Annotated in this window: 75 protein-coding genes and 1 tRNA gene (1 of these 76 only partly in view); 13 read left to right on the top strand and 63 right to left on the bottom strand. The window is 37.7% G+C overall.

The window, feature by feature from the left end:
- Window positions 1-96: 96 nt before the first annotated feature.
- The 37 genes from LVD51_RS06905 to LVD51_RS06725 all read right to left on the bottom strand — a co-directional run bounded on the left by LVD51_RS06905 (window position 97) and on the right by LVD51_RS06725 (window position 65,163).
- The gene (locus LVD51_RS06905) at window positions 97-582 is read right to left on the bottom strand and encodes a YdeI/OmpD-associated family protein (protein WP_236970475.1); all 486 of its coding nucleotides are present in this window, start codon (window positions 580-582) and stop codon (window positions 97-99) included.
- A 414-nt stretch (window positions 583-996) separates the two neighbouring features.
- A complete protein-coding gene (locus LVD51_RS06900; protein WP_236970474.1) occupies window positions 997-2,373 on the bottom strand; it encodes a bile acid:sodium symporter family protein in 1,377 nt (458 codons plus the stop codon).
- 242 nt (window positions 2,374-2,615) lie between these two features.
- A complete protein-coding gene (locus LVD51_RS06895) occupies window positions 2,616-3,869 on the bottom strand; it encodes a TolB-like translocation protein (protein WP_236970473.1) in 1,254 nt (417 codons plus the stop codon).
- Between the two features lie 1,498 nt (window positions 3,870-5,367).
- Window positions 5,368-6,438 carry a DUF6807 domain-containing protein gene (locus tag LVD51_RS06890; RefSeq protein ID WP_236970472.1) on the bottom strand — a complete coding sequence of 357 codons (1,071 nt, stop codon included), beginning with the start codon at window positions 6,436-6,438 and terminating at the stop codon, window positions 5,368-5,370.
- 27 nt (window positions 6,439-6,465) lie between these two features.
- The gene (locus LVD51_RS06885; protein ID WP_236970471.1) at window positions 6,466-7,833 is read right to left on the bottom strand and encodes a Gfo/Idh/MocA family protein; all 1,368 of its coding nucleotides are present in this window, start codon (window positions 7,831-7,833) and stop codon (window positions 6,466-6,468) included.
- Window positions 7,834-9,027: 1,194 nt separating this feature from the next.
- Window positions 9,028-10,017 (bottom strand): hypothetical protein, encoded by a 990-nt coding sequence (locus tag LVD51_RS06880; RefSeq protein ID WP_236970470.1) that lies wholly within the window; start codon window positions 10,015-10,017, stop codon window positions 9,028-9,030.
- Between the two features lie 262 nt (window positions 10,018-10,279).
- The gene (locus LVD51_RS06875; protein ID WP_236970469.1) at window positions 10,280-13,378 is read right to left on the bottom strand and encodes a PVC-type heme-binding CxxCH protein; all 3,099 of its coding nucleotides are present in this window, start codon (window positions 13,376-13,378) and stop codon (window positions 10,280-10,282) included.
- A 619-nt stretch (window positions 13,379-13,997) separates the two neighbouring features.
- On the bottom strand, window positions 13,998-15,122 hold the full coding sequence (locus LVD51_RS06870) for a zinc-dependent alcohol dehydrogenase family protein (RefSeq protein ID WP_394803159.1): 1,125 nt from the start codon (window positions 15,120-15,122) through the stop codon (window positions 13,998-14,000).
- Complete coding sequence (locus tag LVD51_RS06865; RefSeq protein ID WP_394803156.1) at window positions 15,112-16,521, bottom strand: hypothetical protein; 1,410 nt, start codon at window positions 16,519-16,521, stop codon at window positions 15,112-15,114. Before LVD51_RS06865 ends, LVD51_RS06870 begins: the two co-directional genes overlap by 11 nt.
- Window positions 16,522-16,585: 64 nt before the next feature.
- Entirely contained in the window at window positions 16,586-17,443 is an 858-nt protein-coding gene (locus LVD51_RS06860) for a sugar phosphate isomerase/epimerase family protein (protein WP_236970466.1), read from the bottom strand.
- A 39-nt stretch (window positions 17,444-17,482) separates the two neighbouring features.
- Window positions 17,483-18,322, bottom strand: a complete 840-nt coding sequence (locus LVD51_RS06855; RefSeq protein WP_236970465.1) for a carboxylesterase family protein — start codon at window positions 18,320-18,322, stop codon at window positions 17,483-17,485.
- Entirely contained in the window at window positions 18,294-19,463 is a 1,170-nt protein-coding gene (locus tag LVD51_RS06850) for a mandelate racemase/muconate lactonizing enzyme family protein (protein WP_236970464.1), read from the bottom strand. The genes LVD51_RS06855 and LVD51_RS06850 overlap by 29 nt, the downstream gene beginning before the upstream one ends.
- Window positions 19,464-19,474: 11 nt before the next feature.
- Window positions 19,475-20,725: a polysaccharide deacetylase family protein gene (locus tag LVD51_RS06845; RefSeq protein ID WP_236970463.1), complete on the bottom strand. Its 1,251-nt coding sequence runs from the start codon at window positions 20,723-20,725 to the stop codon at window positions 19,475-19,477.
- A 13-nt stretch (window positions 20,726-20,738) separates the two neighbouring features.
- Entirely contained in the window at window positions 20,739-22,049 is a 1,311-nt protein-coding gene (locus tag LVD51_RS06840; RefSeq protein WP_236970462.1) for a neutral/alkaline non-lysosomal ceramidase N-terminal domain-containing protein, read from the bottom strand.
- Window positions 22,050-22,051: 2 nt separating this feature from the next.
- Window positions 22,052-22,834, bottom strand: a complete 783-nt coding sequence (locus LVD51_RS06835) for a c-type cytochrome (RefSeq protein ID WP_236970461.1) — start codon at window positions 22,832-22,834, stop codon at window positions 22,052-22,054.
- Window positions 22,835-22,891: 57 nt separating this feature from the next.
- Window positions 22,892-25,069: a PVC-type heme-binding CxxCH protein gene (locus LVD51_RS06830; protein WP_236970460.1), complete on the bottom strand. Its 2,178-nt coding sequence runs from the start codon at window positions 25,067-25,069 to the stop codon at window positions 22,892-22,894.
- Between the two features lie 10 nt (window positions 25,070-25,079).
- Complete coding sequence (locus LVD51_RS06825; RefSeq protein WP_236970459.1) at window positions 25,080-26,816, bottom strand: amidohydrolase family protein; 1,737 nt, start codon at window positions 26,814-26,816, stop codon at window positions 25,080-25,082.
- A 38-nt stretch (window positions 26,817-26,854) separates the two neighbouring features.
- Window positions 26,855-27,370: a gluconate 2-dehydrogenase subunit 3 family protein gene (locus tag LVD51_RS06820; RefSeq protein ID WP_236970458.1), complete on the bottom strand. Its 516-nt coding sequence runs from the start codon at window positions 27,368-27,370 to the stop codon at window positions 26,855-26,857.
- A gap of 13 nt (window positions 27,371-27,383) precedes the next feature.
- Window positions 27,384-29,066 (bottom strand): GMC oxidoreductase, encoded by a 1,683-nt coding sequence (locus tag LVD51_RS06815; RefSeq protein ID WP_236970457.1) that lies wholly within the window; start codon window positions 29,064-29,066, stop codon window positions 27,384-27,386.
- A 78-nt stretch (window positions 29,067-29,144) separates the two neighbouring features.
- Entirely contained in the window at window positions 29,145-30,791 is a 1,647-nt protein-coding gene (locus LVD51_RS06810; RefSeq protein ID WP_236970456.1) for a RagB/SusD family nutrient uptake outer membrane protein, read from the bottom strand.
- Between the two features lie 10 nt (window positions 30,792-30,801).
- The gene (locus tag LVD51_RS06805) at window positions 30,802-34,161 is read right to left on the bottom strand and encodes a TonB-dependent receptor (protein ID WP_236970455.1); all 3,360 of its coding nucleotides are present in this window, start codon (window positions 34,159-34,161) and stop codon (window positions 30,802-30,804) included.
- A gap of 297 nt (window positions 34,162-34,458) precedes the next feature.
- Window positions 34,459-35,499, bottom strand: coding sequence for a FecR family protein (locus LVD51_RS06800; RefSeq protein WP_236970454.1), 1,041 nt, complete (start codon window positions 35,497-35,499; stop codon window positions 34,459-34,461).
- A gap of 158 nt (window positions 35,500-35,657) precedes the next feature.
- Window positions 35,658-38,687: a PVC-type heme-binding CxxCH protein gene (locus LVD51_RS06795; RefSeq protein WP_236970453.1), complete on the bottom strand. Its 3,030-nt coding sequence runs from the start codon at window positions 38,685-38,687 to the stop codon at window positions 35,658-35,660.
- Window positions 38,688-38,704: 17 nt separating this feature from the next.
- Window positions 38,705-39,613: a hydroxypyruvate isomerase family protein gene (locus LVD51_RS06790; RefSeq protein WP_236970452.1), complete on the bottom strand. Its 909-nt coding sequence runs from the start codon at window positions 39,611-39,613 to the stop codon at window positions 38,705-38,707.
- A 5-nt stretch (window positions 39,614-39,618) separates the two neighbouring features.
- Window positions 39,619-41,427, bottom strand: coding sequence for a RagB/SusD family nutrient uptake outer membrane protein (locus LVD51_RS06785; RefSeq protein ID WP_236970451.1), 1,809 nt, complete (start codon window positions 41,425-41,427; stop codon window positions 39,619-39,621).
- Window positions 41,428-41,452: 25 nt separating this feature from the next.
- Window positions 41,453-44,950 carry a SusC/RagA family TonB-linked outer membrane protein gene (locus LVD51_RS06780; RefSeq protein WP_236970450.1) on the bottom strand — a complete coding sequence of 1,166 codons (3,498 nt, stop codon included), beginning with the start codon at window positions 44,948-44,950 and terminating at the stop codon, window positions 41,453-41,455.
- Window positions 44,951-45,496: 546 nt separating this feature from the next.
- A complete protein-coding gene (locus LVD51_RS06775) occupies window positions 45,497-46,090 on the bottom strand; it encodes an RNA polymerase sigma factor (RefSeq protein WP_236970449.1) in 594 nt (197 codons plus the stop codon).
- A 934-nt stretch (window positions 46,091-47,024) separates the two neighbouring features.
- Entirely contained in the window at window positions 47,025-48,371 is a 1,347-nt protein-coding gene (locus LVD51_RS06770; RefSeq protein ID WP_236970448.1) for an IS5 family transposase, read from the bottom strand.
- 11 nt (window positions 48,372-48,382) lie between these two features.
- On the bottom strand, window positions 48,383-48,571 hold the full coding sequence (locus LVD51_RS06765; RefSeq protein WP_236970447.1) for a hypothetical protein: 189 nt from the start codon (window positions 48,569-48,571) through the stop codon (window positions 48,383-48,385).
- Between the two features lie 267 nt (window positions 48,572-48,838).
- On the bottom strand, window positions 48,839-49,852 hold the full coding sequence (locus LVD51_RS06760) for a DUF5627 domain-containing protein (protein WP_236970446.1): 1,014 nt from the start codon (window positions 49,850-49,852) through the stop codon (window positions 48,839-48,841).
- Window positions 49,853-49,880: 28 nt separating this feature from the next.
- Window positions 49,881-51,644, bottom strand: coding sequence for a RagB/SusD family nutrient uptake outer membrane protein (locus LVD51_RS06755; RefSeq protein WP_236970445.1), 1,764 nt, complete (start codon window positions 51,642-51,644; stop codon window positions 49,881-49,883).
- Window positions 51,645-51,664: 20 nt separating this feature from the next.
- Entirely contained in the window at window positions 51,665-54,712 is a 3,048-nt protein-coding gene (locus LVD51_RS06750) for a SusC/RagA family TonB-linked outer membrane protein (protein WP_236970444.1), read from the bottom strand.
- A gap of 31 nt (window positions 54,713-54,743) precedes the next feature.
- Entirely contained in the window at window positions 54,744-56,537 is a 1,794-nt protein-coding gene (locus LVD51_RS06745) for a RagB/SusD family nutrient uptake outer membrane protein (RefSeq protein ID WP_236970443.1), read from the bottom strand.
- Window positions 56,538-56,549: 12 nt separating this feature from the next.
- Window positions 56,550-60,152: a SusC/RagA family TonB-linked outer membrane protein gene (locus LVD51_RS06740; protein ID WP_236970442.1), complete on the bottom strand. Its 3,603-nt coding sequence runs from the start codon at window positions 60,150-60,152 to the stop codon at window positions 56,550-56,552.
- 144 nt (window positions 60,153-60,296) lie between these two features.
- Window positions 60,297-61,256: a FecR family protein gene (locus LVD51_RS06735; RefSeq protein ID WP_236970441.1), complete on the bottom strand. Its 960-nt coding sequence runs from the start codon at window positions 61,254-61,256 to the stop codon at window positions 60,297-60,299.
- Window positions 61,257-61,305: 49 nt separating this feature from the next.
- The gene (locus tag LVD51_RS06730) at window positions 61,306-61,965 is read right to left on the bottom strand and encodes an RNA polymerase sigma-70 factor (protein WP_236970440.1); all 660 of its coding nucleotides are present in this window, start codon (window positions 61,963-61,965) and stop codon (window positions 61,306-61,308) included.
- Between the two features lie 1,239 nt (window positions 61,966-63,204).
- Window positions 63,205-65,163, bottom strand: coding sequence for an alpha-amylase family protein (locus LVD51_RS06725; RefSeq protein ID WP_236970439.1), 1,959 nt, complete (start codon window positions 65,161-65,163; stop codon window positions 63,205-63,207).
- A gap of 519 nt (window positions 65,164-65,682) precedes the next feature.
- Between LVD51_RS06725 and tmk the strand changes: the two genes are divergently transcribed.
- The 5 genes from tmk to LVD51_RS06700 all read left to right on the top strand — a co-directional run bounded on the left by tmk (window position 65,683) and on the right by LVD51_RS06700 (window position 70,466).
- Window positions 65,683-66,309, top strand: a complete 627-nt coding sequence (tmk, locus tag LVD51_RS06720) for a dTMP kinase (RefSeq protein WP_236970438.1) — start codon at window positions 65,683-65,685, stop codon at window positions 66,307-66,309.
- Window positions 66,310-66,758: 449 nt separating this feature from the next.
- Complete coding sequence (gene proC, locus LVD51_RS06715) at window positions 66,759-67,562, top strand: pyrroline-5-carboxylate reductase (protein ID WP_236970437.1); 804 nt, start codon at window positions 66,759-66,761, stop codon at window positions 67,560-67,562.
- A gap of 3 nt (window positions 67,563-67,565) precedes the next feature.
- The gene (proB, locus tag LVD51_RS06710) at window positions 67,566-68,339 is read left to right on the top strand and encodes a glutamate 5-kinase (RefSeq protein WP_236970436.1); all 774 of its coding nucleotides are present in this window, start codon (window positions 67,566-67,568) and stop codon (window positions 68,337-68,339) included.
- A 120-nt stretch (window positions 68,340-68,459) separates the two neighbouring features.
- Entirely contained in the window at window positions 68,460-69,659 is a 1,200-nt protein-coding gene (locus tag LVD51_RS06705; protein WP_236970435.1) for a glutamate-5-semialdehyde dehydrogenase, read from the top strand.
- A gap of 201 nt (window positions 69,660-69,860) precedes the next feature.
- Window positions 69,861-70,466 (top strand): transposase, encoded by a 606-nt coding sequence (locus LVD51_RS06700; protein WP_236970434.1) that lies wholly within the window; start codon window positions 69,861-69,863, stop codon window positions 70,464-70,466.
- A 245-nt stretch (window positions 70,467-70,711) separates the two neighbouring features.
- Here the strand turns inward: LVD51_RS06700 and LVD51_RS06695 are convergent, their stop codons facing one another.
- The 13 genes from LVD51_RS06695 to LVD51_RS06635 all read right to left on the bottom strand — a co-directional run bounded on the left by LVD51_RS06695 (window position 70,712) and on the right by LVD51_RS06635 (window position 92,853).
- Entirely contained in the window at window positions 70,712-72,160 is a 1,449-nt protein-coding gene (locus tag LVD51_RS06695) for a sulfatase (RefSeq protein WP_236970433.1), read from the bottom strand.
- 173 nt (window positions 72,161-72,333) lie between these two features.
- Window positions 72,334-73,683 (bottom strand): vanadium-dependent haloperoxidase, encoded by a 1,350-nt coding sequence (locus tag LVD51_RS06690; RefSeq protein WP_236970432.1) that lies wholly within the window; start codon window positions 73,681-73,683, stop codon window positions 72,334-72,336.
- A gap of 149 nt (window positions 73,684-73,832) precedes the next feature.
- Window positions 73,833-77,258, bottom strand: a complete 3,426-nt coding sequence (locus LVD51_RS06685; protein WP_236970431.1) for a VCBS repeat-containing protein — start codon at window positions 77,256-77,258, stop codon at window positions 73,833-73,835.
- Between the two features lie 83 nt (window positions 77,259-77,341).
- Window positions 77,342-79,216, bottom strand: a complete 1,875-nt coding sequence (locus LVD51_RS06680; protein ID WP_236970430.1) for a RagB/SusD family nutrient uptake outer membrane protein — start codon at window positions 79,214-79,216, stop codon at window positions 77,342-77,344.
- A 13-nt stretch (window positions 79,217-79,229) separates the two neighbouring features.
- Window positions 79,230-82,430 carry a SusC/RagA family TonB-linked outer membrane protein gene (locus LVD51_RS06675; RefSeq protein WP_236970429.1) on the bottom strand — a complete coding sequence of 1,067 codons (3,201 nt, stop codon included), beginning with the start codon at window positions 82,428-82,430 and terminating at the stop codon, window positions 79,230-79,232.
- A gap of 888 nt (window positions 82,431-83,318) precedes the next feature.
- Window positions 83,319-84,338: an SMP-30/gluconolactonase/LRE family protein gene (locus tag LVD51_RS06670; protein WP_236970428.1), complete on the bottom strand. Its 1,020-nt coding sequence runs from the start codon at window positions 84,336-84,338 to the stop codon at window positions 83,319-83,321.
- Between the two features lie 8 nt (window positions 84,339-84,346).
- Window positions 84,347-85,669, bottom strand: a complete 1,323-nt coding sequence (locus LVD51_RS06665; protein ID WP_236970427.1) for a GntP family permease — start codon at window positions 85,667-85,669, stop codon at window positions 84,347-84,349.
- A 38-nt stretch (window positions 85,670-85,707) separates the two neighbouring features.
- Window positions 85,708-86,877, bottom strand: coding sequence for a galactonate dehydratase (gene dgoD, locus LVD51_RS06660; protein ID WP_394803158.1), 1,170 nt, complete (start codon window positions 86,875-86,877; stop codon window positions 85,708-85,710).
- A 142-nt stretch (window positions 86,878-87,019) separates the two neighbouring features.
- Window positions 87,020-87,274, bottom strand: coding sequence for a hypothetical protein (locus LVD51_RS06655; protein ID WP_236970425.1), 255 nt, complete (start codon window positions 87,272-87,274; stop codon window positions 87,020-87,022).
- 112 nt (window positions 87,275-87,386) lie between these two features.
- Window positions 87,387-87,929 carry a transposase gene (locus LVD51_RS06650; RefSeq protein WP_236970424.1) on the bottom strand — a complete coding sequence of 181 codons (543 nt, stop codon included), beginning with the start codon at window positions 87,927-87,929 and terminating at the stop codon, window positions 87,387-87,389.
- Between the two features lie 428 nt (window positions 87,930-88,357).
- The gene (locus LVD51_RS06645) at window positions 88,358-88,552 is read right to left on the bottom strand and encodes a hypothetical protein (RefSeq protein WP_236970423.1); all 195 of its coding nucleotides are present in this window, start codon (window positions 88,550-88,552) and stop codon (window positions 88,358-88,360) included.
- Window positions 88,553-91,624, bottom strand: coding sequence for an SbcC/MukB-like Walker B domain-containing protein (locus LVD51_RS06640; protein ID WP_236970422.1), 3,072 nt, complete (start codon window positions 91,622-91,624; stop codon window positions 88,553-88,555).
- Complete coding sequence (locus LVD51_RS06635) at window positions 91,621-92,853, bottom strand: metallophosphoesterase family protein (RefSeq protein ID WP_236970421.1); 1,233 nt, start codon at window positions 92,851-92,853, stop codon at window positions 91,621-91,623. The genes LVD51_RS06640 and LVD51_RS06635 overlap by 4 nt, the downstream gene beginning before the upstream one ends.
- A gap of 147 nt (window positions 92,854-93,000) precedes the next feature.
- Between LVD51_RS06635 and LVD51_RS06630 the strand changes: the two genes are divergently transcribed.
- Together LVD51_RS06630 and LVD51_RS06625 are read left to right on the top strand one after the other, a co-directional pair.
- A complete protein-coding gene (locus tag LVD51_RS06630; protein WP_236970420.1) occupies window positions 93,001-93,762 on the top strand; it encodes a hypothetical protein in 762 nt (253 codons plus the stop codon).
- A gap of 127 nt (window positions 93,763-93,889) precedes the next feature.
- A complete protein-coding gene (locus LVD51_RS06625) occupies window positions 93,890-94,417 on the top strand; it encodes an SRPBCC family protein (protein ID WP_236970419.1) in 528 nt (175 codons plus the stop codon).
- Here the strand turns inward: LVD51_RS06625 and LVD51_RS06620 are convergent.
- Window positions 94,414-95,604: an HD domain-containing protein gene (locus LVD51_RS06620; protein WP_236970418.1), complete on the bottom strand. Its 1,191-nt coding sequence runs from the start codon at window positions 95,602-95,604 to the stop codon at window positions 94,414-94,416. The two genes, LVD51_RS06625 and LVD51_RS06620, sit on opposite strands and share 4 nt — an antisense overlap.
- 98 nt (window positions 95,605-95,702) lie before the next feature.
- On the opposite strand from LVD51_RS06620, the gene porX reads away from it, so the two are divergent.
- From porX to LVD51_RS06605, 3 genes are all read left to right on the top strand, one after another.
- The gene (gene porX / locus LVD51_RS06615) at window positions 95,703-97,259 is read left to right on the top strand and encodes a T9SS response regulator signal transducer PorX (protein ID WP_236970417.1); all 1,557 of its coding nucleotides are present in this window, start codon (window positions 95,703-95,705) and stop codon (window positions 97,257-97,259) included.
- Window positions 97,260-97,433: 174 nt separating this feature from the next.
- Window positions 97,434-98,324, top strand: coding sequence for a hypothetical protein (locus tag LVD51_RS06610; RefSeq protein WP_236970416.1), 891 nt, complete (start codon window positions 97,434-97,436; stop codon window positions 98,322-98,324).
- Between the two features lie 41 nt (window positions 98,325-98,365).
- On the top strand, window positions 98,366-98,614 hold the full coding sequence (locus LVD51_RS06605) for a GlsB/YeaQ/YmgE family stress response membrane protein (RefSeq protein ID WP_236970415.1): 249 nt from the start codon (window positions 98,366-98,368) through the stop codon (window positions 98,612-98,614).
- Between the two features lie 315 nt (window positions 98,615-98,929).
- Here LVD51_RS06605 and LVD51_RS06600 read toward each other — a convergent pair whose 3' ends face one another.
- The 4 genes from LVD51_RS06600 to LVD51_RS06585 form a co-directional block, all read right to left on the bottom strand.
- Window positions 98,930-100,300 (bottom strand): NAD-dependent succinate-semialdehyde dehydrogenase, encoded by a 1,371-nt coding sequence (locus LVD51_RS06600; protein WP_236970414.1) that lies wholly within the window; start codon window positions 100,298-100,300, stop codon window positions 98,930-98,932.
- A gap of 146 nt (window positions 100,301-100,446) precedes the next feature.
- Entirely contained in the window at window positions 100,447-101,745 is a 1,299-nt protein-coding gene (locus LVD51_RS06595; RefSeq protein ID WP_236970413.1) for a Gfo/Idh/MocA family protein, read from the bottom strand.
- A gap of 74 nt (window positions 101,746-101,819) precedes the next feature.
- Window positions 101,820-102,716 (bottom strand): formylglycine-generating enzyme family protein, encoded by an 897-nt coding sequence (locus LVD51_RS06590; protein ID WP_236970412.1) that lies wholly within the window; start codon window positions 102,714-102,716, stop codon window positions 101,820-101,822.
- 296 nt (window positions 102,717-103,012) lie between these two features.
- Complete coding sequence (locus LVD51_RS06585) at window positions 103,013-104,026, bottom strand: FAD:protein FMN transferase (RefSeq protein WP_236970411.1); 1,014 nt, start codon at window positions 104,024-104,026, stop codon at window positions 103,013-103,015.
- A gap of 106 nt (window positions 104,027-104,132) precedes the next feature.
- Here LVD51_RS06585 and LVD51_RS06580 point away from each other — a divergent pair, with 106 nt between their 5' ends.
- From LVD51_RS06580 to LVD51_RS06570, 3 genes are all read left to right on the top strand, one after another.
- Window positions 104,133-105,047, top strand: coding sequence for a hydroxypyruvate isomerase family protein (locus LVD51_RS06580; protein ID WP_236970410.1), 915 nt, complete (start codon window positions 104,133-104,135; stop codon window positions 105,045-105,047).
- Window positions 105,048-105,229: 182 nt separating this feature from the next.
- Window positions 105,230-105,304, top strand: a tRNA-Val gene (locus LVD51_RS06575).
- A gap of 159 nt (window positions 105,305-105,463) precedes the next feature.
- Window positions 105,464-107,719, top strand: coding sequence for a DUF7133 domain-containing protein (locus LVD51_RS06570; protein WP_236970409.1), 2,256 nt, complete (start codon window positions 105,464-105,466; stop codon window positions 107,717-107,719).
- Window positions 107,720-107,865: 146 nt separating this feature from the next.
- On the opposite strand, the gene LVD51_RS06565 is transcribed toward LVD51_RS06570, so the two are convergent.
- From LVD51_RS06565 to LVD51_RS06530, 8 genes are all read right to left on the bottom strand, one after another.
- Window positions 107,866-108,264, bottom strand: a complete 399-nt coding sequence (locus LVD51_RS06565) for a hypothetical protein (RefSeq protein WP_236970408.1) — start codon at window positions 108,262-108,264, stop codon at window positions 107,866-107,868.
- A 166-nt stretch (window positions 108,265-108,430) separates the two neighbouring features.
- A complete protein-coding gene (gene gcvP / locus LVD51_RS06560) occupies window positions 108,431-111,286 on the bottom strand; it encodes an aminomethyl-transferring glycine dehydrogenase (RefSeq protein WP_236970407.1) in 2,856 nt (951 codons plus the stop codon).
- Window positions 111,287-111,450: 164 nt separating this feature from the next.
- Entirely contained in the window at window positions 111,451-112,710 is a 1,260-nt protein-coding gene (gene metK / locus LVD51_RS06555) for a methionine adenosyltransferase (protein ID WP_236970406.1), read from the bottom strand.
- A gap of 9 nt (window positions 112,711-112,719) precedes the next feature.
- Window positions 112,720-113,328: a fumarylacetoacetate hydrolase family protein gene (locus LVD51_RS06550; protein WP_236970405.1), complete on the bottom strand. Its 609-nt coding sequence runs from the start codon at window positions 113,326-113,328 to the stop codon at window positions 112,720-112,722.
- A 2-nt stretch (window positions 113,329-113,330) separates the two neighbouring features.
- Complete coding sequence (gene trpS, locus LVD51_RS06545) at window positions 113,331-114,350, bottom strand: tryptophan--tRNA ligase (protein WP_236970404.1); 1,020 nt, start codon at window positions 114,348-114,350, stop codon at window positions 113,331-113,333.
- Between the two features lie 13 nt (window positions 114,351-114,363).
- Window positions 114,364-114,750 carry a RidA family protein gene (locus tag LVD51_RS06540; RefSeq protein WP_394803157.1) on the bottom strand — a complete coding sequence of 129 codons (387 nt, stop codon included), beginning with the start codon at window positions 114,748-114,750 and terminating at the stop codon, window positions 114,364-114,366.
- A 13-nt stretch (window positions 114,751-114,763) separates the two neighbouring features.
- Window positions 114,764-114,964, bottom strand: coding sequence for a 50S ribosomal protein L32 (gene rpmF / locus LVD51_RS06535; RefSeq protein WP_236970402.1), 201 nt, complete (start codon window positions 114,962-114,964; stop codon window positions 114,764-114,766).
- 14 nt (window positions 114,965-114,978) lie between these two features.
- On the bottom strand, window positions 114,979-115,274 hold the 3' portion of the coding sequence (locus LVD51_RS06530) for a YceD family protein (RefSeq protein ID WP_236970401.1). Its footprint extends 232 nt past the window's final position; 296 of the gene's 528 nt are visible here — the last part of the coding sequence; its start codon lies beyond the right edge, outside the window; it ends in the stop codon at window positions 114,979-114,981.

The raw sequence follows: 115,274 nt of genomic DNA, 5'->3' as shown, positions 1-115,274 counted from the left end.
ACCTAATCTTACTTCCCAAAAGAGGGAAGTAGAATAATATTATTTTTAAACAAAGACACAGTTAAATGAACTATCCCCAATTTTTAGGCAGAAAAATCACACTTTAGTCATTTTACGCAATTCATCCATCATAGCCAATATTCGATTTATCTTAGTTTCATCGGTTTTAGCATTATAAATCCAATCCAAATACGTTTTTCTCTGCCCTTCTGTCAATGAGGTAAATGTTTGTTTTACTATCTCCTCCTCTGTCTCAAAACAAGAATTTATTTCATCTGGTATTTCGAGTATAGACTCATCCAATGCCAACTGAATATAAACATAATCCCCAGCCTGTTTTCGAATCTTTTTGCGAATATCAGTCTTCACTGGCAAAAAAAGCTTCCCCTCTCCCATCGGCATTAGTTTATATTGGTTTAATGAATAGTCATCAATTTTCCCCTTCACCTTTACCCAACCAAATGGATTCTTTGGATTTTGGCTAATTTCAGGGATTCTGGCATAAGTCCAGCCCCCTTTCCCTGGAAACTTCTCCAGCAAATAAGATCCGTCAACCAAATATTTTTCATTTTTCAAATCCATATAAAGGCTATATTTCACCAATAAAGTTAATAAAACCTATATCAAATAATGAAGATCAGTTTCGATACCGAACACAATACTTTATATGTAGGATACATCTTCATTGCCCACATGGCTTTTATTATAAGAACATATAAATCTCAAGAATTTTGATATTTAATTTTTCACATTTCACATAACCGAATTTAATGATAATTCAAAAGATCTTTTTATGCTTTAAATCTAGGGTTAATGAAAAGATCAGGTAAATAATTGAAGGAATTCTACTAATCGATAACGCGACGATTAGATAAAAAAGACTAGAATTTATATTAAACAGCACTATATTAGGATGTCATCAAGGAATACCGTTTATCGTATTTTGTCCCAATTGACGACTGGGGGTTTAAACTATTACAGCTATTTAACCCGTATTTATACATTTGATTCCACCACTGATTCCAGACTTTTCTCAGAAAGTGTAAGAGCAGGTTTATTTTTTTTCCAATAATTCGCCAACATAGAGCCTGAAATATTCATCCAAGTACCGAATAAATTCGGCGGCAATGCAGCCACATGACTTTTAAGGACGTCCATAGCCAATCCCGTTGCCATACCTCCATTTTGCATACCGACTTCAAAGGCTACCGTTCGACAACTAGCCTCATCGATTAAGGTCTCATTAGTAGACAACCACCCCATGGCAAAACCAATTTTACCAATAACTCCTCCAGAAAGCCTAGCCATCCAATAACCTAGTAAATATCCAGTACTATTATGTATAATAGCAGCCACAACCAACAATCCGCCTGCAGCCATCAACACATCATGAGTCTGTGCAATAATCACGGCCAAAATAATGCAAATCCCTATCATGGAAACGAAGGGCAATAATTTATCCATCCAAGTATTGGGGCGTTTCAACCATATTCCAATCACGGCCTTGGACAACGACACCAACAGAATCAAGCCACAGCCCATCATTAAACCATTGCGCAATGTCAAAATCACTCCCGAATCCATCCAAGACGATGTCAAACCAAGGATAAAAATCATGAGGGCTACAAAAGCTATTCCGAGCATAGTCTTTAAACTATTGGCCCACTTTGCCGAACTATACAATATATTATGCGCCAACAACCCTATCACTACGGGAATCACTATAATATTCACTACCCCCATCATCATGGCAAAAGTATCCACAGTTATAAAGCTTCCTGCAAAGGTAGACATCAACAACGGTGTCATAACAGGCCCCAAACAAGTAGATACCACTGTCATAGTCACAGATAATGCCACATTAGCTCCGGCGATATAAGCCATTAAATTGGAGGCGACGCCACCAGATACCGATCCGATTAGCACAATCCCTGCCGCCAATTCTCCATCAAAGCCCATATAAGTAGCAACCATATATCCAACGTAGGGCATAATGCCAAACTGCAATACGACTCCAATAAATACAGGCCAAGGCGTGATTAATATTTTCTTGAAATCGGACAAACTCAAAGTCGTACCCATTCCAAACATTATCATTTGTATCAATGGAACAATCAATAAGGACAATTTAAAATCTCCCCACTGTATCAAATGCTGTGGATAGGCCAAGGCAAAACCCACACAAACCAATACCCAAGCTGTAAAAGTATACCCCTTTAATGCAGAATAATTCATCATGACAATGCTTCCCCCCATCATCAACAATAATACCCCAGGCCGATAATCAAGTTGCCCAAAAAGAGACAATACCAATAAGGCAATTCCTAAAACTGAAAATGCCAACGCCAACCTTTCAATATTCTTTGCACTCATAGATTAAGATTAAAACTAAATGAATTCACTCACTTATTGGGCCACCACAAACAAAGGCAATAAAAATATGACTATTACACTTAAATAGAAATAATATTATTAAAAAATGTAAACACTTAAAAGAAATCAATTTCAATTAATACCCAAACAAAAGAAATATTGATATAAAATGCTATAGTCGTCAGTTTATACTAAAATTTATATAAAAGTCAAACGGTAGAGATTCTATTGTAGCCTTTGGTTCAAAAATCTAGTTTCAACAAATAGGCCTGTCGACTCCCCGTATGAGTAGAGTTAAATCCAACCAGCTGTCCACTTCTACTCCATCGCGGATGAATATCACATCGCCAATGACTTTTAAATTCAGCAGGTTCAACAAATGTCCCTAAGGGCAAAATAGCCTGTGTAGCCATATGCATTAAGTAAATTTTTTGTTCTAACAAAGCACTACCTCTAGGATAGGTATCAGTAATCATCCACTTGCCATCTGGGGAGAAGGCGCCATGACCATCGTAATCTAAGATGCCATTACCCAGTCTGACGTAATTATCTTGCCCTGGAGTAAACAAAACATGACTGTATTGCTTGCCTTGGTATGCAGCCGTCACCATTAATTCATCATCGTTTAACCAATCGAAATGAGATCCTCCCCAATCATCGGGAAAACACCGTGTCAATTCCGTTCCGTCGATATTGACCACAAATGAAGTAGTATTTCTATTGGGAATGGCCCTCGCCAACCAAAATATTTTACTGTCCCCACGACTAAATAGAGTGTGATTAAAATATTCAATGCCTTCATCCACCACTTCTGGCACTTGGTCACGGACATCGGCCATGGATACTATGAGGTCGGCTTCTCCCGTTTCCAAATCAACTATAAACAAACCGTCATCTTCGGGGAATTGGACATCCATATTGGCATCTTGACCTTCGCCTCCATATCCATAATCAGAACGGGTCTGTCTCAGTCTAGAAAAATTAATACTCGCTGCATATTTCCCATTGTTGGACAGTGCACTAATGGGATAAGGAATGGTTTTAATTTCTTCCTTAGTATGAACATTGAAAATTATAGAAATAAACTTACCCTCTCTAAGATCGTTGTAAATTATTAAAGAATCCGGAGAAGAGGGCAACCAATGAGCCATACAGCCCTGTTGAAAATTCCAAGCACGTGTTTCTGTTAATGGAATAAAGTCACCTGTTTCAAGATCTACCATCCCCAAGGTTGCTGGTTCATCCTCTGTAGGGAGGGTATACTTGATATCGGTCTCCAGAACGGTAGCATATCTATCATTGGCACTGAAGGAATTAATTCCATAATAGCTGGCGTAGAGATGTTCTTTGCCATTGTCCACCAATAATATGGGCTCGGATATGGTCGGAAATTCAACCACATTTTTATTTTCTTCGTGTTTTGATTCTGTTTGACAACTCAAAAAGACACAAAGCACAGCAAGGACAACACTTATTTTTACCATTCTATTTTTCATTAAATCATTACAATTGTCCAAAAATAACAAATTTATTAATATATAATTTGGATAAAATACAAATATTCATCACCATTAAAAAAGAAGTGTAATTAGCTATGGACCCTATAAATAGAATATCTACTATAGCTATATACGTTTCGATTTCGAACTTAAAATTATTCTAGAAAAGTAAACTTATGAATAAGGTAACACCAAACACACAAAATCATTCATTAAAAGGATTTTATATATGATTTAAATTCATATATTTGTATTAAAAAATATGAACTTCAAGTTAAAATTGTATGACCTAGACGCTTGGCGCAACATTCATGTTCAACATCTAAGGTATACACGAAATCTATATTTCATATTAGCATCATCTATGTTAGGTTACACATTAACCCAATTTAAATCCTTTAATAACACAGAAAATGATTGTCATATATGGTGTAGTATAATTTCATTATTTTCACTCATCATCTCAATAATTATTGGCTTGATCATTACCCGTTCTGAATCAAAAAATTATAAATTAAAGTACAAAATAAGCAGAGCCCTTGAACGTAAACAATATAAAAACAATACATTCCCCGACAATCTTAAAGAACTAGAAAGTCAATGTTCTAATCTTGAAAACTTAAACAAAAATCTTACTATTTGCCAAGAAATCGCTATCATAATTGCACTTATACTACTTATCTTATTAATGATTATTGCCCCCTAATACCAAATGAATTTATCATTAACAGTTATATTTCGATTTATATACTTTGAAAACAAGAGAAAGGACAAGATATAAAACTAAAGGAATTTATCCCTGAATCACAGAAACTGTGGTTGTATTTTTTCTTTCCCTGGAGATTTGATATAGTTCACCATAAAGAACACATAGGTTTTTTCTAAAGATACAAAGAAATGATGGCTATTGATGGTTAATGAACCTTATGATTGCCGTAGCGCCTTGGTACTTACGCGGCTCGAAATGGAAGACGAATGATTGATTTGCCGGATTTTTGCTATAATCGACTTCTATCTATAAGAAAACTTTTAGCGTGATAGATATATTCTGACATTGTAATATTTTAACCACCCCGTCAGTAAACTACCAACCCTCCAAAGGAGGGGAATTGGGCAAAAAGTGTGACAAATCTATGATCATCTCCATTCGCAATTAAATAATCCACACATCAGTCCAATTTCATGATAGAGCAATGGATGTTTACCCTCATTTAGGAGAGAATCCCCACCCAAGCGCACTGGCTCCGTTTATCTCATCGGATGGACATTTAGTCCATCTGCCTCCCCAAAGGGTAACTTCATTCGGTCAACATAACACATATTTGACTTAAAATATCATATTCAATATATTACGTATTAATATAATTAATATTTTTAAAACATAAAAAAGTCTATATAGCTCACTCCCGCAACCTATATAGACTTTTTATCTCACCTCAGTTTGGAGGTCATTCCTGCTCTCCGCCCTTTGGATAATTTCAACTAAAAATCAGCCCTAGTACTTTTTTGCAAAATCATCAGCATAGCTGTTGATTTGATCTGCAGTCAAATGATTGCCTGAACTAATGATGGTTCGATATCTAAACGTCACCGATCCCTTCTTTGGAATAGAAAAGTTAATACTTTGTTTACCCTCGGTAAAATCTTTAGCCCCAAATGGATTGGCTGCAAAAAGACCATAGCCGCGAGCATGCCACCAAGTTGGATAATTTACATTTTTGGGATGATCACAGATCACCAAAGAAACCTTCTCATCACCAATATTGCCATACAAATCCATCCATTTTGCTCGACTGCCCCATACCTCTAGGCCACTTCCACCTTCACTACTCATATAGTTACCAGTAATTCCATCAGTTGACATAGCCTTTACTTTCTCTGGCTCACCAGCTGCATTTAAAAGCGTCATCGTTCCCTGTGAAGGCAATTCCAATTGTCGCGCCACCCGTATCCCAAACATACCTTCTTTGGTGTCATCGAATTTTACTTCTTTGTCGATAGATGTAAGGGTCGTAATGCGATCAATAATACGCAGTGATCCCTCTGCAATAAAGTGAAACTCAGTATTTTCATTTAACAATTCTACCCCATCACTACCGATCCATTGAGAAGAGAATTTTAAGACTCCTTCATTTGTCCCTGCTGAAGTCTTATTGACTTTCACTTCTTTAATGAATCCTCCATTATCATTCTTCGTCCCTAGTCCATGCGACCCATTACCCCAAAAATCATTGCCATCGACCTTTCCATAGGTCAACCACATCCCCATCTGATGAGGGTGATCTGCTCTCTCTCCCACCTTAGGATTGAGAGGGAAACCTCTGGTAATCTCTGTCCCTCCGGCATTGATAATGGGATACAGCATAGGTTTTGTTGCTTTCTCTGGCCACCTAAAAGAAGTAAACAATTGATTATCAACCATTACATCCACGCTATTATCCTGGGCATTTTCTATAAAAGTCACTTTCGATTTTTCACCGTTACCATCTGCTTTTCCCATATTTTTATTGCAGGAAAAAGAAATCAAAACGACAAAGGCAACCATTGTTGCAGTTAAATTTTTCATTTTATTATTTTCTGTTTTTATATTAAATTATACTGATTCGGGTACGATATAAGGTGTACGATAATTTCTAGTCAACATGGCATTGGCATCGGCATCCGATTTCACCATTTCCAAATCGCCCATAAATTCTAATTTTCGATCCAATCGATACGATACATTGGACAATAAAGCCAAGGCACTAGACATATAACCTTCCTGAATATCACAATTCAAGTCCAAATCCTTACCGGAACGAACGGCATCGATAAAATTGGCAAAATGCGCCGTATCGCTTGATCCCGTCAATGAAATACTAGCATTACTTGTACCTCCAGGTTTGGACCCCGCAAAAGGCTGTTTTTCTCGACCTTTGAAGGCCTTCCAAGTTCCTCCATCGATCTCCAGATATCCTTCCGTCCCATAAAAAACATTCCCCACTCTGATATCCAAACTAGACTCCCCATTGGAATATCGACCACGAGTCTCAAACTCCAACATTGTTCCGTCTGCGTATTTAATGATTGAACTTTGGGTATTCGGTGTTTGCTGTGCACACTCATCTGGATCGATACCATATATACCTCCAGTTGAATAAATACTTACAGGATGTTCTTTTTTGTTCAATCCCCATCTGGCTACATCAAACTGATGTGGTCCTTGATTTCCGGTATCTCCGTTACCGGTATCCCAAAACCAATGCCAATTGTAATGACCTCTTTTTTCGTTGTATGGTCGCCAAGGAGCTGGCCCCAACCATTGATCATAATGCAGACTGGCAGGCGGTTCAGTATTGGGAGCTATTCCAAAGGAATCTCTGGGTTTAATACAAGTTCCTCTGGCCATATATACGTCTCCGATACCTCCGTCATGGAGAAATTTCATCGCTTCGATTACATTATCTATAGATCGATTCTGGAAACCGACCTGCATTCTCTTATCGTATTTTCGAGCTGCTTCGATCATCTTGCGACCTTCCCATAAATTGTGCATGGCTGGCTTCTCTACATATACGTGCTTACCTGCCTGACAAGCCCATATTGCACCGAGAGCATGCCAGTGATTTGGTGTAGCAAAAGATACTACATCAATATCGGGATCTTGCAATACCTTGTGCATATCCCATTCTGTTTTGGGTTTTTCACCTCCATTTTCAATCACCATTTTGGATCGCGGTCCAAAAAACTGTTCATCCACATCACACAATGTCGTCAATCGAATGTTGTGGCTATTCCTCATTTCGCAATAAGCTGAAATATGGGATTGACCTCGACCTCGAATCCCTACCACTCCCACATTGATCCTGTCATTGGCTCCAATGATAGAAGCGTAAGAACGAGCGGTCAGGCCCATGCCTCCGATGACAAGGCCGGTAGTACCGACCATACCCTTTTTAATAAATTCTCTTCTTTTTGTCATAATGAAAATAATTATATATTAATAACTTGTTTGTAATTCCACTTCCTTCGCTAAACCATACAAACCTAGATAGATCAATGTCTAACTAATTCATTATTGCTACAGAAGAAAAATTCCAATCCCCTATCCTGCCAACTTCAACTATCCTCCTCCACAAGGAATGCATCTTTGTGCAACAAATTCGTTATCAAGCAAGGTACATCACAGAGTTAAATAGATCAACTATAAATCCTTACTAACCTTGCCTGAATGTGCATGATTTAAATTTTCAAATTTCCCTTTTTAAAATTACCATCACAGCACTATAATATTTTCATTTGAAATTTTGATTGATATCCTAGTGGCCAATATATATCTTATATTTTCCATTCTTACTAGAGATATCTCAATTTATATTGTAAATATGTATTCCCTTACCGAAATGCATATTCACGATCACTAATATTTTTATATTCGTCTTTTAAACACCTATAGTATTACCATCAGCTACTACAATAGTCTCAAATCTCCAAATAATAACCCTTTGTAGCAACTCAATAAAAAATAATACGGCATAAAGATTTATCAATCTTCCAAGTATTATAAATACCGAAGTCTACACTTTGGCTCAGGACTAATCATTTATTTCACAATCCCATAGTTTATCAAAAGATTAAAGATAAAAAATTACCAACACCGCAATTTATTCTAATTATTCAATTTAATACAATCAAATAATTTTTCTTTGCTCTAGTTTAAGTATTTAACATTTTAGATTCCTGTCTAAATTTAATAAAAAAAGACTGAATTCCAGCTATTTACTACCCCATGCACCTAAATAAAATTTGAAGCAAAAAAAATAAGCTAGCATCCGTTTAACACCCATCTGAAATGTTTCAACCCAATTGCAATCACACCTCTGGCGGGGGTGTCAGTTTACTGACGGGGTGGTTAGGAAATTCTGCAGGAAATCAAAAATTTATTTTTTATTCAATCGAACCATCCCGTCAGTTTTCATAAATACTAGTCATGCCGCAGTGGTCGTCTTCCCTCATCAAATGCCTATTATAGGCATTTGGTTCCTCTAAAGAGCAACTACATTCGGTCATATTAAGGACATTTGGTTTCCTTTGGGGAAACTAGACTCAGTCATATTCAGTTATATTCGGTCATGTCTCTACGTTAAAACGTGACTGTCCTGTAATTCGTAATAGATTAATCCAATGGATCCGCATAAAACATGCCGACCACTCTCGTTTGCCCGTCCTTCAAATGACTGCTCTTCCTTTCCTTGCCTTGGGGATAACCAGGCTGACCATCGTGATCTTTCATATTGACCAACATTACATACTTCCCTATTTCAGGAATAAACGCTACATCGCCATCTTGGATTCGATAATTATCCCAGTCTTCTACATCTTCAGACCGCGGTTCAATAACAACCTTTAAAAATTCAAAACTCTTCTGAAGATCATTGGTCTTCCATGCAGCAATCCGATAGGGCAAATCCTCGGTCTCTTGATCACAATACAAATAATAGGTAGAATCAACTTTCACTATAGTGGCATCCCCTACTCCAATTTCTTGACCACCATTGGGATTGGGATTTACAGCTAAGCTATCGACGAGCTTCCAATCTCCCAAACCCGTCGTAGATTGAAAATGTGATAAACTACTACCGTCTGGTCCATGTGGAAAGTAACCAAACTCTCCAAAAATATGAAAGACTCCATCTTCATAATACACACCAATATCATCGCATTCCTCTACTGGAAAACTACCAGATTCCTCCCATTGTCCACTGCCGTCTTCCAATGCTCCAGTATAAGTATACACTTTTCCTGCTTCGTATAAATAATACATACCACCTATCTTCAATCCATCATCATATTCATAATGCCCCCCAATTTGATATTGATCAGACACCAACTCCCAATCTCTTCCTTGAATTGACCATTCTTTGGCTCGCCATAGGTGAGCCGCTGTTTTTTCATGACTAATAATTAAATAATAGGGATATTCCATGGTTTCATCATAAAACAAGATAGGATCGTGATTATTCCCGTATTTATCGGTAAAAATGGGTTGATCAATTGGCCGATACCAATCAAGTAAATCTATATCTCCTAGAGATTGATTACTCGATGGTGAACAAGCCACCAATAGGTAAAAAAATAGCAGTAAAATATGAGCGGTATAAGACATCAACATGAGTTTTATAAAAAAATATAACGATCTGTTTCTAAGCGCAATTATTATCCTATTTATACTTTATTTTCACATCAGTATTAAATCTTAGATTAACACGAAAAGTAATATTACAATATACAAACATAAACAAAGCTTGGTCACATCCTTTCAAGGACACGACCAAGCTCTATTTGTACAAATCTAATTGCCACTATTTTCTTCAAATCCTCAAACTTCCTAAAAATTACCAAAGGAAGTTTATATCTCATCGATTGTTTTATTCTGTTGCCTGAAGATCTATAAGTCTATCTAGATTATACGGCAAAGCATTCAAAAAGGCCATTAAATGAGACAATTCCTCTGTACTCAAATGTTGATCCAATCCCGCCGGCATCATCGAAACATTGTGTTCACTAATGGACAAAACATCTGCTCTAGGTATACGAATTTCATTGCCAGGTCCCATTGACATGACAACCACATCACCAGTTTGCTCTTTGATAACACCAGTATAACTATTATCCTTGGTTTTAACGATATACGTATCATATTCACGTGCAAAACTTACACTGGGATAGACTATGGCTTCCAAAATATCGTGTTGTGATCGAATATCGCCAATATTTGACAAATCCGGACCAAAATCACTTCCCTCAGAACCTACGGCATGGCAGGTAGAGCAAATGGCCTTCCCAAAAAACAATTTTCGACCTTCACCTATATCACCTTTTACCAAAGTCGCTTCTAAATCCTGCAATTTACCCAGACGCTCAGCTTGCAATTCCTCAATCTTTGCAACCAATGGTTTGGCATGATCTGCTACCGTCGATGGATAAGACTGCAACAAAGCTTCAATATCTGTCATAGAAATATTATCTAAACCTTCTTTCATACTACTCAAGCCCGATACCATAGCCATTCCTACAGCTTCGTTTTCTACACCTTTGAATACATCCAATATACCAGTCAACATAAAAGGCTCTGCTTTGGTCAATTCAACATTCCCCAAATGAATCAGTTGAGCATCCGATAAATCAGAACGACTGATCAACCTTACAGCTTGCTGTCGAGTGTAAGATACTTGATCCGCTTGCATTAAATCGGTTAAAAAAGAAAACTCACTATCTGTCAACGTTTTATCCACCATCAATCGAGCACTCATGGCCTTAAGACGAATTTCCAAAGATTTTTTTGCGTCAGCTGCCATAGTTGTCAATTGGATTTTCATTTCCTTCAACCCTCTTGATTCCAACAATTCCAACACTTCCAGCTGTAAGACTTCATCTGATCCATTTAACATTTGAGCCAAAGCATTTTGCCATTGTTTGGGAAAATCAGACACATCACAATTGCGCATCACCTCTAGGATAAGTGATTGCTGTTCAGCTGACTTTGAAGATTTCAACTGTTTCAACAAAAGAGTTTGAATTTTGGTATTCCCACAAAACAACAGCAACAACTTTTTAAGATCGGTTAAATCTTCAGCTTGAATACCCACTTTTACAAAATCTTCTACGACATCAGACCAAGCGGGTCGATGAGAGGCAACCCAGATACCGATCCCTCGATTGGCCTCATTGTCACTGGTCAAAAAAGGCAATAGATCGGACTCTTTCAATGGGGAAGGTTTCATTTGATCCAAAGCGATCAAGGCCGCTTTTTGTACATTTGGATTTCCAGATTTAAGTCCAGCTTGGAGATCTGAGACTGATCCCAATTTTGTTAAAGCGTGAATAATACTGTGCTCCAATACTCTATCGTCTACATTCTCAACCGATTTCAACAAAGAGGCTACTGCCGAAGTATTTCCAATTTGCCCCAATGCTGTAGCGGCCTGTCTTCTCACAGCCAAATCATCTTTCACTACCATATTTGCCAATGCACTAATTGCAGCTTCATCTTGAGCCAATCCAGCACAACGGGCAGCAGCCACTCTAACCAAGCCATCTTCATCACCTAGACTCTTACGAACTAAGGCCAATGCGTCAGCTCCTCCTATTCTATAACAGGCAAACACAATAGCTGCACGTGTTTCAGCATCGGAATCCGCCATCTTAGTCGCAAGTGCCGGAATAGCAGAACCTCCTTTGCGAATCAAGGCCTCTATGGCGTTTTTCCGCACAGCTAATCTATTATCCGTAAGTAATTCTGTCAATTCCGCTTCGGAGGACGCATCAAAATCAATATCATTTCCCCATAGATCTTTACCTTGTTTCGGACTATCGATTTTCCTTATTCTATAAATACCACCTGGTACTTCAGGCTTAGCCACTTGAGACAGTGGACACCCTTTAATAAACCACCCTCCAGTCACCAAGACCAACAGACTACCATCGGCATCTTGTAACACATCAGTGGGATGTACATCCTGTTTGTTAGCGGTTATAAAAGCTTCGTCTACTGTGGCATAAGTTGCCCCAACTGGAGATACCACATGTCTCATAATCCGGCCGGTATTAAATTCTGCACTAAAGAGATTGCCCTTAAAAGACTCCCCCCAGGCATCGCCCTCATATCGCATTAATCCTGATGGAGCCACTCTAGGTAACTTTGTCATCACCGGCATCAATTCCCCGGTCAAAGGCAATCCATCTTGAGAAATCGTAATTTGAGGTTTAGGATAAACACCGCCTTCAACCCAATGCATCAGGGCATCACGTTGACCATTTTGCGGTTCAGTAAAGTAGGTCATGGTTCCTATTGACTCGCCCGATGGCATAAATACAATCTCAATGGAATTGTCAAAACCGCCACCACTCATCCATTCGAGTTGACTACCGTCGGGTTTACAACGCCATATTCTCGCACCTCCACCTTTAAAATGTTCGCCTTCTTGGTTGGTGATATCAAAACTACGTCGAGCATCGGCCATATACATCCATCCATCTGGCCCCATAAAAGGACCACTTAAAATAGCTCCATTTTGGTTCAACACCCAGCCTGTAAGCAATGTCTCCCGTTCCTCAGCCTGACCATCCCCGTCTGCATCGGTCAATTTTATATAATCTGGTGAGGCAGCTACATATAGACTACCATTGTAAAAACTTCCTCCCATGGGAAATGGAATTTTATCCGCATATATTTTGCTGACATCAAACTGCCCATCTCCATTGCTATCTTCCAGTAAACGAATATGATAACTCGGTTCAGCCATCATTACCTCCGTCCCCATATCGTTGATCCCTGTGGATTCAAATACAAATAATCGCCCCTTGTCGTCGTAGGTCGCAAACATGGGATAAGATATCTGATCAGAGCTAACCACTCGTTCTATTGAAAATCCTTCCGGAACTTGCAGACCGTCCAACTCTGTAACTACCGGATCAGTGCAGGAAAACATAAAAGCACTGATGATTAAACATAAAAAATTCTTCATTTTTGATTGCATTCTTAAATTTTGTAATTTATTTTATTTAGCAATCGTAATATACATATTTAACAGCTGGATTTACCCTTCCTTTAAATCAAAATATTCACAATACTAATAGCCAGAATTTTGATTTAAACCTGATTTTTTCTTTTCATCTATAGGAATTAGCAAATAATACATTCGAAGGTCAAAAGTTCTTTCCTGGAATACTTGAAATTCATAACTCAATGTCCCATTAGGATCTAAATTGCCTTTTGACCGTAGTTAAGCAAAACCATACATCTCCCAATAGGTGTGATTGTACTGTAATTCGGCAGACTATCTTCCTGATCGAGACGCTATTACAATAAATATAGGCAGGTAATAACCATTATTCACAACCATAAATTAAAAATTTCTTATCAACCAATAGATCTCTGCATCTTGATGAAACAATAAATCATGGAGGGTAAATAGACGATTTTTATATAAAAAAAGATTGTTTCAAATTGCAACAAAATAAACCTTGACTATAACAACACATTACTAAAAATTGACATAACCTTATTGGTTTTAAATACTTGAAGGCAAAAACGAACCTATTGCCACCCCGCAAAATTTCAAAAAATAATAATTAAACAATTCTTTAAAACACGACAATCTGCCGAATGGCTTTACCGCTAGCAAGATTTTCGAACCCTAAATTAATATCATCCAAAGTAATGGTGTCTGAAATCAATTGTTCAACTGGCAATCTACCAGCAAGATACAAAGCCAAATAATTCGGAATATCTCGATCAGGAACGCAACTCCCCAAATAACTGCCCTTGAGGCTCTTTTCATTGCCCACTAAATCTACTGGTGAAATATTTAATCTAGCATCGGGATGTGGAAGTGCCGCTGTAACTGTTGTCCCTCCCCTTTTGATCGCTTGAAAAGCAAATTCCAAAGCGGGAATCACGCCAGCAAATTCCATCGCTATATCTACTCCTCCTCCAGTCTTAGATTTTAGATTAACCAAGGCATCGGGCAAGGAAGAATCTATAACTTCATCAGCTCCCATTTTTAAGGCCATTGCTCGTTTAGCTGGATTAATATCTGCGCCAATAATTTTCTTAGCTCCAGCAGATTTAGCTCCTATAATAGCAGCCAATCCTACACCTCCAAGACCAACAACCAATACACTATCCCCCAATTTCACCTCCGCAGTATTAACAATGGCTCCTACCCCTGTCATGACCGCACAACCAAATAATGCTGCCACAGAAAATGGTATGTTTTTATCTATTTTGACCAAAGAATGAATAGATGCAACTGCATATTCAGAAAAACCAGAAACTCCTAAATGATGATTATAAAATTGACCATCTTTTTTAATCCTTTTATACCCACCCATCAAATCACCTTCAGAGTTGGATTTTGCTCCATTTTCGCAAAGTGCTGCCTTCCCCTTTTTACAATAGGAACAGTATCCACAAGAAGGTAAAAAAGCAAATACAACATGATCACCTAGCCTCAATCTATCAACTCCTTTTCCCAATAGAACCACCTCTCCAGCAGCTTCATGACCTAATACCATAGGTAAGGGACGAGGTCTATTTCCATCAATTACAGATAGATCTGAATGACATAATCCTGCAGCTTTAATTTTTACAAGAACTTCATTTTCACCTGGAGGTTCCAGAACTACTTGTTCAATTTTTAAAGGTTTAGATTGAGAATAAGGTCTGGGCAAACCCATTTCATGTAAAACAGCAGCTTTAGATTTTATCATCATTCGAGTTTATTTCATTTCTAGAAACAGTATATGAAGAATCTGGCAATACTTCATCTTCATATTGAAAAACATTTCTTCCATATATTAATAAAATCAAAATTATACCTGCACCAAACGCCCAAGTCGCTCCCTTAACAACTAAAATAGCTGCAATCACCCCAGCAATTCCTAAATCCTTTTGACTTTTTGATTCATTTATTCCAATTCTTACACTTACATATCCTTGTATTAATAAGGTTAATGCCAAAGCAATCCCAAGAATTGGTTTAACTAAACTAACAATGGGCAAGAGCAACAACCCTGTATTCGTTCCAAAACGAAATGACCCCGCACCGCCAAATATAGAATGCATAGCTTTTTTCCCTTGTTTGTATCTTTCTACTATTACCACATGCATAGCAGCCCACAAAGGGCCACACATCACAACATCAGGACCAAAAATACTCATTAAAAAGTTCCGACCTCCAAAGATCAGATGAGCTCTATTTGAATCATAATCAATTTTTTCATCTTGTCGGTCTACCCTTGCCTCTTTAAGTATGGCCTCGCTCTGAAGCACATCTCCAAACAAAACAATATATGCAGCCAAAGCCATAGGTATTGCATTCAAAAACATGGTAAACGGAGGCAATCCTACACCTAGAATTGTATATTCAGAAAACATTAGGCCAAAATCAGGTTGTGTAAACCCCCATTCCAATTGTGGCCAATCAGTTTCCCCTAACAAGGGAGATATAAAAACAGAAAGCAAAATAATTGGAAAAATCCCCAATTTTGCAATGGTCTTTAGTGATTTGTTATTTTGACTAATTTGTTTAAATCTATCTGAAAATATTAAATAAAATGCCAATCCAACGAATAAGGTAATTGAAATGGGAAATAGATCAAATCGTCCTCCTTTATCAAACACTGTAGTCACTGCCGCTAAACCTGCACCTAAGATAATCCCCGATTTAAGAGCAGGTGGGATATGAAGAACGACTTTTTTGGCTAATTTAGTAATTCCCAAAAAGAGAGTCAAAAATGCAAGTACCATTTGAAAAGAAACTAATGCATGTACTCTATCCACCCCAATAGGATATGTCTCTACAAAAATAATTAACAATGGTATAGCTGGTGTAATCCAACCTGGAACTACTGGATCACCCAACATATGATGAAATAAGTACAACAATCCATTTAACATCACTATCGCCAATGCAGCCTCAAACGGCATTCCCAATAATTCCATCATTAAGGGAATAGCGGCTAAATCTACTGCACACATCAACAAGCCTTGCAAATAGTCAGGCAACTCAAACCGATAATGAACAAAGGGTAATCTTAATTTAAAAACACCTAATGGAATATAAGGGGATTCTTCACCTATTTTTCTATTCTTCCATTTATTCATTCATTTTGGGGTTTAATTTTTGCCCCACTAAAATAGCAAACTATCTAACAATGATTAATTCACGCTAACTTTTAATAAGTTTCTCAATATAATCAACTCCATATTTAACATCCTTGAGATTGTCCTCCCAATCGTGTTCGCATTCTATATAGATAGGTCCATCAAAGTTTTGTCTTTTTAATTCCTGTAACACTACCGGATAGTCAATCACACCGTCACTAATCTTCACATCGTTCGCGTCTATCTTCCCAAACTCATCCAAATCTTTGGCATGGACTGCAATGATATGTCCTTCCAATTTTTTTAAACAATCCACAGGATCCAATCCACTGCGAACCCAATGCCCCAAATCAGCACAAACTCCAAACTGCGATCGCCCTTCTAAGGCTACCAAAACTGAATCGGGATGCCAAAATCTACTCTTGCCTTTGGCGTGTTCGTGTATGGCGATCTTTATTCCCTTTTCTGCCCCTAACTCATTCAATAAATCCCAATACTCAGGTTCTGGCTCACAAGTCATAAACTCTAAATCCAGATGATCTGCTATTTTAAAGAAACGCCGCCACTCCAACTCAGAATTTCCACCTGCGTAAATGGAGGGCATTTTCAAACCTTGTTTTGCAATGGCCGATTTTAATTTCAGCAACTCTGCATCTGTCAGTTCAAGCATAGTTTTGTTGTCAAAATCATCTCCTAATTTATGAAAGAAAAAACCTTCTATGGTTGTAACGCCAACCTCTTGGGTCTTCGTTAAGGTCTCAAAAAAGGGAAATCTATTAAATGAATACAATGCTACCCCTATGGTTGGATATTTGTTTTCAATCACAACTTGTTTTGCAGATTTTTGACCTTGGTTAATATTACAAGAACCCGTCAATACAACAATCAATATTAGCAAGCATTTAGAATATATTGTGTTCATAGTTTTACTTTTTTTATCCACTGAAATCTTCATTATAATTTATTTTTTTATCGCAGATTCTATCATAAATTCCAATGCCACTTTTGATTCAATCAAATTGGTTGAATGTCCTCCTTTAGGATGAACAATCAACAACACCTCTCTTTTTAATCTTTCTAATATTTCCACCAATCTTAATATACTCGTACCTGGAACAGATTCATCAAATTCTCCGACAGTAAATGCAATGGGCATGGTTAATCGTTCAGGCCAATACTCAGCACTCCTTTTCTTGTACTCTTCAGGAATTTCAGCCTTATGGCCTCCAAAAGAGGACGAAATAGCATCTTGAAAGTTCTCATATTCTAAATGATTAGCATGGCCATTTAAAGAGGTTACTCCATCTATTTGATTGGGATGCAGGGCTGCATAAGTAAGTGCTGAAGTCCCTCCCATCGAGCCTCCCATCAAAAAAACTTTGTCAACTTCATATTTAGCTTTCAATTCTTCAATAATCTGATTCAAATCAGATTCGGCAGCAGGCCCCATCCAAGATGTTTTTGCTCTATAATCAGGACTGACCATTATCATTTTATACTTTTCAGCAATTGATCTAGTAGCTGCACATTCGGAACGATCACTCTCTACAAACTGCCATCTATCCGATCCATGTCCATGCAGAGCAATCATAAGATGATAAGTCTTATTTTCATCAAAACCAACTGGTTTAATCTCAACATAGTGTTGCTCACTACCATCCATTTTTGATATAAAAACAACATCTTCTATCAATAATTTATTTCCTTGTGCAAAGACAATCGATCCTGATAATTGCAGTAATACTAATATTAATATTGTTTGAATGTTAGAACTAAAAATCTGGTGATTGGTATATAACATTGCCTTTTACTTTTATTTCTGTGTCCACAATATATTTTTCCAAGCCTTTTTTGTTAATTTCTACTCCTAAGCCAGGTTGTTCAGGCAGAGTAATCCATCCATCTGTATTGGGTTGGATTTTACTTACGGTCATTTCTTCACATAAACTTTTTGCCTCAAATGGAAATTCTGTTATAATATCCTTCTCTATCCCAGCATACGATTGCAACGATGCACTTAAAGCCAAATGAGAGGTAAAGGTATGATTGACATAGGTCAACTTCCGCTTTTCTGTATCTTCTGCTATTCGCTTTGCCGATGTAATTCCACCTACTCGTCCCGTATCTATCTGTACAAATTCTAATCCTGCATATTCCATCATGGCCGATGCTTGCAAATAATTGTTACAACCTTCTCCTGCTGCCAAGGGAATATTATATTTTGACAAGGCTTGGTAGGCTCCCAGTGCCATATTCGCAAAGGGTTCCTCCAACCAATACACATCTATCGATTTTAATGCTGCTACCCGTTCCTTTGCTTTTTCTACATCATCGTGCCATACCGTTCCTATATCTACCATTAAATAATTCTCTACGCCTAATCCCTCTCGTGCAGCTCGAAAATGCTCCGTATCTAACTGTGCACTTCCCTTACCTATTGGGCCCCAACCAAATTTCACTGCCTTAAAACCTTGTGATCTGCCTGTTCGTGCTTTCGCATACGTCTCCGCTGGTGTATCCCCAAATAACATGGATGCATAGGGTAATTTTGGATAAGACTTTTTATACCCTAATAATTCATATACGGGAACTTCTAAATATTTCCCTAACAAATCCCAAAGAGCAATGTCAATCCCTGACAAGGTGTGATCTGCCTGCAACAAATCAAAACTATGTTCATGTACCTTTTGTGTTACTTTTTGGATATCCGCTATCGATTTCAACTCCATTCCTTCAACCGCATATTTTACCGGCTTACAAGCACTGTGCGACATCGGACATACATAACTGGCTATCGTAGGCAATGGGGAAGCTTCACATTCTCCCCAACCTTCTAATCCTCCTCCACGCACTCTTACCAATACAGAATCTTGACTCCCATCTCCTATATCCTCCACCTCTGGCATGCTCAAATAAAAAAAATCTATCGATTCTATCTTCATGCCTAGCCCCCTTATTGATCAGCGGTATCCAATTGAAAAGTCAAAGTCTTAAGATCCAATAAGGCCCCCTCTCCAAACTTAGATTCCGGTTTAAAAACCACCCTATTGTATCCGGATTTCAAATGAATTTGACCAACTAATTTCTTTTTAAAAGTCTCCCATGAACCCGATTTCTCTACTTTCCCTACTTGTCGTTTATTTCCTACTTCAATTACGTATCCCTTGCCAGCTTCCTTATCGTCTACAGACCACTCCATGTACACGTTGTAGACACCTGAGGTTTCTACTTCCATATCCCATTCAACACGATCATCTTCCATAAACCAGCCAAAAGCTTCCCACTCCGGCATATACTTTATATTAGGCCCCACTCCTTTGCCATTGATGGCTTTCAAAATAAAGTTGTCACTCTCTTTTCGGGTTATTTGAGGGATATTAATTTTATCTAGGTGTTCTGCTCTTTTTTCAACAACATACTTCCCTATCGTGCCTACAGGGGCGATCCATATTCCATTTTTGGGATCCTTTGCATATTCACATAACTTTCGCAAAAATGACAACTTCGTCGAATGATTCTTCGATGCTTCCTCAGTCTCGTGACCAGCTAGTATTAACCATTGACCTTTTTTCGAGGCCGCTTCTATTATTGGTAATATCTCTTCAAAATCTTTATTGTCCATCTTCATACCCGTAAGCGCCGCCATATCACAATACCAAGGATCTACAGGTGCTTCACTTAACCATTCTCTTCCTGTTAAAAACAATTCAGATATCAATGGTATAAAACTTTGTGAGTTTTCCCCTCGCCCAATCGTTATCTGACCACAGGGATAGGCATAAGACACCATATCTACTCCTAACAATCTTTTGATCTCCTTATTGGCAGTCATTAGTTCATCCCTCATTCGATCCATTGTATAATCTTCCAAAGGTCTTGCCCATCCAAAATTTCCACTACAGGGATGGTGAATGGAATGATTAGCCATCTCATGCCCCGTTTCAACCGCATGTCTCCAACCTTCTATATTCTCTTCTACTCGAGAAGGTAAAACATAAAAGGTAGCATCTACATGGTACTCATTTAACAAGGAAACACCTTCCGTAGGATTCGTCGTTCTTGCATCATCAAAACTCAGACTTATCGCCATCCTTTTACCGTCAGGCCATGGGAAATCAGGTACTTGAGAAAAAACAATAAATGAACTCATCAATATTAAACATACGACTAGAATACTCTGCTTGAATGAAATTTTGTTAGTCATCCTAATTTTATTTTTATTTGCTTAATAATTCTCCTTTTAGATAGGATACTACGGATTCTGTTAACTGCCTTCCCGATTCCGGGGCAAAAGGAGAAACCATAGGTTCATATCCACCTAATCCAAACTCTTCCTGTGTCAACATATATCCCAACCAACCATTGGTATAGCCGTAATAAAAGGTATAGCCAAATGGAGAGCGATCTCTTATTTCATTTGAAATCTCGCAAAACAACTCCAGTGGGGCTGCCCAAATTCCAATGTCTCGATCGATTTTCAAAAATCGTATAGGCAACAATACATCATCTCCACCAAAGTCATTTTTTGCCGTAAAGTTTTTCAAATCATCTAGCCAACCCAGTCCCTCTTTTCTCGGCAATTTCACTACAAGTTCTCCAAAATTCAGTTTCACATCTATGCGATTCGCTATTATATTTGAATTTGCATCTAATATTTTATCTCCCAATAAGTGTTTAAATTCATCTAAATGTCCTGCCTGTGGGCTGGGATATACACTGTACAACGGAGCTATATTTCCTGCTGCTCCGTTGATAAACAACAAAGGTGCTCCGGTTTTCTCCTCTACATATTCTGCTACCACTCCGGGTGCATCTCCACTGATTAGTAAATTATGTCCACTCATCACGGTACCGTGAATAGCATAATTGGCTATCAAAGCCATCAATGCACCAGAATCACTATTTTGAATTTTTAAAACCCCAATTCTTCGATCAACCGGACCTTCTGGATTCATCCCCAATCGCGTTCCTCCTTTGCCATTTCTTGCTCTACGATTTATATTGGCTTGGGAATAACCCCAGCCAACTCCCAATCGGGCTGACACCAATTGCGATCGAGCTTCAACAATGCCTGCCAGCAATTCTTTTACTACAAAATTGGTATAAGCCGTATCATATTGATGTTCATAGCGATCACCTAAAAACACCTCCGCTAGTCCTGGAGGCCCTACTTCTGGTGCTGAATGCGTATGGGTTACACTCCACCAAAATTGATCTCCACCCACATTAAATTTCTCCTGTACCATTTTACTCACTCTATCATATTCAGAAGGAGCGACCAAACAGATATCACTTGATACCAATATAAATTCATTTTCACCGTCATCCAAAATGGTTATTCTGTGATAGATACTATCGTATACACCGGTAGACATTCGTGTGCCATACCCCAATAAATGCTGAGAATTATGGGGTGTTATGTCTTTTTTAACCACCGCCGCACGAAAGTTCTGTGCATCAACTGTCCATACTGTAAATAGTAATAAACTGAATACCAATGACATTTGAAATGAAGCTGTAAAATGCATGTTTACTTTTTTAATTTTTTAATAAAGGCCAATAAGTCTGCCATATCATTTATACTGATTTGACTTTCTAATCCTGCTGGCATTACAGATATATTCTTGGCTGTTAATCCTTCAATATCGCTTCGAGATAATACCTCATCTGAGGAACCTAACACCCTTAAGTTAATAGAATTACTCGTCTCTGAGCTAATTATTCCTTGTTTTGTTTCCCCATTTATTAATTTCACTTCCCACAGATCATAACCATCAGCTATGGATAATCCTGGATCTAGTATATCCTTTACAATCGATTCTGGTTTACGGCTTCTAATACTCGCTAAGTCCGGACCATAAGCGGTTCCATATTCTCCTCCAATTTGATGACAGGTAGCACAATTTATTTTAAAAACTTCAAGTCCTTTATCCACGTCTCCTTTCAATGAGGATATATCACTGTATTGCTCCAATACTTTTTTCTTTTTTACATCATTTACTTTATTTGAAAATATCTCTCTCGAGCGCAGTCGTAAATTATCGTCGGCCTGTGCCATCATGCCAACCTGTCTTGGCCACGGAATGGCAGAAGGGTCAACCGTGCCAGCCTCTAGGGCTTTGATTAGTTCAATCGTTCCCTTCTCATTGGACAACAATAATCTTATTCCTTCGTCTCTTAAATTAGGTAAAAACGAATTCCATTTTCCGATCACAAACAATGGAAATTCCTCTCCTTGTATCGTACTCAAAGTTTTCAAAACAATCTTTTGAACAGCAATCGACTCTTTGGGAATCAGCATTTGTTCTAGCATCAGTTTTAATTCAGGATAATCCGTAAGCGCTAAAAACTGAATGGCTATTATTCGATCTTACTCTGATGATGTAGTTGACTTTACCACTACAAGTGCTTTTTCAATGGCATTCCCAATATTGATATCCACAGGTAAGCCCATTGCTGTCAGCAAAGACAAACTAGTCTCTTTTAATTCTTTGAAATGGTTAGAAAATACTATACCATACAAAAGTTTTCTCTCCCTTTCAAATGTCAAGCTTTTATAGTCAACATTGCTTTTCCCAGCCATCAATCCTTGTAAAATAGCAATCCGCCATCCTTCAGACTCTTTTATATTTGACTTCAAAGCTCGCTGAATTAAATTTTTAATCTCTGCTGTATTGTTTTGTCGCGAGATCATTGAAACAATTTTACTAATATATTTCTTATAGGATTTTTCATCTTTTTGATAGTGATTGATGGCTGCATCTAACAAACCTACTAGATCTGGAGATGATGAAGACAACGACGCTATTTGAATCCAATAATCCTCCACATTTTCCATCCCCATCTCTAGTCGTACCTTATTCGCTTTTGGAGAATCAATATACCCTAAGGTGCACATTAATTGGAATCGCACACGAGGATTCTCATCGTTTTGAAGACCTAACAATGCAGTTACCACTTCCTCTTTGTCTAAAAAGGATTCAGACAATAAGATGGCATTTTCTCGTATACCTGCCACAGGATCTTTTAATAACTCAATAATAATTTCTTTAGTCAATACATTCAAACCTTCCATTGTCCATGCTGCATGCAATCGCCCCAAGGAAGCTTCTTTTGTCCGAACTAATTCCGTCAATTCACTATTGATTGATTTATCGCTTCGATCCAGAATCAATCGTTGAGCAGTGCGTCTGAACCAACTATTAGGATTGTTTAAATAATTAACCAATTCCTTATTTGATAGATCAGACATAGAAAAATCTCTTGTCCAATTGGCCGGCTTCGTCCCTTTCGGGGTGATTCTATAGATTCTGCCTTGATCCACACCATCATATACTATCCCCGACTCCACCACATCATCGGACATCCATTCAGGATGTTCGACTATTCGTCTATAATAATCCACTACATACAGTGCTCCATCGGGTCCTACATAATTATTCACTGGTCTTGACCAAGGATCCTTTGACGCTAAAAATTCTTGTTGTTCGTATTTTCTGGAGGCTACATGAGTCGAACCTTTTTCCTGTACGATATCTACATGTACTAAATTACTCACCGGCTCAGACACAAATACAGAATTCTCAAACTCCTTGGGAAACAATCCACCTCCATAAGCAGTGATGCCACAAGCTGAAGTAAACACCCCTAAGTCTGTTAACAATTGATGCTGAGGATTCAGAGTTATGGGAAATACTTCTGCTGCATGACCGTGATCGGAAATTATTTCGGTTGAATTAGATATTTGCAAATCAGGATTTCTTTCAAGATACGAAGCAGCAATTACCTCTTGATAGATATGATTGGCATTAGAATTTAAAAAATGATGGCCCCATTTATCATAAGTTTGACCAAATTGACTGCGACTAGACGTTGCTTCTAATTTTAATTCATCTGGTTTGAATCGAATTCTTCTACCCCCACCATTGACTCCCAAAGAAGGCGCATCGGGTTGTTTGTAGAAATGCAATTCAGAACCCGGATCGCTAAATTCTTCCGTATAGACCTTGGCAGCAACAGCCGACTCATTGGCTATATAAATCCAGTTATCCAGCCCCAACATAGGACTATTTACATTGTGTTGAGGATTGGAGATCGAGAAACCATGCAATAATGTATCTCGTACATCTGCCACTCCATCATTATCAGTATCTTCAAAATACAACACATTGGGTGGATCGGTTACCATAATACCTTTTTTCCATCTCATTACACCAGTCGGAAATAATAAATCATTCGCAAATAAACTCACCTTATCCATTTCTCCATCACCATCGGTATCTGTCAATAGTTTAACGTTGCCAGAACCGCTCTTGTCTAATGGATATCCATGCATTTCTACCACATACATATTTCCATCTTCATCAATTTCCATGGCTACTGGATCGGATATCAAAGGCTCTGAAGCAATCAACTCTATTTGAAATCCTTCCGCTATTTCGAAAGAGGACAGCGCTTCCGCTCTTATCTTTTCAGTTTCTGAATGATTAGCACAGCTAGCAAATGTCAAAGCAAATAATAAGTATGTATAGCTATTGTATTGATTCATAGAAATATATCTATTTTAATAAACTGTAATTGGTCAATATGTTTTTTAGATTGTCCTTCAAGATTAATGTTTTGTCTGCAGCGCTTATTCTTGCGAATAAAATGGGTCCTAATCCCCAACCAATTGGCAAATCCAGTAAATCTGTCCCAAATAAAAAGCGATCTGCCCCAATCGCTTCCACTACCTCTTCGCATTTGCGTGGCGTTAACAAGGGGACTGAGCAGACATATAAATTGGGATGCCTCTTCATAACATCAGCATATTCAATAGTTGTATGGGCTGTTACAAAACAAGCATTGGGATATTTTGACACTAATTTCTCCACCTGATCTGCAGATCCCCAATAATGATTTATGATTATCTGACGATGATCATGGGCCCACTGACATGCAATTTCAATTAATGAACCTTCCACTGGATATCCTTGATAAGTTGGAATTAATTTTATACCTCGCATTCCATTTTTATCTCCTCGTTCGAGTTCGGCAATCATTTCATTTTCACCACGCAGTGGATTCAAAAGAGTAAATCCTATTAAGGGTTTAGGATATTTCTCAACAGCATCTACAACAATATCATTTCCAAATTTTTCATCGCTATAGACTCCTGCGAAACTGAATACACACACTTTTTCAATACCATAGTAATCCACATCCTTTATTACATCGGCTATCTGTGCATTGGGCACATGGTAATGGGCATTGTATTCACCCAAATGACCATGTATATCATAAAACTTCATATCCGCAGGCCTTTTCCCCGAACGACCATATGCTACGTATTCATCTTCTGGCGGTGGTAGCGTTATATTTTGTTTTTCAAATGGTTTATTCCAACTTAAAAGGTTTCTTAAATTATCACCTGCAACCAATTTTTTGTCCGCATCACTAATTTGTGCAGTTGTTAAATTAACCAGGGTCATATGTTGACCAAATTTCGGCCATCCTGAGCCAAAAACCATTCTGTCTGCACCCCATTTTTCAGTAATATATTCAATCCCTCTATGTAGCCAATATGCACTCAATTCTAAATGTAAATTCGGACAAGCATCAAATGCTTTATAGAGCAACCGTTGGGATCTTCTTATCCTGCCTTCACTTATGATTACCGGTAAATTGGGCCACCGTTTACACAAAGCGACAACACCGTCCCAATCTGTAGAATCCGATCCTCCTCTGCCATTTGCCTCTGTAGGATTAATAAAAATGGGAACTTTGTGATGTGCTAAGGGTGCAATGATCTCGTCAATACACCAGTCTGATAAATTAAATAGGTATTGATTAGGAAATAAAAATACTGCCTCGACATCATGTTCTACCATTGAATCATAAAACTGAGTAGAAGTTTGTTTTGTTTCTTCCGTCCAAGAAGGAACAATAGACCAAGCACGATGTAAACGAGGTTGTTTCTCAGTTAACTGTAATATCCGTTGATTCCCATCCCAAGGAAAATTCTCTTTACTTAAACTATCCAATACCAAAGCCTCTGATATTCCATAATGATCCATTTCTGATAAAAGATCTTGAGTAGTATGTAGTCCACCTCCTCTTAATTTGAGATGTCGCCCCAAGACACAGTGAGCGTCTAATACATTCCAATGAAGTGATTCTTCGTTTTTTGATGAAATCAATCTTTCATTTGTCTCAGTTATTGGAATAGCACCGTAGCCAACACCTAATGTCGATACTCCTAAACCTACCATACTGGTCTGACGAAGAAAAGCTCTTCTATTCACAAAATCATTCATAATTCTATCTTCTTTTCATAAAAAAATGGAAGCTATTCTTACCATGGGCGTTTTTCACTACAACCATCGTATTTACCCGGAACTTGATAATAATCAAAGAACTCTGTCTTCCCAATCTTAGAAGATAGATAAGCGGACGTAATAAAACTTTTAATCGAACTATAACTCTCATCAGACTCTTCCAATGCCATTACTAAATCCTCTCGTTCCCCCTGGGAACATTCCAAAAATGACCGATTGTGCATTTGGCTACACTTCATTTCAATATTTGACAAATTCAATTTGAATTTTTCTTGGTCTTCATCAGAATAGCAATCTTCGACGATCACTGCCATGTATTCTGCAATTTCAGCCTCCTTAGCTCCTGGGGTATCGGTTTTCGGGATTATAATGGCTCCAAGTTCGTTGAGCAGCCTTTTCTCCTTTGCAGAAACTAATCCACTCAGTTCTGCAACAGTATCGGAACTACAAGAAGTCGTTAATACAAAATTACTCCCCACAGTTATTGTACTTAATAAAATGCCCCCCTTTGTAATAAAAGCTCTGCGTTTCATATAATTTTAAATATTATAAATTTCTTTTATTTAATTCTTTCACAGCGTAATCTACCGCTCTAGCTGTTAAGGCCATGTAGGTGATTGAAGGACCTGGGGTAGTTCCTGAAGAACACATGGCAGAACCATCGGTAATAAAAATATTTTTGACGTCATGCATCTGATTCCATCTGTTTAATACCGATGTTTGGGGATCCTTTCCCATTCTAGCGGTACCCGTCTCATGAATGCAAGAACCAGGGATTTTTTCCCAATTATAAGTTTCAATATTTTTAAGTCCTCCCATCTCAAGAATCTCGGCAGCACTGTTCATCATATCATCCACCATGGCCGCTTCGTTTTCCTTAAATTCACAATCTACACAGATAACGGGCATACCATATTTGTCCTTCTTTTCTTTATGTAAATACATTTTGTTTTCAAAATAGGGTAAGTGTTCCGCCCAAGCTGTAATGGCCATGGTCCATTGATCCGCAGGTTCTGCTAATCCATCCTTATATCCTCTACCAAAACCCTCGCTTGCTTTTCTTCCTCTTCCTGCCCCACCTTGATAGGTAAATCCACGTACATAGTCTTTTTGTTCGGTAGATTTATTGATATTTCTGAATCGAGGTACAAAAATACCCGTAGGTCGTCGACCAAATGTAAATTTATCCTCAAATCCCTCATACGTACCTCTTGCACCCATACCATAGGGCATATCCATTAAATTATGTCCCAATTGACCACTCGAATTTCCCAATCCTGTTGGAAAAACATCAGAGGTTGAATTTAATAATATCGCAGTAGTATTTAGTGTCGAAGCATTAAGAAATATTATCCTTGCAAAAAACTCTCGTTGTTCTAAGGTCTCCGTATCAATGACTCGAACGCCAGTAGCACTCTGTGTCTCCTTATCGTACAGTATTTCTTGAACCATTGAAAATGGTCTTAGAGTCATATTCCCAGTCTTGGCCGCCATAGGCAAAGTAGCAGAATTACTGGAGAAATACCCTCCAAAAGAACAGGCATGTCCAGCACCACAACTGCCTTTGTATTGGCATGGACCTCTATCATCGATCTTCAAAGTATGATTCGCTGTTCGCCCATGAATTATCATTCTCCCATCGGAAAATTTGCCTTTAATCCGCCTTGACACCTCCGCTTCTACACAATTCATGGGCATAGGAGGCTGGAACTGACCATCAGGCAAATGTGGAAGTCCTTCTTTGGAACCCGACACCCCAACAATTGGTTCTACATAATCATACCATGGAGCAATATCCTTGTATCGAATAGGCCAATCTACACCAAATCCGTCTTTTGCATTGGCTTCAAAGTCTAGCTCACTCCTTCTATAACATTGTCTGCCCCATATCAAACTACGTCCACCTACTTGATAGCCCCGGGCCCATTCAAAAGGCTTATCCTGGATATAAGGATTATCTAAGTCATTAACAAAATATTTTTTTGACCTTTCGTTATAATTATACACTCCACTTTGTACGGGACTGATTCTGCGATCCTCATTCGTTACTCTACCTCGATATTTGGTTTCCCAAGACGGAACCATATCGTCATAATCTACAATATGCTCTACATTCCGACCTCTTTCTAATACTAAGGTTTTTAAACCTTTTTCACATAGTTCCTTTGCTGCCCATCCCCCACTGATCCCAGTTCCTATCACTATAGCGTCAAATGTATTGTTCTTCATACTTTAGTATTATTATAAATATTTATCACAAATTATTTCTATAACTTAAATCGAATATTAAGGAACTTAAAATTCGATTTAATATCCAGGGTTTTGATCAATTTTTGAATTCTGATCAATTACATATTGAGGGATTGGTAAAACATAATTTTTATTTTCATCAAAAGCCCGATTATTACCTCCTGTTTCAACTACATCAAATTTTTTCACGCCATTGATTTCTTCGATAACCATTGTATGAAGTGGCCCTGGAATACGTAGATGAGCAATTTTTAATCGAATTAAATCAGGCCACCTTTTATCCTCAAAACATAATTCGACCCTACGTTCTCGGTGAATGGCTATACGCATCTCATCTTGAGTTAGCCCTTCAACCAAAGAGGGTAAATCCACCCTTGCTCGAATTTCATTCATAGCTTCATAAACACTAGCATCAGGACCAACTGCTTCATTCTGGGCTTCAGCATACCCCAATAAAACTTCTGCATACCGAAAAATACTCCAATTGGCACTACTCAATCTATTATGCCCATTTACATAATACTGTTCTTCAATTGCCTTTCTTGGATGATAAACTGTACAAGGACGATTAGTTGAACCAAAATTTAAATCCAATTCATTTAAACTTCCAGATCCAGTCCTATACACAGCAGGCAAACCATTAAAGATAGCGCCATCGAATATCACATCTTGATAAAATCTTTTTTCTCTATTATGATAAGGGTTTTGAGGATCATACCCAGATTCTGGATGATCTATTGGAAGTCCATTAGCCATACAATATTCATCAACTAATTCTTGTGTCACATTCACTCCTGACCATGAATTTTGGGTACCTCCAACGACACCTATAGGTTGGAGTCCTGAACGACTATTACCTATTGAAGTACCTCCTAAATAACTTTTATCAAAAATTATTTCTGAATTGTTATTATTAGCTTCGTAAAACAAAGTTTCTCTATCTGGGAATAAGCTATAATAATTTAAATCCATTACTTTCTTATAAGTTGCAGCAGCTGACGCCCATCTATCGGAAATATTTTGTTCGTTTTTTAATGGACTTGCATTAAATAATTCACACCATGCCTGTAATGTAAGTACTGATCCTTTGCTCGCTCTACTTCCACCATTATCCACTGGTAAATCATTAACAATTGCCTCACACTCACTTACTATAAATTGAAAAGTTTCTGCATCTGAATTTCTAGCTCTAAATATTTCATCTCCTTGTTCATTTCGATCCAGTACATCAGTAATAATAGGTACTCCGCCATATGAAGTCCATAAAATAGAATAAAAATAAGCTCGTAAAAACCTAGCTTCAGCAATTCTTAATTTCTTCCAATCACCCTGAATATCACTACTTTCAATATTTGAAATAAATACATTGCACTTTCTAATTTTATCGTACGAATTCCATTGTTGTAAATTGGAGGTGGTCGATGGATCTGAAATTCCTAATACATATCGACTTCTGCTATTTGACCACAAATATTGGCTTATAGTATTATCCGTAAAGTTATCGCCATGATCAAAAAAATCAATCGGCCCGCGTATACTTCCGTAAATCCCATTTAAAAACAGCTCTGCATTCCCAGATTCACTCCAAAGTGTTGTTTCAGATACGGATGATTTAGGAGTTACTTCTAAATAATCTTGACAAGAATTAAAGGAAGCAATAGTACACAATACACATACTACTTTTATTATATTTATTACTCTCATTATTTATTATTTAAAATGTTAAATTAAGTCCAATAGTAACTACTTTTTGCTGAGGATAATCCAACCCTTGTGAGTTAATTATTTCTGGATCATAATTTATAATGGGTGTAAACGTTAATAAATTTTGAGCAGAAAAATATACTCTCAAATTCTGAGCAGATAACTTAGAATTTACCGCACTTGGTAATGTATAGGCTAGCGTTATACTCTTTAGCCTAATATATTTTGAATTAAACATCAAATAAGATGATTTTTGACTATTATTAGCGGTTGGCGAGGGAGTAAGTCTAGCATGTGATGCATTTGGATTATCTTCAGTCCAATAATCTAAATTACTTACATAGGCACTCCTACCATTATTAAATGGATGCCAATAACCGCTAGGCCCATATATATTTGTTTTAGCAGCACCTTGAAACAATACATCTAAAGTTAATTTTTTATAATCTGCATTTAAAAACAAACCATATATAATCTGCGGCACATCAGCCTCTCCAATTGGAACTTCATCTTCTAAGTTTATTTTACCATCTCCATTCACATCCTTATATCTTACATCACCTGGAAAAACTTGCCCCCAAGGCTGAGTGGCAATTCCTGACTTTAAATTTCCTTCAGAATCAAAATCATCTACCTGAAAATATCCAACCGCTTCATACCCAAATTCAGTACCAAGAGGTCTCCCAGTTCGTTTTCTATTTGGATTACTATAAGTGGCATCAGATTCAAATATTTCTATAAGTTTGTTTTTAGCATAAGTAAAATTCCCCCCAAAGGAAATGTTTATATCTTGATTTAATTTGTGAAAGGAAGTCAAATTAAGATCTAACCCTTGATTTGACATTTTCCCTGCATTTACTTGACTTAAACCAACTCCATATTCAGCTGGTACCACCACAGTAGGACTTGTTAACATATTATTTCTTAACTCATAAAACAAATCCATTTCTAGATTAAAAAGACCTCTTAACAAATTAATTTCAAAACCAACATTTGACTTCTGAGCTCTCTCCCATGTTATATTTGGATTAGGTTCCAATCCTTCTGAGGCAGCTTGAACTGCAACACCATCTATAACGGCAGCGGGGCCATACACATTGAATAAACTTAAATATTGAAAAGCAGACCCAGCCAATGCACCAGATTCACCATATGAAACCCTTAGTTTTAAATTATCCAGCCAAGTATTTTCTTTTAAAAATTTTTCTTCAGACAATCTCCAACCCGCAGAGAAAGCTGGGAAGAACCCAAAACGATTATCAGGTGAGAAATAATAGTGCCCATCATATCTACCGCTAGCCTCAAACAAATACTTACCAGCAAAATCATATGACACTCTATATACTAAACCAAGCTGTCGAGCACTTGAAGAGATTCCATAATTACTCAAATCTGCCAATGAAGAACTTCCTAGACTTAATTCATCAATGGTTAAATTATAATTTCTTCTAGCAGCTCCAAACTCCTCAGAATTATTTGATTTAGCCTCATATACTAATAAAGCATTTAAATTATTTTTACCAAAACTATTTCCATAGTTCAAACTTGCTTGATAAGTCAATTGGTTATTATAGACCATACTTTGGTCTAATGAAGGTTTAGTTTGCTCAAAAATACCGTCTATAAACACATAAGGGCTCTGTGTTGTATCAACTGACCATAGATGAGATGGAGTTCTAAATGATTTTGTCCGTATTAAAGTTGGATCAAAAGCAATAGTACCTTTAAAGTTTAACCCTTTGACAAATGGAAGATTTTGCTTTATACTAAGCTGAGAAAAAATTTGAGATGTATTAACTTTTTCACTACCACTTCCATGTACATTATTCCATACATATGTGCCACTTTCTCCATTAGAAAACAAAATTGGAGTGGTAGGTGGAGCATAATGAATTAATTCAAATATTCTTCCTGTTGATATCGGAGGTGAAGTATTAATTTGTTCTCTTCCTGTTACACTGAATGAAACTACAGTAGAATTAGTGACATTAGATTCAAGATTTAATGAATAATTATACCGTTCCTGATTAGTAGGCTTCCATAATCCAGCTTGATATTGGTAACCGACACTAGAATAATATTTTAATTTTTCAGTACCTCCAGTTACCTCAATATTATGTGATGTTAATGGTGTATTTTTTTCAAATAATAAATCATAAATATTTTGTGTTGGATGGCTATCAGGATCACTGCCATCCTTAAATTTTCGTAAATCAGTTTCGCTATATAAAGGATTTCCTCCAACATTAATACTAGCTTGATTTTTCAATTGAGCATATTCAAAAGCAGACGGAAATTCAGGTAATACTGTTGGATTTTGAAATCCATAGTAACCATTATAAGTAATACTAGGTTCACCTTTTTGTCCTTTTTTTGTAGTAACCAAGATTACACCATTGGCTCCAGCTACTCCATATGGCGCAACTGCTGCGGCATCCTTTAATACCGTTACTGATTCAATGGTATTGGGATCTAAATGTTGAAAATTTCTCGGAATGCCATCTACCACCAACAATGGTTGAGTATTTCCTGTAGTGGATACTCCTCGAACAAATATGTTACTAGCGTCTCTTCCTGGCTCCCCAGTATTCTGTCTAACAATTAATCCAGACAACCTACCTCCAATACTATTACTTAAATTTGCAACTGGAGATGTAGCTATATCATTTCCATTTAAATTTGAAACAGCTGAAGTTAATGATGTTTTCTTTTGTGTACCGTAGCCCACCACGACAACTTGATCTAAGGTTTGTGAATCTTCTACTAGGGTAACGGTTATTTGACTTTTACCATTTAATGGAATTTCCTGACTTTGATAACCTATGTAAGAGATCAATAAAACCCCTTGTTCATCTACTCCTGTCAAAGTAAATCGACCGTCAAAATCAGTAGCTGTACCAATATTGGTTCCTTTGACCAGTACATTTACTCCAATCAATGGTTCTCCTTGCTCACTGACTACTTGACCAGATACATCCAAAACCAATTTTTTATTTGAAAGTTCTATGAAATTACGAGGCTGTAATTTTAAAACTACCTCTTCCTTCCTATTAATCTTTTTTACTTCTTTAGAAGAGGTTGGTATAAAATTGCTTTCAATTATAGACTGACTGTCTTTAGTCTTAATCACCTCCTTTGGAAATAAAATAACACTATTTTCAATATATTTATATCCAAGAATAGTGGATGATAAAGCTTGATCTAAAACAAACTTAACACTTTGTTGACCTGGTCTTAATGAAATGTCTTGATATTTTTTAACTTCCGATGGAAGATAAGCAAAGGTTAATTGCGTTTGTAATTCTATTTTTTTGATAATGGATTCTAATCCTATGTCGTTCATTTCGACCGTTACCAATATATCTTCCAAACTTTGCCCTTTGCTATTTGAAGCTGTCAAAAGCTGAAGGCCACAAACCCACAAGAATATATAGATCAAACTGACCCGCATCAGAAACCGATTTTTCCTACTATTAGTAAAGATTTTGTACATTTTAATGGTTTTTAATGGTTACGCTAATTATTAAATACAATTTCTTCCAAAGTCCGTGGAAGAACACAGTACCATCTGATGATTTGTTTCAATATGCTGGTAACAAATTGAAATTCACACCTTTTGGCTTCATACTATCTATTCAATTTTCTTCATACTATATTTTTTAAATTTTTAATTACAAGGTCTTCCTCCTTTAATAGTTATAATGTTGTCTTTAGAAATTGTTTCTGCTTGCAAAACTCCACAGAACACACGCAATATCTGATCTAATGATTCGCCTTTCATAAAATTTGCATTGATCTCACACTGTCTAATTTGCTCGTTTTCAATTTTGATTTCCACATTGAATCTTTTACTCAATACAACAATGGCATCTGAGATCTTCATACCATCAAATATTATAAATTGATTTTTCCATTCTAAAGCTTTATCCAAATCTACTTCTGCCTTTTCAAATCGACCATTTTCCTTTTTTACAATCAATTGCTCATTCGGCATAATTTTTTCGTATTCTTTGTTTTGATCTCCAACGGACACTTTTCCCCGTGCTACCGTAACGACTACATCGGATTGACCCTCATATGCACTTACATTAAATGCAGTACCTAATACGGTAGTCTTTACGTCACCTGTGTGTACAATAAAGGGTCTTGAAGGGTCATGTGCAATATCAAAAAAACCTTCCCCAGTAAATTGTACCTCACGATTTAAATTTCCAAATGAACTCTTATATGATAATGTACTCCCATCATTCATAATCAATGTACTCCCATCGGGTAAATGAACAAATTGCTTTCCTTCAAAATTTATTGCAAATTCTGCTTGATCATAATTTGGAACTGTTGAAAAATTAAATAAATAATTTGAAACTTGAAAAGTTAAAAAACTAATCAATACGAGGAAGGAGGCAGCAAAAGCAAAATTTTTAAATCCATTAATTACTTGAGAGCGCTTTCTAACTAATATGACTTGATCTTCTTTTAACTTAATTTTATTCATTAAATGAATAAACCGACGCTCGGAATTATCTCCATAATCAAGTTCAAAGTCCAATTCCTTTATCTGATTCCAATGAGTATCCATCCACTCTTTTACTTCACTTTCAGATTTATTTTGACGAATATAATTTAACAGATCATATAACTCTTGTCTATTAATTGAATGATCTAAAAATTTATCAAAAAGAAGTCTTATATATTCGAACTTACCCATTCTACCTTTTTTAATACTTAAGTATACTATATATACACGTCATAACCTGTAAAGTCCCAAATCACTTTTAAAAAATAAAATATTATTTTAATTACGATATTTACGATGCCTCTTAAATTGCATTTCTATAAAGAATCATCAATTGAAAAATCCAATTATTACTTTCTAGAATCAACAATAAATTCTAGTAAATCGGCCATATCTTGGTGACTCATATCCACTTCCAAGCCTTCTGGCATCAATGAATATTCAGATATTGCTACATCTATAATATTTGATCTCATTAGTTCTTTTTCACTTCCATTACTTTGCCTAATAGTAAAACTATTCGATGATTCAGAAGATATTATACCCACATATGCATCTCCGTCCTTGGTTTTTACTGTATGTAATAAATGATCTGGAGCCACATCCCTATTAGGATCTAAAATATCCACTAATAACTTCGCCTTTCTACTTCCCAAGGTCGCTAAATTTGGCCCTATCGTATTGCCAATTGTATCTATTTTATGACATGTCGCACACTTAGTTTTAAAAATTTCACTACCTCTTAATAAGTCTCCTTTTAAATTTAAAACCACTCCATATTCATTGATAATAGATTGACGTTCTTCATTAACTTTTGGAATTAATAAATTTGCGGACTGATTAATTTCCTCATCTGTATGATCGTGTAAGTATTTTATTTGAGACGCTGATAATAATTTAGGGCTAATCATTTTTGATTCTATACCTTCTAATAACAATTTTGTTCTTTGTGGCCTAGCTAATAAAAAGTCCACAACCTGAATACGTATCGCAGGAGTCATTACTGACCACAAATCTGTTACTTTTTCGGCAACATCTAAATTTTTAAAATTGCCTAAGGTCTTAATCGCAGCCAAACTATATTCAGATAAAACATCAGGTTCTAATAATTTTATTAATACGGGAACAGTCTCTGCTTCAACACCTAAACCCAAAAAGTAAATGGCCTTTAATTTTTCCTCCTTTTGATTTGCTTCACTTTCAATAATACGTTTAGCTTCCATGAAAGCTTGCTTGTACACTGGTTTTTCATTAAATAAAATTTTCGAATTTGACCGTTCCAACCCCTCTCCTAAGGCAGATAACATTTCAAATTTCCTAGAAATATTTGGTATGCCATTAATTCCTTTTATTGCCTGATTAATGGCTACTGCATCATCCTGTGTACCTATCAATAATGTTAATTTAGACAGAAAATCATCAATCCCTTCAGCCGAATTTATTTTTTCATCTAATATAATCGAGTTGAAAAAATCAGTAGCATGAGTATTTAGTGAACTTAAAATGGCAGATTGTATCCACTCATCATCACTGTTTTGTAATAATATCTTTTTTAATGTATGAATTTTTTCTTTGGTATTCATCTCACCTAAGGTGAATGCCAATTGATAACGTACTTCGATGTCAGGATCATTCGACATGGACAATAGTTTATTCTTAATTGATGCCTTTTCCACACCTACAGTTTCTGCTAACTTTATCGTATGTCGACGAACTTGCGGATGATCATCGTTTAACCCCTCCAGAATTTCAGACATTGCTAAGGCATTTAAGCCGGACAAAGCATACAATACTCGCATCCTTGTGACTGGCTTTTTTGAATCCCTCAACAATTTTTTTAATAATGGAATGGCCATTTCATCTTGACGTTCAAAAATTAATCTCGATGCTGTACTTTGGTGCCACCCATTATCATGGTCTAATGTTGACACCAACTCCTTAATTGACATGGTCGATAAGTCTACTGTTGAATGTTGAGTAGAACCTTTCTTCACTATCCTATATATTCGACCTCTATCATTGCCTGATTGCAGATTTACATACTGTTGAATAGCATCAGGTACTCCAGAAGGTAAATCTATGATTTCCCGATACATATCCGCGATAAATAAATTGCCATCTGGGGCGTTGGCAAACTGAACAGGTCTAAACCAATTATCTGATGAAGTCAAAAATTCAGCATCTTGTTCATCATTTGGTCTAGCAGCTACCATGCCAACTCCTGTAGGTTTATTAAAAATAGAATCATGATGAACTAGATTTCCACTCGGTTCTCCAATAAATGAACTCCCCCTGTATTTTGAAGGCCAAGCATTTCCTTTATAAATCGTTATTCCACTGGAAGACGTAATATAACTGCCCCCATCATATCCAACGCCACCTTGCCATACGGGTCGATCACCACCTGGCTTTTGCCATTGTAAGTTCATGTTTTCATCCCTGACCAAAAGCCCCTCAACTGTCCATTTTGTTCTTAATTCACGCCATGGTTCATAACCACTTGTTCGATAAACTTCTGCGGAACCACCATCCGATGCTATACTTACATGAGACCTGGGCATTATAAATGAGGGATTTCGTTCTGCATAATTATTGTCATACATCACATTTTCGATATGACTACTCTGTCTAGTAATATATTTCCTGCCCCAATCGTCAAAACTCATACCATGTTGCATCCCACCTGACTCCTTAGTCATTTGAAAACTATTTGGATCAAATGAAAAATCATGACCACTCAATTCGGCCATGACCTTTTGGTTGCCTTCTGATAATTCCATATAGCCTCCATTGCCAGAAGTGACCCCATGTATCCTATTATCAAGACCCCATCGGAAACTATTTGGCATTTGTTGAACAAAAAAGGCTGGTCTACCTTTTGAACCAAAACCACTAAGTACTTTCTTATTGATATCCGCTACACCATCTCCATCTGTATCTTTGAGATATAATAAATCAGGTGTGTTCGCAACAAATATCCCCCCCTTATAATTAATAAGTGCAGTAGGGAATCTAAGGTTATCCGCAAAAACGGTACTTTTGTCAAAAACCCCATCTCCATCAGTATCTTGTAATAATTTTATCCTTCCTATTTTTTCACTAGTTGTGTCTATAAAAGGATAATAACGCATCTCAACTACATACAACCGCCCCTTTTCATCAAACTCTAACGCCATTGGATCCATGACCATTGGCTCACTTGCAACCAATTCAATATCAAAACCATCTTTAATCTGAAAAGTAGACAATGCGTCTTTTGGCTCGATTGGCCTAATGTGTAATTTTTCTGGATCAACAATAGGACCTGTCTGATCCTCATTAGTGGCACAACTAGCCATAAATAATGCCAAAATCAATAGGATTTTTTTTGAAATATTCATTTAATAGTATTTTTTCACTAAAAATTATCTGCTCGAATATAGGCATCAATTACAGCCTTTTCTCCAGTGATGCCCGCTATTGAATTACCATGCTCCATACCCAATAATCCTGTATATCCTTTTGAGTATATCAGTTTAAAAATGTTGGAAAAATTAATTTCACCGGTAAAGGGCTCCATTCGACCAGGATTATCGCCCACTTGAAAAATTCCAATTTCATCCCATGCTTCATTTATATTATGAATTAAATTCCCTTCAGTGATTTGTTGATGATATAAGTCATTTAATATTTTGCATGCAGGACTATCTACTGATTTACAAATAGCATATGCTTGTGAAATGGTGCTAAGAAATAATCCCGGATAATTTCTATTTACGGGTTCTATAACCATCACAATTCCATAAGGTTCTAAAATTTCACTGGCCCGTTTCAAAGCATCAATTACATTGGATGTTTGATATCCCATTTCTACTCGCATATCGAGTGTGCCTGGCATAACAGTGATCCATTTTGCACCCACGCGTTTAGATATTTCAATTGTTTTTTTGATATCCTTCAAAAAAGAATCCAAATGCATTCCCTTTCCTTTTACAAGGTCTGGTTTATCCCATGAATATGTGTGACCTGCTATCACACCCATTTTCAAATTTAATTTCTCTAATCTCCTTCCAATTTTATCTTGTGTTGAAACATCTCTTCGCCACATTCCGTCATCCGTTAGCCCCTTAAAACCCATCTCGGCAAAAAAATCTAATTGATCCATTAAATCTTCGCCAGCATGATGCTTAAATGTCCCAAATTTTGGAGCATAATTTAATTTAAAATTATGCTTACTCTTTTTGGTAAAATTAACTTGCCCCAATTGTTTAGAACCTAATAAACTGGCAATACCTAAACCACTCCTAATAAATTGCTTTCTATTCATACGATTTAATATCCAGGATTTTGAGTAAGTTGAGGAGCTCTACTAATTTCATCAAATGAAATAGGTATCCAATATAATTTATTGTCAGTCATATTTCTATTCTGAACTTGAATCTCTTTATAAACTACGTTCGTTTCATCTTTTATTCTGTCATAGGTTTCCGTAATGGTCATACCTTTAACACTTTCAACTTGATCCAATATTTTCCACCTTCTCAAATCAAACCATCTCATTTGTTCAAAGGCTAATTCAACTCTTCGTTCATGTCTAATCGCCTCCTTTAAATCCCCCACATAATTGGGTAATCCAGCTCTATTCCTGATCATATTTAAATATTTAGATGCGTTGCTCTCATCACCCAATTCATACAAAGCTTCTGCATAATTCAATAGAATCTCTGCATATCTAAATTCAATCCATGCGTTTTGATTATTTTCATCTCTGCCAATAATTTCATCATCTAAATGTTTTTTAGCAAGATATCCAGTATACCCACCATCTTCAGGAGTAACAGGACCTTGTCGTGTATCTATACCTGGAACCGTTTGAATAACTTGACCATTTTCTGTAATGATCCTCGTCCGTCTATCGTAGACACCAATAGGATCTCTATCTTGTAGATTGGAAAATCTAGGTTGCCATTTTGCTCCATCATAAAGTATCGAACCATAAAATCTAGGTTCTCGGTTATCGTATGGATTATTGCTCAAATATTTTGATGATATATTGACATATTCTCCAGCAGAATTAATCATAAAATGATCAAAAAAATCAGAACCATCTTCCATTTGATAATCATTGACTAAACTTTGAGTTGGATTGTTTGAACCCCAATTTCCATTCCCGTTTGGTCCATTTTGTAGGTTGGTTTGCCTAGAATCTCCAACATCTTGTCGAAACATTTTCCCCCAAATAATTTCAGGATTTGAAAGATCCTTTTGTTTGAAAAAATTAAAATAATTTTCTGCTACCAAAGAAAGATCAGGTGCGCCCATATTAGACAAACTATAGGTTCCTATATTGATAACCGCTTCTGCAGCATTTTTAGCAGCATTCCAAAGTTCTTGTCTATTTGGGTTTTGGTATGCTACAATGGGCATACTAGCCTGTCCATCGGCAGTCAAATCACTAGCAGCAAACAATAACACTCTCGATTTTAATGCTAGAGCTGCACCTTTGGTAGCTCTTCCCATCTCCATTTCATCTTTGGTCAATAAAAGATTGGCCGCATTATCACACTCTGTTGATATAAAATCGATGGACTCCTTAAAGGTTGATCGGGTAATTGTAGAAAATTCATCTCCTAGATTGGGTTTCGTTTTCATAATAGGTACTCCTCCATAAGTCATTACTAATCGCGCATAACACATGGCACGTAAAAACATGGCTTCCCCTTTCAACACATCTACTTGACTTGCAATATTTTGATCACCTTCCACCAACACATTATCAATGTTTTCTAGAAAAGTATTCAATGCAAAAATATTAGAATACATTGATTTCCAATTAATTTCTTGAAAAAATGAGCTATTGAATGGTCCTTGACTGGAAGCTGTAATATTACCTTCTAAATAAATATCTGTCCCAAAAATGTGTATAAAGAAAATATTATCTGAAATGCCATCTAGATACATTAATCCGCTCCAAGAATTTTTTATATTCAAATTTCGATAGCATCCCTTTAAATAATTTTCAGCTAAATTCACGTCTGTCCAAACAACATTGTCCGAATAGCGATCTCTTGGATTTTCATCTAAAATACTATCACAGGATAGAAAAAATAGTATGCTTAAAATCAATATTAAATTTTTCATTTTAGACTTGTTTTTGAGTTAATATTTAAAATGTAAAATTACCGCCCAAAGAAAATGTCTTCATTAATGGATAATCTCTCGCACTCGATACTTCAGGATCGAAAATTGGGTTTCGATTATACAAGAGGAATAAATTTTGACCAGATAAATAGATCGATACCCCTTTGAATTTAATTAACTCTGCTATATTATTAGGTAATTCGTAGGATAACTGAACATTTTTCAATCTTGCAAATCCCAGTTCGTGAAAACTGTAATCGGTTAAATAAGCTTGTCTCCAATATTCTTCTACTTTCTCAAAAGCCCTTGGTTTCGAACCATTTATATTATCAGGAGTCCAACGATCTATTGCATCATATTTGAAATAGTTACCCGCAGTACCTTGGCGTTCATCAGAATAAACATACTTAATGGCATTTTCAACTCCATGAATAAAAAATGACAGACCTAAATTCTTGTAATTCAGATTAATATTAAATCCGTATGTCAATTCTGGTGTTGAGGTCAAAGGAATAAGCTCTCTATCATCGGCCGTAATATTACCATCACCATCAATATCTTTAATGATGATATCTCCAGGTCGAGCCCCAGGCACATGAGGTAATGATTCGACATGAGTAATATCTCTAAATATACCATCAAATCTATACAACAATTGAGAACCTTGAGGTTTTCCAGTTAACACTTGCCATGGCACACTTCTTTCTGGCTCATCAAATTCAACCACTTTATTTCTAGCAAATGATACGCTTGACCGAATATCATATTTGAAATTCTGAACTCTATTGCGATATCCCAACACCAATTCAACTCCTCGATTTTCAACTATTCCAAAATTCTCATCTGGCAAATTTAACCCCGTAAAATAGGGTACTGAAGCATTTCTTTTAACAAGTATATTATTTCTTTTCTCATAGAACAATTCAAGTTCCATACTCAAATTGTAGTTAAAGAAATATGATTCTATTCCGAAATTGTAAACATTTGCTACCTCCCATGTAATTTGAGGATTTGGAGAACCAGACTGATACAAGGCAGGTGAATATTCAGCACCACTGCCACTAACTATTCCTGTTCCAAATCCAAAACTAGTTAAGTATTGAAAGGGTGGAATAAGGTCATTCCCCATTTTCGCCCAAGATGCTTTTAATTTGAACTCATCAATTACATTTATATTAGATTTCCACCAGTCTTCTTCAGAGATTCTCCATCCAGCCAATAGGCTTGGAAAATTCCCCCATCGTCCACTTTCTTTGGAAAATCGCAATGAACCATCGCGACGCAAACCAAACTGAAACAAGTATTTATCTGCAATATCATAATTAATTCGTGATATAAAATTCACTCTCGAATCTAAACTCGCCCAACCATTATTGTCCTTTTGTGCATCTCCTCCTGCAAATAAATAAGGAAGTTTGTCCGAATTAAAGAATCTACGAAAAGCCGAAATACCTTGAGCTTCATTTCTTCCATTTTCATAAGCTAATAATATATGAAGATTATGAATATCACTAAATGTAGTAGAATACTCTGCCTTAACGTTCAATGAAGTAGCTTTTGAGTCACTATATTGATCCGTTAACCTCGGTTCTGAAACTGTTCCCGCTCTATATGGGATCAAAAATTCTTCTCCATTTTCCACTCCCGTATTTCCTACAGCAATATACGCAGCATCATCAAAACTATACAGTGTGTATGGTTTTTCGAAAATTTTTAGTTTATCAAAAGTTTTGTCAAATGAATAAAATGCATCGAGCCTTAATCCCTCAATGTTTGGGATTTTAAAGGAAGCTGAAATAATATTATTACTCGTATAATTATTGTCATTCACAAAACCTGGTTCAAATGAAGGTGTTACAATAGGTTGATCACCATATTCAATATCTGGACCTGGTTTATCGGTGCCCGGAAAAACAGCATGCTTATACGGATAATTTCGAATCACTGACGAAAAGACATTATAAGCCGATTTAACAGAGCTTTCTCTTTCACCTTTTACCCCATTAATGTTTAAACCAACGTTTATATATTCATTAATTTTAACATCCATTTTACCTTGAATATTAATTCGATTGTAATTTGTACCGGAATTAGAATATATTCCACCTTCGTTTAATGTTCCAAAGGATAAATAATATTTAATATTAGAGCTCCCTCCATTTACAGAAAAATTATGATTGCCAATTCTACTATAATCTGACAATGCCTCTTCATACCAATTTGTATTTGGATGGGTCCATAAAAAATCCCCAGATTTATATTTTTCAATGTCATTTTGAGAAAATGTCATATTGCTTTCATCAATACCTCTATAGGATTGTACTTCCCTAATCATGGAAGCATATTCAAATGAACTAGCCATTTCAGGCAATTTAGTAGGAGATTTTAATCCTTCATAAAATCGATAATTAAAAGTTGGCTTAGCATCATAATCCCCACTTTTTGTCGAAACCAATATGACACCATTTGCCGCTCTAGCTCCGTAAATGGCTGCTGAAGCATCCTTTAGAACACTTATACTGGAGATGTCATTCGGATTAATAGAGTTTAAATCCCGCCCTTGAACGCCGTCTATGATCACGAGTGGTGAGTTGTCACCTAGGGTAGCCGTTCCTCTTATTAATAATTTTGATTGATTATTCCCAGGTTCCCCAGTTCCTTGTTGAGCAGTTAATCCTGGGATTCTTCCTGAAAGTGCATTTGAAATATTTGGTACAGGGGAAGTTAGGATTTCCTTTTCCGAAACGACGGATACCGAACCAATTAAATTAACTTTCTTTTGAGTACCATAACCAACCACAACTACCTGATCTAAAGTTTGAGAATCTTCTTCTAATACTACAGTTAGATCCCTTCTTCCATCTAGTGGAACTTCAATTGTCTGATACCCTATATATGAAAAAACCAAAACATCGTTTTCATCCACATCATTAAGGATAAATCGTCCTTCAAAATCAGTGGCTGTCCCTATATTTTTATTCTTCAATAACACATTCACTCCAATCAAGGGTTCACCCTCTTGACTAACAACCCTTCCTGAAACATCAGCCACAATTATTTTATTGGAGATTATTACAGTGTTATTTGACTTTAATACAGATATGCTCTCAGTTCTTAACCTTTGAGAAAAATTATTTATACTACTTACAAGAAAATTTTCTTTATTTTCATCAAAATCAATTTCATTTCTTTCAACCAATTTCTTGGGAAATAAAATTATGCTATTCTCAATATATTGATATCCAAGATCTGTAGAAACTAAAGCCTGCTCTAATACAATTTTAACATTTCTTAATCCAGGTTTAACAGATATATGTTTGTATTTATTTATATCTGATGATAAGTAGGCAAATGTAAGTTGAGTTTGTTTTTCTATTTTTTTAATAATGGATTCTAATCCTTTATCTGATATTTCAATAGTAATCCATATATCCTCTAAACTTTGACTTTTCTTACTTGAAGCTATGAGAAATTGATTACTACTAACCATTAAAATAATCAAGAGCAAACAAGTTCGTAGCAAAAATCGAATTTTTCTACAATACGTAAAAATTTTGTACATTTGTATCGTTTTTGATGGTTACGCTAATTATTAAAAACATATTTTCCCGTTTAGAGCGGGATAAAGGAAACCATCTGATTAATTATTTTCGTTATGCTGGTAACATTCCGAAAACTTATCCGGATGGTTTTTTTTTATTTTACTTATCTATATCCCATAGTTTTAAGTTTTAAGTTTTAGAAATAGTATCAAATGTATTTTGTAATAACATTTATGTTAATGTGAGCATTTAAAATATAAATTAGCATAAAGCACTTTCATTAGTAATAACTAAGTCAACTGCTTTAACACTGTAAAACTTCAAATAACTTGAATTAAAATCGTCAATAAATAATCCATCTAGTATAATTCATTTTCTTTTATACGATCTTCAATTGACAGTACCCGAAGAATAATGAGAACGTTCATTCTACAATAATTCTTAGTCGAATTGTAATAGAATATATAATAGATACACGTGAGAACTCTAAAAGTCCCAAGACTAAAAAAAAAATTTATCCTCTTGGACTAAAAAAATAGAATAAAGAAACAAAGTATCGTTTCTTTAATAAAAGGTTGGAGTTGATTTCGAATGATATCCATGGTCTTCCACAAATGGTTTTTTACTGTTTTTTTGGATATGCCCAACAATTCAGCGATTTCAGAATGACTTCTACCTTCTAGCTTCGACAATTGGTAAATGGATCGTTTTTGTTGTGGTAGTTTTTCTATAATTTCGGCTACGATATCTTGATATTCAGAAAAGATAATTTCAGTTTCAACTTGATGATGCATATTAGAAATATTTATCCATAATTCCTCTCTGATTTCTTTACGACGAGAACTGTCTCGTAAATAATTATAGGTCAAATTTCTCGTCATTGTATATAAATATGAATCAAATGAACGATTTATATTTATATCCCTGCGTCCTTCCCAAATTTTTATAAATACTTCTTGCACGATTTCTTCTGATAAATATTCAGATTTAGTAAATGAAAATACAAAGTGAAAAAGTCTACGCTCAAACAACAAATAAAGCTGTTTAAAAGAACTGGTATTACCTATAATCAAACCTTCTACCAATTTCTTATCTACTATATGATCTTTATTATTTTTCATTTTTTTTGAGTTAATACTAACTCATTTTCACAACCTAAAATTAAAATTCCTATTTGATAGATATAGCTCAAAAACATCTTCCACACACCAAATCAATCCAAATATATAAAACAAAAAACACATAATGTAAAATTTATTACAAAACACAACCAAAAAACATCAAAACAATATTACACATAACACCACAAACACATATTATAATAAATCAATAAAAACAAAAATACAATGTGAACTAGCCACGAAATTTAATTCAATAAAAATCTAACCTATGAAACAATCTGTTCAATAATACATAAATATGAATTTCAACCGACACAATATGAAAATTTTAAAACTGGCGACTTAATTCCACATATAAAGCACTATGATTAATACTATTACATCTTGCTAAAGATACTTATCTTGATCCAATACCTTTACAATTATGTATCAGACATTCAGATATTATTTTTGAAAAATTGTTATATCCAATGCTTTAAATAATTGTATTTCTGTTAGGCAACTGAACCAAATTCATTTTGCATTTACGGGATCTTTTACTTAGCTTAAAATGTGCTAGTAATCACTACTAGGTTTAGGTAAAATACCATATGCATTTTGTAAAAACAGTTAATATTCTGAATGATCGAATGAAGTTGCCTCAAAGACAACCAAATTCATTTTTCATGATTTAGACGATGGAAACAGAGACGCTAGGTTTTACCAAATACTTTTATAATAGTCAGTTATATTTCGATTTATTGTAGACATATGACCGGAAGAAGTACAAAGTACCATATCGACTTAACGTCGATTAGATGTTTCGCATTTCGTGCAGTCATATCGTAGACCGAATTATGGTCAATGGCACTTTCCTCTCCCACCCAATTCGCAGAGGCATTGGAGCCTTCATCAAATACCCATTGAGGGTATTTTCAGTTATATTTAGGGTCTACTAATAAATCCTATCATAACTTCCAATAGTTTCTGGACTTGAACTTATATTTTTGAGCTGAATCAGGACCAAAAGGTTAAGCAAAATGATTTGTATCATAAAATTAATCCTCTGACCTATCTCATTGGTCTGTTTGTTGATCAATTGACTTGAAAACAGCTTTAATTTTTGCCATAACTGCCAGATATTCATACTGATGGCTATCAAGTGCATATGAGCCTTACTTGTTTCGGCGTACTTCATTCTTATTTTATTCATCCCATACTTCAATTTACCTAGACCAAATTTTCCCTCAATTTCACTCCTTTTATTTTGCCGTTTTTTACACCATCTTTTTTCTTCTTTGTTATATCCTTTGGGACGTCCCAGTTGAGCTCCATAATGTTCGATTCCTCTCTCCTTTAGCATTTTACGATTTTCTCGATTTAAATATATTTTGTCCACTAATACACTTTGAGGATAATAGCCATATAGCCTCTTATAATCCTCTACGATTGCTTCTAGGTCTTTGGCTTCATTGTAATTATTAAAATCAATCCTATCCACTTTTACCATCCCTTCGGTTTCACTTACATTTATTTTTGATCCAAATTCTGTCTTTTTGCCCGCTTTCCCTCTTACTATGGGACGAACCCAAGGCTTGGACAAATTAACTATTCGATCCTTTACATTTTTGCGACCGTCACGGTACATAATCCATTGTTGATCGTAAATATGTTGCACAACCAAATAGGAGCGATAAGTCTTCCCATCCATATGGGGCAAGCCTATTCCTTTGCCTGTTTCGTAGGCATCCAACATCACATTTATATGTTTTAGATTCCGACGTAGATATTGTAATTGTTGTTTCTTGCACTTTCTTATCTGTTTATTACCTGGACTCTTCTTTTTGGCAAAATTTAGATAATACTCTGCTGCTACCTTGCGATATGTCCTTGGCTTTTTTTCGTAGTACCCTAAGTCAAATAGATGATCTATCATTTGTTCTGTAAATAATCGCGCTTCGTTCAACAATCTTGTGTCCGTTGGAAACCGAAGGTCTTCGGGACATACTGTGGCGTCAACTTTTAATATCCCTCGGTTGATTAAATTTGTATTATCCTTACCAGCTTTTGTTCCATATCTCGCTCGATGTTTCATAACCGTACCTTGCGCCACCTTTAATACCAGTTCATTGAGCTCTGACATACTTTCTTCTCCCAGTCGTTTACGAACAGCTACCAACACCTCAGGGGTAAACAATGGACGGATAGTAAGACTGCGTAGTCCTACAAAATATTGCATGTAGATATTTTCTTGTATTTGTTGAAGACAATCTTCGTCACTTAAATTCTCTAACCCCTTCACCAACAAAGCAACTATACGTATCTTAAATCAACACTTCCTCGTCCAAGTGATGACATTTGTTTTCGCAACACACTCGCCATATCATCCCATGGAATTATTTTTTCAATAACAACCCAACGGTTGTTCATATCTAAATTCACATCAAACGGTGTTTCAAAAACTTGATTTCTCAGTTCACTAACTGGAGTATATTTTATCATTTAAATTCTACTTGAAGTGCAAAGAATATTACCAATATACGTGTTTTCTTATGCATTTCAAACCGAAATCATATAAAGATTATATCTTTGATAATGCTGATTATTAGAGACTTGAAGATGTAATAAAAGTTTTTTAGTTGGCCTTAGCTAAAGTGTATTTAAATAAAAAAGCCTTTGACTTTAATCAAAGGCTTCAAAAATTTTAATAGGATTTAAATCAAAAAAAATCGTATTGCCACAAGAAAATAGGAACTACTTTATTTCACACTAATACACCTCAGGACTATATACCTCTAGCACTACTCCCCTATCTCTATCTACCAATACCTCGCTCGCTTCAAGGGTATTATTTCCATCGCTTACGGTATAGTTTAACACAATTCCGTTGCGATCCTTATTCCCCCATTCATAGGCATTGGATTGAAAGGCACCAGTCCCTGAAATCTCATAGTCAGACCCTTCTGCTGCCGCTATTGTACAATTGTCCCCTTCAAATGTCAATACCATCTTTACTTCCCCTGTCATTACCGTCGAACGCAAACTCGTAACCATTTCCACAGAATTTCTTCCCGTTGTCACCAACTTTGAAGTAGTATTGTTCACTACAAAATTTTCGCTATAGGTGGTATCTTCTAATACCATACCCATAGAATCCTTTACTGTACTTTGTCCGTAGTGAAAATAAGTACCGTGGTATTCATTGATATATTTTACAGCAAACATGGTAAAATTTTTGGGAGCCACCGTCCATTGACCAGCCAAACGAGGATCGGCATTGGGATTACTCGAACTACCATTGAGGATAGAATCTACATCATTGGATGATTTTAGACGAATAGGCACTACATAACCCAATTTTATCGCCTTCTCATCATTGAAAAAAGCATCGGTTAATTGTACCTCAATTCCGCCATTAAATTCCCCTTTGGGAATGGTAATACTATTTTCGTTGCTCAAAGAATAATAATTCGATGGCATGGCATATATGGTATCTCCTTCACTGTTGAACATAATGTTATCACACAATGAATTGTCTACTTCTATTTGAAAGCTCCGATCTTTATCATTTTCATAAACCCCTCCCATGGCTGCAGAAATAATAAATTTGTGATTATTATCATTCGAATTATCATAGATATAATCTCCCAATACCAAGGTCCTTACAGGGAATTGATAGGGAAAAAATCCTGAAGTGTAATCGAAATCCGGATGTTCAATTTCGAAGTTTTCACATGATAAAAATCCGAATATGATTAAGATATATAATAATATTCTTTTCATCTTATTCTGTTTAAATTTGAATATTAGGTTAGTTCCAGCCATTGTTCTGGATTAAATTAAATTTTGTAATTTCTCTATCTGGAATCGGACCGTAGTGCATATAAGAATTATCATAACCACGCTCCTCTACTGTAAAGGTCGTATAACTACCATTTTCAATTCGAACACCATTGGCTGGAACGGTCAAATCGGCCTTCCATCTTCTCAGATCCCAAAACCGGAATCCTTCAAAACAAAGTTCCAATCTTCGCTCATTTCTGATTAATTCCCTCATCGTTTCCTTATCATTGACAGTATTTAAATACTCATCTGGCTGTGCTATCCCTGCTCTTTTACGTATCGCTGCAATAACATCTTTCGCTGAATATCCATTGGGTCCTCCTGAATTTGGGCCCCATGCCTCATTGGCCGCTTCTGCATAATTGAGGAATAATTCAGTGTATCGGATGTGGGTATTAAAATGTCTTTGATTGGATGCCGATGAAGGATTGACATTGACATCTTCTCTCAATAATTTTCTTAAATAATACCCTGTTCTTGTAGAATTTTGAAGCACATCCAATCCATCATCGCCACTATCCACTCCAGTACTTATGGTATTGCCTTTCATGGTACTACCATCATAAACAACATACAAAGACAGTCTAGGATCTCGGTTGGCGTATGGGTTATCCGGATCAAAGTTGGCATTGGCATCGGTAATAGGATATCCATTGGCCATAGGAAATGCATCCACTAAATTTTGACTGGGATTAATCCTTCCACTGCCGTACAATGATGGTGGAAAATTCGATTGCTCTCTGCTGCGATTGGTGTAAATCGGTCTTCTCCACAATATTTCTTGGATATCTGTTTTATCGCCACCAGATAGATCCGCATCCTCTACCTGATCTCGAAGATAAAAGATATGTCCCTTTTCATCGATTCCATCGATGCCTCCAATCTCATCCAACAATTCAGCAGTAAAATTGGCGGCATCTTCCCACAATGTATTGTTATTACCGGGATTAAATGCAGGACTCGCTGCCAATAAGGCCAACTTGGCTTTGATGGCATTGCTGTGCCGTCCACTCATTCGCTGTTGAGAAAAATCTCCAAACACATCGTTGTAATTGGATACATCTACTATATCGTTAAAACTAGCAGGCAATTCACTAAGGCTACCTACATTGCCATAATCCATCGGCAAATACTTGAGGGCTTCTTCAAAATCATTGTAAGCACTGGCTACCGATTCAGAAAAACTCGCCCGAGGTCTTTCAAATTCCTCTTGTGTCTCTATAAATTCATTGTACTCTGGGATGCCCAATAGCTCTCCATTTGTCCCCACTCCACCGTGATTTCTCAACAAAAAGTACTTAAACATACCTCTTAGCGCATAAGCTTCGCCAGTCAATCGTCGCTTATATAAATCATTAAGTGTGGCATCCGTCCATTTCCACGGTACTTCATCCACTACATCCAAAAAGTGATTAATATACAAAATAGCCGTATTACAATTCCCCCAAAAATCTTGTGGATTGTACAATGCCGACCATTCTCCTGTAGCAATTCTTTTGTAGGAACTAAATTGATCATTGGTCACCGCATCGTCAGTCGCTACTTCATCATATCTATAATCATTGGTGGGAATCAAAGTATACGCCCGGATTAACAATCCTTCCGCAAAACTAGGATCTTCATACACCCTCTCTATAGTATTGTGATTATCATCTTCTGGTTCCAACATTTCACAGCCGGGAAAAACCAAAGCCAAAGCGACCAGAAATGAAAAATATTTATACAATTTCATAATTTTTTGCTTTTACTATTTTAAAAATCAGCCTTTAAGCCAACTGAAAATGTTCGATAATAGGGTTCTGCTCCGACTCTTATTTCTCTAATCTCTTTATTTTTAGCAAATTGAATCATATCCGTAGCATCGACAAATATCTTAATCCCTTGCATTCTCATAGACTGAATTAAAGATATCGGCAGATCATAGGTCAACTGGATAGTTCGAATAGAAAAATAATCATTGTCGTATAGCCAATAACTAGATCTTCGGAAGTTATTGCTACTGGTTTGCGTACTCAATCGAGGATAATCTGCAGTAGCTGCAGTTTCTGGAGTCCAACTATTTAGCACAACATCTGAATATTTCTTATTGCCATCAATCCAAAAGTAATTGCCTTCTCTAAAGTTTTTAGCACCACTTCCGCCTTCTCCTAGGACAAAAAGCGAAAGGTTTTTAAACGAAACTTGTAAAGTCACACCTCCAGAAAACGGAGATTGCCATCGGCGCAAATAGACCTCGTCATTGGCATCAATGATACCATCATTGTTTTGATCTTTGTATTTGATATCACCTGGCTGTACAGAACCAAAAGATTGTATAGGACTATTGTCGATATCTTGTTGACTCTGAAACAAGCCCAATGCCTCAAGACCGAAGGTAGCATCTCTGGGCTGTCCTTGTCTGTATTGATAATCATTGTTATACACCTCATCGACCTTAGTCCTCTCAGAGGTAACATATAATAAATTGGTACCAATGATAAAATTCCAATCCCCTATTGATTTATTAATACTTAAGCCCAATTCAAGCCCCTGATATTTGTCCGCACCGAAGTTCTCATAGGGTATAAAATCAGTATAAAAACTGGGATACTTTGTTACCGGTCTTGCAATCAAGTCATTATACAAATCGTAAAATACATTGGCCTCCACACCGATAAGCTTATTAAAGAACATCCCCTCTACACCGAAGTTGACTTCATTTCTCTTGGCAAAACCGAGATTGGGATTACTACTCCAGTTGGAGCGTACACCTCCTCTATTTCTAATCCCCTCATACCAATTGTAACTTCCGGAACCACCGTAGCGATTGTCATAATAGAAAAACCCGCCGATAGGAAGATCAGAATTAATAGTCCCTGCCGATAATCTTAATTTCAAATAATCGATGCTTTGTACAGAAGCAAGAAAGTCTTCTTTACTAATCATCCAAGCCAAACCCAATGAAGGAGAAAAGCCCAATCGATTGCCTTCTGGCAACTTAACAGAATTGACATATGCCGCACTAAAATCGAACATGTATTTACCGTCCAAAGTATATCCGGCTTGAAGACCTAAATGCGCTTGTTTTACACCTTGAAAATCACCTTGCTCTTTAAAATCACTTCCAAATCCCAATAATGATCCGGTAAAGTGATGTCTATCGTCAAATTTTTTGTCGTAACTCAGCAAACCATAGAATCCAATTCTTCTGCGAAAAAATGAATTTCCGACTACTTGAGTACCTGGTCTGGCATCTACACCGTGTTGTCTTAGATCTACTATCGAATCATCGGTGTCACTCCAAATCGCTTCATATACAGAATATTGATTGGCTATCGTCTGATTGAATCTCGTGTAATAATCGAAACTTATATTGGTATGAGCAGACAATCCATCTAATAATCTGGCCAAATCAATATCGATACGATTATTAAATGAAAACTTTCGCTCTACTGCTTCCAATTCCCCACCAGAATAGCCATCACCAAAAGGCGTGCTTATATAATTTGAATTTCCACCCAATAAATATTGACCGTTAATATCATTCTTTCTACCGAGTAGCAATTCATTGTCGGGATCTATGTCGTTGATGTCGAACAATGGACTGTATTCATGTGGTCGAATTGAGCTAGCACTACTCCAATAATTGCCACGAGGCCCTTTGTTATTGACAAATATAGCATTACCATCGATGGAAGTCTTAATAAAATCATTGACCTTGAGATCTACATTCCCCCTTACATTAAATGCGTTGTTTCTCGCATTGGCCCCTTCTCCAAAATCCAATAGACTACCACTAGAATTCCATCCCAAATTGGTATAATAACGAGCGTTTTCATTGCCACCAGAAAATTCACCGACAACATCAAAAAACGATTTAGAAGATTTCAAATACTCATCTGAATAATAATCTACATCTGGATATCTATACGGATTACCGGATCGGAAATTTTCAATGGTTTCTGATCCAAATTGCTCTGGCAGTCCATCGTTTTGTCTAGCGATATCATAATAGGTCATATAGTCGGCAGAATTCAAATAATTGGGCATCGCTCTTGGAGAAGAAATCCCAGAATTCACTGTAAAATTAGTTGTTTGCTTATAAGCCTCGCCTCTTTTGGTAGTCAGTAGAATAACACCATTGACCCCAGCACTTCCGTAAAGAATCGCTGAATTGACATCTTTTAATACGGTTATGCTTTCGATCTCTGTCAATCTCAATGATTGAATATCTCGGGGCAGTCCATCGACGACGAATAATGCATTACCCGAAAACAAACCACTCCCCGTAATATCGGCGGTATTGATACCGATACCAATTCCTCTAATGCTATTGCCTCCCAACATACCTAGGGTTCGACCACTCAATACATTATTGGCCCAAATGTTATTGTCTACTGCATTGATAGCAGCTGGATTGGCAGTAGATACTGCACTTACCACATCCCCTTTAGCTACTTTTCTAAAAGCGAGTTGAACCTTTTCCTCAGTACTGTATAAAGGATAGACTTTGACCACTTCAATAAAATCTTGCTCCATGGCTTCATCCATGCTGAGGGTTATTTTTTCATAACCATCTGCCTTTATAATAACCTGTGCGCCAGGCGACACTTCTATGGAAAATTTACCTTGTCCATCAGATAGACTATAAGCTGAATTACTAAATATTTCAGCATTCTTTATTCCATTGCCATTCTCATCTCTGACATAGGATTCTAATACAGTTGAATTTTCCTCCGCCTGTTGAGCCCATATTCCATGGGGCAATCCCAACAGAATGACTGTCAGAAAAGTAAGTATGGTGTATAATTTAATTCTCATTTATCTTCAATTTTGATTCTTTGAAATAGTTCTACCATCCTGGATTTTGCGGAAATCCTTCATATAATGTTGTAAACTTTACTTGAATGGGCAGCCAATTGTGTTTTTTCTCTACCGCTCTAGTGACAACCACTCTTTCTACCATATTAATAGGTTTGCCATCAGCACCTCTATCAAAATCAAGGGCTGTTTTATCTATATATCGAGGGTCTCCATTTCGATTCCATCTTCTTAGATCACAAAATCTAGCTCCTTCAAAAGCCAACTCTACGGCTCGTTCTCGAACAATTTCTTCAAAGAACACATCGCTATTCACTGTATATTTTGAATCAATATTGGGCAATTGGGCTCTGTTTCTAACTACATTTAAAGCTTCTTCAGCCGTCATATCATAATTAGAAGAAGAACTTTGTGGACTACCATTATTGCTAAAAGCAACGGCTTCGGCATACATTAAATATATATCGGCCAACCTCAAATAAGGAACATAAGCTTGTAAACCATTGGCTCTAGATGTCGTAAAATCTGGTCCTATAGGCGAGTATCGCTTTCCGTAATAACCGGTGACACTAGGAGGATTAATCTGTGATCGGTGACGACCTCCAATGAACAATTCAGCATATTTATCAGGCCCCGATGAATTGTGAATCTGATCTCCATCTACTGTAATGTCTTTATAAAATCGAGGTTCTCTGTTGGCCCATGGATCATTGGGATCATAGCCCGAAGCGGGATCGTCTATGCTCAAACCATTGGCCATGGCATAATTTTTCGTAAAATTATGTGTCGGTACATCGGCATTAGAACCACTATTCAGTGCAAATGAGGAAGGAACGGTAGCTCCTACAGTTGACCATCTCACCCGACTTCTATTGAATATAGTGGGCATCATAATGCATTCTGTACCACCAGGTCGTTGGTTATTCCATCTCCAGAAACAATCCGTCCACGAATCCCAAGACTGCAATTGATAAATCCCAGTTTCATCGGCTAACTTCAACAATTCACCAAAAGCATCAGCAGCCTGACTGCACAATGCACCATCGAATTCATTTCGTCCAGTGGCTTCCTCATTGATCATCGGACTTCCGGCGTACAACAAAGCCTTACCCAAGTATCCCAGAGCGTGGAATTTATTGATACGCTCTCTATTATGTCCCTGTGTTCGCTGACCTGGTCCAGATAAATCCCAGTGATTGGGCAGTATATCGGCAGCTGCTCTAAAATCTGCAGCCATTCTCTTGGCCGTCTCTTGGAAATTAAGACGAGCGAATTCCTCTGTAGTCAATTCTTCTGTGGGATCCAAGACCCGGTCGATATAAGGCATTCCGCCCCAAAATCGCGATAATTCAAAATAAAACCAGCCTCTAAAAAACAAAGCCTGACCTTTGATATGATTTTTTTCCTCTTCTGTTCCTTCAAACAAGCCCTCTTCGTCTATTTTCTCTAGAGCCAAATTGGCTTTTCGAATCCCGTACCAGGCATATTCCCAAATTCTCTTCGTTCTAGAGTTGTTGTCCGAAGTATTGACGGATTGACCGTAAAAATAAGCTTCATTTCCCCAGTAATTTCCATTGTCAAAAGCATAGGGATAATTATTTAAAGTCTCATCGGCAAATAAATACTTATTCCACGCCCCACCTTTATTGGGATCGACAATACAAGCATACATTTCTTCAATAAAGCCCTGAAAACTCGTAAAATCGCCAAAGGCATCTTTTTCTTGAATATCAGCTTCTGGTGATTGGTCTAAATATTCTTCACAAGACATAGACATCATAGCCAGGACAAATATCAAGATAGTATTGATCGTTAATTTTTTCATTTTAATTCTTTTTTATAATGATATTTCTACACCAACATTAATTCGTTTAACTGTAGGATAGGCTCCTTGTGTTGCACTACCTCCACCTGAAGAGTAGGTACCCTCTCTATCGTCGGGTAGTTTAGACCAAAACAGAAGATTGGTTCCATTGAGAAAGAGTCTAAAATTAGACACATTGGCTTTTTTCGCCCATGGAAGATCGTCAAAAGTATAGGACAATTCTGCTGTTCTCAATCTAAGATAAGAGGCATCGTATAAGAAATAGTCCCCTATGTTTTCTGCCTGTGTTTGCCATCGCGGCAAGAATGAAGAGGCATCTTGATTGTCCTTTGACCAATAATCTGCTGCATGGCCAAAAACAACATCTACGTTGCTCTGATAATTATTAAAGGCTATATAGCGATTGGCATTATTGGTTCCGTAAAATTGTAACATTACACTCCATCCTTTGAAATCAGCCCCAAGTGATAAATTAGCAGAATTCTGAGGAATCCCTGAATATCCCACTGGTGGAGTATCTTCACTTCTTTTAATTATACCATCGGCATTAAAATCGATAAGATTGTAATAACCTGGCAATTTTTGTAAATCATTGGTCTCTGTAGGAACACTGGCAAAAACTTCATCCCAATTGTTATAAAAATCAGCTTTCAACAACAATTTGTGTTGGCCTATAGTATAACCAGCCGACTTCAAATATTCGTATTGCAATGGGGCATCATCTCTGGCTATTACCGTATTCTCATTGTGAGTTAAGGCAAGATTACCCCATACACTTAGGGATTTACCCAATTGTTTATTATATCCCAATTCCAATTCGTAACCTTTGGATTTCACTCGACCTAAGTTGGCACTTGGTGGAGTAGCTCCAAAGAAAGGTGGAACATTTCTACTCCCTCCGGACATCAAAATGTCGGTTCGATCCTCATTGAAATAATCAAAATTTACTGAAATCATGTCATTGAGTAGACCCAGTTCAACTCCAAAATTGGACTTAACAGCACTTTCCCAATGGATATTCGGATTACCGACCACTGCTTCTTTATAGAAGTAATATGGACTATACCCTGAAGATGAATTATTGAGACGAGCTCTACCTCCATAGCCCAATTGCGAGGCATACAACCAGCGACTTCCACTGACATTGTCATCACCAACTTTACCGAGACTATATCTAAATTTCAATCTTTCTATCCAATCAATTTTAAAGAAATTTTCATTGGATACATACCAACCCAAACCAACAGATGGGAAAAAATCATATCGGTAATTCGGTCCAAATTTTTCCGACCCATTATACGCACCATTGGCTTCGAATAAGTATTTTCCATCATAATCATAGGTTGCTCTAAACACCCAATCTTCTCTAAAGTGTTTAAACTCACTCCCATATGCATTTTCTTCACGCTGAAACACACCCATAGCCGAAACATTGTGAACATTAAATCGGCGTTGATAATTCATTTGAAATCGATACATCAACCGGCGTGAAATGGGAATATTTGACGACCAGTTGGCTGCTGAAATATTTTCTTGTCTAACCGTCCACGGCCTGAGAATCCAGTCGTACTCTTCATCACCAATAGGCAAATACAAGGTGTACTCACTGGGATCTTGGTCTGGTCCTTCATATTGCAATGGGTATATTTGTTTAAAGGCTACATTGGTTCTCGCCTCTGCAGGTCGAATACTGTTTTGAGTATCCCAGATACCTCCTTCCGATCTAATGCTATTGTCATAAAATAAGGATGTAGATACACTCAATCCCTTAGTGATGGCATCTAGGTTTTGTTCGAGAGTAAAATCAGAATTCAATTGAGTCGTTCTGGTTTGACGAATCCCTATATTGTAAACCACTGCTAGTGGATTTACCGTAGAATTACCTCCTTCTTGATAAGCGCCCCAACGCCCATCGTCATAAATAGGATGAAATAAATTGGGTGGCAAAAAGTAAGTAGCCGCCCACATCCATTGATCGGCTCTACCTGTAGAGCCCTCATTATTGTAATTGGTATTCTTTAAACTATAATAACCAGAAAGGTTTAACTTTAATTTAGTGGTTTTGGTTAGATTGACATCGACGTTACTACGAAAGTTGAATCTATTAAAATTGTAATTGGGCTCATATCCCTTACCATTGTCCACATCGCGAAACATATCTCCTTCATTGAGATAGGCCAATGATCCAAAATATTTTACCATATCACTCCCCCCTCTAGCACTCAATGTAGCTCGATGAGAAAGACCCAAATCTTTAAACATTTCTTTTTCCCAATCTACATTAGGATAAATTTCAGCGTATTCTGGAGATTGAGGAGCTTGATACCTAGTTACAATATCGTAAGGTACATAAGCATTCCACGAAGGCTCATTCAAAACACCTTCCCTCTCGATGATCTCATTTTTGGCCATCATAGCGGCATAAGAATCCAATTTATCGGGTTGTTTGGATAGGGTTTTACCCGTCGTAGTATAATTAAAACTCAATTTTGTTTTTCCTTCAACCCCTCGCTTAGTAGTAATAAGGATCACCCCATTGGCACCTTTTACTCCGAATACGGCAGTAGCCGATGCATCCTTCAACACGGAGATACTGGCTACTTCATTGACATCGATGTTGTTCATACTTCTTTCAACACCATCGACCAAAACCAATGGCTGACCTCCATTCCAAGTACTCTGTCCGCGGATAAATATATTGGTAGCACTTTCTCCACCAGCTACACCACCGGGCTCACCAGAACTAGTCAAGGTCACTACACCAGGCAATTGCCCAGTCAAGGCCTGCGATAGATCAGTAACATTACCAGTCCGTTTTAAGTCTTTTTCAGATGCTTGTACAATGGAACCTATTACACTTTCCTTTTTCTGTGTACTATACCCCACTATGACTACCTCTTCTAAGGTTTCTGTATCTTCTGATAGCGTAATCGTCAGTTCTTTTCTCCCATTGAGCGGAATCTCTATGGATTGATACCCAATATATGAGATCAATAGGACGGCATCGTCTTCTACTTCTGTCAGGGTAAACATTCCGTCAAAATCGGTGGCCGTTCCTTTATTCATCCCTTTCACCAATACATTGACACCGATCAACGGTTCACCAGATTGATCGACGACCTTTCCCGTAATGGTACTGGCTATTTTGCGAATGACGTCAATACGATTGCCAAGAGAAGGCAATAGCGGCTCAATCACTTTGCTTGACTTCCGCTGAAATTCTTCGGATTTAATTTGCTTTGGCATGGGCGATTCCTCCAAGGCCTTTATACTCTTTGGGACAGCCTTTGCCGAATAAATGGCATAATACTTATCTCCCAATTTTTGATACCTTAAATTCAATGGCTTCAACACATTGGTTAAGGTACCTTCCAAACTGTTAGAAATTTTCCATTGGACTTCATCTACTGATTTTTCCGCAATGGTTTCAGGGTCGTAATTAAAAAAGACACTGAATTTTTTCTCAATTTTCACCAATACTCCTTGTAAAGACTCCAACTTCTGATTGTCTTGGTTGAAGAGTTTACTGGAATATGTATTCATTACCAAATCTCCTTGTGCCCTTAGTGGCAGGAAATTAATGATAACAAATATGACAATGTAAAATAATTTCATATTCGATTGTATTATATTATATATTCACTATTACTTATTTACAGCTCAACATAAACTGCACATAATCTTTTCACTGTTAATCATTTACAGCACAAACACTGCATCTATTATTTATACTCATTATTTTACTGAAGTGAATCCTATTTACTTCACTACAGTAAAATCAGTATTATATATATTGGATAGAGCTTTTAGGATTGCCTCCAAATCATCGTTGGGCAAGGTTCCTGAAAATTTTCTAACCACCACATTAGTATCACTAGTATTGAGCTGAACACCATAATAATCCTCTATGGATTGCATGACGGACTTCAATTCAGAATTTTCGAATTTTAGTCGTTTCAATTGCCACGTGGTGTACAGGGATTCATCTACTTTTTTTGTTACAATTTTTCCAACCTTATTATCTACTTCCGCATAATCACCATTTTCTTCCAAAAGGGCATGTTCTCCATTTATGGAATTAGATTTCACTTTCACCTTGCCCTCTTGCAATACAACTTTGGTTACTTTATGTCTTGAACTCACATTAAACTTGGTTCCAAGTACTTCTACCGTTAAATCAGGGGTTCTGACGAAAAATTTGCGCTTATTTGCTTTTTTACTTACTTTGAAAAAAGCTTCCCCATCCATCCACACTTCTCTTTCATCGGCCAAATTAATCCAACGAGGTACTCTAAGTTCACTATTGGCATTGAGAACTACTTGGCTTTTGTCATCCAGCATCAAAGTCATAGTTTCTCCGTATTCTGTGGAGTAATTCTTGTACAATATCCAATCCGAAGACAGATATATGCCCATCATCATAAAGACCACACAAGCGGCCAATGCCCACCATCTTTTCAGAAGTAATCTTATAGCCTTCGGTTGCTTTGTCAAACCTTCAGTATCCTTAACATATAATTGATTCTCAAACTTTGAAAACACTACAGCTTTGTTGGGTACATATTGAGGATATTCTCTTTCCCAATCGTCTAGATAACGGTAAAAAATTTCTTCATTTCCTTCTACACCCAACCAAGATTCAATCCGTGCATTTTCCAGGGGAGTGGTGTTCCCCGAAAAATATTGAAATAATAGTTGTTTATGGATTTTTGTATTCATGCTCTAATTTCTGAGAATCTATGGGTATTTTATTTGCTTAAAGCCGGTGTTAATCTTGAGAATTATCTTTTACTACCTCTCTTAATATGGACAAGGCTTTACTGATGTGTGTCTCAACTGTCCTTATAGAGATATTTTGCAGAGCAGCAATTTCTTTTAGTTTTTTACCTTCGAAACGACTCATTAAAAATATTTTTCTGCACTTTGGAGGTAAACCATCAATACCGGATTGAATTTTCTGATAGAGTTGATCGTACATCATCATTTCATCTGGTCTCAATGCAGAAGAAGGAATGGTCAAATCTTGCTCATCGACTACTGATTGCTTAAATTCTCTTCTGCTGTGATTCAATGATCGATTTCTAACCGCTCTATACAGATAAGTGCGAAAAGAGATCGTTATATTTTCAAAGTGCTTTTTCTGCCAAAACTCTTTAAAAACTTCGGCTACTATATCCTCTGCATATTCCCTCGAATACACATATCTAATAGCATGACTACATAAGGGGGCATAATAATGCTCAAAAAGCAGAGAACAGCCTAACCATTCATCCTTTTGAAAGGCCTCTTTCAAAAACAGTTCATTATCAGTCTTCAGCACACCCCCCACTTCCTCACTCGTTTTATCATCAGATATCTGCAAACGTTTATATTCTGCCTTACTTCCTATAGACTCTGCTAACATTTTTCCCTTTTTTTTTATAACCATTTAATGTTTGGTTTACAATAATGACACAAATAACATGAAATACACGTAGTCAATATTTGAAAAAAATTAAATAAATTTTAAAACATACGAAATACACACAATTATAGTTACTTAAATCTCAAATACCAATTACATATTATTAAAAAACAAGAAAAATAGAACACAATATTAAAATTCACAATTTCTTTACATTGGAAGCTATATATGCCGTGAATTTCAGCAGATTACAAATCTATTGATGATGGTAAGTCAGGTAAATTCATAGACCAATTAAGGAAACCAGATGTGTAGAATGGCATTAATTGAAAATACAAAAGCATAATATTTTATTAATAAAAAATTAAAGTGCAAAAATCGCAGAATTAAACAATTATTTATCCTTAACCCTATTTCAAGTAATTTTATCTTATAACTTATACTATTGGGACAAATAAAAAAAAGTAGATGGTCATGGGGAAGTCAGGCCTCGGCACAGTGGTCTCGATTCCTTCAAGACAATTATATTATTACTGTGACAAGTACTTAAACTTGTCAATTTAAATGCAGTGTCGTCACAGCGCAGTAAAGATTACTATGAAATTTTAATGATACTACGCCGGAGCCAGTGGCTCCGGTTCCCTCCCGTAGGTCGATTTACGACCTTCGGTGCTTCGCACTTCGCTCGGTCATATTTAGTTCATCTGGTTGCTCTTTGAGCAACTTTATTCAGTCGTGTACTTCATTCGTTCACACCCAAGGGATGGAACCCTTGGCTCCTTCATCCAATCCACATTTACTGGATTGGGTTGTCCTCAGGACAACTTCATTCAGTCATCATCATCAAAGGTTGATTTACGACCTTTCCTCACCCACCCACAGCATGGTAGCTGTGGTTATCTCACCATTGACCGATTTACGGTCAATGATACTACGTATTATGTTCGATAATGTACTATATTCGGTCGTGAGCTTCATTCGGTCACCTCCATTGAAGGGGTCGCAGGAGGGTAGTTTAGATATTACAAAGTCAGAAGATATCTATTAGACTAAAAGATTTCTTATAGGTAGAAGCCGAATAAAGCAAAAAGTCCGCCAAATCAATCTTGATTATCCATTCCGAACCGCGCTAGTAGAACGGCTCTACTGCCAGCAAAACGTTTAGAAACTACCAGCAGCCACCATTTTTTGTATCCTCAGTGCAATCCTTTGTGTTCATTGTGGTGAAATAACCAAAATGTATAGGGTATAAATCCCTACACATTATTCTAGCCTTATCCCAAATAATTTCGTCTGACCAGGCTCCAAAAAAATGGATATAGAACTCTCTATTGTTTTAAAAACTTTTTGTTCCATTAAATCGGTCAATACAACATCTCTGGGAAATTTCAACTGTCGCCACCCGCCTTCTGCGGAATGAATGCAACCATAACCTCGACCTATATAGACCACATCACCAGTCTGACCAAATAATGAAACTCCAGCCTTAGACCACAAGGAGGTAAGTTCCTCTGCCGACCATTGAAATTTATTGTCATATTCTTCTTCCTGGGAATGATTATAAAGCCTCGTTCCCATTTTATGAGTATGCAGGATCATTGAAGACTTCTGGTCTTTCATCCATTTTGCCTCCTCGGTATTGACATCCAATACCCCCATCAACCAAATAACCTTGTATTGACCAGTATCTATTTTATCCATATCAGTCCTCAGATATAAATCGTAAGGCGCAGTCACCTTCCCTAAATCATATTTATTTTGAACAATTGTACGACTTAATCCACCATAACTCTTATCCCAAAAAGACAATCGTTCATCGACTACTACGGCAACTTCTGGCATAAATCTATACTCATTTTCATCTTCATCTTCCAAACCGTGGTCGACACCTATCTGAACAATGGACTGCATCACTTCATCACTAAACCAACCACCCCACATATCAAACCACCAACCACCATATCCATAGGCCAACATCCTACCTAAGTTCTTCAACAATAATCCATGTGATATCTTCTCGCTCTCTGGACCTAGCCAAACACCACCAGTATACCAATCTCCTCCCGGGTCAATGCCTTCAGACTCATCCTTTAATAGCGTTGTCAGATAAGTCCTCGTATCATTTTCTGCCATCCAGAGTTTTCCGTGTAATTGAATGGATTTTATAGCTGCCATCGCTGGCCAATCCTCCCCTACTTTGCGATGATAATCATTGGGGCTAGATAAATAATCTAAATCAGGACAGGACAATAATTTGGCCAGAGCCCCGTGCCCTCGTCGAGGATCGGTGACAAAATAATGATAACCGTAAAAGGCACCGGTCAACAAACAACCTTCACTTACTTGTTTTACAATTTTCGCAAAATAGGCTATGTTATCAGCCATGAGTTCTGCTTGATAATCAAAGGTGTCAAAAAAGGCCATATCCCGTTTTCCATCCCGCCATCCTTTGCCTCCATCTTTACCACTTATGTCCATCGGCATGGCTTGACTTATCGCCAAATCATCTTTATCCCATGCGGTTTGAAATAAACCATCGTCATTTTTGTACTTCCGAGCTAACCAACCTCTAAAACCATTTACCCTCACCTCGCTTTCATCATAAAACCATCGCTTATAATGATAAAACCATTCCTCTGTCATTCCACCGGCCACATGAATGCCAATAATCGAAGATTTAAATGGTGATTCTAACAACTGATCCACCATTAAACCCAACATTTCCCCTGCCTCAATTCTCCATTTCTCTGATGAAAAACTAATGCGATATGGAGAACCATCTTCCAGTTTACACAATTCATTTATATTGTTTTTCTCCCACCAACGCGGAGGATCCAAGTGAATCCGGACAACGATCATGGCTTGAGGATTAACTTCCAATATTTCTCCGATATCCGCCATCAACCTAGTCAAATCCAGTTCCCTCTCCCCTACCCAGATCGCAGGCCTAAAAATACCAATACCTGATGTCGAATTAATCCCTTGATCCCCTAGGTAGGCAGGTACATTAAATATATTGACACCGGACTCAGTAAAAGTTTTATAATATTGAGACTTCCCCAAATAGGACATATAGGCAAATGCTGGCTTTGCCTCACCATTGACATATAATGTCGGCAGACCAGAGACTACCCGAACTTCAGCACAATTTAGCTGATCAACTTGACCATAACATTGCAAGGTTAATACCCAATAAATAACGAATTGAAAAAAATGCTTCATGAATGAAAAATAGTATAATTTATTTGCATTAAGTACCTTCATTATAACATAATCACTCTTTTACATTTTTGTATTCTAAAAAACTATCAACCATACATTCTAATTTATTAGTACGTTTTCAAACAACTGATTCAGCCCCATTACCATCAAGAGGACGGATACTTATTAACGACAGTTCTTCTCCAATAACATCATCTTTATCAAAACCATCTATTCCCTCCATGTATATTATCAATGCCTTATACCAAACTCAGCTTCCTAAACAAATTCTCATTCCAATCCCAAACCTCATCCTGTGATAATCATGACCGAATGACCAACCTCTCAATCTAGAATCTGGCCTACACCATTTAATACCACATACGCTATATAATATCAGTGAAGATTTTAAAGAATTTGAAGTTATACGAATTACATTTTATATAAAATAGCTAAACTAAGGTTGGATAAAAATTAATGTTGTTTATAAAAATTCAATACCGATCCATGCAACTTTTTTTAAAAAATATATCTTTGACCATGGACAAGAAGAAAGGAAATTTTATCGTCTTTGAGGGAATCGACGGTAGCGGAAAAAGTACTCAAGTACAATTATTAGCTCAACAACTGAAAGAGCAGGGCCATCGAGTAGAAGTCACCTGTGAACCTACCTACTCGAGAATCGGCCAAATCATTAGAGATGTCTTTACCCGTAAAATGAATGCCGATACAAGAACCATCGCAGGACTTTTTGTCGCTGATCGCCTACATCACTTGCTCAACGAAGAAGACGGCATCGTCCGCCAATTGAATCAAGGCATAACCGTCATAAGCGATCGATATTACTTTTCATCCTATGCCTACCAAGGGGCTCATGTCTCCATGGATTGGGTCATCAATGCCAATGCCCAAAGTGCCGCCATCCTTCGTCCCGATATTAATATTTTCGTAGATATTGAGCCCAAAATCAGCATGGAACGCATCCAAAAAGGACGAGATCAAACCGAACTATACGAAAATGAAGCCAATCTCCAATTGGTTCGAGATGCTTATTTTACTGCATTTGAAAAAGAAAAAGACCATGAAAATATTTTTATTACTCCTGGCCATTTACCACCTGCCGACGTAGCACACAACATTTGGCAAAAAGTAAAACAATTGTATTAGGCTTCCATATACAACACAATTTATATTCCCTTATTTTCCAAAATATCAAATTTATTCACCATCTTGCACTACACAAAAGAGATGATTGAAAATTAAATGTGGCATCCTTCATGACATATTTACATAAATCAGTCTATTTGTCAAAGGCTAAGATTTTTTTTAAAATTTCTTTATCCAATTAAAATTGACCTAACAATGACCAGCACTATTTGCATTTTAACAATTGCTAAAGCATAGGCTATAGTTGTGGATCAGCCCAACCACCATGACCTCCATATCAACCCAAATAACACTGAAAAAATAAGCAAGAATTCACCTTCATAAAGCATAGATCAAGGCTGTTGCATGGTATTTGCGCTATAATTCTTTATACCTTGCGCTCGAATTTGGCAAAAATTCATAGGTAAAAATACTGCAAAAGAAACATTATAAAGTAAATAATATTTAAAATGAAAGTACTCGTAATTGGTGGTGGAAACATGGGTTTAACCTATGCCAATGGAATATCAAAGTCAGGCTTCTTAAGTCAAAACGACTTGATGATCATGGACGCCTCCATTGAAAAAGTAACCGAACTTAAAGCCATCGGCGGATTTTTGGTTTTTGACAATCTCGACGACTGCATTTCAAATGCAGATGTCATTATAATTGCTGTCAAACCTTACCATGCCGATAGCTTAATGACTTCTATCAAAGACAAAATTAATCAAGACCAAATCTTTGTCTCACTAATGGCTGGGGTAACCATAAAGACCATTCAAGAAGGACTTGGCGTGAAAAAAGTAATTCGAACAATGCCCAATTTGCCAGCGCAAGTTAGCAAGGGTGTGACTTCTTATACCGGACCAGATTCTATTACAGATAGTGAATACGGCGATATTCATCAACTACTAAGCACAACCGGCATGGCTTTAAAGGTGAATAGTGAGCGTGAAATTGATGCTACTACAGGGATCTCCGGAAGTGGCCCCGCTTATGTTTTCTATTTTATGGAAGCCATGATGAAGGCTGCTGAAGACATGGGTTTTTCTAAGGAAAACGCCAGCGAAATAGTAGCTCAAACCTTCGACGGCGCTGTAACCCTTTTTAAAGAAAACACAATTACACCTGCAGAGTGGATGCAACGAGTGGCATCGAAAGGAGGCACTACAGAAGCTGCCCTTAATACCCTCAAAAACGACAATGTAAGTGAATTGATTCAAAAAGCCGCTTTTGCCGCCTTTAATCGAGCGGAAGAATTGGGCAAAAAATAAGTTATGAGTTATAAAAAGAGAATAGTTATTAAAGTTGGTACTAATGTAATGACCAATCGAGACAATAGAATTGTGCGACCGATATTGCGACAGTTAGTGCATCAAATAGCACAACTCTATGAAGAAGAAATAATGTGTATTATCATTTCCTCGGGATCTGTCATCGCAGGTATGGAGGTTTTGGGCGAAAGCAAACTAAAGGATAAGTCCATTAGAAGACAAGTTTTTTCTGCTATTGGGCAACCCCGTATCATGAGATTATACTATAACTTATTTCGAGATTATGGTATGAAATGCGCTCAAGTCTTGGCTACCAAGCGGGATTTTAATCCAGGTATTCACCGCGAAAACATGATCAATTGCTATGAAGGATTATTGACAGAGGGAGTAATTCCCATCGCCAATGAAGACGATGCCGTATCTGTTACTAAATCCATGTTTTCAGACAACGACGAATTGGCCAGTTTGGTCGCCGAATTGATAGAGGCTGATATGCTTATTATGCTGACCGATATCGACGGATTGTACACCGGACACCCAGATGACGCCAACACCCAACTCATTAAGAATGTGAGCGTGGATCAAGATGTAGAACAATACATCCAAGAAAACGAAAAAGGGGAAGCCGAAGGTCGAGGTGGAATGGCATCCAAACTCAAAATAGCCAAAGCTACAGCAGCCAAAAACATTCCTACCGTCATTGCCAATGGATCGAGAGACAACGTAATCCTCGACATTGTCCATGGCAAAAAAATAGGGACAAGATTCTCGAATTAATCTATTTTTATTGAAATAGGGATTTTAAATTTGTTTGGTAAACTTATATTGCCCTTATACGTTGGGCTATATAATTGAGAAGACGACTAAGCATAATTTGAAATCATTCAAAAAATAATTATGAAACTCCTAGATACGACAACGAAAAACAATGTCCTTCAATCAATGATGGCCCAATTAGATAAAAAAAGAGCCGTTATCTTAGCCGCCAACCAAAAGGATTTAGACGCATTTGATCCTGAGGATCGCGCCATGTACGACAGACTCATAATCGATGATAAAAAAATCGATACCATGATTAAATCAGTGCAAGAAGTCCACGATCAAGCCGATCCCGTAGGTATGGTTAAGTCAAAGACCAATCTAGACAATGGATTGGAAATCATCAATAAGACTTCTCCTTTTGGCACCATTATGATCATTTATGAATCGAGACCTGACGTAACTATAGAAGCAGCAGTCTTGGCCTTCAAAGCCAACAGTAAAATACTGCTCAAAGGGGGCAAGGAAGCCATTAATAGCAACCTCGCATTGGTCGATTGTTGGCAGGAAGCTCTGTCAGAGAACAATTTGGATAAGGATTGGATTCAATATCTAAATTTCAACCGGACCGCTACACAGGAATTCTTAAAAAATCCTAATCAACCTATTGATCTTATCGTTCCTCGAGGAGGAGAACGATTAATCGCCTTTGTCAAAGAGCACGCCACCTGCCCAGTCTTGGTCAGCGGCCGTGGCAACAATTTTGTATACGTCGACAAAGATGCAGATTGGGAACAAAGCAAAAAAGTTATACTAAATGCCAAAACCGATAAAATATCGGCTTGCAATGCATTGGATAAAATATTAATCGACAAATCCATCCCCAATTTCTCGGACAAGATTATCGAATTACAGGAAATATTGGCCAAGGAAAATGTTGAAATCTTAGTGGATTCCAATGTCAAAGAAATCCTTAAAGATCAACCAAGCCTCGAAGACGAAAGTGTGTGGTACGAAGAATTTTTGGCACTAAAAGGAGTGATTGGTGCGGTCGACAGTATGGAAGAAGCCATCGACAAAATCAATCAATATTCTGGAGGACATTCCAGCATTATTATGACGACACAACAAGACAGAGCCCTCGCGTTTATGGAACAAGTGGACAGTGCTGCTGTTTATATGAATGCTTCCTCTAGATTTACCGACGGTGGACAAATGGGAGTAGGTGCAGAATTGGCCATTAGTACAGACAAGCTTCACCACCGAGGACCTTTGGGGCTGGAACAGTTGGTCACCAATAAGTATTACGTATTTGGGAATGGTCAGATTAGAAAATAAGATCAACCTCTTCTGAGAGATATTTTCTAAAAAGTGAATCCTTTGTTCAAAAGACGACTGAAGGCATTTCATTCTTAAGGTATCCACAGATCGTTAATCGACCTATGTTATTATGGAATGAAGTGACTCTCTAATGCAACGAAACTGCTAAAAAGCTGCCATACATATTGAAAAAAAGATGGATGTTTCCTATATTAAGGTATGAATACACAAAAAGGAAAATTGCCACCACAATTGAATTCCAAGGGAAGTGAACAAACCCAAAGTTGGCTGCTTCCCAATCATTTAGGAGATCTAATTAGTGAGGATCATCCAGCGCGAATGATCAACCGTTTTGTAGATGAGTTGGATATAAGAGATATAATATCGACCTATAAACCCGGGGGGAGGAGTTGTTACCATCCCAGAGTATTGATCAAGCTATTGGTGTATGGTTTTTTGAACCGCGAGTATTCGTCCCGAGTATTAGAGAGGGAATGTCGTGAGGATGTAGTATACATGTGGTTGTGTGGTATGCTTCAACCCGATCATGTAACCATTAGTAATTTCCGCAGCAAGAAATTAAAAAATCGTATAAACACCATATTTACACAGGTAATTGAACAACTATATAACTCGGGGTATATCAATCTAAAGACAGAGAATGTTGATGGGAAGAAGATAGAATCCGTAGCCGAAAAATACAGTTATATATGGGAGAAAAACGTATTGCGGTATTCTGGGGATATCAAACAAAAGATAGCTAAGATGTTGGAAGACATGGAAGCTCATGTGGTTGATAAAAACGGTAGTGGAGAAAAATACTGACCATTAATGTATACAATAAATCCATAGAGTGAAATGCCGTGAGAACAAATTATTAATAGCCATATTAACCATTAATAATCAATCGTCTACAGTCATCATTCTTGTTGTCCTTTGTGTAAACCTTTGTGACCTTTGTGGTCAATAGCGCAAAAAAAATTCAGTCCTCCTGATAACACCACTGTCTACCTCAGTTTCCTCGCAATACCAGACCTCCCAACAAAAAGCTTAAATGAAATTAAAAACGCCTACCAATCTTCCGGCCTATAGTCTTGATTAAAACTCGGATATTGTACCTTGGTCTCTTCTCGCCAGCCTTGTAACAACTCATACAATTCATTCGCTTTATCTTCATACTTTTCAGCCAGATCAACTTTTTCTTCAATATCATTGGACAAATTATACAACTCCAACCTATCGTCTTCAAAATAATGTATGAGCTTCCAATCCCCCTTTCTCACAGCATTAGCCGGGGTAGTCGTAGTGTAATAATGTGGAAAATGCCAAAACAAAGTAGTCCGATCTAATACCTCGTCCTTATTTTCCATCAAACCGACCAAAGAAACTCCATCTACGGTTTGCTCTTTTACAGGATCTAACCCCAACATATCCACAATGGTAGGATAAATATCATTGGTTATCGCGGCTTCATCAATCTCCCCCCTGCCCTCTGTATGTCCGGGCCACTTGACAATCATCGGCACTCGTATCCCGCCTTCATACAGAGATCCTTTACCCGACCTCAAAGGCTCATTGTTGGCCACCGTCTCCCAATCTTGAAAAGTACCCACTCGTCCCCCATTATCGGAAATAAAAATAATTATGGTATTGTCTTCTTGGCCTAATGCCTTCACTCGATCCAATATCCTGCCGACATTTTCATCCAAACTAGCGATCATAGCCGCATAGATGTAATTTTTATGACGCATAGAAGGCCTGACCTTCTTTTTGAAATACTCTACATAATCCGGCTTGCCTTCCATAGGCGTATGGGGATTGTGATATGACATGTGAATAAAAAAGGGCTGATCTTGCTTGGCCTCAATAATTTCCAGCGCACGGTCAGTCATTCTATCTGTTAAATAATCGCCCTTTTGAGAAATAAGCTCCATCCCTGGAATATACCTCAGTTGCTTTTGATAGTTGTTCCCTCCAAATGGAAACCAATAGGTATCTGGAGCCCCCCAAGCCGTGCCTCCAATATTGATATCGAATCCGTGATTTTCTGGATAATAATCAAAATTCCCCAAATGCCACTTGCCTATATGTGCGGTAAAATATCCTGCGGATCGCAGTGTCTCCGCCAAGGTTATCTCCGTCAAAGGTAGATTGCCAATAGTCTTGGGTTTATTCATTTTTAAATTCTGATAACCGCGCTTTTCATTGTAATCTCCAGAATTTTCAAAGTGGGTCGTCATATGTAATCTTCCAGGATATTTCCCCGTAATAATTGAGGCTCGAGTAGGGGAACAAACAGGACTGGCCGAGTAAAATTGAGTAAATTTCAAATGATGTCTGGCCAAATCATCCAAATTCGGCGTCTCATGCAAGTCACTTCCATATGAACTTAAATCCGTCCAACCCAAATCATCAGCGATAATTAAAATCACATTTTTCAAATCCCTGCCTTCTTGTGCTTGAACAGAATTCACTAAAAACATACAAGCCATGTAAAAAATAACTCTCCCTACCTTCATTATTGTGTACTATTATAAATATTCCTAAATTCTGAACACAAAATATCTATTTTGAATTTTTCTAGGTTATAGTATTCCGTCCAATAACCCTACTATATTGTGATCGCCACACATCCAGCCCATTACACCATATATTACACATCCAATTCTCAGTCGACAACTGGTCTATACCCTTAGTCCCCATATTTATTGATCTCAATATTCAATTTTTCTACGGCATATTGTCCCACTTTCAGTCCCTGAGCCTGACCATCGACAATAGCATCCATATAGTGGATACCACCGTATAATCGAGAAATGGCTGCTTCTTCAGCCGCCTGCTTAAACGAAGAAAAGGATCGAACCGGCAGGCCAAACCTCAATTCAACCGTGTCATCAAAAGCAAAATTAGAACCAAATAACTGTGTCAAAATATGACCGCATGCCGTTGACACCACTGAATGACCACTGGTATACTCGGGGAATGGCGGTGTTTGGAGAAAGGGTTTCCATTGGGGATCGAGGTATTTACGAATAACGGTTTCTGGTCTTATTCGATCCGTTCGATATTTAGATTCCCAACAAGCCAAAAATCCATCCATCATGGTGACAGCCAAAACGGTGTTTACGTACATAGTTTCCTTAAAATCCAATTCCTGTTTGGCACAGGCAATATTAGCTATGCCCATCCAATGTGCACCTGGAGAAATTTTCTTTAATCCAATCATCAAATGTCCGGACTCCTTCAGTGCAAAGGGATTACAATCCCAAAAAGCAGCAATCTCTTTTTCTTCCTCACTTCTTTCAACATTATACACCTCCATAACAGCTTGCATAAATGGAGAATCTTCATCCGACGAAAAAGGAATCATATCCTGAGCGGGAAACTGATCTCCCGCATTTAAAATAAACGGTCTAATCGTTGAAAAATAAGGCTCCACCGGTGGAAAATACCCTGGAGGTGTTGGATACCAATTCCCCTCGCCTTCCGTAGGACTATAGCGAGGATATTGACTCATCTTATCATAACCATCCTCTTTGATATACTTTAAAATCTGGCGACTAATTTCATCGGCATAGACCTTTGAATCCTCAATCATGGCTGAAGTATAGCCATTGCTAGCACATTCTTCAAAGAGGTTTTGTCTCAATGAATCTAGGATATAGCCCGAAGGCATGATTTTTTCGGCCGTGGCCATCATGGCGAGAACCGCTGTCAGCTCAACCTCTTCAGATTTGGATATGGGGTGTTTCACCACTGGATATTGATTTAGAACCTCATGCATAGAGGCATAAGAAGAATCCTTAAACGACATCACTTCGTAGCCTGCCAAACATGCATAGGCAAAAAATCTTGCTGCCAATGGAGGATTGGTAATATCGTGAACCATAATATCAGTCATGGTAGATATCACATCTGCAACTACGTTACCTGGCAATGGTTTCACCTCAACTTTATGAAATGAAGTACAATTTATTAAAAACCAAATCAAAGAAAAGATCAGTATTTGCCGCCGACGTCTAAGCAACCATGTAACCACCATAAAATTTTACAATTTACTATTCCCAAAAAAACAAATCTCTCTACTCAACTCCTCAATATCACATTATCCAACAGTGAATCATCCATTCAAATAACAGCTAGAACATCTCTATTGATTCACATTATTTTAAATACAGTTTCCATTTGACTTCATTCTTCTCCTTGCCGTCCTTGCAATTGAAACAATAATATTCCATCAGAATGATGACCGATCAACAATTCATTATTTATCAATAGCGCACTGCGTACGTCACCGCGAATTTGAAAACCCGATTCAAGTTGACTCACAGCTTGCCATTGATTTCCATTAAATTGTCGGACAAGAAGACCCATATTGGCATCGTATTTACCAAATCGCAATCGAGCATTTTCAGCATTCCCAAAAAACAATAGATCGGTTTTTCCATCGGCCTCAACATCAACCGGCAAGATGGCATAAATTGGAGAAAATTGCACTTCTACTGGCAGTTCCAACTCCTCATATCCCCCATCTGCCGATCGCAAAAAAGCCATGGTTTTAAAACTATGAGCTTCCAAACGCTGCCCACCTTCCATTTCTTTTTCGCTAAACACTTCAGTCAAACTAGCATTGGCATAGCTGGCATAAGAGGTAAACCTACTGCGCATCATAGTGATTTGATCCAATAATTCATCCCTGGTCACATAGGGATATTCCTTGCCCTCAACCATCTTCGTCAGAATAGGATCAATAGATCCATTGTCATCAAAATCATTATACACCATCCCTATGGGTGAATTAGGGCCCGGGACAATCTGTGTATTTTCGCCTTGATTTCCCACCAATACGTCGACACGCCCATCGCCGTTGATATCCTCAACCAACAAAGTATTCCACCACCCTGAATAAGAATTTTTAAAATACTGATTACTGTGATTTTCTAGGCGACCATTTACATTTACAAAAACATGAATAGGCATCCATTCACCGACCACCATTAAATCTACGACCTTATCACCATTGACATCTAACCACTCTGCATCAGTGACCATGCCTAGATGAAGCAATTCTTTTTGCAACTCGGCTGTTACATCAATGAATGTCCCCTCGCCATCGTTCCTCAATATATAACTTCTCGGACTCACGGGATATTGACCGGGAATGACCCTTCCACCAATAAATAGATCCACATCACCATCGCCATCGATATCGGCAGGGGAAACACAGGCCGAACTGGTCAACATCTGAGGCAATGCCTGATCGACAAAGGTAAATCCCCCTTCTCCATCATTGACATATAGGCGATCTTGTAATCTTTCATCCTCAGCCTTGTATTGAAAATATCCTCCACTGGCTACATACAAGTCCAAATCACCATCATCATCCACATCTATGAAAACTGCATCGACATCTTCTCTATCTCGGTGCAGTTCAAAATCAAATATTCCGCGTTTCGTAAAACTTCCATCTGGCATTTGTAACAACAGAGTAGCCATTTGACCGTGTTTTCCGCCAACAAAAACATCGGACAATCCATCTCCATTGACATCACCCTCAGCCATACAGGGGCTATTAAAAGACAATGAATTAGGCAACAAGGGTTGACGTTTAAAATCGTTGATCTTTGTTTTGGGTTCGGAAAAAGACAGGAGTTTGGGCATTTCCACAAAATATGACGACACCTCTTCTCGCTGACCTCCCCTCCTTCCTGTTATTCCCTTTTCACCGTTTTTTGTCCAAATGCTTTTCGCCATCCCTCTATGCTCATCTTCCATGGATTTCTCATCATCATTCGCATCATAGTGAAGGCTTAATAATTGATCCACTTCTTGATCACGCCATATTTCTCGTCCTCCATTTGGCCATTCAATCAATAGTGAATCAATTCTATCGGCATCGCCCAAACCAAAATACAAAGTATAGGTAACACTGGATTGAAATCCTCTAACCGGCATCACTTCCGCAGTCTGTATTTCACTGCCAGTATACACTGTAGCACGGCTGCCTATGGCGTGAGTATTGCCGCCATCCATGGTCAGTCGAAGCTTTAGGTAATGATATCCATCATCTCCGGCACTCTGATTTTCAAGAATTGTGGCCACCTGATTGATATTATTGACCACTAAATCCAAATCGCCATCGTTGTCCAAATCGGCATATGCAGCACCATTGCTATTGGTGGGCTGAACATCGTCAACATAGTTAACCACCTTATTAAAAGTGAAATTTTTTTCATTCCTAAAAAAGTAATTTTCCAAATTGGAAGCGGGAATTTTATGGACCAAATCCAATACATTTTGCCGTTGAATTTGACCTTCATTATGTAAAATATAATCACTCATATACTTTAAAAAATCGAGGTTGGTATAATCTCTTAAATATCCATTGGTCACATATAAGTCCTTCCATCCATCCCTATCAAAATCGGCAAATAAAGCCGACCAACTCCAATCTGTATTCGAAATATTGGCATACTGCCCCACCTCACTAAAAGTTTGATTGCCATTATTGACATGCAGCATATTGCGCATATACTGATGATGAAACCCCATCCGTAGATTAAAATCAAATTTTTCATAATTGTCTGGCATCATCAACAGGTTTTGACGCTCGTGATCTTCGGGCAACATGTCCAATGTAAAAATCTCAGGATATCCATCGTTATTGATATCGGCTATGTCATTGCCCATTGAAAAATGAGAAGTATGACCTAAATATTCTCCTAATTGATCTTCGAAACCTCCCCTTCCATTATTGATGTATAAATAATCGGGTACGGTATAATCATTGCAAACATATACATCCAAATAACCATCATCATTGACGTCGGAAATCCCCAATCCCAAACCATAGGAAAGGGAAGAATTTTTTATCCCCGCTTCTTGACTGACATCTACAAAAAAACCATCATCATTCCTAAAAAGCTGACTCCCAGCGGGATCTCTTCTCGTCAGAATATCTTTCGTACTGGCCTCATCCAATACGGGAAGGGTATGGGGATTGTGATTGAGTAAAAAGAGATCCAAATCACCATCTCTATCATAATCAAAAAAACTTCCCTGAGTAGAGGTCGAGGCAATATCCAAGCCGTAGGCGGAACCTTCTTCCTCAAAAATAGGAATGCCATCCAGTAATTGACCGGTATGCATAAACAATTGATTTTTCTTTTTTTCCTCAGGCACATTCCCAGAATTACACACATATATATCCAACCAACCATCGCCATTGATATCAGCCATACTCACGCCCGTAGTCCAAGGGCCAAGGCGGCCGACAACTCCAGCCTTTTCCCCCACTTCTTTAAAGACCATATTGCCTTGATTTAGATAGAGTTTATTTTTGCCCATATTACTTGTAAAAAAAAAATCTTCATATCCATTGTGATCTACATCGCCGATAGCCACGCCCCCGCCGTTGTAAAAATATTCGTACATCAAAACATTGGTATTTAACCCTTCTTCAATCGCATTGACGAAGTCTACATTGGATTGTGCTGGAGATATTCTCTTAAAAATCGAGATCTCACTCGAGGTCTTCGCAATTGCATTTGGGTCAGATCTACAAGAAATCAATAGTAACCAAAAAACCGCCACAAGTAAAGAAATACTATAATTCATATTTTCACAGCTTTACTATAATACCAAGACCCCCTATCGGTGGATAGGAGGCCTTATTTAAAAGACTTATCTCAATTTACAATTTATTCATCATAACCGGGATTCTGAATCAATTTATCATTTCTATTGATCTCATCTCGAGCAATGGGCCTAAAATACATTTTATCCAACCACAGTCGGTCCTCTTGATTATTCACCTCTGAAGCAGTATACTTATATGTATATAGACTGGTGTCTTTTTTATATGGTGTGGGAGGATTAGCCCCCGGCTTCAGTGTGCCTATAATATTGATGTATTGAACCTTTCGCCCCAGTGTTTCATCGGCTATCATCCATCTTCTCGCATCGTGGTAGCGCTGTTCTTCAAACATCATTTCCACCCGTTTTTCATTTCTAAAAATTCGAACCAATTCCTCTCCACTTGCTGTAATCGCTGGCATTCCAGCCCTAAATCGAATTTGGTTTAAATAAGTCCTAGCTTCTTCCTCTTGCCCCAACTCAATACAGGCCTCAGCATAGTTGAACATCATTTCAGTATATCTAAAAAATGGCCATGGTATAAATTGATTGTCTTTATTGTCGATTAATCCATCATCTGGATCGACAAATTTGCGACAATAATACCCAGTCCAGCTTCCATTCCAATCTTCAATGCTACTTTTCCTAGTATCCAGACCTGGAATATTTCCACTACTTCCTTCATATTCTCCAGTTTGGATTTCATTGGCAGGGTCCACACTTCCCGAAATCAGATCTCTTGGCTTCCAAGGCGCACCATCGTATAGAATACTTGCGTAAAATCTTGGATCTCTATTTTCATAAGGATTGGCAGCATGTTGGCTATTGTCCCAATCAAAAGTACTTCCATCCATCATTTCATAGTCATCTACCATTTGACCGATAGGGGTATTTCCCGCCCAATTATGATATCCATTGGGGCCGTTATACAATCCTTGTCTTCTCATATTCTCATTCTTATTGGGAGTGTTGTATCTGCCGAATATAATTTCTGACTCACCAGCTGGATCGGCGTCTGGACTAGGGCTTCCCCCGGCCATGGCCATAGATATATAATTTTTCCTGCCTTCATCAGGAGATACAGCTTCTGTCAACCCTATTTTATACCCAAACTGATTGGCATCCAAAAGAACTTTGGCTGCATCCTTGGCTCTCTGCCATCGCTGTTGACGATCTCCGCTAGTATATCCCAAGATCTCGGGATTGCTATAACTTGATATCAATGAAGAATTGGCTGATGCGGTTGGGATATCATGCAAATCACTAGCCGCATAAAGCAAAACCCGAGCCTTGAGGGCAAGAGCAGCCCATTTCGTAGCCCGGCCTTTGGCCAAAGATTTCCCCTCCAACTTACTGGCAGCCGCATCGCATTCTGACACTATAAAATTGACACATTCCTCATATGAATTTCTGGCAATAGTGTAGTCTTCATTCAATCCATAAGATTTTTCAATCAATGGTATACCGCCATAGTATCGAAGTAATTGTTGATAAAAATAGGCTCGCAAGAATTGTGCCTCACCGACCAATCGCTCATTTAACACATCGTCGTCAAATGTAGCGGCGGCAAGGTTTTCAATAGCCAAATTACAGGATCTAATCCGTCCATACATGGCATCCCAAGCATAGGTATTACTGACCCACCCCGTATTGGAAGCATTTAAAATACCCTCATTAATAGTATTAATACTACGTCCGGTATGGGTAAACATAGCTTCATCAGACAACGAAGCCAACATTTGTTCATCAAAACCACCATTGCCCAGTCCATTGTATATTTCAGTCACAAAGGCTTCGGCCAATGAACCATCTACCCAAACATCGGCAGAAGACACCTGATCCAAAGGTTTGGTATTCAAAAAATCATCGTTACAGGAAAACAAGGATATGCCTCCCAACCACAATAATATATATAAGCTTATCTGATTTCTCTTTCTCATAATTTTCATCATTTTAAAATTGAACGGTTAGACCAGCATTTAAAATTCTTGCTTGAGGATAGAATGTCCCCGCTGAATTCGTCGATTCAGGATCCCATATTTTCATCTCATCAAAAGTGATCAAATTCAAGGCATTGACGTATAATCTCAATCCCGTTAAACCCACTTTCCCGATTAAATCATTGGTGAAAGTATATCCTACTTCTACATTTTTGATTCGGACATAATCACTGGAACGCAAGAAATAAGTATTGTCCCCACCACCGCTACCAGTATAGTAGGTATTGTTTCGGTTGGCTATACGAGGATCCACACTACTGGGATTATCCACCGTCCATCTGTTGTCATAGCTGTATTTCAAATAATTACCAATATCACCAGATTCGGTTCCGATATACAACAATCCTCCAGTAGCACCTTGCATAAGGACGGTTGCGTCAAAATTTTTGTAATTCATTCTAAAATTAGCACCAAAAGTCAATCTCGGATCTCTGTTTTTATCCAATCTCACTTTGTCATCAGCATCTAATTTGCCGTCGTTGTTAACGTCTTTAAACTTCATATCCCCCGGTCGCAACTCATTGGTAAATCCACTGTAATCCAATTCATTGTTTTGGATATCGTTAAAGTCTTTAAATACACCATCGTATTGATAGGCCAAATAGTTGAACCCACTACTGCCAAAGGCATGACCGGTAAATCGTTGATATTCTGGAGTTCCCGGTGCTTCATCGGCAAACAAAACCTTATTCTTGGCGTATCCCGCATTGATGCCTACATTAAAGTTGAACTCCCCTTTTATTTTATTGTACCCCACACTAAATTCATATCCTCGATTCTCAACCTCTCCAATATTTTGCGGTGGCAGTAAATTGGCTATCCCTGAACTACCAGGGGTTGACCCACTAGCTTGCCATAAAATATTGGTTCGCTTGTTGTAAAAATATTCAAAGGTAAAATCAAACATCCCATTGTACAATTCTCCATCAAATCCAAAATTGGTATTGGTAGCCAGCTCCCAAGTAAAGTCCGGATTGGGAACAACGGTTTCAAATAATGTTTTGGTAACCTGCTGATCGATAATATAGCTACCGAATCCATAGGTAGACAAATATTTATATTCCTGCAAGGTATTATTGTAGTACACTTGATCGTTCCCCATCTGGCCATAAGATGCACGCAGTTTAAGATTGGTAATGGCTGAAATATTGTTTTTGAAAAAATCCTCCTCTGAGATATTCCATCCCAATAATATTCCGGGGAAAAAACCATAGCGACCATTTTCTGGAAAAAGATAAGATCCATCGTATCTCCACAAAAATTCGGCAAGATATTTAGAACCATAATTGTATCCCACTCTACCAAAATAACTGAGTCGAGCTCTTTCGAATGCCCCTCCTCCATTGTCTTTTTCTGCATCACCTCCGGCAAACAATTGATCTACGGTCTCCGATATAAAATACCGTCTAAAAGCGTTGAAGTTATCTCCCTTCTTCGTTTCCTTTGACACTGCTGCCATAAAGTTTAACTCGTGATTGCCGAAACTACGATCGTAATTCACAAAACCAGACAACAGTACATCGAGGGTGGATTCATCTTGCTGAGTCAATCTGGGATCGGAAAATGTCGATCGAGTTGAACTGGTCAAAACTGGGGTTACACCATCTGCTTCGTAAGTCGTATTATCCCAGAAATACAAATCCCATGGCGTACTCCAGACCTTTCTTCTTCGAATATACTTATCTACAGCGGCCAAACCTTTAAAACTCAATCCTTCTACACCTGGAATCTTAATCGTAACACTACCATTGGTTTGAAAGTAATCTCTTTTTTCATCGTCATAACCGGTAGCATTGGTAGTGATGACATAGGGATTTTGACCATTTTCAATATCTGGACCAGGCAAACCATTGGGATAGACAACGTGCTCTGTCGGTTTACCACGCATCAACATCCGAAAGATTGCACCAGCCGATTGAGTAGGGAAAAATCGATTTTCTTCGCGTGCCGTTATACCGAAGGTAGTATTAATATAATCGTTGATTTCTGCATCAAGATTGACATTGAGGTCGTATTGTTTGTACCCTGTAGCAGAATTATGATAGTAAGCATCTTGATTCTGATACCCCATTGATGCATAGTATTTCAATTTGTCGAGTCCTCCGCTTATACTTAAGGTATGCCTGCTTTGTGGCGACCAATCCTTAAGCACTGAACCAAAGTAATCCTCATCGGGATGGGTCCATGGATTGGAACCACTTCCGTGTTTTAATATATCTTCTGGAGAAAAAGGAGCATTAATTACAGCTCCATTGTCTGTCCTTGTATAGACACCATCAGATTTAAAGGCAGACCAAGCATTACTCCACTGATCGGCTGGAATTTGATCAAACAAAACGAGTTCATTATTCATTTCTGCATATTCAACTGCATTCGCCATATCGGGTATACGAGTAGGTTGAGATACCCCTTGATTAAAACTATAATTAAGTTGAGGCTTTCCACTTGACCCTCTTTTGGTAGTAATCAATATAACTCCATTGGCTGCCCTTGCCCCATATATGGCTGCTGATGCATCCTTAAGTACAGAAACACTCTCAATATCTGCAGGATTTAATCGCTCCAATCCCCCTGCTCTATCTGGAACACCATCGATTACCACCAATGCACTGCTATTACCCAAAGTATTGGAACCCCGAATCCGAATGGTTGACCCATCATATCCCGGCTCTCCACTCGATTGTATGGCCGTCACTCCTGGAAGTCTACCCGCCAAACTATTGGAAAGATTGACACTGGGAGACTTACTCAATTCCTCCCCCTTTGTTGCTGTTACAGCACCGGTAACCGTGGCCTTTTTCTGAACTCCATATCCAACCACTACTATTTCCTCTAGGGTTTCAGCATCAGTAACCAAGGTCACATCTATCACAGACCTTCCATCGACAGCTACCTCTTGACTTACAAATCCCACATAAGAAAATACCAACACAGCATTGTCTTCGACATCTTCGATGGTATATTTTCCATCGAAATCTGTCACTACTCCCTTTCCTACACCTTTTACCAAGACATTGACACCGATTAGGGCCAATCCGCTTTCATCGGTCACCGTACCGCTTACGGACACCAAACTTTGCTGGCTTGTCGACAATAAATGATTTGGGGAATTAGCATCGGCTGGAATTTTGACATTAGCTTTTGCATAAGACATTTGAAATAAAATGCAAAATAACGCAACAAAGAGACCAACCCTTTCATAATAAAGGAAAGATTTACTCATAATCTTTAGCATTTAAAATATTACACAATCAACATAATCAATACAAGTAGAACCACGCAATAACCGCCCATAGCAATCTTAACACCTATTAACATTAATAAAGGGCTTCATCATCACAAAATTCACTCGAAAGATAGAAATCAAATATAATATATTATTTAAAATATACAATACTATATTTCACAACAAAGACTATACGCAAACTTAAATATCTATTATTTGCAATAAATTAGGATTATAAATACATTTAAAAAATTTAAATTGAGCCATATTTTATTCTGTAAATCTATAAAGAACCATATACATTAAAACAAAATATTTCAAAACTTATTAATCCGTTAAAATATTCCGACAAAATCTATTACACAAATGTCTTTTAGACACTTATAATTAATCGACAAAAAATTTAATAATTTTTAAAAATCAACAATACCAATGGGGGAATTCCATAGGTTACTTAGAATTATAGACTATTTGATTATAAGAGAAAAGATTAGAATTATTGTCTCTGTTAAAAAAACAAAACGGCCACAACAACTTGACTCTAGGTCAATTATAAGAAATTTAAACCCACTTTAATTAGAATAATTGAAGTATATGACAAACCAACTGGCATTACACCATTGCTTTACCAATATAACAATAAAGGAATTATATACATAAATGGAAATAATATTCCATTAAACGAGAAAGAGATTACACTTTTATGGAAACATCAAAACACATTCATAGAATACCTCCCTCTATATACAGCACATTGGACTGGAGATTGAATGAATTTCTTTTAAGGTAAATAATGTTATACGAACCAGAAGAAGTTTATCGCTTTTTTAATGGAACCGAAAGGACAAAATCATCAGCAGTCATAAACAAGGTTTTTTCATGATGAGCAAATGCACAATTAGCGGTTGACATCCCCGTGCGAATTCTAGCAATCGGCTTGCCATATGGATTAAAGATCCATACACCCCCAGGACCAGTGGCAAACACATAGCCCATTTGATTTACCTTTAACCCATCCGGCCCTCCCTTAAATCCAGGCTTACCAATCCAAGGAGTTGCATCGAAAAACAATTCCTTTGAGACCACCTCTCCGGGTTGCCCCAGCTCATACCGGTACCATACGGCATGTCTAGAATCTGATACACCAACATAGAAATACTTTTTATCTGGAGATAGAGCGATTCCGTTGGGGCGAGATAAGGTATCCAATAGGAGGAGTTCACCATCAGATTTCAAACAAAAAACCCCTTGAAAATCAAGTTCCTTTTCTTCATCCTTCATCCGTTTGGGCAAACCATAAGGAGGATCGGTAAAATACAAATTCCCAAAATGATCCATTACTCCGTCGTTGGGACTATTCAACCTCTTGCCTTGGTATTGGCTGACCAAACTCTCGAATTCAGGCTTGGGAGAATCGATAGTAGACTTCATCCTCGCAATCTGTCGATTGCCGTGTTGCAACAATACCAATCGTCCCTGTCCATCAAGAATCAATCCATTGGACCCAGGCTCTTCGCCGGTAAAGTTTTCACCGGAGAATCCCGACGGAAACAAATAAGTAGACGTATCTAGGTGTTTATCCAATTTATAGACCTTGTTTTGGGGAATATCAGAAAACAATAGATAATTCCCATCCTCAATCCAAAGCGGTCCCTCCGTCCATTGAAATCCAGAAGCCACAATATCAATATCGGCATTTGGGGAAATCACTTGAATGCCTTCATCGTCTAATATTTCAATGAAAAACTGATCTGCCACCGTTTTAAAATCCTTATTATAGCTTGTCTTGCAACCATAAGCTATACAACATATGACAATACATTTTATCCAATTCATGATTTACATTAATTTACAAATAAAGTTAAGATAGAAATAAGGATCATGGCCGACACCCCAAAGATAAGTGTACCCAATGTTTGAATCTGATACCCTTGCTTGACATCCATGCCAGTGAGTTGAGTGATTACCCAAAAAAAACTGTCATTAACATGAGAGGCAACAGAAGATCCAGCCCCGATGGCCAAAACAGCCATAGCTTTCATCACAGCCGATTCCAAGCCCAACGCTGGCATTAATGGAGCGATAATGGAGGCAGTAGTTACCAGTGCCACAGTAGAAGAACCTTGGGTAGTTTTAAGACAGGCAGCCAATAAAAAAGGTAAAATTAGGCCAATATTAATATCACTCATACTACCTGAGATCACATCACCTATTCCCGAATTTTGTAACATTTTTCCAAAAATCCCCCCTGCTCCAGTAATTAATATAATTGGCGCTGCAACTCTTAAAGCTTCACCAAACCACCCCGTGGCCGAAAATATCTTTTCATCCAATTTCTCTGGAATCAACAAGGCCAAAAACACCCCTAACAAGAGAGCTATGACTGGAGTACCTAGAAACTCGATTACTCCACTGAGAAATCCAGGGCGAACTTCTATACTGGGATAATCCATAATAGATTTGGCTACGATAAATAATATAGGAATTACCAAAGACAGTAAAGACAGCCATAATTTAGGTTTTTTACCCTTGGCTTCTTCAGCTTCTATTACAATAGGCAATTCAATTTTAGAAGCTATTTTTTTGGCGAAAAAATAACAGGGAATCAAAGCCAGTCCACTGACCAATACCCCCCACAATATAACATCCCCAAGATTGGCTCCCAAAATTCCAGCCGCAGCTATTGGACCTGGTGTAGGAGGCACCATAACATGAGATGCCGTCAAGCCAAGAGCCAGAGCTGCAGTCGTTCCTGCATAAGACACAGCAGCTCGTTTGGACATCACCTTATTGAGTGAATTCATCATCAACAATGCACTATCGGCAAATACAGGTATAGACAGTATATACCCAGTAATCAACATAGACAGATGAACAAATTTTTCACCGATAATATTCAATATTTTACTAGCAATAACCATGGCACCGCCTGATTTCTCAAGTATGACACCTATAGTTACTCCAAATAAAATCAACAAACCTATTTTTCCTAATATATCTCCAAATCCCGTATTTATGGACTCCACCACCATAGCCCCAGTCATACCTGTCATAAATCCATACAATATAGCCACCACCAATAAAACGAAAAAAGGATGGATTTTTAATTTAACAATACCGTAAATCAGTAAAAACAAGGCCAACACAAGAGAAACTAGAAAGATCATATTGTCGTCATTTTGAATTGGAAAAATCTAATATTATGCTACCATTCTGTAAAGCTTCCATCTTTGTTTCGCCAAACGGGATTGGCCCATTGATGTCCTTCTGTGGCCATTGACCTCACTTTATCCTCATCGACTATCACTCCCAATCCCGGACCTTGTGGCTGGGTCAAATACCCCTCATTGACATCGAACATCTCTTTATTCACCACATAATCCAACAAATCACAGCCTTGATTATAGTGTATACCAATGCTGCTTTCCTGTATAAAAGCATTGATGCAAGTAAAATCAATATGCAAAGCAGCCGCCAAGGATATGGGACCAAGTGGACAATGTGGCGCCAATGCTACATCGTATGCCTCGGCCATTGCGGCTATTCGACGCACTTCGGAAATTCCTCCAGCATGACTGAGATCGGGCTGAATAATATCTACATGACCAGAATGCAATAATGCCTTAAAATCCCATCGAGAAAACATTCTCTCCCCAGTGGCTATGGGGATGCTGGTATAATTATAAATAGCCTTCAAAGCTTCATTATTTTCACTCAGCACAGGCTCTTCAATAAACATCGGTTCGAATTCTGTCAATTCATCAATCAACCGTTTGACCATACCCTTGTGAACTCGACCGTGAAAATCAAGTCCTACATCCAAATCGTTGCCAAATTCTTTTTTAAGTACTTCAATATTGCGGGCTACTTTTTTCACTTCTGATATACTGGATATCCAAGCCATAGGTCCGGTAGCGTTCATTTTAACCGCGGAATAACCCGCTTCCATTTTTTGATGGGCGTGATCGAGAACTACAGAGGGATCATCTCCACCTATCCAACAATACATTTTCACTTTGTCGCGAACGGCACCACCCAATAATTGATAGACCGGCAAATTCAAATATTTTCCTTTAATATCCCATAGGGCTTGATCAATTCCAGCTATGGCACTCATCAGAATGGGCCCTCCTCGATAAAATCCGCCTCCGTACAACACCTGCCAAATATCTTCTGTATCCATGGCCGAACGACCTAATACATATTGCTGCAACTCCTGGACACAGGCCATGACGGTATCGGCCTTCCCTTCTATCACTGGCTCACCCCAGCCTTCTATCCCACATCTGGTAGTCAGTTTTAAGAATAACCAGCGCGGCGCTACTTTAAATAATTCAATTTTCTCTATAATCAAATCTTCAACTACATTATCCATCATTCTCCTTATTATCATTGCCAAATCAGGAATCATTTCAAACAATGATTCCATATTTCTAAATAAAACCCAATTATACATAATTTTATAGATAAATACAGAGACTAGTTTGAAATAGAGATAAGGTTTTTCCTACAAGTTTTTAGGGCTTTCCACAGAGACAAGAATGATATACGGTCAGCCCCCCTTCGTTCTTCAATAAATCACGAGGACTCCCGGTTACAATAAGACTTATTTTGCCCATGAGGAGGTCATCGGATTGAACCACTGTCTCTTTTTTTAGAGAAAAATAATGATTTTGAGGAAGGTAGAGACGCAATGCCTTGCGTCTCCACTTATATTCCTTTTGGAGACGCAAGGCAACCCACCCGAACCACGGAGGGTTCGGTTCCTTCATCCGATGTCCATTTAGGACATCGGGTTGCCCCAAGGGCAACTTAATTCAGTCATATCTCTACGTATTCTAATATTTTTTTAAAACTTACGACTAAATCACAAAATTCAATATTTCATTCAATATAATATTCATCTTCATTCCATTTAAAAGGATTGTCTATAATATAATTGGAAATTTTATGATATGACTTATTTGTCCGAATTATATGGTCGTGATATCGAGGCTGCCAAGCGAAGTCAACATTTATCTTACGTGCCTTTATAGTGACAGAAGATTTGAATCCCCTTATGATAGATGGCAAATTTTTGCATTGAGGTCCATAAGAAGTTGCGATTACTAGATTTGATGCATTGTATTCATTATCTCCAATATTCAATATTCCGTGAAGATGATTGGGCATAACTACAAATTCACCTATGGATATATTCATATCAGGACGCAAAGTCGGGCTTTTTAGCCATTCATTCCATACAATGCTTCCTAACTCATTCAAACACATTATCCCATTTTTTATGTACCCAAAATAAGGAATGTGTTTTACTGTACATATTGTAATAAAATAACAACCCACTTCAGCATAATTCCAATTTATTTTGCGTGCAGATTCAATTCTATATTCACCTTTAAATTTTTCAGACATGAACAATGATTTCATTTATTAAACCATATGTTTTAATACATAGTTCATCAACCCATGCATAAACCATAACAAAAATTAGACCTCTGAAATTTATATAATATAATGAATCTAGGATAGACAAACCTTTATTTCTGTATACAATGATTTTAGAATGTCATATTCATCACATTTTCATACAGAAAATTAACGATTTTGAGAAACGTAGAGACGCAATGCCTTGCGTCTCCACCTATATTCCTTTTGGAGACGCAAGGCATTGCGTCTCTACGTATTCTAATATTTTTTAAAACTTGCGACTAGCTCACAAAATTCGATATTTCATTCAATATAATATTCATCTTCATTCCATTTAAAAGGATTGTCTACGATATAATTGGAAATTTTATGATATGACTTATACCGAATACTTTTATAATTATGGATAAGGTTTTTCCTACAAGTTTTTAGGGCTTTCCACAGAGACAAGAATGATATACGGTCAGCCCCCCTTCGTTCTTCAATAAATCACGAGGACTCCCGGTTACAATAAGACTTATTTTGCCCATGAGGAGGTCATCGGATTGAACCACTGTCTCTTTTTTTAGAGAAAAATAATGATTTTGAGGAAGGTAGAGACGCAATGCCTTGCGTGTACCCAACTATACATGAGCATATATCTTGCTGCCACCCTCGGCGTGATTGACGATCCTCAAATAGCGATCGATTTCATCTTTTAGTGATTCTACATGGGAGATAACTCCAACGACCCGCCCCTCTTTCCGCAATGATTTCAAGGTTTCAAATACCAAATCCAATGAAGATTGATCCAATGTCCCAAAACCTTCATCCAGAAAAAAGAAATTTTGATAGGATTGATTTTGCTGCTGCAAGGTCTCAGCCATGGCCAAAGCCAAACAAAGTGAAGCTTGAAAAGTCTGGCCCCCAGAAAGAGTTTTCACACTTCTCAAATGCCCCTCATTGAGATAATCCCTGACATAAAAATTATTATCCTCAGACAATTCTAGGGCAAAGTGATTATGGGTTAATATTCTAAACCGACGATTGGCAATTTCTACGATTTCTTGTAAATAGATTGTAGAAACAAAATCTACAAAACCATTGCCTCTAAATAAACCGGTCAACACTTTGAGATTATCTTCGCGTAATTGCTTTTCAGCTATATCTTTAGCGAGATTTTCCTTTTCTGCCAGCTGACGGCTCAATCGCTGGATATTTTCTTGAAGCAAGGCTTTTCTTTCATTAGCCTCCGACATTTTAACCTCCATATCGACAAGGGCTTTCTTTCGCAGCGCATACTGATCTGCATCAAAAACCCGATCCCCCAAACGAGATCGAAGATCTTCAATACCCACCTTTAAACCGTGTAACTCTTTGTAGTAGTTATCGATTTTTTTAATCTCCTCATCCACATCCCAAGATTCGGCCAATATTTTTTGAACCTCATCAATTGATTCAAATTCAGAGAGGGCTACTTTTTTATCAATGGCTTCTTTTAACCCCTTATGTTGGATATTTCTTTTAACAAAAACCTCTTCCATCGCCTCGAGACGAGCGCTGAGTTGGTGATATTTCTGTAAAAATTCTTCTCTTTCTTTCTGTATAATTTTATACTCTCCCTCTTCCCGACTCAGTTGATCCGATAAAGTCGTCGCGTATTTCATCCACGATTCCCCATCACTAATTTTCTCATCAACAACTACCTCTGCTAAGACCTCTCGCTCCTGACCTAACTTTTCCCCCTCCAATCGATCTATAGTTTGCTGAATCTTTGTCAATTCCGTTTTAAACACCTCTAAACGAGAGCGATGTTGCTTTTCTTGACTTAATTTTTCTTCGACTTCCTTCTCCAATCCTTCCAATTTCACCATCATCGCTTCACTCTCGGCCAAGCGTACTTCTAAAATTTCTAAGCTAGGGAATTGAGATTGATGAATATCAAGCAATTTTTTAATCTTTTCCTCTTCCAACGATAGGCTTTTTAAATCCTCTTCCAAACTTTGCCCCTCTTGCATTCTACGCTTGGTTTCTTTTTCCCACTGCTCCCATTCCAAGATCAATCCAGTCAATGATTTCTCTTTGACTTCCAACTTCCTCAAGACCTCTTTCAACTCCTCTGCTTCCTGAGCCGAAGCTTGAAAATCCGCAATAGCTGGATGGCTGGTCGAACCACAGAGTGGACAAGGTTGTCCTTCACTCAAATCATCTGCAAACTCTGACATTTTCTGCATAACCATTACATGGTGCAACATTGCTTGCTTGGCCTTCATCTCCGTCTTTACCTGGGCCAATTGACTGATCAATCCTTCAGAGACCAATGTGGATTCTTGCCCGAGATCAAAACCCACAACCTCATTCGAACGATTCAGTAAATGGGTTTTCGTCACGGCCATTCCCTCTTTTAAAGTCTTAATCTTGACAGATAAGGCTTCCTTTCTCTTCAATAGATCCAATCGACGAATCCAGTCATTGCGAAGCTGAATCCAAGACTCCCTATCTTTCAACTGCAGTCGATAGTTCTGAACTTCCTTTCTGTGTTTTTCGGCAGATAATGCTATCTCTTCGATGGTTTGCTTTAGTGAAGAATAAGCATCCTCCCCTTTGATTAATCTCTTTCGCTGGACTTCAATGCCATGGTTGAGTTCAAAAATTCTAGCCTCCCTTTTGGCAAATGATATTTTTTCCTTTAACCCCTGATGTAAATCACACTTGGCTACTAAATCATCGTATCTGGTTTGCAGTTCGTTGTTTTTCTCAGATGCTAGTTTTTCTTCCTTTCTCAACAATTTTAAATCCTCCTCCATAGCCAGTAATTCCCGCTGAGACTCCTTCCACAAATTCAAATCATTACTAAATATTTTATGGGTATTTCTATACAATTCCACCCTTCTCTGTATGTCTTGATAATAAGTCAACTGCTCTTGAGCTTTAGACCATTGACTCAAACGTTCATTCAAGGCCTCTGTCCACTCTTGGATGATATCTTCCTCTCGCAATTGTTTTTTCAATGCTTCCATCTCCAACTGCCCTTGTTGAATCTGGGTTTTTATTAGCGTCAATTCCTGCTCGCGCTGTTCTTTTTGTTCTGAATTCACCGACTCATACCCAGACCATTGCCCCTTAAGATAAGCCAATTCAGACTGACAGGTTTTCAATAGAGAATTGGCCTGAAGCCCTAAATCATACTTATCCAATTTAAACAGATCTTTTAGCATCTTAGATCGACTACTGGAAGTCAATTCCAAAAATTCCTGAAATTTCCCTTGGGGGATAATTACCGTCCGTTTAAAATTATCATAACTCAATCCCGTCACTTCTTCGCCATTGGCATGCCCCAGTGTAATCCATTCTTCACCTTCCAGAACATATGCATTGCGTTGGTAGGTATCCACCTTATTGTGATGTTTACCACTTCGCTTACTCGTGCAGGCAAATCGATATTTTTTCTGATCAAAATTTACAAATTCAAAATCGATCAACAATTCATTTGATTTCAAATTCATCATATTGTAATTGCGCTCGTCCTTTTTATTCAGACGCTCACTTTCACCATATACCGCCATGGTAATCGCTTCCAACACAGAAGACTTTCCCGAGCCCACAGCTCCAAAAATACCAAATAGGCCAGCTTCAATTAAAGGACCAAACTCTATGGTCTGCAATTCATCTTGATAGGAATACAGCCCCTTAAACGATAATTTTACTGGAATCATACCGCATCATCATTTAACAATTCACTAAAAACTTCCATAATATCTTTGCTAGGTCGCTGCCCTATTTTGTATTCAAAAAACTGTGCAAACAAGGTATTCATCGATTGATCCAATCTCAGGGTAGATTTGGCGGAATCAGTATTTTGTCCTGCCAATTTCACATCTGGCACTAAGGTGACTATACCGCGATGAGCATTGTATAATCGCTTTCGATCTTGAGCGGTGAGATAATCATCGCTTTGAATGGTCAACTCCACTAAGGTATCGGGATTGGATTCTAGCCATTCCACACATTTGTCGATATCGGAAAACCGTTTACGATGTAATATCTTACCCGAGGACAATGCCCTAGGTCGCACTACCACATCCTGTTGAGGCCTGGCCTCTATCAGCACTACTTGTTTTTGCTGCCCCGCTTCTGCAAAACTATAAGCCAATGGACTACTGCTATATACTATGGGGTAGGATTGTCCTTTAATGTGTTGATATCTATGCAAATGCCCCAATGCTGCGTATTGAATATTATCTGGCAAGTTATCAGAATAAACCACGGCTGCATTGCCAATCACTATGGGTTTTTCTCCTTCTGGTTCCTCTGTCATTGTACTGCCTCGTTCCATGACAAATAAATGGGTCATGAGGATATTGACACCGCTTTCATCACAAAATGTCTGAGCGAGGTGATTCCAATCCTTGGCCAAATATTGACGCATTTCCGTAGAAACATCTTCCACGCCCAAAAATGTCTTAATCCGATATTCATTGACATAAGGAGTATGGATCAATCGCAGAGGCACTGAAATATGATCCCATTCTATTTCCAAAAAGCCGGGCGCGGATTTGGATATCCGCCATTTATCTCCATTATCTACTAAATCGACTTCAACATGGGGATGACCGATCATAAGAATACCACAGGCCTTGGCCAGGGGATCTGAGACTTCTATTCTATCTGGACTATCGTGATTGCCCGCAATAGCGATTACCGGTCGTTGTCCCCGATTGGATAATCGCTTAAGGGCATTGTATAGCAATTCGATAGCTTCTGTTGAAGGTGAAAACTGATCGAACAGATCACCAGCCACCAATACGATATCCACTTCCTCTTCTTCTGCGATAGAGATAATCTCTTCTACAAATTGACGCTGTTCTTCTAACCTCGAAAACTGCTCTAACTTTTTGCCCAAATGCCAATCTGCAGTATGCAATATTTTAATTTCATCCCTCATATTTCGATATTTCTATCCCTTGTGTTCTTCGGCTAATATACATAAAGGAAATCAATGTAAAAGGTCATTCACATAAGAAAACCTAGGAGTTAATCCAACATAATCACACTTTATTACGTCTTAATACCAACACCAAAACCCGTGATCATGAAATACAGTTTATCCAATATTTGGCAAATGGCTAGACCAACACCAGATTTCAACAGCCATATAGTCTCAAAAGCCCAAAATGACTATCCAACCATAACTTCTATTAAAACCAAGACCAAGGATGGCAATACTCAAATACAAAAAATGGAATACGATCATAGAGGTAATTTAAATATGCAAACTGTTGGTCACCAAAAATATCATTACAAAATCAACGAAAATGAAAAATGTGCTGAAACATTAATTTTTCAAGGGAAATATCTTATCGGCCGTCACTCCTATATTTACGATAACGATGAACGTTTAATTAAAATATTTGAATTCGGCGGAAGGAATCAAAAACTTAAACAACTCCATACTTTTGAATACAATATCCACAATCAACTCAGTGGTCATCACATTTTTTCTGCTTATTTGAACGACTATTTATCTCGTTCATTTTATCAGTGGACAAATGAAAATATAAGTGCTAAAATCACTTTCAATCACAAAAAGGAAAAAATAAAAACCCTATTCACATTTGATACACAGAGAAATACTAATTATCAACATCCTTTATTTATCAGGTCTGTTCAAGGGTGGAATAAAAACAATATCCTTCAAAAAAAGCAAACTATTTGTGAATCTACTTCTGGTAGAGAGAATGAAATCATTGATTTCAAAATTGATTTTCACAAATCTGGACTTATCAAAGACATTACAGGTAGTAATGGACAAAAGACAGCTTTTTCGTACAGCAGAATTTTTTCAATATTATAGACAACAATTAAAACCTCACCTTTAAAAAAGAATAATACACTACATAAAGGCTTTTACACTATCATATTTCAGTTATTTTTATTAATTTACAAATAATTACATTTTATTTAATATAAATTAATAAAAAATGACTTTCATATATGTTCTCATCGTTCTGGTGGTAATCATTTTTGTTCTTGGAGCTATTGCACCCAATGAGTTAAAATCGAGCCGCAGTATCAACATTGATCGTCCTCTTCACGATGTTTATGAATACTTAAGCTTCCTCAAAAACCAAGATGAATGGGCTAAGTGGAATCGATTAGACCCAGATATGGAAAAGAAATACACTGGAGAAGATGGTCAGGTAGGATTTGAATCTTATTGGAACAGCAATCACAAGCAAGTAGGTGAAGGCATTCAAATCATTAAGGCTTTGGAACCCAATCATCGCATTGATACCAAATTGATCTTTCTCAAACCATTTAAGTCGGAAGCAGACGCCTATTTGACCTGCAACAGCATCAACAGCGATGAAACTGAAGTCACATGGGGATTTACCAGTCCAATGAAAAGACCAATGAATATCATGATGCTATTTGTCAATATGGAAAAACAAATTGGAGCCGACTTTGAAGAAGGACTTCAAAGACTTAAAACCATCTTAGAATCTTAAAATTTAGGATAAACCAAATAATGCTTTTTCGTTTGACTATTGGTCGCTCCTAATTCTGAGATTTCTTCAAAAGGAAGAATTCTACCGTCCTTCATCAAAAATTTTATTTGATGAGGAATATCGTTGTAGAATTGAGTGGTTTCGGTTCCACTGAAAATCAATTTTTCCGCCAGATCACGATCAATTTTTAAAAAATCACCAACCTTGGTATGTATATTCTCCATTTCTGCCTCAGCAAAAGCTTTAGTTTGAAGTTGAGTCCGAAACAACCTTCGATTGAGCAGGCCTTCACATAAATAACTAAACAAATCATCTTCCCAATACTCGTGTTGTTTTAAGGCATACAAGACATCAATATCGTCAATTTTTAAAAAATCTTGCAATTGAAAATCAGTATGGGAATGTCTTAACAAATGTTGTAAGGGGATTGAAATGGGAGCCAAATGACTGGCATTCACTACTAAATATTTAAGTCGTTCTACAGCTGAAATCAGCATTTTCTCTGCTGCCAAAACCGTTTTATGCATATAAACCTGCCAATACATAATTTTTCTGGCCATTAAAAACTTCTCAATGGAGTAGAGCCCTTTTTCCTCGATAACCAATTCATTGTCCACTACATTCAGCATTTTAATAATGCGATCCGTACCAATTTTCCCCTCCACGACACCGGAATAAAAACTATCTCGGTTTAGATAATCCAGTCGATCTACGTCCAATTCACTAGACACCAATTGATGTAGGAAACTGCGATGATATTTTCCAGTAAATATTTCTATGGCCAAATCCAAGTCTCCTTCATATTTCTGATTGACCTCCTTCATTATCTGAAGAGAAATATCTTCATGAGACTGATGAATCAATACTCCTTCCAATGCATGGGAAAAAGGACCATGTCCAATATCGTGCATTAAAATGGCCAAACACGATGCCTCAGCCTCTTCATCTGATATCAAAATCCCCTTGCTGCGAAGATGTTGTATACTTTGCCACATTAAATGTAAGGCACCTAAGGTGTGATGAAATCGAGTGTGATTGGCACCGGGATAAATAAGATTCGTCATTCCCACTTGGTAAATCCTGCGCAGACGTTGAAAATAGGGATGTTCAATTATATCAAAAACCAGTTCAAACGGTATATTTATAAATCCATAAATTGGATCGTTAATAATTTTCTTTTTATTCATTGTATCTTGAAATAGTAATAATAAAAATAAATTTAACGTTTTTTGATTGCACTTAGCCGTTAAGATTTTTTTTAATAAAATTTAAAAGACAAAACTCTATGACAAACGATATCCAAATTCTTTGGGCAGACGACGAAATTGATTTACTTAGACCACAGTTATTATTTTTAGAAAAAAAAGGGTATCAGGTCATTACCGTTACCAATGGACACGATGCCGTAGAAGAATTAGCTGAAAATAGCGATATCAATTGTGTCTTCCTCGATGAGAGTATGCCTGGGATCACGGGCTTGGAAACATTGAGCAAGATTAGAGAAATCAACAAAAATGTTCCCGTTGTCATGATCACCAAAAACGAGGCCGAATCTCTAATGGATGAAGCCATCGGGTCTGAAATTGCAGATTTTTTATTAAAACCTGTCAATCCAAATCAAATTCTACTTACCCTGAAAAAAATCATCGACAATCAGCGCCTAGTGCGAGAAAAAACGGTCACCGACTACCAACAAGAATTTAGAAGTATCTTGATGGAAATCAATGGTCGATTGGATTACAAAGAATGGGTGCAGATCTATAGAAAAATCATCGACTGGGAATTGAAATTATCCAAATCCCAAAGCGATCAAATGCAAGATATATTGACCATGCAAAAAAGCGAGGCCAACAGCGAATTCTCAAAATTTATTGATCGCCATTATTTGGATTGGATGGATGGGATAGATGCCCCTATTATGTCTTCATCCTTGATAAGAGAAAAACTTATCCCCAATCTCAATGATCGCCCAACCATCTTCTTGTTGTTGGACAATCTTCGATATGACCAGTGGGCTATTCTCGAACCCATATTTAATGAGGCTTTCAAAATAGAATCAGAAGAATATTTTTACAGTATTCTACCCACGGCAACACAGTATAGTAGAAATGCTATTTTCGCTGGTATGATGCCAGCAGAAATCGAGAAAAAATATCCTAATTTTTGGAAGAACGACAATGAAGAAGGAGGTAAAAATCAACATGAAGCGGAGTTTTTGGAAGGTCTTCTAAAAAGATATATGCACAAGGATATAAAGCATGAATACGTAAAAGTATCCAATGCCTATCAAGCTAGTGAAATGGAAGGCAAGGCCATGAATTTTCTCAATAACGATTTAACCGTTATTGTCTACAATTTCATAGACATGATGTCTCATGCTCGAACAGAGATGGAAATGCTAAAAGGATTGGCCAGTGACGAGAGGGCCTACCGATCGATTACCAAGTCATGGTTTCTCCATTCACCATTATGGAGTGCTTTGCAAAAACTTGCCGAACACGATATCAATCTATTTGTAACCACAGATCACGGAACCATCCGCGTAAAACAACCCTCAAAAGTTATCGGCGATCGCGAAACCACGACCAACCTCCGCTATAAAGTGGGTAAAAACTTAAAATACGATAGTCGTGATGTGCTTGAAGTCAAAAATCCACAAGAAGCCCACCTCCCTAGACCCAATGTGAGCTCGACTTTTATTTTTGCTAAAGAAGACCATTTCTTTCTTTACCCCAACAACTACAACTACTACAATAATTACTACAAAAACACCTTCCAACACGGAGGGATCAGCTTAGAAGAGATGATTTGTCCCTTCATTCATCTCAAATCTAGATCATAATTTATCGTAATTTTTGACACCATAGAATCATCTAAATAAGTGTTAACTTCCTTCGAGGTTAACACTTATCTTGAATGGTAGAACTGTATTGATTTTTAATCTTTTATAACAAAAAGATAATTATGAAATTTAACAAATATTTTGTATTTTTCATCAAACAAATCAAATACTACAATGAATCTTACCTTTTCCTCTTTCAAGTCAATTATTCCTTCGATTTTGGGCTTATTTCTCTTCTCGATAGCCTGCAATTCAAGTCAGTCCAATTCAGAAGAATCAGCAGTTCCCGTTAAAACAGAACCGGTTCTGACCATGGATTGGAAAACCGACACCGTATTTACAGGATCAGAATCCACTTTATACGATCCAGTTTCCAAAGCCATATATGTATCTAGTGGCAATACAAAATCAAGCCTAAAAGACGGAGATGGCTTTATATCCAAGATTCGTCCCGATGGCACGATAGACAATTTAAAATGGGTGGTAGACTTAAATGCCCCCAAGGGAATGGCCATCAACGATCACAAGCTTTACGTATCCGATATCGATGAAATATTGGGCATCAACCTCAACGATGGAAGCATTGCCGAAAGAATAGCTGTAGACAGTGCCAAGTTTTTAAATGATGTATGCACCGATGGAGAATACATTTATTTTTCGGATATGAGAGCCAATACAGTATACCGACTTAAAGACGGACAGTATGAAGCCATCGCCGAAAACGTTCCCAATATCAATGGATTGGAATGTCACGCTGGACAATTATATGGGCTGTGTAAAGAAGGATTGGTTAAGTTTAATGCCGATGGAAGTTATACTACTTTAAATACTGAAGTTTTGGGTGGTGATGGTTTAGTGATTTTAAACGACACTACTTTTATTGCCAGCCGTTGGGGCGGACAAATTTTTTATATCTCCGGAAGTAAAACTACTTTGCTGGTAGACACTCAAGAAGAAAAATCTAATACAGCAGATATTACTTTTGTTCCCGAAACTCAACAAGTTATTGTTCCGACTTTCCTCAAAAATGAAGTGGCGAGTTATTCACTTTCTTTTGAGGAATAATTTTATATGAAACGATTTTTTTTCACCCTTAAACTTAACATATGAGTTGGTTAGTTTGGATTATTTTTGGTCTAGTCGTAGGCGCTATTGCAAAGTTTATTCACCCAGGAAAAGACCCAGGGGGATGGATAGTGAGCATAATTATTGGAATACTAGGAGCTGTTGTCGGCGGATGGATCGGCACATTCTTAGGATTTGGCGACGTCGATGGATTCAACCTCAAGAGTATTATCTTGGCCGTTGGTGGAGCTGTATTACTATTGTTTGTTTACAATAAAGTAAAGAAATAGCCATTCTTTGGTATTCCAATCGGAATACTAGTAAAACATATACTTATGCTGACAAGGATTATAGTTCTTAGTCAGCATAAGTTTTTATTGACTATAGATTAACCTTGAATTTGTCTAATTGAAAATTTAAGCAAACGTTTTATTGATGACATTAGCTATTGTAGAATTATACCAAATACGTTTATAATTGTCGGTAATATTTAGATTTGTTTGAAATCGAGACATTACAATACACCATTGGTATTATTCTCCCCTCCTTCACATCAAGTGAAATATTATATACACGCCTATTTCTGAGAAATAATTGATTCTTGGTTATTTTATGTATACGGTTTTCTTATTGACAAAAGCCATCAATCCCTCTTCAGCCAATTCACGGCCATATCCAGAATTTTTCACCCCTCCAAATGGCAGTCTCGGATCAGATTTCACCAATTCATTAAAGAATACCGCTCCTTCATTTATCTGAGGAAGATATTGACTCACTCCTGCCACATCTTCAGTAAAAATAGAAAGACCTAGGCCAAATTTTGAACGATTGACCAATTCAATGCCCTCTTCGATATTTTCCGCCTTTACAATAGCCGCTACAGGACCAAATAATTCTTCTTCAAAGGCCAAATTTCCAGGTTCAACATTTTCCAAAATCGTCGGTGAATAAAAAGCGCCTTCTCTCTGACCTCCCAAAGTCAGCACACTGCCTTGTTGGATACTGGTCTTTACTTGACCTGCAAGTTCTTCGGCCAATTCGGTGGATGCCATTGTTGCCAATTGAGTCTGATTATCCATGGGATTGCCCAATACTAGGTCTTTGCACTTACGAGTAAATTTATCTACAAATTCATCGTAAATATCGGGCAGTACAATGAATCTTTTTGCTGCAATACAACTCTGTCCGGCATTCTGAAATCTAGCCCAAACCATGGCATCGATATAGCGATCCACATCGGCATCGTTTAATATAAGGGCAGCATTATTGCCTCCCAATTCCAATAAAGAGGGTTTTATATTTTGACCACAAACTGCGGCCACCGACCTCCCTGCGGCCTCACTCCCAGTTAAGGAAACTGCTCTCACAGCCTCATTTTCGATAACCTTAGCCACCCGGCGACCAGGTATTACGAGAACTTGAAATACTCCAGAATCACATCCTATTTTTAAAAATAAATCGCGGATAGCTAAAGCGGACCCAGTTACCAAAGAAGAGTGTTTTAGTAAGAGGGTATTTCCTGATAAATAAGTTGGAACTGCAAAACGAAAAACCTGCCAAAAAGGGAAATTCCAAGGCATAACTCCAAGAACAACGCCCAAACCATCTTTGCTGACCCAACTTCGATCCGCATCCGTTGAAATAATATCATCTGCCAAAAACTCTGGAGCTTTTTCTGCATAATACCTACACAACCAAGCACATTTCTCAATCTCTCCAATGGACTGACTAATGGGTTTTCCCATTTCCATAGTCATCAACTTGGCCAGTTTCATCTTTTCGTTTTCCAAATGACGAGATAAGTCTTTGATTCTCTCACATCTTTGATTCAGCCCTTCGGCCTTATCACTTTTTTGCTGACGATGAAATGTCAACGACGCCCTTTTTATAATATCGTTTACCTCTTCATCGGAATGCAATGAATATTCTCCGACTACTTCGCCAGAATATGGATTGACACTTTGTATGATCTTCATTTCTATGATAGATTTTTTTAGAGAAGTAAAATAAGAAATATCTCTCCAACCTGACAATTAGATGACTAAAGTCATAAATTAAACAAAAAAAAGCGCTTGTCTACTAATGCAAACAAACGCTTATATTCTTTTATAAAGTTTAAATCCTAAGACTTAAAGTAATCTGTAACCCCTGGTTGAGCACAAGGATACAATCCATCGTCACCTGGTAAAACTGGTGGAGTAGCATCCCATGAATATTCTTCGGGTTGAATAGACAATCCCGAGTTGAGTGCAGCTTGTTGATCAATTACTTTTCCAGAATAAGTAGCCAATCGACCTACAATGGCAGTCAAAGTAGTATGAGCGCCGTATTCCGCATTAGAGAATTTATACTCTCCTTTAGAGATCGCATCAAACAATAAGTTGTGTTCCTCTTGATAAGGATTGTTTTCTTTATTGGCTTTATCAAATTGGTAAAGCACATTTCCTTTTAAATCTTCGATCCGTCCCTGACGACAGAAGATACGTCCTTTTGTCCCCGTCAATATTTCATCTACTCGAGTAAAGGTTCCCGGTTGATGTCTACATTGTGAATTCATAACCACACCGTCGTCATAAGTAAATTCGACAAAGTGATGATCAAAGATTTCACCGTATTCTTTGCCTACTCTCATCACTCTACCTCCCATTCCTTGAGCAGTAGTTGGAGTTTGATCTTTGAACCAATTCACCACATCAATATTGTGGATGTGTTGCTCTACAATATGATCTCCACACAACCAATTGAAATAATACCAGTTGCGCATTTGATATTCCATCTCATTCATCGATGGTTTTCTAGGTCTTACCCAAAGAGCACCTTGATTCCAATATACCTGTGCTGAAGTGATATCGCCGATCATACCGTCTTGGTATCGCTTAATCATTTCCAAGTATGAGTTTTGGTATCTTCTCTGCAATCCAACGATTACATTCAATTTTTTACTTTTGGCCATCTGAGCTGTTTCCAAAACAGATTGAATACCAGCTGGATCAGTGGCTACTGGTTTTTCCATAAACACATGTTTGTCACGTGATATTGCTTCTTTGAAGTGAATCGGTCTAAACCCTGGAGGCGTGGTAAGTATAACTACATCGGCATGATCCATGGCTTTTTTATAACCATCGAATCCAGAATACTGACGACTGGTAGGCACATCGATGCGATCTCCACCTTCGCCTTCCATTTCCTCTTTAAGATTTTTCAAACTGTTTTGCAATCGATCCATAAAAGCATCGGCCATGGCAACCAATTTTACTTTTGGATGAGATTTAAGTGCTTGAGCTGCTGCACCTGTACCTCTTCCTCCACATCCTATAAGAGCAACCTTAATTTCGACTGCCGCCGATTCAGCATAAAATCCCGCCGTTGCTGCAAATGGAGAGGCCATTACTCCTCCGGCAACCAGTGCTGTACTTTTCATAAAATTTCTTCGATTAAAGTTGTTATCTCCCATAGTATTTTAATATTTAGATGATTATGGATAATTAATATTTATTACTTAATATATTGAGCATAAAATGCTTCGATTTCTTCTTCTGTCATTTCAACATTGGGGCGTACCAATCTAAACCCTATAAATGGAGCATCGGTATTCCACCATCGGCTTTTGGGAATCTGAGGATCTCTTCTATTCCACAACTTATCCGACTTTATTCTCATTGCACAAGATACCTCTGCAGCTGGCGATCTAAAGTGTCCACCTTTTAAGGTTACATAACTTTTGCGGGAAACCGGTACCAAGACAGGATCTTCACTTCCCACTTCTGCTAATTGAGCTTTGTAATCCTCGGTATATGCATCGATGGTCCATTCTGCTACATTGCCCAACATATCGTGAATCCCCAATTTGTTGGCTGCTTTTTGCCCCACTTTGGTATATGCGTTATTGCTATTGTCCGCAGTGACTGCCAAATCGTCCTCAGAGGTAGATTGACCAGCCTCACAAGCCATTTGCCATTCCGCTTCTGTAGGTGGACGATAGAAATGTCCCGTCTTGTTATACAACCATTTACAATACATCATTGCACCGTAAAGTGACATACTGTTGGCTGGGAAACCACCTTCTTTTCCCATCCCTAAAGTGAAATCGATATAGGGTGGACTCGGACGAGTAATGGCGTCCATGGTCTCATTCTGACTAAAAGTCTCATCTTGCATAAAATGAGTATATTCATCATAGGTCAACTCATTGGTGGCCATCCAAAAAGAAGTCACCTCTACTTCAACTTCACTCCCTGCTATCACGGTCTTCACCTCTCCTCCTTTGACAGGAACCATCTCAAATGCCAGTTCAGAGTTGGGAATGGTTTCTTCGTAGGCTTTAAATTCACCTTGCGACCAAACCAAATGATTTCCCATCATAAACAAAACAAAACCTAATAATATTTTCATAGAAAAATTTGAATTAGAAAATTACTTAAAAACCCTAAAGTAAATGCATAATACTGACAAATATAAAAGAATATAGCACTAATATTAAAAAATTAATATGCAGATCTTCAACTTATTGCCATCTAAATACATTAATCGTCTATCTATAACCCAACAATAAATTCTGCCAATTTATTGTCTTTCTGTTAAATACATGTATATTAAAAGACAAAATAATACCATTTACTGTATATTTTTTATTTTTCTAAAAAAATAAAATTTTCAACAACCCAGCTAAATTCGTCTAGGATTCTCCATCACTTTTTAAGATATTTAGAAAATCCCCTACTGAATATACTGGCAACACCTCCTGCCTTATCGAAGGTTATTAAGACTTCGACATCAGGGCTTTTATTAGCCACAGCTATTGCTTCTTCTGGCTCTAAAATAGAAAAATAAGAAGCATAAAAATCCGCCTTCCATCCACACTTGGCGATCGTGGTTACATTGCTGTGATGAGATACAGGAAGTCCAGTGACTGGATTAATTATATGAGAATAAATCTTGCCGTCGATCTCTATGGTTTGATAAGTAGTTCCAGAAGTAGCTACGGCACGATGAGATAAGGCTAGAGATTGGTTAGACAAACTCGTATGACCGGGCATTTCTACCCCAATAGCCCATGGTCCAGTAGGTTTTTCCCGACCTAATACCATATCACCTCCTGCATTGATTAAGACTCTTTTGTATTTGTATTTTCGCAATGATTTCAAAGCGAGGTCGGTAACATAGCCCTTCCCTATTCCTCCAATATCGATGACTACACTGTCTACCCCCCATTTTACCCGATTACCCCGAAAACGCAATTTATTCAGAGAGAGACTTGGTTTTAAACTCTTTATAATCGCACTGTCCACCGGATGATCCCATACTTTTTTCGACTTCCAAAAACGAATTAGCCTCCCAGCAGAAACATCAAATACACCATCACTTTTTTTATAGGCTCGTTTTGACCGTTTTAATATACCGAGTAAATCCACAGATACTTTGACCCAATTTCCAGCCTTCTGTTGATGACAAAACTCATTGATTTCACTATCCGCATCATAGTAATTGATCGCATCTAAAGCTTTCTCTAGTCTGTGAAAAACCTGATCTGTATTCACAGAAATACCAGTTGTGTCTTGAGTATAAATCACTATGGTAAACGGGCTGGCCATCAAGTTTCGAGTTTCTGAATACTTCAAAAACAACTTATTGTCTTGCGAATGAGAGACTACTACATTTAAAGTTAGAATAAAAAGAAAAGCAAATCGGCTATATATCCTCATAAATTTTGGAATAGAATTAAATTATCCTTGAAAATATTCATAAAAGTAATAATTTAGCGAAGAATAATATTAATCTCTATATCCATAAAATCATAATATACCCATCATGAATAGACGAAAATTTGTTAAAAATAGTGTTTTGACCGCTTCTGCACTTTCAATAGGTTCTCAAATGGCTGAGGCCGCTGAGAAAAAAGAAATAAAGGGAGAAACTTTCAATCTCAATTATGCCCCTCATCAAGGTATGTTTAAAAATCATGCAGGTGACAACTTTATCGATCAGATCAAATATATGGCAGACTTGGGTTTTCGGTCTATTGAGGACAATGGGATGATGAAAAGATCGGTTGATGAACAAGAGAAGATTGGTAATACTCTAGCTTCACTGGGTATGGATATGGGTGTATTTGTTATTGATAAAGGAGGTAATGGCGCCAACACCTTTGCGGCTGGCAAAGAAGAGTACAATGAAATATTTCTAAAGAGTTGTCACAAGGCAGTAGAAGTTGCTAAAAGAACCAATGCCAAATGGATGACAGTGGTTCCAGGAAATTTTGAAAGAAGACTGCCTTTAGATATCCAGACAGGTAATGTAATAGAGACCCTTAGACGAGGAGCAGAAATCTTTGAACCCCATGGCTTGGTTATGGTTTTAGAACCATTGAGCGATTCTCCCGATTTATTCTTGAGAACCTCTGTTCAGACACATATGATCTGTAAAGCCGTAGATAGCCCATCGTGTAAGATCTTATACGATGCCTACCATTTGCAAAAAAATGAAGGCAACCTTATCACCAATATGAAATACTGTTGGGACGAAATCGACTATATCCAAATCGGAGACAATCCCGGTAGAAAAGAACCATATACTGGAGAGATCAACTACAAGAATGTATTCAAATTCCTTTACGAACAAGGCTTTAAAGGCATTGTAGGAATGGAGCACGGTCTGAGTGAAGGTGGTAAAGAAGGGGAAAACAAACTTGTAGCTGCCTATCGAAAAGCCGATGACTTTTTATAAGCACTAAAAATTTTGTACTTCTGTAATTATCCAATCTAAAGCTAGAAATATCTTTAGCAATACGGTTATTAATATATCTTATATTGGAGCATAGAAATTACAAATACTAATTATCGGTTAAAACATCAAAAATCATAATTATTTACCAAAATATTTATATTTTTGGCGGACTTTAATAGTAAGGGTGATTAGCTCAGTTGGTTTAGAGCACTGCCTTGACAGGGCAGGGGTCAGCGGTTCGAGTCCGCTATCGCCCACTAATATACAGAAACTTACACATATACAACAGACTAATATAATAGTCACATCTTCATATGTATCGTAGTGTTGTATATGTTAATGAATGTAATAATGTCATTATCAGTCAAGCAATCGGTTTATACCGAGCTTAAAAACAATTTAACATTACTGGCGCGATGAAATACATTTTTCAGATTTTAACCCTCCTTTGCCTAATCAATTTCTCCTCGTGTACGTACACGGTAGATGTTTCCGAAAACGAACCCCCTATCGACTTATCTCATTATCAAGTTCAAGATGGTTTCGAATTGGAAATGATAGCCAGTGAACCTTTGGTCGAAGCTCCGGTAGATATCGTTTTTGATCCAAGCGGCAAGTTATGGGTAATAGAGATGAAGGGATATATGACAGATTATGCTGGAAGTGAAGAAAAATTACCTTCGGGACAAATATCATTTTTAGAAGATCGCGACAATAATGGGAGAATGGATACCAAAACGGTTTTTCTCGATAGTCTCGTCCTTCCCCGAGCCATGAAGTTTGTCAATGGTGGATTGCTCTACTCTACCCCACCTTCACTCTGGTGGGTTCCCATAGAAAAAGGAAATCGCCCCGGTAAAAAAGTCTTGGTAGATGATGACTATGCTGTAGGTGGAAATGTCGAACATCAACCCAACGGTTTAATGTACCATTCCGATAATTGGATATACAATGCCAAATCCAATAAAAGATATAGATATAGAAACGGAAAATGGGAAGAAGAGTACATCTTCTTGCGTGGACAATGGGGGATTACTCAAGACTCATTGGGCTACATATATACCAATGACAATTCCAACCAATTTAAGGGAGATTATTTCTTACCTGGGATATTGGACAACAACAAAAATTTAGCTACACCACCTGGGGTCAATCTAAGTGTAGTGAGAGATCAAAGTGTCTACCCTTTGCATCCTACTGCCGTAAACAGAGGTTATATGGAAGGAATCTTAGATCCAGAAACCAAAATACTTAACAACTTCACCTCGGCATGTGGGCCACTTTTTTATCAGGCTAATGGTTATAATGGACTATTAAATGGACAGGCATTTGCCTGTGGACCAGAAGCCAATTTAATCAAGAGAAATCTTGTCTCTTATGAAGATGTCGCCATTAAGGGAGAACAATACTACGACAACAAAGAGTTTATAGTGGTGGATGACGAGACTTTTCGTCCCGTCAATCTAAAGACCGGCCCAGATGGTCTGATCTACATAGTCGATATGCATAGGGGATTATTGCAGCATAAAACATACCTTACCTCCTATCTGAGAAATCAATACGGTGAACGCAAGCTAGATACCTTGGTTAATTCTGGGCGAATATTGCGCATCAATCACGAGAATGTCACACCATCTCCTATCCGTCCCATCCAGAATCTATCCTCAGCTGACCTGATTCAATTACTCGGTGATGACAATCCATGGTACCGCCTCAACGCTCAACAATTGTTGGTTGAAAGAAACGATGCCTCAATTGCAGATCAACTGAGAACACTGATCAAAGAAAGTAATTCTACAACGGCACAACTCCATAGTTTTTGGACATTGGAAGGACTGAATGCACTGACCAACCAAGATCTCCATGAAGCCGTAGATCATAATCCCGATTATTTTATGGGACATGTTGTAAAGATATTGATGGAACAGCCCAAGCTCATGGATAACGGCTTAAAATCAAAATTGTATAACTATTGGAAAAATACTTCCCAACTTAAAAACAAGTTTTATTTAACAGCCATCTATTCTTCAATTAGCGACCAAACCGATAATGTGGAGTTAATGGAATTCATCGAAGGACTATCACCAAAGAATAAACAATACGCCGTATATTTTGCATTGGCCAATAAAGAAGGTCAGGAATCTAGCCTTATCCAACCTTTGATGAATCTGACAAAGTCTCAACCCGAAATTCAAGCCGATTTAGACAAATTACAACAGCGAATTGCCTCCAACATAGATTACTATGCAAAAGTAAAGGCCAATGCTGGTAAAACAGACTCTGGCTTGGAAATATTTGAGTCCAATTGTGCAACCTGTCACGGTAGAGATGGAAAAGGGATAGACCATGTTGCTCCACCTTTTTACCATTCTGAATATATCGAGGGAAGAGATACTTCATTGGCTCTAATCGTTCTACACGGATTAAAAGGTCCACTAACGGTTAACGGAAAATTATATGAATTTCCTTCTGTTATGCCAGGATTGGTTGAAAATACTGAATATTCTGATCGAGAAATAGCCAGTGTATTGTCATATATCAAAAATGCATTTGGTCGAAAGCCCAAAAGTTTATCTCCCAACTTTATAAAGGCTATGCGTGCACATAAACCAGCTGCCAATGAAGTGTATACCGAAGAAACTCTAAAGCAGAAAGTTAAAGAACTTAAGTAGGGATAAACTGCACAAACTTAATTAATTAAAATAGGCCAATTACCTTTAATAATTTTATCTACACAGGGTTACAACAAGAGAGAGTAATACGAATTACATTTATAATTAACGGAAATCTTATAACTACCACTTGAACAGCGTCACTACTACTGAACTTTTTTGTAATATTGAACCTGAGTGGTTTGTTCTCCTTCGCTGGAAATATAGATCTTGGTCAATTTTAATTCTCCTGACTCCAGCACTTCTCGCACAACCATGGACTCTACTTGTTCATCGACCATGGTGGTAGTGGTTAACACATTTTTCCCTCTAAATTTGCCTATGAATTTGGTATTGTCCAATCGGTTCTTTCTGGGAATCCCATCGGTATTGACAGTGTACCCTATAAAACCGCGCTTGTTATCTGATGTAGTCCATTCAGACTGAATCATCATTTTGTTTTTATCCACCTTTTTTATTACGTATGTATTGTATTTACGGTCAGTTGTAGCGACTGCAGTTCTATCTGAAGGGAGCATTTCCCAAGTACCAATCAATTTATTCATAAAAATCGTTCATTATTAGGATATAGTAATATATTAACCATTGATATACAATGTTTAAAGCCTATTCTTGATAAGCAACTTACACTAATAAAACGGAATTGATATGGTATTGTTTTACCGAGTTCGAAAAACAAAATCTTAATGTTTTCACTCCTTTTACAACCATCTATGTTTGAGTGATATAGTCTTCAATGGGTGGGCAGGTACAAATTAAATTTCGATCGCCATAGGCATTATCTATTCGTCCTACCTGAATATAGAATTTATGACCTTCTCTTAATGAATCCAAAGGATACAAAGCTTTTTGTCTCGAATAAGGATAAGGCCAATCGTCCATAGTGGCTATAAAAATAGGATGAGGTGCATTGACCAAAACATTGTCGTCTTTGGGATATTCACCCAAAGCTACCTCATCGATCTCGGCTCGAATAGCTACCATGGCAGCGATAAATCGATCCAATTCTACTTTGTCTTCACTCTCCGTCGGCTCTATCATCAAAGTACCTGCTACTGGGAAAGATAGTGTGGGAGCATGAAATCCGAAATCGATTAACCGCTTGGCTACATCCTCGGCACTAATGCCCACTTCTTTAAATTTTCTTAAATCCAATATCAATTCATGACCTACAAAATCACCACTTCCCGTATATAATATATCGTAGTGAGAGGACAAAACCGTCTTGAGGTAATTGGCATTGAGGATGGCGTACTTTGTAGCATTTTTTAATCCCCTAGCCCCCAACATTCTAACATAGGCATAGGAAATCAATAAAATACTAGCCGATCCATAAGGAGCTGAAGCAACGGCATCAATACTCTTTTGGCCTTCATTGGCTTCCAAATAAGGATGTCCTGGCAAGTAATCACTTAGCGCTTCAGTTACACAGATAGGTCCTACCCCTGGCCCACCTCCTCCGTGCGGGATGGCAAAGGTCTTATGCAAATTTAAGTGACATACATCGGCCCCAATAAATCCAGGCGAGGTATATCCAATTTGTGCATTCATATTGGCACCGTCCATATAGACCAATCCTCCGATGGCGTGAATCATATCACAGGCTTGTTTCACTGTGGATTCGAATACCCCATGGGTCGATGGATAAGTCACCATAAAGCCGGCTATCTCAGAACCATGTCTATTTATTATATCTTCTAAGTCCTTTAAATCGATATTGCCATCTTCATCAGATCGGACAATGGCTACATCGTATCCTGCCAATACGGCTGAAGCTGGATTGGTTCCATGAGCCGATGCTGGAATTACAATTAGTCTGCGATCCGCCCCTCCATGGTCTTCATGATAAGCTCGAATAACTAAGAGCCCAGTAAATTCACCTTGCGCGCCAGAATTTGGCTGAAAAGAGCAAGCGTGAAATCCAGTAATTTTAGCTAAATACTGACCGAGATCTTCAATTATTTCACGGTACCCAAGGCTTTGATTCTGAGGAACAAAAGGGTGTAATGTCGAAAACTCCGTCCAAGTAATAGGAATCAATTCAGAGGCTGCATTGAGCTTCATAGTACAAGATCCCAAAGGAATCATAGAATGAACCAATGACAAATCTTTGTTCTCTAAAGATTTAATATAACGCATTAGATTAGTCTCCGAGCGATATTGATTAAATACGGGATGACTCAATATAGCGTCGGTTCGCAAATATGTATCCTCTAATTTTCCGGTATAAGACAATTCAGTGACCGTTACTCCAAATATTTTCAATATAGCTAAAACCTCACTTTCAGTAGACAACTCATCCAAAGAAATCTGAATACCTTCATTGGTATAGTGAAAGTTGAATCCAGCCTCTAGGGCAAGCTTTCTAATTTCACCCTGGTCTTCCGGAGACATAGGCAACACTATAGTATCGAAAAATACCGTTTCGGCCACCTCAATTCCACCGGCAGCTAAGGCTTGATAGAGACTATGGGTCAACAAATGAGTTCTTAGGGCAATTCGTCTAAGATTTTTGGGGCCGTGATACACAGCATACATCCCAGCCATAATAGCCAACAAGGCTTGTGCTGTACATATATTCGAGGTCGCTTTTTCTCTTTTAATGTGTTGCTCTCTGGTTTGTAATGCCATTCTATATGCTGGATTACCATGAACATCCTTACTCAATCCGATGATTCGTCCAGGAATAACTCGCTTGTATTTGTCCAAACAGGCGAAATACCCAGCATGTGGGCCTCCAAAACCGATGGGTACACCGAAGCGTTGGGTAGTTCCTACGGCTACATCAAATCCTAAATGTCCGGGGCTTTCCAACAGTGTAAGTGCTAACAAGTCGCAGATAGCGATCAAACCGATACCGGCATCAGACAGAGCGCTATATTTATCTTTAATATGAGCTATATTCCCTCGGCTATCCGGATATTGAATTACTACTACTCCAGCAGTTTCAACATCTACTTCCGAAATATCTCCAAATAATTGGATACTGTAGCCCAAAGGTTTCGTTCTAGATAATATCACTGATCGTGTTTGCGCGAACACGGTGTCTTGAATAAAACAAATGGACTTGGGATTTTTCTTATTCTTTTTATTGACACTAGCCATCAGCATGGATACGGCTTCAGCTGCTGCTGTGCCTTCATCCAATAAAGATGCATTGGCTATGGGAAATCCAGTTAGGTCGGAAACAACGGTCTGAAAATTAAACAAAGCTTCCAAACGCCCCTGAGAAATCTCTGCCTGATATGGAGTGTATTGGGTGTACCATCCTGGATTTTCCAAAATATTTCTTCTTATGGCAGAGGGGGTATGGGTATTGTAGTAACCCTGACCAATCAACGATCTAAAGACCTTATTTTTCATGGCTTTCGTCTGAATATGACTTAGATATTCAGCCTCAGTCATTGCAGGTAGGTCTAAATCAAAATGAGACAATTGGATTTCTGCTGGAATGATTTGTCTAACCATTGCATCTGTTGAATCCATACCAATGGTTTTCAACATTGCTGATTTTTGTTCATTAGAAATACCGATATGCCTTCTTTCGAAATTAATTAACTGGTCCATAATCAAAAATAGGTTTCAAGAATGGTCGTATTATATGAAAAACATTAATACCCCTTCTTAGTTTAAGAGATAAAACAAATTTAATGGATAATTTATGACAATAAATGTCAATCAATAAAATTATCGATTAAAACTACATGAAATAACAGTATATAGATGGTATTCTAGCCCAGATTAAATGCGGCTTTGATATCGTCTACCCTATCCTCTTTTTCCCAAGAGAAAGTTTCAATTTCTTCCACTTTAACTTGGCCGTTGTATTTTAATTCTACCGATTTTATACTTGGTATTCTACCCATATGTCCATAGGCAGCTGTTTCAGAAAATATTGGTTTATTGAGTTGATAAGTTTCTATGATGGCAGAAGGACGCAAGTCAAAAAGTTCTAATACTTTCTCAGCGATTTCACTGTCTTTCAATTCCACCTTAGACGTTCCATAGGTATCGATGAACAAACCTACCGGCTTGGAAACACCGATGGCATAAGCCACTTGTACCAAACATTTATCAGCTATTCCTGCAGCCACTAAATTGCGTGCTATGTGACGCGTTGCATAGGCCGCTGAGCGATCCACTTTAGTCGAATCCTTTCCTGAAAATGCACCACCACCGTGAGCACCTTTTCCACCATAAGTATCGACAATGATTTTTCGACCAGTTAAACCAGTATCGCCGTGAGGTCCACCAATCACAAATTTTCCAGTTGGATTAATATGATAGGTAATCTTATCTGTAAACAAATTTTGAACCGACTCGTCGTACTGAGCAATGACTCGTGGCATTAGGATGTTCTTGATATCAGCATCTATCTTCTGTAACATTACACTGTCGTCTTCATCAAAGGCGTCGTGTTGAGTAGACAGAACTATGGTATTGATTCTAAGTGGCTGATGATCGTCAGAATATTCAATAGTGACCTGCGACTTAGCATCTGGTCTTAGATATTTAATTTCGTTATTTTCCCTTCTCAACTCGCTCAGTTCAAACAACATCTTGTGGGCGATATCCAATCCTAGAGGAAGATAGTTACCGGTTTCGTTGGTAGCGTATCCAAACATCATTCCCTGGTCACCCGCACCTATATCTTTGACTCCTTCCTTCTCATCTACCCCCATGGCTATATCTTCTGATTGCTCATGCAATGCATTGATAACGGCACATGAATTATAGTCAAATCGATAATCGGCTTTGGTATAACCTATTTTTTTTATCGTATCTCGAACAATTTTTTGCAAATCGATCACTGCAGTAGAACGCACTTCTCCAGCTACCATAACCAATCCTGTGGAAACCATGGTCTCACAAGCCACTCGCGACTTAGGATCTTGATTTAAATAAGCGTCGAGGACGGCATCAGAAATTTGATCTGCTACTTTATCTGGATGTCCTTCTGAAACGGATTCTGAAGTAAAAAAATACGACATATTATATTTTTAAATTATAGTACAAGATAATACTTTCCTTCCATCTATCACACCTTCTAAGACATCTCCTTTTTCAACTTTCCCTACTCCTTTTGGAGTACCAGTAAAAATAATATCTCCAGCTTCCAATGTGAAAAACTTTGACAAATAAACAATAATATCCGAATATGAAAAAATCATTTCGTTAGTATTTCCATTTTGAACTTGTTTCCCATTTTTATAGGTCTCAAAATGGTTATTGTCACTTAAGGAACTATTAAATGATAAAAAACCACCTATGGCAGCTGATCCGTCAAATCCCTTGGCTATTTCCCAAGGTTGTCCTTTTTGTTTTAATTGGGATTGTATATCTCTAGCGGTAAAATCAAAACCAAACGCTATTTGATTAAAATATTGATGTGCTTCTTCTAAAGCAATATTTTTTCCTGTTTTGGAGATTCGAATAACGATTTCTCCTTCGTAATGTATTTCTTTTGAAAATTCAGGATAAACAAAGTCTTGATTATTTTGAAGCAAAGCCGTCGATGGTTTCATAAATATCAATGGCTGATCCGGGACCGGATTATTCAATTCTTTAGCATGGTCCACGTAATTCCTACCCACACAAAAAATCTTCATCTTTAGTATTTTACATTAAGTATTCCGGTTATTGCTCTCACATCCTTCAATGTACTTTGCGCTTTCTTGCGGATGACATCGGTGGATGCTTTTACCATGTCTCTATAACGACGCTTTTCGGAATTAATTTCCTTGTATCGCTCTCTAGACGATTCCAAAAACACCATTAAATTATTGGCAACTTCTTCTTTGAGATCTTTATATGACAGTCCACCATTTTGATAAGCCGCCATCAATTGCTGATGACTATCTATACCATTGGTCGACCAAAGTATTTGAAACAAATTACTAACTCCTGGACTCATTTCTCCACTGGTATTTTCACCAGTATCGGTCACTGCAGAATTGATTTGTTTTCTAATTCGCTTTTCGTCTCCAAAAATATTTATAAAATGCTTTTCACCCAAACTCTTACTCATCTTCTTCAACGGATTGGCCAAAGATTGTATCTTTGGTGTTTCCGTAAATAAAGGTTGGGGTAATTTAAAATACTCAACGCCAAACTGGTAGTTAAACCGTTGGGCTATATTTCTAGATAATTCTAGGTGTTGTTCTTGATCTTTACCCACAGGCACAAGGTCGGCATTGTAGATCAAGATATCTGCGGCTTGCAGGACGGGATAAAAAAACAAGGCCGACGAAATAAATTCATCTTTTCCATTGTTTTCGAGCAATTGATCGCTCTTGTCCTTGAACTGTGTCATACGAGTTAGGTCTCCATATGAGCAGGTTGTGGACAAAATCCAACAGAGTTCCATATGTTCAGGAACCAAAGATTGGATAAACAAGTTATCGGCACTCACACCCAATGCGAGCAATTGATAAATCATTTTCCAAGTAGCTTCTTCTAATTTTTTGGCATTATACGGCATGGTCATGGCATGTAAATTGGCCACACCGAGCACACAGGAATATCGATCCTGGATATCCACCCAATTTTTGACTGCCCCTAAATAATTACCTAAATGAATGTCTCCTGTCGGTTGAATTAAGGATAGAACCTGTTTGGTTGATACCTCCATTATATGATTTTGATTATCTGTGTTTATAAGCTATTGCTGATATTTCTATATTAACATCTTTAGGTAATCGAGCTACCTCAACCAAAGCTCTGGTTGGCGCAGTATCCTCTTGAAAATAAGATGCATATACGGCATTTATTTTGCCGTAGTCCTCCATATCTTTAACAAATACGGAACAACTTACCACAGCTTCAAAATCAAGACCATTGGCTTCGAGAACAGCTCCTATATTATTCATAACCTGTCGCGTTTCAGATTCAATAGAATCAGAAACCAACTGCCCTGTAGAAGCATCTAATGGAATTTGACCAGAAATAAAAACCATATCACCAGCCACAATAGACTGATTGTAAGGACCTACCGGAGATGGCGCCTTATCTGTATTTACTATCTTCTTCAACATAGTCTACGATCTATTCTACGTCTTCTTGCTCAGAAGATTTCACCAACACTCTACCTCTGTAGTAAAGATCTCCGTCTACAGAATATGCATGGTGAAACAAATGAGACTCACCAGTAGATTGACAAGTAGCTACTTGAGGAACACCTGCTTTGTAATGTGTTCTACGTTTACGTTTTCTTTGTTTTGATATCCTACTCTTTGGATGTGCCATAACTATTTAATTTTTCAGTCTTCGAATTTAATATTTTTTAAAACATCCCACGAGGGATTATTTTGTCCTGATTCATCGTCACTCTCTCTCAAAAAAGAAAGTATGTTTTCGTCGCATGGTGCGTTGACATCATTTTCGCAATCATAGGTATTCACAATAGGCAAGGACAATACTATGGCCTCATGTACATAAGGACGTATATCCAGTTCTACAACACCTTCATCCAATACCACGACGTCTTCCTCTGCCATCCAGTCGTCACCAGCACCTTGTTTAAAATAAAATTTATACGTAGTACTGCCCGGCAATT

The organism is Membranihabitans marinus, assembly GCF_021729155.1.
Taxonomy (GTDB): Bacteria; Bacteroidota; Bacteroidia; order Chitinophagales; family Saprospiraceae; genus Membranihabitans; species Membranihabitans marinus.
Note: the sequence above shows the minus strand (reverse complement) of the source record. Positions and strands in the feature narration are given on the sequence as shown.

What these genes read in the sequence shown, in the direction of transcription:
- LVD51_RS06905 (WP_236970475.1), bottom strand. Translation starts at nt 582, where the DNA reads ATGGATTTGAAAAATGAAAAATATTTGGTTGACGGATCTTATTTGCTG.
- LVD51_RS06900 (WP_236970474.1), bottom strand. Translation starts at nt 2,373, where the DNA reads ATGAGTGCAAAGAATATTGAAAGGTTGGCGTTGGCATTTTCAGTTTTA.
- LVD51_RS06895 (WP_236970473.1), bottom strand. Translation starts at nt 3,869, where the DNA reads ATGAAAAATAGAATGGTAAAAATAAGTGTTGTCCTTGCTGTGCTTTGT.
- LVD51_RS06890 (WP_236970472.1), bottom strand. Translation starts at nt 6,438, where the DNA reads ATGAAAAATTTAACTGCAACAATGGTTGCCTTTGTCGTTTTGATTTCT.
- LVD51_RS06885 (WP_236970471.1), bottom strand. Translation starts at nt 7,833, where the DNA reads ATGACAAAAAGAAGAGAATTTATTAAAAAGGGTATGGTCGGTACTACC.
- LVD51_RS06880 (WP_236970470.1), bottom strand. Translation starts at nt 10,017, where the DNA reads ATGTCTTATACCGCTCATATTTTACTGCTATTTTTTTACCTATTGGTG.
- LVD51_RS06875 (WP_236970469.1), bottom strand. Translation starts at nt 13,378, where the DNA reads ATGAAGAATTTTTTATGTTTAATCATCAGTGCTTTTATGTTTTCCTGC.
- LVD51_RS06865 (WP_394803156.1), bottom strand. Translation starts at nt 16,521, where the DNA reads ATGAATAAATGGAAGAATAGAAAAATAGGTGAAGAATCCCCTTATATT.
- LVD51_RS06860 (WP_236970466.1), bottom strand. Translation starts at nt 17,443, where the DNA reads ATGAACACAATATATTCTAAATGCTTGCTAATATTGATTGTTGTATTG.
- LVD51_RS06855 (WP_236970465.1), bottom strand. Translation starts at nt 18,322, where the DNA reads ATGTTATATACCAATCACCAGATTTTTAGTTCTAACATTCAAACAATA.
- LVD51_RS06850 (WP_236970464.1), bottom strand. Translation starts at nt 19,463, where the DNA reads ATGAAGATAGAATCGATAGATTTTTTTTATTTGAGCATGCCAGAGGTG.
- LVD51_RS06845 (WP_236970463.1), bottom strand. Translation starts at nt 20,725, where the DNA reads ATGACTAACAAAATTTCATTCAAGCAGAGTATTCTAGTCGTATGTTTA.
- LVD51_RS06840 (WP_236970462.1), bottom strand. Translation starts at nt 22,049, where the DNA reads ATGCATTTTACAGCTTCATTTCAAATGTCATTGGTATTCAGTTTATTA.
- LVD51_RS06835 (WP_236970461.1), bottom strand. Translation starts at nt 22,834, where the DNA reads ATGCTAGAACAAATGCTGATTCCCAAAGAGTCGATTGCTGTTCAAAAG.
- LVD51_RS06830 (WP_236970460.1), bottom strand. Translation starts at nt 25,069, where the DNA reads ATGAATCAATACAATAGCTATACATACTTATTATTTGCTTTGACATTT.
- LVD51_RS06825 (WP_236970459.1), bottom strand. Translation starts at nt 26,816, where the DNA reads ATGAATGATTTTGTGAATAGAAGAGCTTTTCTTCGTCAGACCAGTATG.
- LVD51_RS06820 (WP_236970458.1), bottom strand. Translation starts at nt 27,370, where the DNA reads ATGAAACGCAGAGCTTTTATTACAAAGGGGGGCATTTTATTAAGTACA.
- LVD51_RS06815 (WP_236970457.1), bottom strand. Translation starts at nt 29,066, where the DNA reads ATGAAGAACAATACATTTGACGCTATAGTGATAGGAACTGGGATCAGT.
- LVD51_RS06810 (WP_236970456.1), bottom strand. Translation starts at nt 30,791, where the DNA reads ATGAGAGTAATAAATATAATAAAAGTAGTATGTGTATTGTGTACTATT.
- LVD51_RS06800 (WP_236970454.1), bottom strand. Translation starts at nt 35,499, where the DNA reads ATGGGTAAGTTCGAATATATAAGACTTCTTTTTGATAAATTTTTAGAT.
- LVD51_RS06795 (WP_236970453.1), bottom strand. Translation starts at nt 38,687, where the DNA reads ATGAATATTTCAAAAAAAATCCTATTGATTTTGGCATTATTTATGGCT.
- LVD51_RS06790 (WP_236970452.1), bottom strand. Translation starts at nt 39,613, where the DNA reads ATGAATAGAAAGCAATTTATTAGGAGTGGTTTAGGTATTGCCAGTTTA.
- LVD51_RS06785 (WP_236970451.1), bottom strand. Translation starts at nt 41,427, where the DNA reads ATGAAAAATTTAATATTGATTTTAAGCATACTATTTTTTCTATCCTGT.
- LVD51_RS06775 (WP_236970449.1), bottom strand. Translation starts at nt 46,090, where the DNA reads ATGAAAAATAATAAAGATCATATAGTAGATAAGAAATTGGTAGAAGGT.
- LVD51_RS06765 (WP_236970447.1), bottom strand. Translation starts at nt 48,571, where the DNA reads ATGATAAAATATACTCCAGTTAGTGAACTGAGAAATCAAGTTTTTGAA.
- LVD51_RS06760 (WP_236970446.1), bottom strand. Translation starts at nt 49,852, where the DNA reads ATGAAAAGAATATTATTATATATCTTAATCATATTCGGATTTTTATCA.
- LVD51_RS06755 (WP_236970445.1), bottom strand. Translation starts at nt 51,644, where the DNA reads ATGAAATTGTATAAATATTTTTCATTTCTGGTCGCTTTGGCTTTGGTT.
- LVD51_RS06750 (WP_236970444.1), bottom strand. Translation starts at nt 54,712, where the DNA reads ATGAGAATTAAATTATACACCATACTTACTTTTCTGACAGTCATTCTG.
- LVD51_RS06745 (WP_236970443.1), bottom strand. Translation starts at nt 56,537, where the DNA reads ATGAAAAAATTAACGATCAATACTATCTTGATATTTGTCCTGGCTATG.
- LVD51_RS06740 (WP_236970442.1), bottom strand. Translation starts at nt 60,152, where the DNA reads ATGAAATTATTTTACATTGTCATATTTGTTATCATTAATTTCCTGCCA.
- LVD51_RS06735 (WP_236970441.1), bottom strand. Translation starts at nt 61,256, where the DNA reads ATGAATACAAAAATCCATAAACAACTATTATTTCAATATTTTTCGGGG.
- LVD51_RS06730 (WP_236970440.1), bottom strand. Translation starts at nt 61,965, where the DNA reads ATGGTTATAAAAAAAAAGGGAAAAATGTTAGCAGAGTCTATAGGAAGT.
- LVD51_RS06725 (WP_236970439.1), bottom strand. Translation starts at nt 65,163, where the DNA reads ATGAAGCATTTTTTTCAATTCGTTATTTATTGGGTATTAACCTTGCAA.
- tmk (WP_236970438.1), top strand. Translation starts at nt 65,683, where the DNA reads ATGGACAAGAAGAAAGGAAATTTTATCGTCTTTGAGGGAATCGACGGT.
- proC (WP_236970437.1), top strand. Translation starts at nt 66,759, where the DNA reads ATGAAAGTACTCGTAATTGGTGGTGGAAACATGGGTTTAACCTATGCC.
- proB (WP_236970436.1), top strand. Translation starts at nt 67,566, where the DNA reads ATGAGTTATAAAAAGAGAATAGTTATTAAAGTTGGTACTAATGTAATG.
- LVD51_RS06705 (WP_236970435.1), top strand. Translation starts at nt 68,460, where the DNA reads ATGAAACTCCTAGATACGACAACGAAAAACAATGTCCTTCAATCAATG.
- LVD51_RS06700 (WP_236970434.1), top strand. Translation starts at nt 69,861, where the DNA reads ATGAATACACAAAAAGGAAAATTGCCACCACAATTGAATTCCAAGGGA.
- LVD51_RS06695 (WP_236970433.1), bottom strand. Translation starts at nt 72,160, where the DNA reads ATGAAGGTAGGGAGAGTTATTTTTTACATGGCTTGTATGTTTTTAGTG.
- LVD51_RS06690 (WP_236970432.1), bottom strand. Translation starts at nt 73,683, where the DNA reads ATGGTGGTTACATGGTTGCTTAGACGTCGGCGGCAAATACTGATCTTT.
- LVD51_RS06685 (WP_236970431.1), bottom strand. Translation starts at nt 77,258, where the DNA reads ATGAATTATAGTATTTCTTTACTTGTGGCGGTTTTTTGGTTACTATTG.
- LVD51_RS06680 (WP_236970430.1), bottom strand. Translation starts at nt 79,216, where the DNA reads ATGAGAAAGAGAAATCAGATAAGCTTATATATATTATTGTGGTTGGGA.
- LVD51_RS06675 (WP_236970429.1), bottom strand. Translation starts at nt 82,430, where the DNA reads ATGTCTTATGCAAAAGCTAATGTCAAAATTCCAGCCGATGCTAATTCC.
- LVD51_RS06670 (WP_236970428.1), bottom strand. Translation starts at nt 84,338, where the DNA reads ATGAATTGGATAAAATGTATTGTCATATGTTGTATAGCTTATGGTTGC.
- LVD51_RS06665 (WP_236970427.1), bottom strand. Translation starts at nt 85,669, where the DNA reads ATGATCTTTCTAGTTTCTCTTGTGTTGGCCTTGTTTTTACTGATTTAC.
- dgoD (WP_394803158.1), bottom strand. Translation starts at nt 86,877, where the DNA reads ATGGATAATGTAGTTGAAGATTTGATTATAGAGAAAATTGAATTATTT.
- LVD51_RS06655 (WP_236970425.1), bottom strand. Translation starts at nt 87,274, where the DNA reads ATGAAGGAACCGAACCCTCCGTGGTTCGGGTGGGTTGCCTTGCGTCTC.
- LVD51_RS06650 (WP_236970424.1), bottom strand. Translation starts at nt 87,929, where the DNA reads ATGAAATCATTGTTCATGTCTGAAAAATTTAAAGGTGAATATAGAATT.
- LVD51_RS06640 (WP_236970422.1), bottom strand. Translation starts at nt 91,624, where the DNA reads ATGATTCCAGTAAAATTATCGTTTAAGGGGCTGTATTCCTATCAAGAT.
- LVD51_RS06635 (WP_236970421.1), bottom strand. Translation starts at nt 92,853, where the DNA reads ATGAGGGATGAAATTAAAATATTGCATACTGCAGATTGGCATTTGGGC.
- LVD51_RS06630 (WP_236970420.1), top strand. Translation starts at nt 93,001, where the DNA reads ATGAAATACAGTTTATCCAATATTTGGCAAATGGCTAGACCAACACCA.
- LVD51_RS06625 (WP_236970419.1), top strand. Translation starts at nt 93,890, where the DNA reads ATGACTTTCATATATGTTCTCATCGTTCTGGTGGTAATCATTTTTGTT.
- LVD51_RS06620 (WP_236970418.1), bottom strand. Translation starts at nt 95,604, where the DNA reads ATGAATAAAAAGAAAATTATTAACGATCCAATTTATGGATTTATAAAT.
- porX (WP_236970417.1), top strand. Translation starts at nt 95,703, where the DNA reads ATGACAAACGATATCCAAATTCTTTGGGCAGACGACGAAATTGATTTA.
- LVD51_RS06610 (WP_236970416.1), top strand. Translation starts at nt 97,434, where the DNA reads ATGAATCTTACCTTTTCCTCTTTCAAGTCAATTATTCCTTCGATTTTG.
- LVD51_RS06605 (WP_236970415.1), top strand. Translation starts at nt 98,366, where the DNA reads ATGAGTTGGTTAGTTTGGATTATTTTTGGTCTAGTCGTAGGCGCTATT.
- LVD51_RS06600 (WP_236970414.1), bottom strand. Translation starts at nt 100,300, where the DNA reads ATGAAGATCATACAAAGTGTCAATCCATATTCTGGCGAAGTAGTCGGA.
- LVD51_RS06595 (WP_236970413.1), bottom strand. Translation starts at nt 101,745, where the DNA reads ATGAAAAGTACAGCACTGGTTGCCGGAGGAGTAATGGCCTCTCCATTT.
- LVD51_RS06590 (WP_236970412.1), bottom strand. Translation starts at nt 102,716, where the DNA reads ATGAAAATATTATTAGGTTTTGTTTTGTTTATGATGGGAAATCATTTG.
- LVD51_RS06585 (WP_236970411.1), bottom strand. Translation starts at nt 104,026, where the DNA reads ATGAGGATATATAGCCGATTTGCTTTTCTTTTTATTCTAACTTTAAAT.
- LVD51_RS06580 (WP_236970410.1), top strand. Translation starts at nt 104,133, where the DNA reads ATGAATAGACGAAAATTTGTTAAAAATAGTGTTTTGACCGCTTCTGCA.
- LVD51_RS06570 (WP_236970409.1), top strand. Translation starts at nt 105,464, where the DNA reads ATGAAATACATTTTTCAGATTTTAACCCTCCTTTGCCTAATCAATTTC.
- LVD51_RS06565 (WP_236970408.1), bottom strand. Translation starts at nt 108,264, where the DNA reads ATGAATAAATTGATTGGTACTTGGGAAATGCTCCCTTCAGATAGAACT.
- gcvP (WP_236970407.1), bottom strand. Translation starts at nt 111,286, where the DNA reads ATGGACCAGTTAATTAATTTCGAAAGAAGGCATATCGGTATTTCTAAT.
- metK (WP_236970406.1), bottom strand. Translation starts at nt 112,710, where the DNA reads ATGTCGTATTTTTTTACTTCAGAATCCGTTTCAGAAGGACATCCAGAT.
- LVD51_RS06550 (WP_236970405.1), bottom strand. Translation starts at nt 113,328, where the DNA reads ATGAAGATTTTTTGTGTGGGTAGGAATTACGTGGACCATGCTAAAGAA.
- trpS (WP_236970404.1), bottom strand. Translation starts at nt 114,350, where the DNA reads ATGGAGGTATCAACCAAACAGGTTCTATCCTTAATTCAACCGACAGGA.
- rpmF (WP_236970402.1), bottom strand. Translation starts at nt 114,964, where the DNA reads ATGGCACATCCAAAGAGTAGGATATCAAAACAAAGAAAACGTAAACGT.